The sequence below is a fragment of the Phocaeicola sp. genome (assembly GCF_057861905.1).
The window spans coordinates 1-115,343 of the sequence record NZ_DBMACV010000001.1 but is presented as its reverse complement, the minus strand read 5'-3'; the positions used below and the strand labels follow the sequence as shown (position 1 = coordinate 115,343).

At 45.9% G+C, this 115,343-nt stretch carries 101 protein-coding genes and 2 pseudogenes (1 of these 103 running past the window's edge); 46 read left to right on the top strand and 57 right to left on the bottom strand.

The window, feature by feature from the left end:
• The 13 genes from ACZM60_RS00515 to ACZM60_RS00455 form a co-directional block, all read left to right on the top strand.
• Positions 1-22: the 3' end of a hypothetical protein gene (locus ACZM60_RS00515; protein WP_489520532.1), read on the top strand. The gene continues 209 nt to the left of window position 1, outside the view; only the last 22 of its 231 coding nucleotides appear in the window; its start codon lies beyond the left edge, outside the window; it ends in the stop codon at positions 20-22.
• Positions 23-59: 37 nt separating this feature from the next.
• On the top strand, positions 60-2,900 hold the full coding sequence (locus ACZM60_RS00510; RefSeq protein WP_489520524.1) for a TraG family conjugative transposon ATPase: 2,841 nt from the start codon (positions 60-62) through the stop codon (positions 2,898-2,900).
• Entirely contained in the window at positions 2,888-3,628 is a 741-nt protein-coding gene (locus ACZM60_RS00505; protein ID WP_087249863.1) for a hypothetical protein, read from the top strand. The genes ACZM60_RS00510 and ACZM60_RS00505 overlap by 13 nt, the downstream gene beginning before the upstream one ends.
• Before the next feature lie 74 nt (positions 3,629-3,702).
• The gene (locus tag ACZM60_RS00500; RefSeq protein WP_489520531.1) at positions 3,703-4,368 is read left to right on the top strand and encodes a hypothetical protein; all 666 of its coding nucleotides are present in this window, start codon (positions 3,703-3,705) and stop codon (positions 4,366-4,368) included.
• A complete protein-coding gene (locus tag ACZM60_RS00495; RefSeq protein WP_125105085.1) occupies positions 4,358-5,035 on the top strand; it encodes a DUF5045 domain-containing protein in 678 nt (225 codons plus the stop codon). Before ACZM60_RS00500 ends, ACZM60_RS00495 begins: the two co-directional genes overlap by 11 nt.
• 36 nt (positions 5,036-5,071) lie before the next feature.
• On the top strand, positions 5,072-6,190 hold the full coding sequence (locus ACZM60_RS00490) for a TraJ family protein (RefSeq protein WP_151858600.1): 1,119 nt from the start codon (positions 5,072-5,074) through the stop codon (positions 6,188-6,190).
• Between the two features lie 18 nt (positions 6,191-6,208).
• Positions 6,209-6,805: a conjugative transposon protein TraK gene (gene traK, locus ACZM60_RS00485; protein WP_087207505.1), complete on the top strand. Its 597-nt coding sequence runs from the start codon at positions 6,209-6,211 to the stop codon at positions 6,803-6,805.
• A gap of 13 nt (positions 6,806-6,818) precedes the next feature.
• On the top strand, positions 6,819-7,313 hold the full coding sequence (locus tag ACZM60_RS00480) for a hypothetical protein (protein WP_087249865.1): 495 nt from the start codon (positions 6,819-6,821) through the stop codon (positions 7,311-7,313).
• Complete coding sequence (locus ACZM60_RS00475; protein WP_489520523.1) at positions 7,306-8,520, top strand: conjugative transposon protein TraM; 1,215 nt, start codon at positions 7,306-7,308, stop codon at positions 8,518-8,520. Before ACZM60_RS00480 ends, ACZM60_RS00475 begins: the two co-directional genes overlap by 8 nt.
• A gap of 44 nt (positions 8,521-8,564) precedes the next feature.
• Entirely contained in the window at positions 8,565-9,449 is an 885-nt protein-coding gene (gene traN / locus ACZM60_RS00470; protein ID WP_087330334.1) for a conjugative transposon protein TraN, read from the top strand.
• The gene (locus ACZM60_RS00465; protein WP_087330401.1) at positions 9,449-9,913 is read left to right on the top strand and encodes a hypothetical protein; all 465 of its coding nucleotides are present in this window, start codon (positions 9,449-9,451) and stop codon (positions 9,911-9,913) included. Before traN ends, ACZM60_RS00465 begins: the two co-directional genes overlap by 1 nt.
• 24 nt (positions 9,914-9,937) lie before the next feature.
• Positions 9,938-12,247 (top strand): type IV secretory system conjugative DNA transfer family protein, encoded by a 2,310-nt coding sequence (locus tag ACZM60_RS00460; protein WP_489520522.1) that lies wholly within the window; start codon positions 9,938-9,940, stop codon positions 12,245-12,247.
• 46 nt (positions 12,248-12,293) lie between these two features.
• The gene (locus ACZM60_RS00455) at positions 12,294-12,989 is read left to right on the top strand and encodes a TraX family protein (protein WP_258327291.1); all 696 of its coding nucleotides are present in this window, start codon (positions 12,294-12,296) and stop codon (positions 12,987-12,989) included.
• A 4-nt stretch (positions 12,990-12,993) separates the two neighbouring features.
• On the opposite strand, the gene ACZM60_RS00450 is transcribed toward ACZM60_RS00455, so the two are convergent.
• The 4 genes and pseudogenes from ACZM60_RS00450 to ACZM60_RS00435 all read right to left on the bottom strand — a co-directional run bounded on the left by ACZM60_RS00450 (position 12,994) and on the right by ACZM60_RS00435 (position 14,015).
• Positions 12,994-13,131, bottom strand: coding sequence for a hypothetical protein (locus tag ACZM60_RS00450; RefSeq protein ID WP_489520521.1), 138 nt, complete (start codon positions 13,129-13,131; stop codon positions 12,994-12,996).
• A complete protein-coding gene (locus ACZM60_RS00445; protein ID WP_489520530.1) occupies positions 13,124-13,420 on the bottom strand; it encodes an AlkZ-related protein in 297 nt (98 codons plus the stop codon). Before ACZM60_RS00445 ends, ACZM60_RS00450 begins: the two co-directional genes overlap by 8 nt.
• Before the next feature lie 16 nt (positions 13,421-13,436).
• Entirely contained in the window at positions 13,437-13,664 is a 228-nt protein-coding gene (locus ACZM60_RS00440) for an AlkZ-related protein (RefSeq protein WP_489520520.1), read from the bottom strand.
• A 10-nt stretch (positions 13,665-13,674) separates the two neighbouring features.
• Positions 13,675-14,015 (bottom strand): annotated as a pseudogene (locus tag ACZM60_RS00435) (DUF2200 domain-containing protein).
• Between the two features lie 291 nt (positions 14,016-14,306).
• On the opposite strand from ACZM60_RS00435, the gene ACZM60_RS00430 reads away from it, so the two are divergent.
• The 3 genes from ACZM60_RS00430 to ACZM60_RS00420 are packed head-to-tail and all read left to right on the top strand — an operon-like array spanning position 14,307 to position 16,464.
• Complete coding sequence (locus tag ACZM60_RS00430) at positions 14,307-15,293, top strand: DUF3592 domain-containing protein (RefSeq protein WP_489520519.1); 987 nt, start codon at positions 14,307-14,309, stop codon at positions 15,291-15,293.
• A gap of 38 nt (positions 15,294-15,331) precedes the next feature.
• On the top strand, positions 15,332-16,045 hold the full coding sequence (locus ACZM60_RS00425) for a DUF3592 domain-containing protein (RefSeq protein ID WP_177608005.1): 714 nt from the start codon (positions 15,332-15,334) through the stop codon (positions 16,043-16,045).
• Positions 16,046-16,059: 14 nt separating this feature from the next.
• On the top strand, positions 16,060-16,464 hold the full coding sequence (locus tag ACZM60_RS00420) for a hypothetical protein (protein ID WP_239466059.1): 405 nt from the start codon (positions 16,060-16,062) through the stop codon (positions 16,462-16,464).
• 1 nt (position 16,465) lies between these two features.
• Here the strand turns inward: ACZM60_RS00420 and ACZM60_RS00415 are convergent, their stop codons facing one another.
• Positions 16,466-17,062: a glucosaminidase domain-containing protein gene (locus ACZM60_RS00415; protein ID WP_489520518.1), complete on the bottom strand. Its 597-nt coding sequence runs from the start codon at positions 17,060-17,062 to the stop codon at positions 16,466-16,468.
• 89 nt (positions 17,063-17,151) lie between these two features.
• On the opposite strand from ACZM60_RS00415, the gene ACZM60_RS00410 reads away from it, so the two are divergent.
• The 12 genes from ACZM60_RS00410 (at position 17,152) to ACZM60_RS00355 (ending at position 26,315) form a co-directional block, all read left to right on the top strand.
• Complete coding sequence (locus ACZM60_RS00410; protein ID WP_087251007.1) at positions 17,152-17,928, top strand: DUF4099 domain-containing protein; 777 nt, start codon at positions 17,152-17,154, stop codon at positions 17,926-17,928.
• Positions 17,929-17,940: 12 nt separating this feature from the next.
• Entirely contained in the window at positions 17,941-19,266 is a 1,326-nt protein-coding gene (locus ACZM60_RS00405; protein ID WP_172774779.1) for a MutS N-terminal domain-containing protein, read from the top strand.
• A 30-nt stretch (positions 19,267-19,296) separates the two neighbouring features.
• Positions 19,297-19,527, top strand: a complete 231-nt coding sequence (locus ACZM60_RS00400) for a hypothetical protein (protein WP_087251004.1) — start codon at positions 19,297-19,299, stop codon at positions 19,525-19,527.
• Positions 19,511-20,839: an ArdC family protein gene (locus tag ACZM60_RS00395; RefSeq protein ID WP_249081606.1), complete on the top strand. Its 1,329-nt coding sequence runs from the start codon at positions 19,511-19,513 to the stop codon at positions 20,837-20,839. Before ACZM60_RS00400 ends, ACZM60_RS00395 begins: the two co-directional genes overlap by 17 nt.
• Positions 20,840-20,859: 20 nt before the next feature.
• On the top strand, positions 20,860-22,041 hold the full coding sequence (locus tag ACZM60_RS00390) for a DUF3991 and TOPRIM domain-containing protein (protein ID WP_125105098.1): 1,182 nt from the start codon (positions 20,860-20,862) through the stop codon (positions 22,039-22,041).
• A gap of 17 nt (positions 22,042-22,058) precedes the next feature.
• Positions 22,059-22,796, top strand: coding sequence for a hypothetical protein (locus ACZM60_RS00385; RefSeq protein WP_489520517.1), 738 nt, complete (start codon positions 22,059-22,061; stop codon positions 22,794-22,796).
• Between the two features lie 39 nt (positions 22,797-22,835).
• Positions 22,836-23,381: a topoisomerase C-terminal repeat-containing protein gene (locus tag ACZM60_RS00380; protein WP_172774775.1), complete on the top strand. Its 546-nt coding sequence runs from the start codon at positions 22,836-22,838 to the stop codon at positions 23,379-23,381.
• A complete protein-coding gene (locus ACZM60_RS00375; protein ID WP_087207533.1) occupies positions 23,378-23,920 on the top strand; it encodes a hypothetical protein in 543 nt (180 codons plus the stop codon). The genes ACZM60_RS00380 and ACZM60_RS00375 overlap by 4 nt, the downstream gene beginning before the upstream one ends.
• A 51-nt stretch (positions 23,921-23,971) precedes the next feature.
• Positions 23,972-24,247, top strand: coding sequence for a hypothetical protein (locus ACZM60_RS00370; protein ID WP_489520516.1), 276 nt, complete (start codon positions 23,972-23,974; stop codon positions 24,245-24,247).
• A gap of 20 nt (positions 24,248-24,267) precedes the next feature.
• A complete protein-coding gene (locus ACZM60_RS00365; protein ID WP_489520515.1) occupies positions 24,268-24,573 on the top strand; it encodes a hypothetical protein in 306 nt (101 codons plus the stop codon).
• Between the two features lie 35 nt (positions 24,574-24,608).
• On the top strand, positions 24,609-25,034 hold the full coding sequence (locus tag ACZM60_RS00360; protein ID WP_489520514.1) for a PcfK-like family protein: 426 nt from the start codon (positions 24,609-24,611) through the stop codon (positions 25,032-25,034).
• A 237-nt stretch (positions 25,035-25,271) separates the two neighbouring features.
• Positions 25,272-26,315 (top strand): PcfJ domain-containing protein, encoded by a 1,044-nt coding sequence (locus tag ACZM60_RS00355; protein ID WP_489520513.1) that lies wholly within the window; start codon positions 25,272-25,274, stop codon positions 26,313-26,315.
• 105 nt (positions 26,316-26,420) lie between these two features.
• On the opposite strand, the gene ACZM60_RS00350 is transcribed toward ACZM60_RS00355, so the two are convergent.
• The 16 genes from ACZM60_RS00350 to ACZM60_RS00275 all read right to left on the bottom strand — a co-directional run bounded on the left by ACZM60_RS00350 (position 26,421) and on the right by ACZM60_RS00275 (position 47,928).
• A complete protein-coding gene (locus tag ACZM60_RS00350; protein WP_289560784.1) occupies positions 26,421-26,657 on the bottom strand; it encodes a hypothetical protein in 237 nt (78 codons plus the stop codon).
• An 11-nt stretch (positions 26,658-26,668) separates the two neighbouring features.
• On the bottom strand, positions 26,669-27,130 hold the full coding sequence (locus ACZM60_RS00345; RefSeq protein ID WP_289560786.1) for a helix-turn-helix domain-containing protein: 462 nt from the start codon (positions 27,128-27,130) through the stop codon (positions 26,669-26,671).
• 141 nt (positions 27,131-27,271) lie between these two features.
• On the bottom strand, positions 27,272-27,682 hold the full coding sequence (locus tag ACZM60_RS00340) for a hypothetical protein (protein ID WP_489520512.1): 411 nt from the start codon (positions 27,680-27,682) through the stop codon (positions 27,272-27,274).
• Positions 27,675-29,168, bottom strand: a complete 1,494-nt coding sequence (locus ACZM60_RS00335; RefSeq protein WP_489520511.1) for a Y-family DNA polymerase — start codon at positions 29,166-29,168, stop codon at positions 27,675-27,677. Before ACZM60_RS00335 ends, ACZM60_RS00340 begins: the two co-directional genes overlap by 8 nt.
• Positions 29,165-31,402 carry an SF1B family DNA helicase RecD2 gene (gene recD2 / locus ACZM60_RS00330; RefSeq protein WP_489520510.1) on the bottom strand — a complete coding sequence of 746 codons (2,238 nt, stop codon included), beginning with the start codon at positions 31,400-31,402 and terminating at the stop codon, positions 29,165-29,167. Before recD2 ends, ACZM60_RS00335 begins: the two co-directional genes overlap by 4 nt.
• Positions 31,403-31,444: 42 nt before the next feature.
• A complete protein-coding gene (locus tag ACZM60_RS00325) occupies positions 31,445-32,869 on the bottom strand; it encodes a KAP family P-loop NTPase fold protein (RefSeq protein ID WP_489520509.1) in 1,425 nt (474 codons plus the stop codon).
• Between the two features lie 12 nt (positions 32,870-32,881).
• Entirely contained in the window at positions 32,882-35,956 is a 3,075-nt protein-coding gene (locus ACZM60_RS00320; RefSeq protein ID WP_489520508.1) for a type I restriction endonuclease subunit R, read from the bottom strand.
• Positions 35,953-37,230: a restriction endonuclease subunit S gene (locus ACZM60_RS00315; RefSeq protein WP_489520507.1), complete on the bottom strand. Its 1,278-nt coding sequence runs from the start codon at positions 37,228-37,230 to the stop codon at positions 35,953-35,955. Before ACZM60_RS00315 ends, ACZM60_RS00320 begins: the two co-directional genes overlap by 4 nt.
• A gap of 10 nt (positions 37,231-37,240) precedes the next feature.
• Positions 37,241-38,386, bottom strand: a complete 1,146-nt coding sequence (locus tag ACZM60_RS00310; protein ID WP_489520529.1) for a PDDEXK nuclease domain-containing protein — start codon at positions 38,384-38,386, stop codon at positions 37,241-37,243.
• A complete protein-coding gene (locus ACZM60_RS00305) occupies positions 38,386-40,716 on the bottom strand; it encodes a type I restriction-modification system subunit M (protein ID WP_489520506.1) in 2,331 nt (776 codons plus the stop codon). Before ACZM60_RS00305 ends, ACZM60_RS00310 begins: the two co-directional genes overlap by 1 nt.
• Positions 40,706-40,927, bottom strand: coding sequence for a helix-turn-helix transcriptional regulator (locus tag ACZM60_RS00300; protein ID WP_489520505.1), 222 nt, complete (start codon positions 40,925-40,927; stop codon positions 40,706-40,708). The genes ACZM60_RS00305 and ACZM60_RS00300 overlap by 11 nt, the downstream gene beginning before the upstream one ends.
• A 434-nt stretch (positions 40,928-41,361) precedes the next feature.
• A complete protein-coding gene (locus ACZM60_RS00295) occupies positions 41,362-41,964 on the bottom strand; it encodes a metallophosphatase domain-containing protein (RefSeq protein WP_489520504.1) in 603 nt (200 codons plus the stop codon).
• Positions 41,961-44,465, bottom strand: a complete 2,505-nt coding sequence (locus tag ACZM60_RS00290) for a GmrSD restriction endonuclease domain-containing protein (RefSeq protein WP_489520503.1) — start codon at positions 44,463-44,465, stop codon at positions 41,961-41,963. Before ACZM60_RS00290 ends, ACZM60_RS00295 begins: the two co-directional genes overlap by 4 nt.
• On the bottom strand, positions 44,462-46,402 hold the full coding sequence (locus ACZM60_RS00285) for a DUF262 domain-containing protein (protein WP_489520502.1): 1,941 nt from the start codon (positions 46,400-46,402) through the stop codon (positions 44,462-44,464). Before ACZM60_RS00285 ends, ACZM60_RS00290 begins: the two co-directional genes overlap by 4 nt.
• A 24-nt stretch (positions 46,403-46,426) precedes the next feature.
• Entirely contained in the window at positions 46,427-46,978 is a 552-nt protein-coding gene (locus tag ACZM60_RS00280) for a 3'-5' exonuclease (protein WP_489520501.1), read from the bottom strand.
• Entirely contained in the window at positions 46,966-47,928 is a 963-nt protein-coding gene (locus ACZM60_RS00275) for a helix-turn-helix transcriptional regulator (RefSeq protein WP_489520500.1), read from the bottom strand. The genes ACZM60_RS00280 and ACZM60_RS00275 overlap by 13 nt, the downstream gene beginning before the upstream one ends.
• A gap of 175 nt (positions 47,929-48,103) precedes the next feature.
• Between ACZM60_RS00275 and ACZM60_RS00270 the strand changes: the two genes are divergently transcribed.
• The 6 genes from ACZM60_RS00270 (at position 48,104) to ACZM60_RS00245 (ending at position 54,788) form a co-directional block, all read left to right on the top strand.
• The gene (locus tag ACZM60_RS00270; RefSeq protein ID WP_489520499.1) at positions 48,104-48,622 is read left to right on the top strand and encodes a hypothetical protein; all 519 of its coding nucleotides are present in this window, start codon (positions 48,104-48,106) and stop codon (positions 48,620-48,622) included.
• Positions 48,623-48,628: 6 nt separating this feature from the next.
• Positions 48,629-49,894: an RtcB family protein gene (locus tag ACZM60_RS00265; protein ID WP_489520498.1), complete on the top strand. Its 1,266-nt coding sequence runs from the start codon at positions 48,629-48,631 to the stop codon at positions 49,892-49,894.
• Position 49,895: 1 nt separating this feature from the next.
• Positions 49,896-50,639 (top strand): hypothetical protein, encoded by a 744-nt coding sequence (locus ACZM60_RS00260; RefSeq protein WP_489520497.1) that lies wholly within the window; start codon positions 49,896-49,898, stop codon positions 50,637-50,639.
• Between the two features lie 73 nt (positions 50,640-50,712).
• On the top strand, positions 50,713-51,573 hold the full coding sequence (locus ACZM60_RS00255) for a hypothetical protein (protein WP_346701285.1): 861 nt from the start codon (positions 50,713-50,715) through the stop codon (positions 51,571-51,573).
• A gap of 101 nt (positions 51,574-51,674) precedes the next feature.
• Positions 51,675-53,942 (top strand): hypothetical protein, encoded by a 2,268-nt coding sequence (locus tag ACZM60_RS00250; RefSeq protein WP_489520496.1) that lies wholly within the window; start codon positions 51,675-51,677, stop codon positions 53,940-53,942.
• A gap of 24 nt (positions 53,943-53,966) precedes the next feature.
• Positions 53,967-54,788: a DUF6557 family protein gene (locus tag ACZM60_RS00245; RefSeq protein WP_489520495.1), complete on the top strand. Its 822-nt coding sequence runs from the start codon at positions 53,967-53,969 to the stop codon at positions 54,786-54,788.
• Between the two features lie 38 nt (positions 54,789-54,826).
• On the opposite strand, the gene ACZM60_RS00240 is transcribed toward ACZM60_RS00245, so the two are convergent.
• Together ACZM60_RS00240 and ACZM60_RS00235 are read right to left on the bottom strand one after the other, a co-directional pair.
• On the bottom strand, positions 54,827-55,810 hold the full coding sequence (locus tag ACZM60_RS00240; protein WP_489520494.1) for a DUF6557 family protein: 984 nt from the start codon (positions 55,808-55,810) through the stop codon (positions 54,827-54,829).
• Positions 55,811-55,834: 24 nt separating this feature from the next.
• A complete protein-coding gene (locus tag ACZM60_RS00235; RefSeq protein WP_489520493.1) occupies positions 55,835-56,668 on the bottom strand; it encodes a DNA-processing protein DprA in 834 nt (277 codons plus the stop codon).
• A 385-nt stretch (positions 56,669-57,053) separates the two neighbouring features.
• Between ACZM60_RS00235 and ACZM60_RS00230 the strand changes: the two genes are divergently transcribed.
• The 5 genes from ACZM60_RS00230 to ACZM60_RS00210 are packed head-to-tail and all read left to right on the top strand — an operon-like array spanning position 57,054 to position 58,462.
• Positions 57,054-57,281, top strand: a complete 228-nt coding sequence (locus ACZM60_RS00230; RefSeq protein WP_443934489.1) for a hypothetical protein — start codon at positions 57,054-57,056, stop codon at positions 57,279-57,281.
• Positions 57,282-57,294: 13 nt separating this feature from the next.
• Complete coding sequence (locus tag ACZM60_RS00225; RefSeq protein WP_443934488.1) at positions 57,295-57,489, top strand: hypothetical protein; 195 nt, start codon at positions 57,295-57,297, stop codon at positions 57,487-57,489.
• A gap of 12 nt (positions 57,490-57,501) precedes the next feature.
• Entirely contained in the window at positions 57,502-57,669 is a 168-nt protein-coding gene (locus ACZM60_RS00220; protein ID WP_022384503.1) for a hypothetical protein, read from the top strand.
• Position 57,670: 1 nt separating this feature from the next.
• Positions 57,671-58,033, top strand: a complete 363-nt coding sequence (locus tag ACZM60_RS00215) for a hypothetical protein (protein ID WP_443934487.1) — start codon at positions 57,671-57,673, stop codon at positions 58,031-58,033.
• A 60-nt stretch (positions 58,034-58,093) separates the two neighbouring features.
• The gene (locus ACZM60_RS00210; RefSeq protein ID WP_443934486.1) at positions 58,094-58,462 is read left to right on the top strand and encodes a hypothetical protein; all 369 of its coding nucleotides are present in this window, start codon (positions 58,094-58,096) and stop codon (positions 58,460-58,462) included.
• Positions 58,463-58,524: 62 nt separating this feature from the next.
• Here ACZM60_RS00210 and ACZM60_RS00205 read toward each other — a convergent pair whose 3' ends face one another.
• The 7 genes from ACZM60_RS00205 to ACZM60_RS00175 all read right to left on the bottom strand — a co-directional run bounded on the left by ACZM60_RS00205 (position 58,525) and on the right by ACZM60_RS00175 (position 65,565).
• Positions 58,525-58,758: a helix-turn-helix domain-containing protein gene (locus ACZM60_RS00205; protein WP_443934485.1), complete on the bottom strand. Its 234-nt coding sequence runs from the start codon at positions 58,756-58,758 to the stop codon at positions 58,525-58,527.
• A 517-nt stretch (positions 58,759-59,275) separates the two neighbouring features.
• On the bottom strand, positions 59,276-59,902 hold the full coding sequence (locus tag ACZM60_RS00200) for an RloB family protein (protein WP_241209994.1): 627 nt from the start codon (positions 59,900-59,902) through the stop codon (positions 59,276-59,278).
• Positions 59,903-59,904: 2 nt separating this feature from the next.
• Positions 59,905-61,119 (bottom strand): AAA family ATPase, encoded by a 1,215-nt coding sequence (locus tag ACZM60_RS00195; RefSeq protein WP_172774763.1) that lies wholly within the window; start codon positions 61,117-61,119, stop codon positions 59,905-59,907.
• A 409-nt stretch (positions 61,120-61,528) separates the two neighbouring features.
• Positions 61,529-64,771: a DNA primase gene (locus tag ACZM60_RS00190; RefSeq protein WP_489520492.1), complete on the bottom strand. Its 3,243-nt coding sequence runs from the start codon at positions 64,769-64,771 to the stop codon at positions 61,529-61,531.
• Entirely contained in the window at positions 64,768-64,971 is a 204-nt protein-coding gene (locus tag ACZM60_RS00185) for a MerR family transcriptional regulator (protein ID WP_260400840.1), read from the bottom strand. Before ACZM60_RS00185 ends, ACZM60_RS00190 begins: the two co-directional genes overlap by 4 nt.
• A 76-nt stretch (positions 64,972-65,047) precedes the next feature.
• Positions 65,048-65,362 carry a hypothetical protein gene (locus ACZM60_RS00180; RefSeq protein WP_172774761.1) on the bottom strand — a complete coding sequence of 105 codons (315 nt, stop codon included), beginning with the start codon at positions 65,360-65,362 and terminating at the stop codon, positions 65,048-65,050.
• An 11-nt stretch (positions 65,363-65,373) separates the two neighbouring features.
• Complete coding sequence (locus ACZM60_RS00175) at positions 65,374-65,565, bottom strand: hypothetical protein (RefSeq protein WP_172774760.1); 192 nt, start codon at positions 65,563-65,565, stop codon at positions 65,374-65,376.
• 145 nt (positions 65,566-65,710) lie between these two features.
• On the opposite strand from ACZM60_RS00175, the gene ACZM60_RS00170 reads away from it, so the two are divergent.
• Complete coding sequence (locus ACZM60_RS00170) at positions 65,711-66,175, top strand: helix-turn-helix domain-containing protein (RefSeq protein WP_022384518.1); 465 nt, start codon at positions 65,711-65,713, stop codon at positions 66,173-66,175.
• Between the two features lie 694 nt (positions 66,176-66,869).
• Here ACZM60_RS00170 and ACZM60_RS00165 read toward each other — a convergent pair.
• From ACZM60_RS00165 to ACZM60_RS00100, 14 genes are all read right to left on the bottom strand, one after another.
• Positions 66,870-68,168, bottom strand: a complete 1,299-nt coding sequence (locus tag ACZM60_RS00165; protein ID WP_489520528.1) for an alpha amylase family protein — start codon at positions 68,166-68,168, stop codon at positions 66,870-66,872.
• 81 nt (positions 68,169-68,249) lie between these two features.
• Entirely contained in the window at positions 68,250-69,665 is a 1,416-nt protein-coding gene (locus tag ACZM60_RS00160; protein ID WP_489520491.1) for a sialate O-acetylesterase, read from the bottom strand.
• Positions 69,666-69,752: 87 nt separating this feature from the next.
• Entirely contained in the window at positions 69,753-71,045 is a 1,293-nt protein-coding gene (locus tag ACZM60_RS00155) for a DUF4434 domain-containing protein (RefSeq protein WP_489520490.1), read from the bottom strand.
• Between the two features lie 100 nt (positions 71,046-71,145).
• On the bottom strand, positions 71,146-72,552 hold the full coding sequence (locus tag ACZM60_RS00150; protein WP_340319627.1) for an alpha amylase family protein: 1,407 nt from the start codon (positions 72,550-72,552) through the stop codon (positions 71,146-71,148).
• Between the two features lie 88 nt (positions 72,553-72,640).
• On the bottom strand, positions 72,641-74,326 hold the full coding sequence (locus ACZM60_RS00145; RefSeq protein WP_489520489.1) for a DUF5018 domain-containing protein: 1,686 nt from the start codon (positions 74,324-74,326) through the stop codon (positions 72,641-72,643).
• Between the two features lie 67 nt (positions 74,327-74,393).
• The gene (locus ACZM60_RS00140; protein ID WP_489520488.1) at positions 74,394-76,061 is read right to left on the bottom strand and encodes a RagB/SusD family nutrient uptake outer membrane protein; all 1,668 of its coding nucleotides are present in this window, start codon (positions 76,059-76,061) and stop codon (positions 74,394-74,396) included.
• 14 nt (positions 76,062-76,075) lie between these two features.
• A complete protein-coding gene (locus tag ACZM60_RS00135) occupies positions 76,076-79,270 on the bottom strand; it encodes a SusC/RagA family TonB-linked outer membrane protein (protein ID WP_489520487.1) in 3,195 nt (1,064 codons plus the stop codon).
• Between the two features lie 34 nt (positions 79,271-79,304).
• Entirely contained in the window at positions 79,305-80,480 is a 1,176-nt protein-coding gene (locus ACZM60_RS00130) for a n-acyl-d-glucosamine 2-epimerase (protein ID WP_489520486.1), read from the bottom strand.
• A gap of 425 nt (positions 80,481-80,905) precedes the next feature.
• Positions 80,906-81,226: a hypothetical protein gene (locus tag ACZM60_RS00125; protein ID WP_340319623.1), complete on the bottom strand. Its 321-nt coding sequence runs from the start codon at positions 81,224-81,226 to the stop codon at positions 80,906-80,908.
• Between the two features lie 481 nt (positions 81,227-81,707).
• Entirely contained in the window at positions 81,708-83,531 is a 1,824-nt protein-coding gene (locus ACZM60_RS00120) for a fimbrillin family protein (protein WP_489520485.1), read from the bottom strand.
• Between the two features lie 37 nt (positions 83,532-83,568).
• Positions 83,569-83,772: a hypothetical protein gene (locus ACZM60_RS00115; RefSeq protein WP_021970829.1), complete on the bottom strand. Its 204-nt coding sequence runs from the start codon at positions 83,770-83,772 to the stop codon at positions 83,569-83,571.
• Positions 83,773-84,632: 860 nt separating this feature from the next.
• The gene (locus ACZM60_RS00110; RefSeq protein ID WP_489520484.1) at positions 84,633-85,082 is read right to left on the bottom strand and encodes a DUF4293 domain-containing protein; all 450 of its coding nucleotides are present in this window, start codon (positions 85,080-85,082) and stop codon (positions 84,633-84,635) included.
• A gap of 115 nt (positions 85,083-85,197) precedes the next feature.
• Positions 85,198-85,533, bottom strand: a complete 336-nt coding sequence (locus tag ACZM60_RS00105) for a DNA-directed RNA polymerase subunit omega (RefSeq protein ID WP_021971491.1) — start codon at positions 85,531-85,533, stop codon at positions 85,198-85,200.
• 27 nt (positions 85,534-85,560) lie between these two features.
• Entirely contained in the window at positions 85,561-86,394 is an 834-nt protein-coding gene (locus ACZM60_RS00100; protein WP_418586967.1) for an outer membrane protein assembly factor BamD, read from the bottom strand.
• A gap of 142 nt (positions 86,395-86,536) precedes the next feature.
• Here ACZM60_RS00100 and uvrB point away from each other — a divergent pair, with 142 nt between their 5' ends.
• A complete protein-coding gene (uvrB, locus tag ACZM60_RS00095) occupies positions 86,537-88,570 on the top strand; it encodes an excinuclease ABC subunit UvrB (RefSeq protein ID WP_489520483.1) in 2,034 nt (677 codons plus the stop codon).
• 178 nt (positions 88,571-88,748) lie between these two features.
• On the opposite strand, the gene ACZM60_RS00090 is transcribed toward uvrB, so the two are convergent.
• Positions 88,749-89,114: a hypothetical protein gene (locus ACZM60_RS00090; RefSeq protein WP_021971488.1), complete on the bottom strand. Its 366-nt coding sequence runs from the start codon at positions 89,112-89,114 to the stop codon at positions 88,749-88,751.
• A 413-nt stretch (positions 89,115-89,527) separates the two neighbouring features.
• Here ACZM60_RS00090 and ACZM60_RS00085 point away from each other — a divergent pair, with 413 nt between their 5' ends.
• Positions 89,528-89,914: a hypothetical protein gene (locus tag ACZM60_RS00085; protein WP_021971487.1), complete on the top strand. Its 387-nt coding sequence runs from the start codon at positions 89,528-89,530 to the stop codon at positions 89,912-89,914.
• Between the two features lie 72 nt (positions 89,915-89,986).
• Here ACZM60_RS00085 and nqrF read toward each other — a convergent pair whose 3' ends face one another.
• The 9 genes from nqrF to ACZM60_RS00040 form a co-directional block, all read right to left on the bottom strand.
• The gene (nqrF, locus tag ACZM60_RS00080) at positions 89,987-91,255 is read right to left on the bottom strand and encodes an NADH:ubiquinone reductase (Na(+)-transporting) subunit F (RefSeq protein ID WP_021971486.1); all 1,269 of its coding nucleotides are present in this window, start codon (positions 91,253-91,255) and stop codon (positions 89,987-89,989) included.
• A gap of 17 nt (positions 91,256-91,272) precedes the next feature.
• Complete coding sequence (gene nqrE, locus ACZM60_RS00075) at positions 91,273-91,896, bottom strand: NADH:ubiquinone reductase (Na(+)-transporting) subunit E (protein WP_021971485.1); 624 nt, start codon at positions 91,894-91,896, stop codon at positions 91,273-91,275.
• A gap of 75 nt (positions 91,897-91,971) precedes the next feature.
• Entirely contained in the window at positions 91,972-92,610 is a 639-nt protein-coding gene (locus ACZM60_RS00070; protein ID WP_021971484.1) for an NADH:ubiquinone reductase (Na(+)-transporting) subunit D, read from the bottom strand.
• Between the two features lie 17 nt (positions 92,611-92,627).
• Positions 92,628-93,308, bottom strand: a complete 681-nt coding sequence (locus ACZM60_RS00065; RefSeq protein ID WP_021971483.1) for a Na(+)-translocating NADH-quinone reductase subunit C — start codon at positions 93,306-93,308, stop codon at positions 92,628-92,630.
• 14 nt (positions 93,309-93,322) lie between these two features.
• Entirely contained in the window at positions 93,323-94,486 is a 1,164-nt protein-coding gene (locus ACZM60_RS00060) for an NADH:ubiquinone reductase (Na(+)-transporting) subunit B (RefSeq protein ID WP_021971482.1), read from the bottom strand.
• Between the two features lie 28 nt (positions 94,487-94,514).
• Positions 94,515-95,864 carry a Na(+)-translocating NADH-quinone reductase subunit A gene (locus tag ACZM60_RS00055; RefSeq protein ID WP_489520482.1) on the bottom strand — a complete coding sequence of 450 codons (1,350 nt, stop codon included), beginning with the start codon at positions 95,862-95,864 and terminating at the stop codon, positions 94,515-94,517.
• Between the two features lie 587 nt (positions 95,865-96,451).
• Complete coding sequence (locus ACZM60_RS00050; RefSeq protein ID WP_489520481.1) at positions 96,452-98,077, bottom strand: RagB/SusD family nutrient uptake outer membrane protein; 1,626 nt, start codon at positions 98,075-98,077, stop codon at positions 96,452-96,454.
• A 10-nt stretch (positions 98,078-98,087) separates the two neighbouring features.
• On the bottom strand, positions 98,088-100,829 hold the full coding sequence (locus tag ACZM60_RS00045; protein ID WP_489520480.1) for a SusC/RagA family TonB-linked outer membrane protein: 2,742 nt from the start codon (positions 100,827-100,829) through the stop codon (positions 98,088-98,090).
• Between the two features lie 154 nt (positions 100,830-100,983).
• Complete coding sequence (locus tag ACZM60_RS00040) at positions 100,984-102,357, bottom strand: C1 family peptidase (RefSeq protein ID WP_021971478.1); 1,374 nt, start codon at positions 102,355-102,357, stop codon at positions 100,984-100,986.
• A 134-nt stretch (positions 102,358-102,491) separates the two neighbouring features.
• Here ACZM60_RS00040 and ACZM60_RS00035 point away from each other — a divergent pair, with 134 nt between their 5' ends.
• From ACZM60_RS00035 to ACZM60_RS00025, 3 genes are read left to right on the top strand one after another with little or no spacing between them, the layout of a single operon-like run.
• Positions 102,492-106,961 (top strand): translocation/assembly module TamB domain-containing protein, encoded by a 4,470-nt coding sequence (locus tag ACZM60_RS00035; RefSeq protein ID WP_489520479.1) that lies wholly within the window; start codon positions 102,492-102,494, stop codon positions 106,959-106,961.
• 43 nt (positions 106,962-107,004) lie between these two features.
• On the top strand, positions 107,005-108,039 hold the full coding sequence (locus tag ACZM60_RS00030) for an agmatine deiminase family protein (RefSeq protein ID WP_489520478.1): 1,035 nt from the start codon (positions 107,005-107,007) through the stop codon (positions 108,037-108,039).
• Between the two features lie 16 nt (positions 108,040-108,055).
• Entirely contained in the window at positions 108,056-108,943 is an 888-nt protein-coding gene (locus tag ACZM60_RS00025; protein ID WP_021971475.1) for a carbon-nitrogen hydrolase, read from the top strand.
• A gap of 269 nt (positions 108,944-109,212) precedes the next feature.
• Here ACZM60_RS00025 and ACZM60_RS00020 read toward each other — a convergent pair.
• Positions 109,213-110,717 (bottom strand): annotated as a pseudogene (locus tag ACZM60_RS00020) (TrkH family potassium uptake protein).
• A 162-nt stretch (positions 110,718-110,879) separates the two neighbouring features.
• Here ACZM60_RS00020 and ACZM60_RS00015 point away from each other — a divergent pair.
• On the top strand, positions 110,880-113,645 hold the full coding sequence (locus ACZM60_RS00015) for a coiled-coil domain-containing protein (protein WP_489520477.1): 2,766 nt from the start codon (positions 110,880-110,882) through the stop codon (positions 113,643-113,645).
• Here ACZM60_RS00015 and ACZM60_RS00010 read toward each other — a convergent pair.
• Both ACZM60_RS00010 and ACZM60_RS00005 read right to left on the bottom strand, forming a co-directional pair.
• Positions 113,642-114,232, bottom strand: coding sequence for an aminotransferase class IV family protein (locus ACZM60_RS00010; protein ID WP_489520476.1), 591 nt, complete (start codon positions 114,230-114,232; stop codon positions 113,642-113,644). The two genes, ACZM60_RS00015 and ACZM60_RS00010, sit on opposite strands and share 4 nt — an antisense overlap.
• Positions 114,216-115,199, bottom strand: a complete 984-nt coding sequence (locus tag ACZM60_RS00005) for an aminodeoxychorismate synthase component I (RefSeq protein ID WP_489520527.1) — start codon at positions 115,197-115,199, stop codon at positions 114,216-114,218. The genes ACZM60_RS00010 and ACZM60_RS00005 overlap by 17 nt, the downstream gene beginning before the upstream one ends.
• Positions 115,200-115,343 lie beyond the last annotated feature (144 nt).

Below are 115,343 nucleotides of genomic sequence, written 5' to 3'. Positions count from 1 at the left end.
GAACATCCGGAAGACGGATTGAAAAACGAATTGAAAAACCAACAAACAGAAAGCAACCAATGGCACAGAACAGGAAACGGGCATTCGAGGGGCTTTACTCCCAGCTGGAAGAGACGGACGGCCATGCCGTCCTCTTTTCCGCCAGGGGCGATCCTTCGGTCATATTCGAAATGGCCAATCCCGTGCAGCAGCTATGCACGGACTCGGAGCAGTACTTGCGCTTCCAGGACGTGCTCTCCAACCTCGTGCAGACGCTCGGCGAAGGCTACGCCTTGCAGAAGCAGGACATCTTCTGCAAACAGTCCTATCACCACGATGTGCCGGAGGATGTGGAGTTCCTGACGCGGAGCTACTTCCGCTACTTCGAGGGAAGGGAGTTCACCGAGATACGCACGTACCTTGTCATCACGCAGGAGGCGCAGCGCGGCCAGTTCGTGCAGTACGACCCGAAGAAGTGGACGGAGTTCCATGCCAAGGTAAGCAAGGCGGAGGACATCCTGAACGAAAAGCACATCCGCCACAGGCGGCTGGCAAAGGAGGAGGTGGACGAGTATTGCCACCGCTTCATGGCCTTCCGCTTCCGCCACGGCCCGTTCTCCATGACCAACTTCAAGGCTTCGGACGAATACTTGAAGGTGGGCGGCCGCGTGGTGCGCTCCTATCCGCTTGTGGATATCGACGAGATAAACCTGCCGTCACGCATCAAGCCGTACACGCAGGCTTCCGTCAACGGATATCCCATCGCCACCGACCTTTTCTCGTTCCTGACAAGCGTTCCACATGCGGACTGCGTGGTGTACAACCAGGTGGTGCAGATACCCGGCCAACGGAAGCTTCTCCGCAAATTGCAGGCCAAGGCCAAACGGCACGGCTCCATGCCCGACCCGAGTAACCGTATAGCCAAGGCCGACATTGAGAAAGTGCTGGAGCGGCTTGCCGTGGACAGCTCCCTGCTGGTCTACGCCAACTTCAACATCCTGGTGAGCTGCCCGGCGGACAAGGTCACCCCGGTCACTTCCTACCTGGAGACCAAGCTGTACGGATGCGGCATCATGCCCTCTCGCACGGCCTACAACCAGCTGGAGCTGTTCACCGACAGCTTCCCCGGCAACGCCTACGCTTTCAATCCCGACTACGACCTGTTTCTCACCCTGTCGGACGCCGCCCTGTGCTTCTTCTTCAAGGAGCACCTGAAGGAATCGGAGGACACGCCCCTGACCACATATTACACCGACCGGCAGGGACTACCCGTCTGCATCGACATCACCGGCAAGGAGGGCAAGGTGAAGATGACCGACAACGCCAATTTCTTCTGCATCGGGCCTTCGGGAAGCGGCAAGTCGTTTCATATGAACTCGGTCGTCCGCCAGTTACTGGAACAGCAAACGGATGTGGTCATGGTGGACACGGGCGACTCCTACGAGGGCATCTGCGGCTACTACGGCGGCACGTACATCTCCTATTCCAAGGAGAAACCTATCTCCATGAACCCCTTCAAGGTCACGGCGGAGGAATACAGGCTGAACTTCGGCGAGAAGAAAAACTTCCTCAAATCGCTGGTGTTTCTCATATTCAAGGGCAGCGCATTTCCGAGCAAGATAGAGGACATGATAGTCAACCAAACCCTCGTGGAGTATTACGATGCCTATTTCCATCCTTTCGAGAAATTCACGGAGAAGCAGCGTGCGGAGTTGCGGCAGAAGCTACTTGTAGACGCCAAGATGGATGACGATTACGAGAAGTACAACCATGAGATGGAAGATATTGACCGCCTGATAAACGCCAAGGATTCGCCGGAGGTGCCGGAAAGCCGCGCCCTGCTGCTCCCCTCGGAAGTCAGGCGCATGAAGCTCGTCCGCCAGTGCCGTTCGCTCATGGCCCTCATGCGCGACAAGGCCGCCTCGGAGTCTGAAAGGGAACATGCCGCACATATCGTGGAGAAATACCGCAGGGAGCTTTACGAGAACACCATGCTTGTCAAGATTGACAGGCAGATAGACCGCATGGAGGAGCAGAAACGGCGGTTGAAGGTCAGGGAACTTTCCTTCAACTCCTACTACGAGTTCGCCGTGGAGCGCATCCCGCAAATCACTTCCCTGGAGAAAATAACATTCGACATACACAACTTCGCAGCCATCCTCAAGCAGTTCTACCGGGGCGGCGAGCTGGAGACGACGCTGAACGCCGACCTGGATGTTGACCTCTTCAACGAGTGTTTCATCGTATTCGAAATCGACAAGATAAAAGATGACCCTGTACTTTTCCCCATCGTGGTGCTCATCATCATGGACGTGTTCCTCCAGAAAATGCGCATCAAGAAAGGGCGCAAGGCCCTGATAATCGAAGAGGCGTGGAAGGCCATCGCATCGCCCACGATGGCGGAGTACATCAAGTACCTGTACAAGACCGTCCGCAAGTTCCACGGCATCGCCGGGGTGGTCACGCAGGAGCTGAACGACGTGATAGACTCGCCCATCGTGAAGGAGGCCATCATTAATAATTCCGATGTGAAGATACTGCTTGACCAGTCCAAGTTCAAGGACAGGTACGAACAGATAGCCGCCATACTGGGGCTGACCCCCGTTCAGCGTCAGCAGATATTCACCATCAACGCGCTTGACAACCACGAGGGGCGCAGCTACTTCAAGGAGGTGTGGATATGCCGGGGACAGCATTCCGACGTCTACGGCGTGGAGGAAGCCCCCGAATGTTACTGGGCCTACACCACCGAGCGGACGGAAAAAGAGGCGTTGAAAACATACCTGCGGCACTACGGCACGGTGCAGGAGGCCATCACGCGCATCGAGGCCGACCGTAAAAAAGCGGGCAGCCCCAAGTACCTGGAGTTCGCCAGACAAGTCAACCAACATCAAAAAGTAATGTCATTATGGGAAAGCTGAAAAACATATTGTTAGGAACATTCCTGTTTGCCGCGTCCGCCCCCACGTTTGCCGGATGGCGCATCGTCATAGACCGTAACTGCATCGCAACGGTGGGCGCCAACCTGGCCTCGCAGAAGCTCATCGAGGGGCAGCACAACCAACGGCTGGACTCCATCGCCTCCAAGAAGCAGAAGGTGGAACTCTACACCGTGAGCATGGCCACCATCAAGGAGCTGTACAAGCTCTCGATGGAAAACATCTCCGGTTTCGGTACGGAGAGTCTTTACTACAAGGAAATCGGAAGTTGCGCCTTCGATATCCTCAAAGACGTGCCGGAACTTATTGAAACGGTGGGCAGGGCGAAGTTTACGAACAAGCTGCTTTGCCTCAATGAACTCGGCAACCTCGTAGCCGAGACCCAACAACTGGTGGGCGACTTCGTGAACATCGTGAACAACGCCAGGGTGCAGAACCCGCTCAAAGGGGAAGCCACGGCGGAGAGGAAAAGCGACGGGTACAATCTGCTCGACCGCTACGAGCGGCTGACCCTGGCCAATCGCATATATACAGATCTTACGAAGATACGCTACAAGGTGGAGGGAATGATGCTCATGGCACAGTATGCCACAGCGGACGACCTCTTCTTTGCCATCGACCCGGAGGGCTGGGCAAACGTGGTGACCATGAAGAACCGTGTCGGTAGCCTTGTCCAGTCATGGAACGGGCTTGTAGCTTCCAATTACTGAACCAGACAACAAGAGCCATGGACTATAATATAAAAGGTATAGGAAATTACAGGGCGTTTTTTGTTGCCGCCTTTATGGCAATCGCCGTCCTGTCGCTTCCCGTCAGGGTATCGGCCGGAGTCATCCCCAAAGACCTCCCGACCATCGAGGCCCTGATTGCCTTGCACAAGGCCGTCAAGAAGGACGAGGACAAGGCCATGCAGCGTGTGGCCGCCAGCTTCGGCGAGCAGTCGCTCCTCACCAAGGGGGCCGGCAAGTTCAACGACGTGCGCACCACCCTGAACACCAAGCTGGACAATGCCCATTCCTACTTAGTACTGGCAGGCGCCATCTCTTCCACGGCCAACGCGCTGTACCGGTTGGTGAAGGAATACAAGGACTTCACCTCCAACACGTTCGGCCATGTCAGCAAGAAGCCCTTCGTGGCGTGGTACTATGCCGACGCCAACCTGGCCATATCGAGGGAAGTGAAGCACTGCTACAAGCTTTATGCGTCGGTGGTCGCTTCCGGCATCAACCTGATGAAGGCTTCCATGGACGAGAAGCTGAACCTGGTGATGACGCTGAAAACCACCATCGACAGGGCGAGGTACATCATCGACAACGCGAACTTGTACTGCTACCTCATTACCGACTGCGGATGGAAGCCGGATTACATCTGGGAGATACTGAACTCCGAGGTCAAGGACGAGATAGCGAAAACGATAATAGACAAATGGAACAAAGGATATGAAAGTTAAAGAGGCCATATTATTGCTGTGTGTAGTCTTCGCCCCGGTTGTGGCGGAAGCACAAGTGCCCGTCCGTGACAACGAGAAGAAGAAACAGTGGCAGTCCATGGAGAACGGGCCGTGGGACTTCGCGCCCGACTGGTACTATTATTTCCTGCACAAGGGTTACTCCGGCGCGGAAATGTATTGGAAATGGGCGGGCTTCAAGTCCGGCTTCCGTGTCCGCTTCAAGGAATCCAAGTCGAACATCAAACGCATCATGCCCACACGGGTCATCTCCGAGGAGACCCAGCGGCAGAAGCTGGAGAAGGTGGAGGAAGAACGCAAATATGTGGAAGAGCTGTACAAGGAGGAGCTTGTCCGGGAGGCCGACCGCGCCGTTGACCTGGTCTATCCGGCCTACAAGGACGAGTTCAACCGGATGCAGGACTGCATCACCGACGGCCTGCTCTATTGCATGACGAAAAGCGGCGGAAAGTTGAAGCCGCAGGTAGACGAACTGGGCAGGCAGAATGAAATCCTTTGCTCAGATATTGCCTATATCCGCAAGACAGGCGTGGGCTACGGACTGGAGAACGCCAAGCGGCAGCAAGCCTACGAAGAAGCCAAAGGAAAGATGGAGGCACTCGTGAAACAGACCGCCAACCTCTGCGCCGTGGCCGCCACACATTATTAGAATTAAAATGTATTACATGAAGATAAGAATACGATTATGCAACTGTCTGCTGTTTTATTGACCATAGGCCTTCCGGCCATCGACGAGAGCCTGGACAAGCTCCTTGTCGCCATGGAGACGTTCCCCAACGTGGCCGTGCTGGGCGACGCGGTGGGACTGGCCCGTATCATCGGGCTGCTGCTCGCCCTCTGCGTGGGTTCCTACGAGTGCTGGATGATGATGCTCGGACGGCGCGGCATGGACGTAATGAAGCTCCTCCGCATCGTCGGCATCTCCATCTGCATCTCTTCCTCCTCGTGGATATGTGACGCCCTGCAGGTGCCCGGCAAGGGACTTGAAAGCGCGAGCAAGGCGATGGCGCAGGCCAAGAACAAGGAGGTGGCCGCCTTCGAGCTGAAGGTGGCTCAAAAACAAAGCGAGTACCTTGACCGGCTGCGCACCGTACAGGATTCCATCGCGACCGCGCAGCAGGTGGCCGCCATCGGACAGGACGCCGCATGGTGGGACAAACTCATCTACAACGTGGAGAACCTTGGCAACACCATCAACAACTACGCCCAACGGGCGGTGGTGGCCACGGAGACCAAGGTCAGCGAATGGATAAACGATGTCATCCGCTTCGTGGGAGAGCTGATTTTCCAGATGTCCTACTACGGCATCCTCGTGGCGCAGCGCATCTTCATGGCCATCATGATGATATTCTGCCCCATCATGTTCGCCCTGTCCCTCGCCCCGCCGTGGAACTCGGCGTGGAGCCAGTGGATGTCCAAGTTCCTTTCCCTCTCGCTGTGGGGCTTCGTGACCTACATGTGCCTGTACTACGTTGACTTCATCCTGCTTTACAACCTGCAACAGGATTTGGTGGCCTACGAGCACCTGCTTCACGGTTCGGTCAACTCATGGTCGCAGATAGGCGCGTTGGGGCTGCAGGGCATCGGCTCCAACTGCATGTACGCCATGGGAATGCTGGTCGGCGCGTACATTATACGTTTCGTCCCGGAAGTGGCCTCGTGGCTCATCCCCGGCGGCGTAAGTTCGGGCGCGGCCACGGCGGCAGGCTCCACGGCGACGGGCATCGCTTCCATGGCAGGAGGCGCGGCCGGTTCGGTGGCCGGGGGCGCGGTTTCCATGGTCAAGCCCAAATCAGGAAGATAAACCTAATATTTCAAGAATATGCTCATAGAATCACTGGCACAGAAAACAAGGCTCGCCATGATAACGGTGCTGGCCACCATAGGCGGTTGCGCCGTCATCTGCGGTTTCACCGTATGGTGCTGCATTTCCTTGGTGAACAAGGAAAGGGACCAGATATACATATTGGATGGCAACATCCCGTTCCTCGCCGAGCGCGCGCAGCTGGAGGCCAATTTCACGATGGAGGCCAAGGCGCACATCCAGCTCTTCCATCAGTATTTCTTCAACCTGCCGCCCGACAACGACTACATCAAGTGGACACTCGGCAAGGCCATGTACATGGCGGACGGCACGGCGTTGAAACAGAAGCAGGCGATGGACGAGAACGGCTTTTACTCCGACATCATCTCCTCGTCGGCGGTCTGCACCGTCATGTGCGACTCCATCGACTTCGACGAACAGGAACGGAAGTTCACCTACTACGGTACGCAGCTCATCAAGCGGCGCACCCGTGACCTGAAGCGTTCTTTGGTCACGACCGGATATGTTGAGTCCGTGCCAAGGACGCGGAACAATCCCCACGGGCTGCTGATTACCAACTGGAGGACGCTTGAAAACAAGGATTTGGACTACTAAATGCGATTTGGATATGAGAATCAGAAAGAAACTTCGGGAAAGCAGGCTAAGGACGCACCTGCAAATCCGCGCATGGCTGCAACCCAAACTGGGAAAGGCCGGGGAAAGACTCCGGTTGGCCGGTCGCATCCGTCTGGCGAACATCTGGGCCCGGAAGCATCCGAAAAGGACTTTTGCCTGTGTTACGGGAACATTGTCGCTCTTGCTGGTATGCTCCCTTGTCATGAACAATAGCAAGCCGGACGGGACGGACAACGCACACGGCATCGGCGCCATTGCCAGCATGGAACCCCTGTTCCAAGGCTTCCGCACCATACAGTCGAACAAAGGCCTGCACCGTGCCACGATACAGGAGCTGGCGGACAGCGGACGGGCCATCCGACGGGAACTTGACTCCCTGATAGCCATGCCTCGGAAAACGCACGGTGACTCCCTGCGGATTGTCAGGCAGTACAGGCGGCTGGAGAACATTGTAAAATTCATCAATAACAACGGAGAACATGATTAAAGTCAATTTCAAACAACCCAAGTACATCTTCCCGGCGGTCATCTTCATACCGCTGTGCGCCCTGGTGTATTTCGTGATGCAGACTTTTGGGGGCGGCGGAGAGCCGGAACAGGCCGTGGCCACCGACCGCATCAACACGGAACTGCCCGAAGCACACGCCGAGGAAGCCGGGGACAAAATGTACGAGATGTCGCGCCGCTTCGGCGACGAGGACGCCTTTACCGCCGTGGGAGGCATTGGCGAGGAAAAGGAGGAGAAAGAGGAGCTGGGACACGGCTACAGCGAGGAGGAACTGGACGAGCTGGACGCAGCGGAAGCGGAGCGAATCCGGCAGCAGCAGGAAATGGAGGAGCTGGAGCGCTCGTTGGCGGAGTCCAGGCGGCACATCAATTCATACGCCTATGACAACAATACACCTTCGGACCGTCCGTCTGATGGAAACAGTGGCATGGGCTACACTTCGCAGGACGACTTCGCCCGTGACCTGGAGGAAATCCAGCGCCGCAGCTACGAGAGGCAGAAGGCCATCGGGCGCGGCCTTGGGTTCGGCGACCCGGAAGCGGAAGAGGCGGCCAAAAGGCAGCGTGCAGACTCATTGGCGAAAGTCCGCAAGGAAGAGGCGGAACGAAACCGGCCGAACCTTGTCATCAAGTCTGCCGACACCAATGCGGACAAGTTCCATACGGTGGCCGCTCCCGACGGTGCGGCGGAAGCCAGGCTGATACGCGCCATGATAGACCAGACCACCAAGGCCAAGGAAGGCACGCGCCTGCGCTTCAAGCTGCTTGACGATGTGACGGTGAGCGGCACAAAGTTGAGGAAAGGCACTTACCTCTACGGCACGGTGACGGGATTCTCCAGCCAGCGCGTGAAGGCTACCATCACCAGCATCCTTGCCGGGGACAAGTTCATCAAGGTCAAGCTGTCCGTATTCGACAACGACGGCATGGAGGGCTTCTACGTGCCCGAATCCTCGTTCCGCGATTTCGTGAAGGACGCTAGCTCCAACGTGGTGCAGCAGGACATCAACATCGAGTCCGACGGCGGCTACGGTTCCGGCATATCCGGCGAGGCCGTTGCCTTGCAGGCCCTGCAGAACATGTACAACTCCGCCACTTCCGCCCTGTCTTCCAACATCCGGAAGAACAAGGCGAGAATCAAGTACAACACCATCGTCTATCTCATCAACTCGGACGATGCAAGGTGAATGTCTGAAACAATATCAATGTAAATTCTATAAACAATATCCCAATGAAAGCAAGGCTTATCTTACTGACTTTGCTCTGTGCCGTGGGCATGGCCGCCTACGCCAACGAGAAAATCTATGTCAACCGGGATGTGACCACGCACATCGTCATGCCCGAACCCATCAAACTGGTGGACATCTCTACCCCGAAGATTGCCGGGAATCAGTGTACGGACAACATCGTCCGCATCAAGCCGTACCATGATGAGGGTGATTCCATACAGTCCGGCGGCTACACGGAGAACGAGCTGCTGGGCACCATCACGCTCATCGGGGAAAGGCACATCGCGCAATATGACGTCCTTTATACCGAAGAGCCGGGACAGGCGGCCGCCATCTTCGAGGTGCCGTACACCCACACGCAGTCCTACATCAACCCCGAAGTCACCATGCCCATGTCCGAAATGGCACGCTATGCGTGGGCGGTGTACGGCAGCAGGCGCAAGTACAACCAGATCGTGACGAGGGCGCACGGGATGAAGGCCACGGTCAACAACATCTACGCCGTCGGGGATTACTTCTTCATCGACTTTTCGCTGCGCAACAAAACGAAAATTCCCTACGACATCGAGGAAATCCGCGTGAAGCTCACGGACAAGAAGGAAACCAAGGCGACCAACTCGCAGACTATCGAGCTGTCGCCCGTGTTCACGCTCAACTCCACGAGGAAGTTCAGGAAAGACTACCGCAACGTGATGGTGCTGCCCAAGCTGACCTTCCCCGACGAGAAGGTGCTGCGCATTGAAATATCCGAGAACCAGATCAGCGGACGGGTCATCGTGCTGACCGTCGAATACGAGGACATCCTCCATGCGGACGGCTTCGATACCGACATCCTGAAGGATGCAGCCTACTATCCTTATTACCACATCTCTTATTCCGACAAATGATGAAGAAGTTTTTAATCACCTTATTCTGTGCGGTCGTTGCCATTGGCGCATCCGCACAGGAGGGCAAGCTGGCGGTAAACGCCGGCTTCCTGTTCCCGTCCACCCTGAACGCAACAATCGGCTACGAGCGTCCGTTGTCATACGGAAATGCCGTGGAACTGTACGGCGAGGCCGGCACTCATTGGCAGGAAAAGGATTTCTGGAAAAGCTACTATTGGGACGGCGGCATCGTCTACAAGCACCGGCTGGTGCGCTATAAGAACGGTATGCTGCGTTTCCGCTTCGGCCCACAGTTCGGCGCGGTGCAGAAACGGTTCTTCATCGGATTGGAGGGAGGGTTTGAATACAGCTATGTGTTCCGTAACGGCTGGGAGTTCGCCCTGATACAGAAGAACAACGTGAACTTCCTGCACGGCGACACGTTCCGCAACGGGTTGTTGCTTGGAGTGAAGATACCTTTTTAACCACTTGTAAACAAAACAGAAGGCATGGCATTTGAAGAGACAAGGGAACAGCAGCAGATGTACAACTACTTCCGCAGCTGCATATACATCTTCCTAATCATAGAGATTGTGATGAACCTGCCCGTCACAGCGGACAACCGTGTCACGCAGTTCATTCTCGACCTGTTGGGGCGTTTCAAGGTGTTCAACACCGTGTCGGGCTGCAAGCTGGCGGAGCTGGTGTGCATCTGCATCGTCTGCATCGGCACCAAGGCGAAGAAGGCGTTGAAGTTCAACGTGCGCACGATGGTGGTCTATCCCGTGCTGGCCGGACTGACCCTTGTCGGGCTGTGCTTCGTGTTCCACGGGATGTACTTCGGCGTCAGCTGGTTCGGCTTCCCGGCCAACCGCATCCTGTACGCGCTCTGTTCGGTGGCGGGCACCATGCTGGTGCATCAGGGGCTGGACGGCATCGCCAAGTATTACAACAACAAGGTGGGCGAAGACCGCTTCAACTTCGAGAACGAGTCGTTCCAGCAGTCGGAGGCGTTGGTCGCCAACGACTACTCGGTGAACATCCCCATGATATACTACTGGAAGCGGAGGATGCACCGGGGATGGATAAACATCATCAACCCGTTCCGGGGGACGATCGTGCTGGGTACGCCCGGTTCGGGAAAGTCGTTCGGCGTCATCGACCCGTTCATCCGGCAGCACGCCGCCAAGGGCTTCGCCATGATGGTCTATGACTTCAAGTACCCCACGCTGGCCAGGACGCTCTTCTACCAGTTCTGCAAGAACCGGAAGGCAGGGAGGCTGCCCGCGAACTGCGGCTTCCGCACCATCAACTTTACCGATGTGGAGTATTCCGACCGCATCAACCCCATCCAGCGGAAGTACATCCCCGACCTTGCGGCGGCCTCGGAGACGGCGGCCACCCTGCTGGCCTCGCTCAACAAGGGAGGCGGCGAGAAAAAGGGCGGCTCGGAGGCGTTTTTCACCAACTCGGCGGAGAACTTCCTCGCGGCCATCATCTACTTCTTCGTGAACTTCCATCCCGTGGGCTTCAAGGACGGCAGGAAGCTCAGGCGCTTCATCCTACACGAGGGAAAGAAGCTGGAAATCGTCATCAGGAACTGGGATGACTACAACGCCATCGACAAGGACGGGAACGTGGTGCTGGACTTCGTGGACGAGAAGGGAAACGATGTCTCCACGGACGAGGACAGGATGTTCGTGGACTTGAACGGTTACAGGTATAAAGACCGCACGGGGAAGCTGATACGCATCGACCGCTGCTGGTATGAGGACAGGGACGGCAACGAGGTGGAGCCGGACACCATCACGGGGGAATACTCGGACATGCCGCACGTGCTGTCTTTCCTCGGCAGGCCATACGACCAGGTGTTCAATATCCTGATGCAGGACGACAAGATAGCCTCGCTTATGGCGCCGTTTAAGAGTGCTTACGAGAACAAGGCCAACGACCAGCTGGAAGGCATGGTGGGCACGTTGCGCGTCAATGCGGCAAGACTCGTGTCGCCTGAAGCCTATTGGGTGTTCACCGGGGACGACTTCGACCTGAAGATTTCCGACAGGGAGCATCCCAGCTACCTTGTCATCGCCAACGACCCGGAGAAGGAGCAGGTCATCGGCTCGCTCAACGCATTGGTGCTGAACCGCCTGATAACCCGTGTGAACTCCAAGGGGAACATCCCGGTGAGCATCATCGTGGACGAGCTGCCCACCCTTTATTTCCATAAGATAGACCGTCTTATCGGCACGGCACGCTCCAATAAGGTGGCCGTTACACTGGGCTTCCAGGAGCTTCCGCAACTGGAGGCCGACTACGGCAAGGTCGGGATGCAGAAGATTATCACCACGTGCGGCAACATCTTCATGGGGGCGGCACGCAACAAGGAGACGCTGGAATGGGCACAGAACGACGTGTTCGGCAAGGCCAAGCAGACCTCGCGCTCCATCTCCATCAACGACCAGAAGGTTTCCACCACCATATCGGAGAAGATGGACTACCTCGTTCCTGCCGCCAAGATAGCGGACATGGCCACGGGATGGCTGGCCGGACAGGCGGCGCGTGACTTCACCGCCACGGACGAGAAGATGCTGGACAGGTTCGACATCGAGCAGTCGGAGGAGTTCAAGACCACCAAGTATTTCTGCAAGACGCACTTCGACATGAAGAAGATTAAGGACGAGGAGGGACACTACGTGCCGCTGCCCAAAATCTACGAGTTCAAGAACGACCGGGAGAAGGAAATTCTGCTCAACCGCAATTTCAAACGGGTTAATCAGGAGGTAGAGGATATGGTCAAGGAACTGCTTGGAATGAGCTAAGTGATTGTCTAGCTGTTTCTGATAACATATTGAAAGATAATGATATATGAATATTGGTTCGACTTCCTATCTGCCTGAACCGCTTCCTTTGTTGAGCGGAAGCGCATTGAAAATCATCGCCGTGGTTTCCATGGTTATTGACCATTACGCATATTATCTTATGGATGGCAATACAATGGCTTATGAGGTGATGCGGTGCTTCGGGCGTATCGCCTTCCCCGTGTTCGCTTTCCTGGTTGCGGAAGGTTTCGCCCATACGCGGAACAGGATGCGGTACTTCCTTTCCCTCATGTTGTTCGCAGTCGTCAGCGAAGTGCCGTGGTATCTGTTGAACGGTGCGGACGGCACGCACAACGTGATGTTCACGCTGGCCTTGGGAGTGGCGGCATTGGCCGCATTCGAGAGGCTTTGGGAACATCGTATCTTATGCTGTTGTTCCATATTGATGACGGCATGGCTAGCGGCATGGTTGGAAGCGGACTACGAATGGAGGGGTGTGCTGATGATAGTAGTGTTCTACCTGTTGAATATGGGCAAGAACACACCGGTCACTTTGCGCAGGATAATGCAACTGCTGTTTGCTTTTCCGCTGATGATGCACTACGGCATAATCGGTGCGCTGCTTGCCTGTGCGGTCATCTTCCTGTATAACGGCACAAGGGGTTTCATCCACGGGAATGTGGCCAAGTACTGTTTCTATGCCTTTTATCCGGCACATCTGTTCCTTTTATGCATCTGTTGAATGTTCACTTCAACAGGAAGTCAAATAAACTTCCGTCCGCATCCGGGAACAATCCTTGAAAGTGCTTTTCCATCCGCTGGCGCGACTCTTCGGGAGTGCGGTCGGGATGGCAGCTGTCCTTGCCCAAGAGGACTTCAGGCATGGTAAGCAACGACCATCCCCCAGCCGTAGTTGCGCCCGTGCCGGTCTTTCGAATAGACGAAATCCTCCGTGACGATATAACAGCCCATTTCAAGACGTGAGATATAGGTATCGAACTTGCCGCGCATCTTCGTTCCCGTAAAGCCGCAGGCTTTGCGCAGGTCACGGGTAATCATGCTGCCGTTTTCCTGCAATGTCTTAAGTATCATGTCCTCAATGCTGCTTTCCTCCGGATGTGGATACACATTTCGGCGCCAGTTGCAGAAGTCCGGCCACCATTCGCGGCTTATGAAGGCAGCTTTCCGGTCAAAGAACTTGCCGTATGCGCATCCGGCTCTCCCGGATGATGTCGCCTTTCCATTCCCATAGCGGCCATTCCCATCCGCCGTCGGGCAACGTGACGTAACGGCATTCCTCGTCAACCGCTTCTTCCGCCGACCATCCGTCCAGTCCCATGTGCAGCAACGGCAGGAAGCCGATTTCGTTGATGTATTCAACCAATCCGCTGCAATTATATATCTCGTTTATTTTCATGGCAACTTTTTTATGTATTCGGACAAGAGTTCCTTAGAATCTTATCCATGCTCTTCCCTTTGGCAAGTTCGTCAACGAGCTTGTCAAGATACCTTCTCTCACGCATCAGTGGTTCTGCAATGATCTCGACCCGAACACCGCAGACCGTTCCCTTGATAAGCAGGCGGTCGGGATTCAACTGTGGGGCGTTCTGAAAAAATCGCCGTATGTAATGTCGGTGGCGAGAATTTCCGTAAGCTGTCCGGGCGTGTACCCTGTGAGCCATTGCACAATCTGCCGCACCTCGCTTTCCGACCGTCCCTTCCGTTCGGCCTTGGCAACCAGCAAGGGATAGGCCTTGGCCAACGGCATCTGATATACTTTGTTCGTTTCCATGACACATTTATATGATGGCTGTTCACGTTCGTTTATATTGGGACAAAGTTGCTGTTCTTTTGCTAATCAGGCAATTTCCAGCTCGTTTCTTGTCATATTCTACAAAATTTTAGGAAAAGGCGTCGGAAATCATAGGTTTATGCACTTGTAATTATCTATATTCCGCCATAATTTGGTTTATGCTATTCGCCATATTTCACAATGCTGTAACCGTGATGAAACATCAAGATGCTATTTTTGTCATCAAATCCATTAAACATTCGTATCATGAAAGAAAAGGACCTGCGCAAAGAAGCCTATAAAGAAAGCAAGAAGAGCCAACGAAAGGAAACGGTTATTGTCTTTGCAGTAATAGCCGGGGCAGGTGCTCTTTTCTGGTGCGCATTGATTCCGATTAATTTTTGGTTTGGCTGTGGATTAGGCCTTTTCTTAATCGCAGTGGCTTGCTTCTTTGCCCATGCTACCTGGAAGAGGCATCAGACGGAGCTTCACGCGGTTGCGCAAGGTATCTTGACGGAAGCCGAAGTGGTGGAACTGAAGGATGAAAAGGACTCTGACGGCAAGCTGACGACAATGGCCGTCTATGAATTTGCCTTGCCCGGAGGCTCGAAGCACCGCTTCAAGGAATCCGTTTCTTCCTCGATGGCAGGGATTTTGGGGCTGATACGGGTGGGTGTCAAGCTTCCCCTGTTTGTTGACCGGAATAATCCGGACATTTTCTATAAGATGAAACACCGCCTTACGGAACAATCCGTTCCGGATATGGACGATGCCGTCATCAGCCAATACCTCGGAAAGTATGGGAATAGCTTGGACAGGCTACGGTCTGAGGAGGTTGTCCGGGGATACAAGATGTTCGGGCGGATATGGAGGACATTCTTAGGGCTCGTCATCGCCGGTGCGTTGGCAGGCATCGGTTTCGTGGTGTACAATAACTGGCGGAATATGCGCCATGACGACATCGGGCTTCCTCCCGGCGTGTTTATTTCCCTCATAGGCACTACGGAGGTCTACCAGTATTTCCCCGAAACCAATGAGTGGAGCTACTATGCAGATGATTTTGGTGTAGCGCGGACAGCCCGTTGGCGTTATGACAGCAAATGCCGCAAGCCGCTCCAACTGGGCTACACCGGTGCCTCTTTTACATCCCAAGGGGCGAGCGACTGGCCGGAACTGCTCATTCCCGAAAGTTACCGTGATCGGTTGGACGAGTTTGCCGCAGACAAGACGGACAACAGTTTGACTCCTCCATGATTTATCATTTGTCCTATTCACTAAAAAACATATTCATTATGTATCCCGACAGAGAGAAGGCATTGGCCAAAGGCAGACGGAAAGGCAAAACCTTTATCCGAGTATTCTGCGGCATATTTATTTCGGTAGGTATTATCCTGCTCATCGTCGGCATCGCCGTTGGTGTCAGCGGCCACACATTCCGGCAAAAGGCTGAACCGACGGATGCCGTTATCTTGGCCATGCGCGGAGCGAGCAGCGAATCGTTGGGTACTCCTGTCGTGGAATATACCGTAGACGGAAAATCCTATACGGCCATGCTCAACATGGCATCCTCGTCCATGTATCCGGGCAAGCGGATAACCATATATTATCAGAAAAACAATCCGCGGGAAGTGCGCTATCTGGACGATAACGGTTGGCTGATTCTCATCTTCGCGTTTATAGGAACCGTGTTTACCGGAATAGGGACGGCCTTCTGGCTGGTGAAACGCAGCCATGAGCGGAAAGCCCGTCAGCTGTTGGCAACGGGGGAAGTGGTGGAAGCGGAAATTACAGGCATCGGTGAAGATACAAGCAGTTCGATGAACGGACATCATCCTATCATGGTCAGTTGCCGCTACACCGCACCGGATGGACGGGTGTACTTCTTCCGCAGCGGTTCCTTCTGGTATGAAAGCTACGAGATAGCCCCGAAGAAGAAGGTGCGCGTGTATGTGGACCGCAACAATCCGGCAAATTATTATGTAGATGTGGACAGTGCCGTAGGATAAAGAGTCATCCCTTTATGCAAAGAATTATGCGGCTATTGAAATCATTTATCGTTTGGATATGCTTCATCCCTGTGGCAATACTCAATGGCGGATTGCGTGAATATGTACTGGTCAAGTTTATTGGAGAAGAAACGGCATTACCCGTGAGCGGGATATTGCTAAGCGTATTCATCTTTCTGGTAACATGGCTGATGCTTCCCCGTTTGGTAAAAGACTGTGGCATGAAAGGCTGTCTGGCAATAGGTGTTTGCTGGGCGTTATTGACCGCAGCCTTAGAGTCTGCCGCCGGAATTACCGGAGGCAGTACCATTACGGAAATTCTTGCCGCCTACAATCCATCGACGGGCAATCTGTGGGTGCTTGTATTGGCAACGACATTACTGTCACCTGTGCTGCTGAAAATGTTCAAACAGATTTAATTTAGAGGTATTGCTCCAATATACGGCTTAGCGAACGGACATACCTTGGGTCTTCCGCATAGCCGATGTTCTTCAGCCATAGCAGGTAGTTCCCTCCATTGTACTTGTACTGCACTTTTGTATAGTACGCCCTGACGCTTTCCGTCCAATGCCCAAACTCGAAATATTTTCCTGTCCGTGGGTCGGTCAGGCCGAACAGGTTGTGCCTGTTCCTGCATACCGGGGAGGTGAACCACCCGGTTTCAAGGATGGCCTGTGCCAATACGATTTTCGGATGACGTATTCCGTTCCGTATGATTTCCTTATAGAGGTTGGGAATGGTCAGTTCGGGAAGCATGGATTTTGGGGATGTCTTTTTGTCACTTTTTTGGCCTTTCCGCTTCTCCTTTTTCTCTATCGGTGCTTTGATTTGCAATGTGTCGTTTCTGACACTTTGTACATTGTTACTGATTGTATCATTCTCTTTTTCAGTATTTTTCATCGCTTTGCTTCCAGAACCGGGTATTAACTCCGACTCCTTGGTAATGGTATAGAACTGTGCGGAAGCCGTAAGTGGCAGGAGCGACAGCATCAGATACAGCAGAATAGTGTTGTGCATTTCTTTTTCTTGTTTGGGTGAAAATACTTTTGCAGGGTGTTCAAGCGGTTTCGTCCGCAAAATTAACCCGTAAAAACAAGTATAACGAAATGGACAACAGAAATTTATCCGAAACGCTGCCCTACGGGAAGCTGGCGATGCTGGGCATCGACAAGGAGAAGGCAGACCTTCTTCCGCAGGAGGTGAAGGAAAAGCTGCTCTCCGGCGAGGTCACACCCCTCATGCAGGTTTCCATCCGTGCGCAGAACGGCAACGACGTCACGCTGCCGCTCAAACTCCAGCTGGTGTCAGACCGGCTGGGCAACCCGGCCCTGATGGCCTATCCCGTCAGGGCAATTCTTGAAACGGAACGCAACAAGGCTCTTGGCCTGACTGAACAGGAAGCGGAACGCCTCAAAAAAGGCGAAGTCATACAGAAGGCCGTGGATGTGGACGGCGAAAAGACCCGGCAGTACCTCCAGCTTGACCCTGAGACTAAATCTGTCCTCCACCGCCGTGTGACCGAAATTCGGCTGGAACAGAAGCTGAAGGACATGGAGAAGGTGAACGACATCGAGCTGGGCACGCAGCAGAAGCAGCAGGTGCGCGACGGCAAGCCCGTGGAACTCAATGTCGGCGGCGAAAAGGTGTCGGTCGGCGTTGACCTGAGGGAGCCGCAGGGCTTCAGGGTCATCAAGGGCGACCTGAAGGAATGGGAACGCCAGCAGAAGCTGCGCTACGACGAGCTGCACCCTGAATACCTCGGACTGGTACAGACCGACAGCAACCGTTGGGAATACCGGAAGGTCGTGGACAGGCAGTCGCAGGAACGTGCCATGAAGCTGCACTCTCCCAAAGAGAATGTCAGCCAAAGTCTCAAACGCTAAATCCGTCCGCTTATGGCAAAGAAGCAAGAACAGGAAAACGCCGCAGACATGTTGCGGCAGTTCGACACGCTGAAACAGAAGCATCCCGACGCGATGCTCCTCTTCCGGAAGGGGGATTTCTACGAGATGTACAGGGAGGATGCGGTCAAGGCCGCCGCCGTACTGGCCATCACGCTGACCAGCAGGGTCTTTCCCGGTGAGAAAGACCCCGTCAAATACACCTTGTTTCCCTATCACGCCTTGGATGTATATCTTCCTAAACTGATACGCTCCGGGCAGAGGGTGGCCATCTGTGACCAACTCGAAACTCCCAAGCTGAAAAAGGATGAGCGGCCCATACAAGGAGCCGGAGAAAAGTTAAAGGTAAAAGAAGAAATCATACCCAACAATACTGATATGGCAAAGAAAAAGAAAGACCAGGCCGTGCAGGACAAGCCTGTCCAAACTGACTCCAATGAAGTGAAGGAGAAACCTGCCCGTCAGAAAAATACGGAACAAAAGACCGGTACGAAACCGAAAGCTGAAGCGAAGGCGGACGCCAATGTGGAACAGCAGGCCGAGGCGAAGAAGGAACGCAAGCCGCGCGAGCCGCAGATGGTGACGGCCGACGGCGGCAAGGTGACCCACGGCCATGCCTACCAGGGCAAGGACAACCCGGAGGACTGGTATTTCACCGCAAAAATTGACGGGCAGCAGCTCAAGCCGCAGAAGATGGATGCCGCCGACCTCGCCGCCTACCAGAAGAAGGAGCTGACCGTGCCGCAACTGATGGAACGCTACTACCCGACGAAGCTGATGCCGAAAGTGCCGGAGGACACCTACAGGTTCCCCCGGCAGATGGAGGGCGCGGAAGGTGCGGTAGCCATCGAGAAGTTCAATGTCTACAAGGAGAAGGACGAGCAGCGTCCCGACTTCGGACGGTACAAGTTCTATGCCCAGGTGGACGGCGCAAGGATGTCCGCCGTGGCCTCGCGCCAGGACTTGAACGCCTACTTCGACCGGGTGATGACCCCGAACCAGCTCATCGAGAAGAACTTCGGCGAGCGGCTGCACCTGAAGTCCGCCTACGAGAAGTACCGGCTTCCCGAAGGCGTTGACCCCAAGGGCGTCCGTGTGGCGAAAGACCACACCGACAACAAGTGGAAGGTGTATGTGGACATGGGTGACAAGGGTAAGACCGCCCGGCATGAAATCTCCTTTGACGATGGCTATTCGCTTTTCAAGACCCGTACCGCCACACGCGAGCAGATTGCGGCCAAGTACCTCACCCCGGAAATCAACGGGCTGCTCTCGGCCCAGACCAACAGGCTGGAGAAATCAAACTCAATGAAAATGTAAATCACTCACTCATAATAAAATAACATAATTATGTCAGAAGCAATAAAACACGAGGAGCTGGTTGAACTCCTCCAGGAAGGCAAGATAGGCTATCTCCGCTTCGTGCTGGAGGGCGAAAGCGAACAGGACTATCTGGAGTGGTGCCGTGCGCACGGCACGGACCCGTCGGACGAGTCCGCCGAGTTTTATGTGGAACAGACGGACATCATGCAGATGGAACGCCAGCTAATCGACGACGGGGACTATGGCATCTGGAACTAACCCGGCATCTGCCAACTCCGGCCAGGCGGCCATAGACCGCTTCGCCGAGATGATGATCGGGCGCATGGAGCAGATGAAGGCGTCCGACTGGAAGAAGGGCTGGATAGGCGGAGCGTCGGGATATGCGGGTCTGCCCCAGAACGTGGGCGGACGCAACTATTCCGGCTCCAACTCCTTCTTCCTGCAGCTCCACACGGCGGCCAACGGCTACGACCTGCCCGTGTTCCTCACCTTCAAGCAGGCGCACAACCTGAAAGCCCACGTGCTCAAAGGCGAGAAGGCCTTCCCCGTCATCTATTGGGACATGCTCGTGAAAGACAAGGACGGCAGGAAGGTCAGTTCGGAGGAATACCGGGCCATGAGCAAAGAGGAGAAGGAAGGCATGGAGGTTATCCCGTTCGTCAAGGCGTTTCCCGTGTACAACGTGGCGCAGACCAACCTGGCCGAAGTGCAGCCCGAACGGATGCAGAAGCTCATGGACAGGTTCAGGCTGCCCGAACTCCGCGACACGGAAGGCATGTACGCCCACGCCGCGCTTGACAGGATGGTCGAAACGCAGGGCTGGGTCTGTCCGATACAGGCGGACAAGCGTGTGGACGGGGCGTATTACTCGCCGGGACAGGACATCGTGGTGCTGCCCATGAAGGCGCAGTTCAACATTGGGAGTACGCCCGATGAAATCTACCGTGGCGGCATGGAGTTCTATTCCACCATGCTACATGAGATGGCCCACTCCACCATGACACCGCAGCGGCTCAACCGCGACGGCATGGGTAGGTTCGGAGACCCCAAGTATGCCAAGGAGGAGCTTGTCGCCGAACTGACGGCGGCGATGATAAGCCATTCGATGGGCTTTGACTCGAAGGTCACGGACAACTCGGCCGCCTACCTGGATTCGTGGATCGGCGTGTTGAAACAGGAGCCGAAATTCATCGTCTCGGTCATGGCGGACGTGAACAGGGCTTCGGACATGATACTCGACCATGTGGACAGGCAGCGGCTGGCCTTGAACGAACAGCCCTATTTGGCCAAGAACGACCCGCTCGCCCCGCTTGCCCCCGGCGAGGAAGTGCCCTTCAGGAACGCGGCCATCGTCAAGACACGCGGCGGTGACTACGCCATCCGTGCCTCGTATGACGGCGTGGAGCTGGGTCTGAAGAAGGTGTCGAAAGGCACGGCCCGGACTTACTTCCAGCTTACGGACTACAAGGACAAGGCGGCCTTCCTGAACATGACAGCACGCAAGACCTTCGGACCGGAGATTGCCATGATGGGCAGGACGCAGGCCGTAAGCGCCAAGATGAGTATCTAATCCAAACAAAGTAATACCGTATGCCGGACTACAAGGTAAACTTCAAGGAACTCAAGTCACGTGTCGGCGTGACCGATGTGGCCTACGCCCTCGGCTACCGCCTTGACCGCAAGGCCGGCGTGGGACGTTACATCGAGCTGGTATTGGGTGACGGACGGGAGAAGCGTGACACCATCATTGTCAGCCATCCCAACGACAGGGGCACCCAGACGTTCTTCCGCCGGGACGGCTCCAAAGGGGATGTCCTGACACTTATCCGTGAGAATCTGGGTGCCTTTTTCGTCACCGGTAAGGACGATTGGCAGAAGACTGCCAAGGTCATGGCACGCTTCGCCAATATGCCCGAACCGGAATACCATGAAGATTGGGAATACCTGAAATCAGCCAAGGCTGCATCAGCTTTTGATATTTCACGATATGAAGTGAAGCAAATAGACATGGAGCGCATTCCTCAGATCTTCCACCAACGCGGACTATCCGATGAAACGGTCAGACAATTTGCCCCATTCGTTTTTCTCATACGGGACAGACGGAACGGGAATTTTGACGGCTACAACATCGGCTTTCCCTATACCGACACGGATAATCAGGTGAAAGGATATGAAGTACGCGGTTACGGCGGCTACAAGTCAAAGGCTGCAGGCACGGATTCCTCTTCGGCGGCATGGGTGGCCGACTTTTCCGGCGGTAATCCGGAAGCGGTCAGGTGCGTATTCTTTTGTGAGTCCGCCTTCGATGCGATGGCTTTCCACCAGATGAACAGAAACCAGTTGCACCCGGATGTGGCATTGGTCTCCCTCGGAGGGACATTCTCCGACAACCAGATAACCGGTGTGATGAATCGTTTTCCTAACGCCAAGGCTTTCGACTGTTTTGACAACGACATTGCCGGGCGCATCTACGGTCTTCGCATGATTGGCTTGCTGGAGGGCATCCCGATGAAAATCAGCAAAACGGAGGGCTACCTGCAAGTAGAAGCCGGAGGCAAGAATTTTACCGTCAATCCGGGAAAGGCGTTGCCCTCACAGCTTGCCGCACATCTGCCCGTCCATTATCGCACCGGACAATGGCTACCGCCCAAGGCGTTCAAGGACTGGAACGACTGCCTCTTGAACAAGCCGGTGGCTCCGGTTCTCGTCCCACGCAAGGAGGAACGCGACCGGAATCTGGCGGAGCGGAGAAAAGGTAATCTCAAAATGTAACGTAACATGGAACATATATGAAAGCAATCAGACTGAAAATGGCCGCCGGGGCGTTGGCCCTGTGGTTGGCCGGAGGCCATACCGTTCCGGCGTTCGCCCAACAGATAGATCCGGCACTGGCCGGTGCGGTGACGGCACAGACGCTGGAACTGAAAAGCCTGCACGACAAGCGCAGGAAGACGCAGGAGAAGATAATCGCCGCCGAAGCCGCCGTGACGGTCGCCCTCGACCGGGTGCACAGCGTGGAGAAAAAGATGCTGGAATACCTCTCCAATGCGCAGGGTGCAGTACAGAACCTTTACCAGATCAAACGTGCAGGGGAACTGGTGACGACCGAGATACCGCAGAACTGCAACCTGTTGCTCAAATCGGTGGGGAGCAACCTCAAGGGCACGGCGATAGCGGCCATCGTGTCGGACGAGCTGACGGACGCGGCCACGCAGATGGCGGCGCTCTATCCGTTCATGAAACAGCTCGTGACTTCGGGCAGTTACGATGTGACAGGGGCTGACGGGAAGAACGAGAAGCACAAGGTCAACCTGCTGGACTCTTCAGAACGCTATTACATCGCCAACGAGGTGGTGACCAAGCTTGAAACCATCAACACCGACCTGTTCATCCTGGCCTGGCAGGTGCGCACGCTCTCGTGGAACGACCTCTGGTTCTCGCTCGACCCGGAAGGATGGGCCAATGTGATGTCCGGCAAGAACATTATCGGAGGCATCGTGGCCGACTGGAAGCGTGGATTCAATTAGGATTTTATCATCAAAATAGTGTACCATAATCATACAGCAATGGAAACAGAAAAGAAAATCATCGGCCGCTGCCCCTTGTGCGGCGGCAACGTGGTCAAGACCTGCAAAGGGTACCGCTGTGAGCATAACATCGGCGACAGCCCCTCTTGCGTACTGAACATCAACGCCATCATCGGCAACCGCAAGATGGCGGACGCGGAGGTGGCGGTACTGTTGGAGAAACGCCGCATCCTGCTGGACGGCTTCGCCAGCAAGGAGGGCAAGACGTTCCCGACCGTGCTGGAGCTTGCCGATGACGGCAACATTCTGATGCAGCCGGTCATCGGCAGGTGTCCGCACTGCGGAGGAGAAATCCGTGTGGGAAGCCGGGCGTTCAACTGCTCCAACTATGCCAATCAGAATGCGCCCTGCTCCTTCGCCATCTGGCGCAACATCGGTGGGCACCAACTCACCCTGGAGGAAGCCAAGGAAATCTGCGAGAAGGGCATCACTTCTTCGGAACTGGAGATGTACCGTGAGGACGGCAGCATCTACCGCAAACGGCTCGGCGTGTCGCCGGACAAACTTCAAATTGTGAAGATATGAGACCGGGGATGAAGATTGGGATAATACTTGCCTCCATCGTGCTGTTCTGGAGCGGCGTGTTTTGTCTTGTCTGCTGTTCGGACAATCTGAATGACCGTGCGGCGGACATGGCCGAAAAGGCATTGAGGGCATCGGTGGACAATCCCGAATCCATACGGATATTGGCTGTCAGCAAGCCGGATTCCGTGTTCGGGCATACCTACATCACGCAGGAGGAGAAGATGGCCCTTTCCATGGCCATGGTGGAAATCAACAGGAAGGTGATGGAAGCGACGGACGGGCTGGAGGACTTCGACCCGGACGACAAGGAGACTGCCGCCCTGATGGAGCGGCAGATGTCAGCCATGTCGGGCCTGAGGCGGCTGATGGACTTCGGCGGCCCGCTTGACGGGAGTCCGCAACCGTTCAGCGGCTGGAAGGTCAAGGTTGACTTCGAGGGCGTGGACGCGGACGGACAGGGCTATCATTCTGAATACTGGTTCATTCTGGACAAGGAGGCGCAATGCGTGGTGAAGTCGTTTGAGATACCCTTGCCGTAGAAGGCTAAGAATTTTATTCCTGGATATATTGAAATCTCGGTGTCATCGGTTATGGCATCGGGATTTCCTGTTCTTGAACCTATGGGCGTTCCGCTCCGGCAGATTTTCCGCTACAAAGCAACGGAAGGCCGTGGCGGCGGCGAACGACGCTCCTCTTGCCTGCGTGGAAAGCGTCCGGCAGCCTTCCGCGATTTGTGCCAAATCGGGTATTCCGGCCTCTTTCCACTGGTCACGTCCGCCTTTTGCCCCTTGCGCCTTCCGTCATGCTGTACCGTAAAATCCCGGAGCGGAAGCCGCAAGGCTTCAAACAAAAGGGAAAAAGATTAGAACTTCAAAATTCAGACGTTATGGCAATAAAACTCATTGACAGAGAGGAAAGTGTCAGCTACAAGGGCTGTATTTATGAGCTTACCTTGTTGTGGGACAGGGAAAGCGTCCGCAAGTGCTTCTGCGGTATGCCGCCGTTTTTCGCCCACATCCGCAAGGACGGAGCAAACTTCGCTATAATAGATTGTTATTCAAACGACAATGAGCGGTTTGTCGTAAAGAAGTTCATGCCGTCCTTACTGGCAAGGCCGGACTGGCAGGTGCGCTTCGACAGGGACATCAACACCATACCATTTTTGGGACTGCTGGCAGGACTGCCGATTTAACCGTATGGATTTTATCAACGTAAAAACAAGGACATATGAAAGGAACAGAACATTTCAAGGAGATTATCAAGAGTTATCTTGACCAGAGGGCAAAGGAAGATGAGCTTTTCCGTGCCAAGTATGAAACCACGGCACGCACCATTGACGATGTGGTGACTTTTATCCTACACGAAGTGAAAAACTCCGGCTGTTGTGGTTTCTCGGACAGCGAGATATATTCAATGGCGGTACACGCCATAGACGAGCCTGACCTTGAAATAGGCAAGCCGTTGCAGTGCAGTGTGGTGGTTAACCATCATATTGAACTGACGGAGGAGGAAAAGTCGGAACAGAGGGCACTCGCGCTCAAACGCTATCAGGACGAGGAGCTGCGCAAGATACAGGCACGCAATGCGAGGCCGAAAGCCCACAAGCCGCAGACGGACAGCCAACCGACATTATCACTCTTTGACAACTTTTGAGCCATGAAACCGAGGAGCAGATTTGAAAAGGCGGTGGCGGCTTCCAACGGGAAGCTATCAACCGTAAGCCCCAAAGCCGTTGAATGGGCTGTAAGGAATGTTATCACACACTTTGCCTTCCGTACTTCAAGCCATAACTGCACGTGCGGCGACTGCGGAGCGAAGTTTGACTATAAGGGAAAAGGCAAGTCGGTATGCTGCCCCCATTGCGGACACCGCTTGCAGGTAAAGGATACGTTGAAGCGCAAGGAAGTGCAGTCCGCCTACTTCTCTTTCCTTGAAGTGGCGGACGGCCTGCAGGTGCAGCGTGTGTTCCTGCTGAGAGCCGTATGCCGGAAAGGGATGAAGTTGGCAACGTCCTGTATGGAGGTGTGCCGTTTGTGGCTCAATGCCGATGGAAGGATGGCGGTAACATCAAGAGCAAGGACTTTAGGCTGGTATGTGGACAGCTTTAATTGGTGTACTGGGATTGACCTGAAACTTTTGTCCGAGGTGCATTGGGTGATTTCCGACACCTACGTTTACCCCCGTTACAAGGTGCTTCCCGAACTGAGGCGCAACGGCATGAAAGGCAGGCTTCCCGATGGTTGCCATCCGGCAAGGCTGATGAAGGCGTTGTTGACGGACAGCCGGATAGAGACGATGATGAAGTCCAAGGACTTGCAGGCCGTGGCTTATTTCGTGAGCCGTCCGCTTGATTTGGACGGATGTTGGCAGTCGTACAAGGTGGCCGCACGGCATCATTACCGCCCGTCCGACTACGGCCTGTGGTGCGATACCGTCCGCTTGTTGGAGCAATGCGGAAAGGACATCCACAACGCCAAGTATATCTGCCCCAAAGACCTAAAAGCCGCCCATGACCATTGGCTGGACAAAAGGAACAAGGCGGAGGAGAAGCGTAGAGACAGGGAACAGATGTTGAGAGCCAAGGCGAGGGAGGCGGACTTTTACAGGGAAAAGTCACGCTACTTCGGGATTGTCATCAGCGACAATGACATTGAAATATCCGTGCTTGACTCCATCGAGGCTTTCCAAGCCGAGGGAAGCAGCCTTCACCATTGCGTGTTCCAATGCGAGTATTACGCCAAGGCGGACAGCGTTATCCTGTCGGCACACGACCGCCAAGGCAACCGCATCGAGACCGTGGAGTTCTCGTTGAGCCAGGGCAAGGTCATACAAAGCCGTGGGCTGTGCAACTCCAACACGGAATACCACGACCGGATTGTAGGACTTGTAAACGCCAACGCCTACCGCTTTTTGGAGGCGAGGACACCGGCATAATTCCTTGAAATGTTCTGACCCCGGCCTGCACCGTGAGGTGCGGGTCGGGGACTTTTCAAAATCGGGTTGCTTACGCAACTCAATGAACTATCACTTAATATCTTATTAGAGTGTAGATTCTGAATAATCCAAAACAAAAGTGATATTACTGTTCTCATCCGCAGTGAATTTCCCAACACCGATAAGTTCCGGGAAATCTTTTGTCCAAAATGATACTTCAACCGTAGTATTGGGTTGAATGTCAAGTTGCGTACAAAGCTTTTGCGCTTCTTTTTCACAAAGACTGGTGAGGGCATCAAATCCGTCCCTAACTTTTCCACATTTAATTTGTTTTACTTCCATAATTGATGATTTTATTGTTTTACGAAATCTAATTTATATCCTAAAGCATTGGCTATTTTGGAAAGAATGTCCAAACCTGTGGACACTTTTCCTTGTTCAATCCGGCTAAGATTTGCTGGATTTATCCCGGTTATAGCAGAAAGCTGGCGAGCCTCAATCCGTTTTTCTTCACGGATTTCCCTAATTCGTTTTCCTATTCTTTTTCTTTCATTATCATTGAACGTTCCGACTAATAATGGCTGTTCCAAATTATGCTTGGTGAACCACCATGTAAAAAGTCCCAGCAATTCGTCATATGGAGATATGTCAGAATGAACATTGAAAAGCTCATGAATCGCTTTTACATAACAGTCTTCTGCTTGTAATGGAAATGTCGAATTGAACAACAATACAGTTGTTTCTCCCGAATCATGAATCAATCTGATTTCTGACTGTCCATTGGATTTTGATACAAAAGATAATCCTTGAACCATATTCTTTTCTTTTATGTCGCAAATATACAAGATAATTTTTAATTGGCAAATATGATAACTATAAATTATTTCTTTTGATTACGATTTATATATGATTTTGGTATGACAAATCTCAATATATCATCTATTTTCAAGATTGAACTAGTCTAACATATCTCCAGAAATTGAAACTATAGTCTCAACAAGAATGACTGTTCCATCTTCCAATGCAATTTTCTTTTCAAAATCATCATATGCTCGTAATATTCCGGAAGTGCTTACATACCGACCTCCTTCCTTTTGAATATCAGGAATAAAATAGGTGAATGTAAAATTGGGACGCTCACCGATGTGGTCAATGGCATAAGCCAGCCGCTTGGACAGTATCTCCTGTTCGTCCGATGACAGTATCCGCCTCGGAGCGGTCTGCCGTGCGGTCTCGGCTATCGCCTCGTCATGGCCGGTCAAGGCGGCGAATGGCGCGAACTGGGCGGCACGGTTTATCATTGGCATCGGTTTCCGGGTCTTGGAAACGTGGTGCGGCAGGTGGATGATGTCGTCATATCTACTCATGGTGTCCTCCTATCTGCCGGTTGCGTTCCCTTTGGGTGGCTCCGTCCGCATAGTTCAACCCTTTGAGGATGGCGTTCTTACCGAACTTCTTCTTTATTTGTAGCACGGCTTCTTGGCGGCGGCGTTCCCTGGCCAGCATCTCTTCTTCGGCTTTCTGTTCCTTTTCCAGTTTCCCGTAGTCGGTGAAAAGATCGAGTTGGACTACATGGCTGTTTGGCTGTATATCCGTCTCGTGCATAAGATGGTTTGCCGACAGGGTGATGCGGCGCACCAGCAGGTCGGGGTTTACGATGCGGTCAAACAGTCCGCCGGCCTTCTCCATGAGGATTGTTTCGGAAGAGGTCGGACGCTCCATGTTTACTGTTCCGTGGGCATGAACAGGGACTTGTCTGCCGTAGCGGTCGGTCGCTATTTTGCCTTGATACTTTTCCCGGATATCCCTGTCCGTCAGCGATTCGGTGTCATAGCCGATGGTCAGCACAAGCTGGTCGGTCACCAGTTTCTTGTCAACCAGGTCGAGTGAGACACTGTCCGCCATTTCCAGTACCACATTCCGTGCCTTGACTGCCGTATAGGGCGACTGGAGCACCTGTCCGCTGCTAACTGAGTTTGTTTCCGGACGGTATGCCTTTATCAAGTCCATAGTCACAGGTTCCCATCCCCAGGCATGGTCTATCAGCAGTTCCGCATTGACCCCGAACAGCTTGTACAGCAAGTCCTCACGCTCAATGGAACAGCTGGCGATGTCGCCCATTGTCAGGATGCCGTATGTGGCCAACCGTGCGGCAATTCCACGCCCCACGCGCCAGAAGTCCGTAAGCGGTGTATGCTCCCACAACAGACGGCGGTAGGTCATCTCATCCAGTTCCGCGATGCGCACGCCGTCCTTGTCGGCGGGCATTTTCTTGGCCACAATATCCATTGCCACCTTGCAGAGATAAAGGTTCGTACCGATTCCGGCGGTGGCGGTGATGCCTGTCTCGGCCAGCACCTCCCGGATGATTTTCATGGCCAGCTCGTGAGCCGTCATCCGGTAATTCTTCAGGTAGGACGTCACGTCCATGAAAACCTCGTCGATGGAATAGACATGGATGTCCTCCGGGGCGATGTGGCGGAGATACACCTCATAAATGCGTGTGCTGTACTGGATGTAATGTGCCATGCGCGGCTGTGCCACCAGATAGTCCACGGCCAGTTCCTTACGCGAGTCCAGCTCCTTTTTGGAGTGGGACTTCCCGGAGCGTCCCCGCTGCCGGTTCACCTCACGCACCCTCTGCACCACCTCGAACAGCCGTGGCCTGCCGCCGATGCCGTAGCTTTTCAGCGCGGGCGACACGGCCAGGCAGATGGTCTTCTCCGTCCGCGATGGGTCGGCCACGACCAGGCATGTGTCGAGCGGGTCAAGTCCCCGTTCGACACACTCCACCGAGGCGTAGAATGACTTCAGGTCAATGGCTATGTATTGGCGTCCGGAATGCATGTTCATCGGTCTCCTTTGTTATAGCCCACCGTGGGTTCGGCGGCAATGGCTGTTTCATCCTCCGGATTTCCCAAGATGTAGGGGCGTATCTGTTTGGGTGATACGGATTGCCCCAATGCCGGGTTCAACCGTTCTTTCAGCCTCGTATTGCGTTTCAGCACCGTCATATTGCGGATGGCAAATGAGAGTGCCTTCCTCGTGCCGATGAGCACGCATATCTTCTTGGCACGGGTGATGCCCGTATAAATCAGGTTGCGTTGCAGCATCACATAGTGGGTCATCAGGACGGGCATCACCACGATGGGGTATTCCGAGCCTTGCGACTTGTGGATGGTGGTGGCGTAGGCCAGCGTCAGCTCGTCCAGTTCCGAAGCATCGTATTCCACCAGTCTGCTGTCGAAGTTGACGGACAAGGTGCGCTCCTCCAAATCGACCGATTCTACGAAACCCAAGTCTCCGTTGAACACATCTTTGTCATAATTGTTCCGCAACTGCATCACCCTGTCACCCTGGCGGAACAAATAACCACTACGGTTCAGCGACACACCCGAAGGATTCAGTGCCTGCTGCAAGGCCATGTTCAGGTTAGCCGCACCTACTGTTCCCCGTTGCATGGGCGTCAGCACCTGGATGTCGGCTGTTTTCCGGTGATAGGCTTTGGGCAGACGGTTCTTCACGAGGCTCACAATCTCTCCGGCCACCTTCTCCGGATCTTCCTGCTGTATAAAGAAGAAGTCGGTATCCTTACCGTTGCTGGTATCGGGGAAACGACCCTGGTTGATAGCGTGGGCACTCATCACGATGCGGCTGGACTGTGCCTGCCTGAAAATGCGTGTCAGGCGGGTGACGGGTATTTTTCCACTGTCTATAATATCACGGAGCACGTTGCCGGCTCCCACGCTGGGCAGCTGGTCGATGTCGCCCACCATGACGAGGCGCATGGAAGTGGGGACTGCCTTCATCAGGTTGTTCATTAGGATGATGTCTATCATGGAGCACTCGTCTACAATGAGCGCGTTACCTTCCAGCGGATTCTCTTCGTTGCGTTTGTAACCATCCTTCGGATTGTACTCCAACAGGCGGTGGATGGTCTTGGCCTCCATGCCCGTAGCCTCGCTCATCCGCTTGGCGGCCCGTCCGGTGGGAGCGGCCAACAAAATATGCAGTCCCAAGTGTTTCAGTGCGGCGATGATACCTTGGGTCGTGGTGGTCTTGCCCGTGCCGGGTCCGCCCGTCAGGACCATGACCTTGGAGCGAAGGGCTTCCTCAATGGCCTGCAACTGCACCTCGTCATACGTGATGCCTGTTTCTTTGGACAGTTCCGCTGCATTGAACCTAGTCGCAAAGAGATTGCCTTCCGATTCACGGAGCAGGGCAAGCAAGCGGTTGGCCGTGCCCACCTCGGCAAAGTAGAACGGAGGCAGGTAGATGGCTTCATCCTCTATCTTCAGGTCTTCCGTCCGTGCCATGTCAGCCAGGGCTTTGCGGATAGAGTCCTCATCCGCTTCCAGCAGGCTGATGGCGGCTTTCACCAGCTGCTCCTCCTCGGCATATACGTGTCCTTCATTGGCCAGTTGGTTCAAGGTATAGATGATGCCGCTCTTGCAGCGACGCAGGTCGTTCTTCTCATATCCCATCTTCCCTGCGATTCCGTCAGCTGTCTTGAAGCCGATGCCCCAGATGTCATCCGCCAGGCGGTAAGGGTTCTCTTTCACCTTGTCGATGCTCTCCTTGCCGTATTGGCGGTATATCTTGGCTGCATAGGCCGTGCTTACCCCATAGCCTTGCAGGAAAAGCATCACGTTCTTGATGTCCTTCTGCTTCTCCCAGCTTTCGCGGATTTTCTCCACACGCTTCCTGCCGATGCCCGGCACTTCATACAGCCGTTCGATGTCGGTCTCTATCACCTCGATGGTATCCAGCCCGAACCGCTTCACAATGAGTTGGGCGAACTTCGGCCCGATTCCTTTCACCAGACCGCTTCCCAGATATTTCTCAATGCCATAGACAGTGGCAGGCATCACTTCCTCCCAAGTCTGACAGACAAACTGGCTGCCATAACGCTTGTCCACCTTCCAATCACCTTCGCACAGCAGCACGCTTCCGGCAGGTACATCTAACAGGTTGCCTACCAAGGTCACAAGGTCGTCATAACCTTTCACCTTGACTTTCATGACAGAATATCCGTTCTCCGGATTCTGATAGGTGATGCGTTCTACTACACAGCGAAGTTTGGGCATGAATTACAATTTAATTATTCTCAATGACATATTTTATTCTCATCAGTTCAGCTTAAAGTTTTCAAGTAAATCTATCCTATTGAAAACTAATGATAGTCCATAATACGCTTCCCGTGGAGGATGGCTATAGAGTTCATCTAAAGCTTTATTAAGAACATCTTCATTTATATATTTGCTCTTTATGGGATAGATGGTCTTTTCTCCATCTTTTACACTTGCAAGACTTGGTTGTGTCACACGAGCAGTAGATAGACTTGTAACATCATAGCTGTAAATCAAACTTGCGATTGAAGATACAAAGAAGTTCGATTCGTATGGGTTATTAATGGAAGCATAAAGACTATGTGGTAAAACTTCCTCCAAATTTGAGAGTAATTCTTGGATGGTATATGCTTTCATCCGAATATCATTATAAAATGCAGGATTTATGACTTTCCAAAAGCAGAGCATGAAATATACATCAGGCATTAAGTGTGTGCTTGGTCCAAATTGCATTAAGGCCAAACGTGCATAAGCATATATTCGATCCATTTGTCTCAGATTTACTTGTGAAGCCTGACATAATTGGTGAGCTGTTTCCTTAAACCAATCTCCTTCACCTTGAAAGCCTGTATGTTGCATACGTTCGCTATTTCGGAAAAACTCATCAAATCCATATTCGTCGTAAAGATAGTTACAGAATTTTTCTAATTGTGGAGCCGGCAATGTGTATTCAATGTCAATGAACCGGCGTAGGTACTCATTGGAATCCATATTCATAGACCCAAAATAACCTTGTATGGCATTGCATAGCTGTTTTTTGTTAATAGCCAGTACAAATACCAAATTAGGAATGTCAAACAAATGTTTAATTCGTTCCAGAACTGATACCGCATAGTTGGGATTGCATCTGTCTAACTCATCAACAAAAAACACAACCGGATGTTCTTTTGCGTTGTCTGCCACATATTCCATAACTTGGCGTTTGAACTCTTCTATCGTTTCTTTTTGTACGGCAAATTCTTTCAGATATTCTTCGCCTATTTCTGATGTTTCAGAGATAGCAACATCCAATTCATCAGATTCTACTCCAGTTACTTTTCTCAAAAGCCCTTTTCCGACAGAAAGTGCTATTCTTGCAGCATAAGATGCCAGTCTGTTCACATTGCCATTTTGCGATGACAACTCTTTTAACTCAGATACGATGGACATTAAGGCGTCGTCCGAAAAATCCGTTGTCCAAGCATTGAAATACAAAGTTTTGAAACCATCGTTTTTAAGTTTTTGTCCCCACATTTTGACAAATGTAGTTTTTCCGGCACCCCATTCTCCATTAAGTGCCATAACACAACCAGATTGCCCATAAAACTTTACAATATCCGTCAAAATATTGCCGAGGTGGCTTCTATCCAATTTGTCATTCTGAAATGGATTTCCTTCCGGTATTTCCAACTCTAATGTTCTGCACTTCATATATGCTGTACTCATTGTATTACAATATTATCTCACATAATCCAAGTCTCCCAACATCCGGTCTATCACAATACGTAAATCGTGTTTAAATCCGTCATCTTGGTATGCCTTGTATAAAGACATGTCTCCTTTGCGCTTTTTCCGCATAACTCGGTCAATAATAATTCCCAAGGCTTCATCCACAGCCTGTTTGTCGGGATTCCCGACAACAAGGTTTTGGTAATCATCATCCTCTGCTACGGCTTTGGTAATGCTTAACAACTTGGCCTTTTGGTCATCGGGTGCGGCATCCCACCCCTTAAACCAACGCTCATTAAACTCGGCCAGAATGGCATCCAACGGGTCTTTAGGTTCTTCATTGCTTCCACCGTTGACCATCACAGGTTTATTAGGGTCAATGACAGATTCACCTGCATCAAGCCCGATGGTTTCATTCAGGGCTGTTCGGCGCAATCCGTAGGTATTCAAGTCGACATAATCCAGCAAATCCTTTATGTCCTTTCCTCCACTTGACTCAACATGAAGTTCGGGTATGAGGAAACGCAAGAACCAAAACATTTTCTCCCAATCCTTTACCTCATAACCCATGATAGCAGCGACTTTGGAGTAAACCCTCACAAACTGTTTACACTTCATCTTGAAATCTGCCTTGCCGTTTTCCGGCCATTCAATTTCTGTGTTGAAACGTTCTGCCGCCGTATCTATAATCGGTGCCCATTTATCCGCTTCTTCTCCATGCAAGTACATGCCCACAAATTCATTTACTTCGTCCATGTCAAATACGCCGATGCCTAACAGAGTAGCTTTCAGCTCATGCAGGACATTCACATCTGTGGCTTCCGATAAGACGGTGGAAGTATAGAAGGGATTGAAAGCGTCTTCCATATCCTTTGTGCTGTTATAGAAATCCAAGACAAACAAGTCTTCACTGCGCTTGCCAAGTTCCGGGGCAGCACGGTTCAGCCTTGACAATGTTTGTACCGCCAGCACCCCGTCAAGCGGCTTGTCAATATACATTGCACACAATTTCGGTTGGTCAAATCCCGTCAGGTATTTGTTGGCCACTACCAAGATACGGTAGTCATCCGATTCAAAATTTTCCGCTGTTTTCGTGTCCGGGAATCCATTCATTTCGGTTTCGGTGTATTCCCTGCCATTGACGGCCTTTGTGCCGGAGAATGCTATCAGAATCTTAAACGGTATTTTCTTCTTGTCGGCAATTTCACACAGAGCTTTATAATACAAGATAGCGCATTCTATATCCTTTGTCACAACCATAGCCTTGGCTTTGCCTTTTAGTTTATGGTTGCGGAATATCTTGGCATCAAAATGGGTCAGCATGATGTCCGCCTTTGCCTCAATGGTCTTAGGCTCACGTTCCACCGCTTTGCGAAGCAACTTCTGGGCTTTCGCATTGTTGTATTCCGGGTTGTCCTCTATGCTTTTGGTCAGCTCGTAATAACTTCTGTAGGTGGTGTAATTAGTCAGCACATTGAGAATAAAGCCTTCTTCTATGGCTTGCTTCATACTGTAAAGGTGGAACGGATGGAATTTGCCATCCTCACCTTTCGTTCCAAACCGTTCGAGTGTTTCTTTTTTGGGCGTGGCTGTAAATGCAAAATAGGAGCAGTTGGTGCTCATTTTGCGGTCTTTCATCAGCTTCTCCAACAGTTCGTCTGTGTCGATTTCTTCACAATCTTTGTCTTTTTGAATGGCCTTGTTGGCACTGTCGGCGGCTATGCCCGATTGCGAGCTGTGTGCTTCATCAATAATGATGGCAAAATTCCGGTCACTCACATCGGCAATGGAATCACAGATGTATGGAAACTTCTGTATGGTTGTGATAATGATGCGCTTACTTTGCTCGATGGCTTCTTTGAGCATTTTCGACGTATCGGCATGGGCGATGATTTTTTCACTTTGCCCGAATGCTTTGATATTGTCGGTTATCTGCTTGTCGAGCAGGCGACGGTCTGTCACGACGATCACCGAATCATACAATTTCCCATCAAGCGATTTGGCGCGGAGTGCATCCATTGTGGTAGGACAAACATCAATCAACTTGAATGCAAGCCAAGTAAGTGAGTTGGATTTGCCCGAACCAGCCGAATGTTCAATAAGATAGGTCTTGCCAATTCCCGTCCGTGATACTTCTTCCACCAACTTGCCCACAACATCCAGTTGATGAAAACGAGGGAAAATGAGCTTTTTGGCGTTCTTCATGATATGAGGTACTTTCTTTTGTGTCTTTGACTCACCATAGTCGAACAGCACAAAGCTCTTGATGATGTCGGCCACTGTATCTTTCTGCAATACCCATTCCCACATGTACGAGGTCTTATATCCTCCATTGACATTAACCGGATTGCCAGCACCCTGTCCGTTGGGCAACCCTTGGTTGAAGGGCATAAAGTATGTCTTGTCGAGGTTGAGCCGTGTGGTGAAGTACACTTCGTCCTTGTCCATAGTGAAATGTGCCAGGCAGCGTCCGAATTTCAACAAGGTGTCTTTGGGATTGCGGTCTTCCTTATATTGTTTTTGGCCGTCATAGCGGGCTGTTTGATGCGTCCAGGGATTCTTGAACTCAAAAGTGAAGAGTGGTAGGCCGTTCACGTAAAGCACCATGTCTATCTCATCGCCGGGATGCAAAACGGAATAAGTCTGCTGACGGGTGATAGAGAATTGGTTTTGAGCGTACTTGATTCTTGAAAGCTCGCTGTCGGCCTTTGAGGGTTTGGGATAAAACAGCGTAAGGTGTATGTTGTCGATGTCTACTCCTTTCCTAAGCACATGGATGATGCCAAATGTATCAATGGCTTTAGACAGCTGCTTGGGCAGTTCCGTCCGTATGTCTTTGCCCTTGTATTCGTCAAGGATGTCTTGCTGTGTCGTTTCAAGAAATGACCATAAGCGGCGCATATCAAAAGCATATTTCTTCTCGGTCATGTCCTTGGGTTGTCCCCAATAATATTGGTCGGGCGCAGGCTGTTGTTTGTCCACGTCCGTCGCACCTGTTTGTTGGCGTTCCTCCAAGGTATTGCCTACAAGTGCTCTTTCTATCAAGGCTTCAAAAGCCTGTTCATTTGTTCCTGATACGTTCATGACACTTTTACTTTACCTGTTACTACTTCGTTGATGATGATTTGCTTACGTTCCTGAAGGAGTACGATCCGGTCTTTCGTTTGTTCTAGCGCCGTATTCAGTTTCTTCAATCCTTTATCTAAATACGCAACAATACATTTTTGTTCTTCTTTTGAAGGCTTTAGAATCGGAAAACGCTTCAACGCTTCCATATCGACATATTGGAAACATGTAGAATTGGCGTTATTCCGGCAAAAATCGCCTACCACGTACATGAAGTAAAACAAATACATGGGGTCGAAGTCTTCGACCAGCGATTTGCGAATGTTAAAATTCGCAAATCGCTGATTCGCAAGCGAATCAGCAATTAACATTGCGTGCTCGCCAATGGAAGCAGTGCATATCGCCATAATATACGATCCAGCCTTGAACAAACCCTTTCCATTCACTGCCTTGTGGGTTACGTATTGTATTGATTCATTCAAAATACGTCCACTCTTCCTTATATCTTCCATGCGATACCAAGGTATTGTTCCATTTGTCCAATAACTTTTATTATTCTTTGATGGAGTGTAGCCATTTCGTATTTCAAAGACATATTTCAACGGCAGTTGTTCCCAGTGTCCTGGAATTTTTCCTATCCATTCCATGCCGCTATCTTTCATGGAAACATTAGGGTTAAACCCTTTGGTTACAGCATGATTGATGATTATCTGCTTGCGCTCGTTCAAAAGGTCTATCACCTTCTGCTGTTGAGCAATGGCTTTATCTATCTTTACCGTTGCGGCATCAAGATAGGCAGCAATGGATTGTTGTTCGGGAAACGGAGGAATTATTGTTAATACTTGACCAAAATCATCCGTGTACATTCTCCAACGTGAAGGAATAACACCTGTAGAACGCCTTGCAAATTCAGCAAGATACTGAGGTGTTTTATACAAATAGTGCATGAATTTAGGATTATAATCATCTGTGAGTTTATACACACAATAAGCAGGACTAACAATGCCGTCATAAGCAGAAACTCCTAATCCTCCCATCCAAGCAAGCATTATATTGATTACAAGATTGTCTTTTGACACTTTCTTATAACCTATTAAGGATTCACTTCTTGAATCATTTCTAGCCTTTGTTATTCCATCGTTTTGTGAAACAGACAATAAGCCCTCATTGCCCTTTTCTGACAAAGAAAAGAGTTCTTGCCAAATATATTTAGCTTTTTTTATTTCCCAATGCTTCGGAATCTCTCCCAACCATTGTACACCGCTATCCTTATATTCGCTATATCTTTCCATGCAAGCAGAGTTATTTTATCTCATCATTATCCATTAAGAGCTTACGCATTTCTTCCATGTCAGGAAGAGAATTTCGCATCTTCTCGTCCATGTCTGCCGCTGTCTTATAGGTAGCTACACCCATCGGACTGTTATAGTCGCGGATGACATATTCCACAAAGGCTTTGTCGGCACTCTTGCACAACAGGATTCCGATAGTCGGATTTTCGTGTGGCTTGCGCACTTTATCATCAAGCACACGCATATAAGTTTGAAGCTGACCGATATACCCGGACTTGAACGCTCCCTTTTTCAATTCAACTACCACCATGCAATTCAACTCACGGTTAAAGAAAAGCAGGTCGGGAAACAGTTCCTCTGTGAATATCTCCAAATGATATTGATTGCCAATGAAGGCAAAATCGCGTCCGAATGTCATGATGAACTTCTTGATGTTGCGTACTATGGCTTGTTCCACAACACGCTCGTCCACATCGTCAGCCTTGTCTACTTCCATTTCTTCCACGTTGATATAGTCAAGCAGATATTCATCCTTGAACATACCGACGGCTTTCCGGGCATCTGCCACAGGCATGGTTTGCAGGAAGTTGTTTGTGGCACTTCCCCTGTTCTGGTACAGATTCTCTTTCAGTCTGCTGCGCAGATCGTATTTATCCCATTTGTGCAAAACGGACTGGTGGATATAAAACAGCACTTCATGGATGTCTCTCGTCTTATGCAGTATTTCCATGTGATGAGAGAAACTGATACCCAAGAACTCTTCCCGGTTGATTTCGCTCGCCACGGGCGACCATTTTTGTAATGAAAAGCCGTCTATATCAATACCGCTCTCAACAACAGGTAGTTGCAATTCGCTCGCCGTTGGCGAGCATTTTAGATACGCCTCCCAATACTCGGCAAATGTACGCATATTGCGTATGTTTTGTTCGGAGAACCCGCGTAAGCCGGGCAGCTCTCTTTTCAACCGTTCGCTTATACGACTTATGGCTCCTGTACCCCATGTTCCGGTGCGTGAATTGGCCGACACATATCGTCCTATGCCAAAATAGAGTGACAGCTGTTCGCCGGTAATCAACTTGACCGAACGATACTGGCTTTGCAGGATAGCCTGCTTGATGGCTGTCACCGCTTCATTATATTGTTGTTCCATGACTATCATAATTCCGTTGTTTCAAAAAGTGACCGTATAAAACCTTGACTCTTCTCGTCAAGGGCAAGAATATCACGCTCGTTCTCTTCGAGGGAGCGCAAAGGGGTAGGCTTGTAAAAATACTTGTTAAATGAGATTTCACAGCCTATTTTTGTTGATGGCAGGTTAATCCATGCGTCATCTACATAAGGCCTGACTTCACGCTGGAAGTATCCATAAATATCCTCTTTAATGGGTATCTTCTCGCTATCGCGGAGATCGCTGTCTGCCTCATATTCCACATACACATTTTTCTTCGCAGCCATATATCCATAATCAGTAAGTCTTTCTTCGGGTACACCGAATGTGGCCAAAAGGTTGTTGATGTCTTTGCTGTTGGCACGATGTTCCTTTTTGATGACAGGTGCAGCCTCCGGGTCGGTGACTGACATTGCACGGGCAATGATGCCAAGAGCGGCGGTTTTCAAATCAAGCTTCAAATTTTTTGCCGCTGCACAAACTTCGGTAAAGAACCGGTTGTAGTCCATGAACACCTCAGTTCCTACAACCTTCATCAGTTCCTTGGCTGCTTCCATCAGTTTGCGCCGCTCCTTCCACGCCTTGGCAGACAATAGCTTGACAAGTTTCTTGTCTGTCATCTTGATTTCCTGCTCGTTCAGGTATTCTTTGATAGACGGTATTTCTGTTTCTAATCCCTCATACACCTGTTCGCCGTATGTCTGGTAGAGCCACTGGCTTGTTTCGAGGTCACTACTGTCATAACGCATGGCGTCAATCCGGAGTGCATTGAATTGGCTACGAAGTCGTAACGGGCGTTCAATAGTTACGTTGTAGTAGCGAAAATCATCCCCATCGAATATCTTGGAACTGACTTTGTTCTCTTCATCTACCTCCTTTTCTACAAAATTCATATAGACTTGTAGGATAGCTTCCCGATAAGAGTCGGAAATGGTGCAGTTTCTTGAACCTTGGTTCTTTCTCAGTTTCTCAAACGCCTGTGAAGCGTCTATGAGTTGCACTTGCCCTTTCCTTCGTTCCGTTTTTTTGTTGGTCAGCAGCCATACATACGTGGAAATGCCCGTGTTGTAGAAGATGTTGTTAGGCAACTGCACGATGGCTTCTACCAAATCGTTTTCAATAAGATAACGGCGGATATTGCTCTCGCCGCTTCCAGCATCACCGGTGAACAAAGAAGAACCGTTATGGATGGATGCAGCACGGCTTCCCTGTGGCTGATATTCAAGCGGCTTCATCTTGTTTACTTCTTCTAAAAGGAAGAGCATCTGCCCGTCAGATGTACGGGGAGTGCAATCCAACAATTCAACCTCGCCTGCAAAGTTGGTCAGCTCAAGTTCAAAGCGGTGGTCAAGCAATGTTTTCTCGTGGTATATTTTCTTTTTGTCTTCTTTCCATGACTTTCCGTATGGGGGATTCGTCAGCATATAGCCAAACGACTTGTCTGCGAAATGGTTTTCTGTAAGTGTATTACCACAATATATGCCGTCAGGGTCAACACCCTTGATGATGACATCGGATTTACAAATAGCGTATGTTTCCGGGTTTATCTCCGTACCGGATAACTGGATGGCACTGCTCCGCACCCCAATGTCAAGCAGGTATTCACGGCCTTCGGTCAGCATACCACCGGAGCCGCAAGCTGGGTCGTATAAGGATATGATTTTAGGCAAATCGTCCTTGACCGGTTCAAACACCATATGAGCCAATAAAGAGATAGCATTCCTGGGGGTGAAGTGCTCACCGGCTTCCTCGTTGTTCTCTTCATTAAACTTACGCAGAAGTTCTTCAAATACGGTTCCCATACCCACATTTGTCAGGGCAGGAAGTGGCAAGCCGTCGGGGTCAGTGGTCTCTTTATCGGTCAGGTTGATACGCGGATCTGTAATCCGTTCAATGATGGACAACAGTCGGTCATTATCTGCCAACTTGCGGGCTTTAGAATAGTATTCAAAATGTCTCAACACATCACGCACGTTTTCGCTATATCCGTTCAGATATTCCACGAAGTTGTCGTATAGAATGTCATTGCTGTCTGAAGCCTGTGACTTCAAGCGGTTGAGCGTCCATTTGCTTGTATTGAAATAACTGAGTCCGGTTATGTCTTTCAAGACACCTTCGTCAACATTTTCTATACCACTTTCCTTGATTTCTTCTTCCACTTCTTCCTTGGTCGGTTCAAGAAGTGCGTCAAGACGCCGCAGTACGACCATGGGCAATATCACATCGCGATACTGCCCCCGCAAGAAGACATCCCTTAATACATCATCTGCGATATTCCAGATGAGGGCGACCATTTGGCTATGTGAATTATCTATCATGCTGTGTATCCTTTCCGTTTAACAATGCCCTGGGGTCAACATCCAGTAACTCAGCTATCCTGCTCAAAGTCGGCAAGGATGGCTGTGTGATATTGGAGCACCATTTACTGATGGTCACAGGCGACACCCCCAGTTCTTGTGCCAACCAAACTCCTGTCCGTTTCTTTTCGACCAAAACCAATTTTAGTCTGTTTAAATCTCTTTCTGCCATGTTTAATGAATTAAACTATACGGCAAAGGTATAACATTTCTTGGAAAATTTACGCATAGCTCATGGAAAACATCTATTATGAGCTTGATTTAGGTATGCGATGCAATCTCAATACGATAAAATGGAGAATATAGAGGAGCTACTCAGCGAACTTACTCCGTGCCAACGGCACCAAGCAAGTTCTGCTGACAGGCTATTACAGTTGCTTGGATAATCCCAATCCGCTGCTATAGAGAGAACCTACAAGATTTCGCCTGCTTCATTTCGCAGGTTCTCACTATGACAGCGATCTTGGGAAACATAGGGGCTATAATGCTCCCTAATTGTACTCACTACTCCTAAGACGGCATATTGTTCTTTTTAGGCAGAAAATTATGACTTGATTTTGCAAGACAGAATCATCGTCTCGTTTTCGGAATCAATATCCACCTTATTCATATTCCAATCAAGTTCGGACAATTAAAGTTCGTGTAATCTCCATTCATAATTGCCCCATTCGAGAAAACAGTTGAACCGTGTTTCTCTACACCATGCTGCTTATGGATATGACCAAACAAATGCAGGCAGGGTTTTATTTCTTCTACCCTCACCAGAAGTTCTGCCGAGCCATAGTTTATCCCATCGTCAAAATCGAGCACACCATAAGGTGGACAATGGGTAATCAACACATCCGTATCGGCAGGTATGGCCGCATAGTTACGAGTCTGACGGTCAGAAATACAATCCTCCATGAACATAGGAACTCCATAGTATTTCACTCCGTCAATTACCACGCCTGAATTGCAGAGATAATGCACATTTTCATCCAACCCGTCTATATTGGCTCCGTATAGACAGACATCGTGATTGCCACAGATAAAAATCTTGTGCGGGTAAGGGAGATCGCAAAACCAATTCATGAAATCAATGGCTTCTTGCTCGCTCCCATTCATGGTGAAATCTCCAGAATGTATAAGGATGTCAGCATCGGGCTGCCGGTTAAGCCGCCGATGCTGATTGTGGGTATCGGAGAGGTGGAGGATGGATAACCTATTCATTGGATGTTTTTTTCTGAGATGAATTCTGCAAATTCAGTTTCTACTTGTTGGCAGAAACTCTTAATGTATGGAGTGCCATCACTCGGCTTTGCAATATTAAAACAATAGTATTGCTTTTTGTCACCTTGTTCGTTCTCCAACACAATGGTACGCCTCTTGTAATCCCATTCCTGCGTCATGAGATAGATATCGTATTCCTTATTGTTACTTTGCTTATACCATTGCAGATAAAGCTCCTTTCCGTTTACATGATAGATGAAGTTTATACTAAGATTTCCCCAAAACAGTCCGGTGCCGGCTATTCTCTTATTGCTATCGGTCAGTTCTATAATTCCAGCATCTAATAGTTGGTTCAAATAGGTATCGCGCATCGGATAGTTCAACATTACCCCATACTTATAGCCACAATAGTACAAAGCATCATGTGGATGACGGATATACAGATTCCAGTTATTTGTGTTTTCCGATACGAGGAACCTAACGAATGATTCATTCGCCAATAGTCGTATTTTATCAGACTTTGTCTCATTCGAAGGAGAATGCCCCATCAACAAATGGTGAACCGGTTTTGAATAGATATATTCGTTGGAGGTATTGACTTTGGTCAGGATGTTTTCTTTCCATGTTTTTGCGGTACAAGTAAATATCTTGGCATTCCACCAGAATTGTAATTCCCAACTGTCACAGTAGCTGTATAGCGTATGCAAGGCTTCCACACGCTTCTCCGTCCGGATACCTTCTTTATCGAACAACAGCCTTGCGGTCTCCATCTTTTTATCAAAGCAACTCCAATCTACCTTTCCTTCTTCGTTGTTGAAAAGGAAGGCGATGGCACCTTTGAAGAACGTAAAGTTCTCTGCTGCGTATATTTTACCTTTCCAGTCAGGGCCTTTCTTTATTTGTTTGGCTTTCGATATTTCTTCCAATAGCTGTCTCCGGCTGAATGTGTCTTTTATCTGGCTTTCGTCTATTCCGGCTAAGTAAGTGATGATGTCGTCCGAAGCATTATTGGGCATTGCTGCATTTCCGAGTTTGGGCAATTCATTGATTCCCTTTCCAAAGAAACGGATGGCACTGATGCTTTGTTCCTTGTCTATATAGCTGTTCTCCACTATATTCCATACAAAATGCATCCAGTCTTTTAGGCTGTTTGTGTTCACCTCTTTACATGTGGTCAGATAAACGCAAATAGCATGGAAAACTACTTGTTGCGGATAGGTAAGCGTGTATGGAGTATTATCTGTCTTATTGTTTTCTGTCTTTTTATAATGTGGGATAAAATAGAATGGTGTATTGCCGGTTTTATCTTCGTCTGACCTCCAATAAGGCCAAAAAAGCTCATCCATAGCCTGTTTGACTTTTCCTTTTCCATAATCTTCTGTTAGTTTTTCATACTGTCTACACAGATTGTTCAAGCAAGCCGTAAGTTCACCGATACATTCTTTAGTGAGTACATCATTGTAGATGCTCATGCTTTGATAATGGCAGTCTGTTTTGTTTCCTTTCTTATCTGCCGTGGACAGCATCTTATACAAATCTTCCATTGTTATCTTTTCCGGTTTAGAACTTGTGTTCGCAATGCGCCAATTGAGGAAAAATCGGTTGAAGAAACTCATGTAGATTTCATCAATGCGGTCTTCGGTGGACCGGAAGTGCCAAAATAGATCTGTCCACCGAGTGTCCATCAACACACTGAATCCATCTTCTTTACTTGCATCATTCTCCGGTATCAAATACTCCCGGTCGTTCTGTTTGTATTTCAGCAAATCGGCCTTGAAGTTCTCAAAATCGGTCAGGACTTTTCCACGGGCATTCATCTTGATGTACAGGTCATCGGTCAGCGGCATGTTTTTGTCTTCCATGTTCAACAGATAGAATTTAACAGGTGCCTTCTCTTCATCTTTCAATCGTTCCAAAAGTTCCAAAGCCCTATCTTTTGTCCATTTTAGGTAATATTCTTCAATACCGTCTATTATGTCTGTTTCGTTGCTGTCCTTAATGTCCGTACCTTCCAGCATACGCAACATGGATTGTATGGTAGGATCCTGATCGTAAATGGAATAATACCAGCGTTGGTTGCGTATGAAAGAACGGATGCCGTGATTCTTTGGTTTATATTTTTCGTTTATGTCACAAAGTTTTTGGCAGAAGGTTCGGGAGGAGACTCTTGTTTCGTATGAGAATCGTTGCAGTGTTGCCCTATCTTCGTTTAATGTCCCCGCACATAAAGCCAAATACCAATGCAGCAGCCATAACGTAGTCAGACGTTGCTGACCGTCGAGCGGATAGAAAGTGTCCGCTTCCACACTTCCATAGACAAAATCGAGCACCAATGGCTTAGCATCCCCTTGTAGTGCGGCAAACAACTGGCCAAGGAAACGTTCCCGAAGATATTCTTTGCCAATTCTGCCTTGTGCATAGTCGCGCTGAATGATGGGAATGACTATTTTCTTTGATGCCAACAGACTCCAAAACGAAATGTTCTTGCTATATTCTGTCATAATAAAAATTCTTTAAGTGTGACTTTGATGTTATTCATATAAGCTATGGCATCTTCCTTGTTCCAAGTATTGAAATCAGACGATGCAGCGTTGTAGTACTTCAGGAAGACAGATTTGGTGCATGGCGGGATGAAAGAGGATTGACTTTCTTGGACTTTACACTCCACAATCGCTCCGTTCTCGTCAACCGTTGGCGGAAAGAACCTCTTACCCTGATCCTTGCCAATGATGACTCTACGCTTGGCCGGAAAGATGGCATTTCCATAACTCCGGTTGGTGGATGAATCCAGCAGGGCAAAGTTCCATATTTTATTCTTCTCAATCTGAGACAGCCGAATATTCCCGTTTATGTCATCAATACTGCTTCGCAGCTCTTCAAATCGCTCGTTTCGTGCCTTCTGCTTGTCCGGATCTTCGCTTTGTTCGTAATTCTTTCCGGTAAATTTCTCGAAGAAGTCTTTAATATTTTTCCTGATTTCCTTGAATACCTCACCCTGGAGTCCGAAATAGGCATTAAGCAACCATTCGCGCTGCGATTGTATATCATTCAGTTTGTTTTCAGTATTTGAGTCAATATGTTCCACGTCCCAATCTTCTGATTTATACAAATGAAACGGGAATTTGTAAAATACACCCTCCCGGTATTTCTTGTTTTCAGCCAATACATTATTCTGGTTGATGACTGTCTGCAGGTTGTACAGAAGCAAAATAGGACGACAATTCTGCTTGACCCCACCTTTGAATTCTTGGGGAACTTCCGCATCAACTTCATAGACGGTATTTTCAATGTCCTTGTAACGGATGCTTTCCTTGATTGCCTTCATAAGATAATTTTCTCGGAAAGCCGATTTGGTGGCATATCGTGTCCATTGCCGATAAATTCTGTTTACGCTTTTTCCGATGCAAATCAAGAAACCGATATAATGGTACAATTCCTTGTCATCAAACCACTCTTGCAAGGTCTGGAAAATCTCTTTTACTTTCTCCCAGATAGTTTGGATAGCTTCTTCTTTTTGCTTCTGTGTTTCAAAATAATGATTGAAGTAACGGAATGTTTTGAGGTCATCATTCATCTGAATCTCTTGGTCATCCTTGCAATGCAGCATGTCTTCTTGACAAATCATGTCAAAGATGAAATCAATACGTGTCGAACGTTCGTTGCCGGGTTCGTTAAGGAAGAGCCAGAATTCATTGGATTGAAGTGTGTATTCTATGACATCCCATTCCATAGCTATCTCCTGCTGACGTAACCTGACTCTGCTGTAGTCATCGTTCGGGAAGTTGGATTTGTTTAGTAAAAGTGCCTTTATTAACTCTGCATTGGTCAACGAAATCTTTCCGATGTTCAGCCGTGTAAACACCTCTTTGGGGTTATTCTCTTGGGTTTCATACCAAATGAACTTTACCTGATGGAGCAAAACGTTTCGAAAACGGTCAATGTCTTTTCCCTTCAGCCAATTGTTGGTGCAATTGACAGCTTGTTTAATGTAGTAATAATCAATGTTTTCCTTGACATTAGAGTCTGGAATTCCGTTCATAATGCCATCTAAAAAAGAGGCGCTGTTTTTACGGGTCTCATACTCAATATCGTAGAAATGAGGTTGCTGTAACACTTCTAAAATAAGGCGAATGGTAGTCAGTCTCTGTTGTCCGTCCACTACTTCCCATTGTTCTTTCAGCAAGTGTCTTACTTCATTCAAATCTTTTGCCTCATGTATTCGCTTCATTACTGAATCTTCATCGGAAAGTCTTTTCACGATGACTAATGGCTGCAAGCAATAAATGCTGGCATTACCTTTCTTCTCGCTGAACTCAAGTATATCTTTCAGCAAATCTTTCACTTGCTGCTGCGTCCAACGATATCCCCGTTGATAGGCAGGAATATAAAACGCCATGTCCTGCAGTTCCGCAATGGATTTTAATTCTAATGTATTCATCGTATCATAAGTTTGTTTTTCATTTTACAACTTTCCACCACAATTCCCCATTTCTTCCAGTCCGCACCATCCGGCATCCTCCAATTCCCTCAAAAACAGTCGTGCGCACATCTCGGCATCATCCCCTGCTCGGTGGTGTTGACCGTATGGAATCTTAAACTGGTGGCAAAGGTAATCCAGACTGTTGCAGCCGAAGTTATAAAGCCTGCGTGCAGCACGGTGGGAACAATAATAGGTGACGTCCGGCTTCTCCATACCGTATAATTCCAACGAGTGGCGGATGCAGCTGATGTCGAATGCGGCATTGTGGGCCACAAGCACGGGAATGTCCTTAAGGTATCCGGATATTTCCTCCCATATTTCCGGAAATTCCGGAGAGTTGGCTGTATCATTTGGCCGGATGCCATGGATCTGCATGTTCCAATAACTGTAGCTGTTTCCTTGCGGGCGGACGAACCACGAACGGGTTTCTGCAATCTCTCCGTCACGTACCACGCAGATACCAGCCTCACAGATGGAAGCACGTTTGCCTGTGGCTGTCTCAAAGTCGATGGCTATGAAATTTATTCCTTGCATGGTTTATCCTCCTCCCAAGTGTAATAGTCCAACATGTTTTTTGCGAAATTGCGCATTTCGTTGCGCACTGATTCTGGCTCCAGCACTTCTACTTGGTCACCTTGAGCAAGAACCAGTTGGTAGAAGTCGAAAGTCGGCTTCAGGTGATATTCAAAGAGCGTGGACTCGTCATCGCCCTCTATCTCCCTTTGCGACTCATGCAGCGGCAATGTACGCAGATAGTCGGCAAAACCGCCATAGGCCAAGAGTACGATGCGCTGGATGGGCCCGTCCGACGTGATTACTCCACAACATCCTTCAAAATACCGGTTTACGTCGAAGTTCTTTTTCATCTTGAACGTCCTGCCAGTGTCCTGGATATCCGAAATGCGGTCGAGGGCATACACCCGGTAGACATCGACAGGCTTAATGCCTTTTTCTTTGTTCCGGTCTGAATAATACGGACTGCGTGCCACCACGTACCAACGGCGCTTTACAACTTTCAGGCAGTATGGCTCAATCTCAAACGTGCTGGCTTCCGGTTTGCCAAACCCCTGATGCGTGATGCTCAGCACGTGGTTGCGCCGCATGGCCTCGGCGATGGGCGTAAGCCAGGTTTGCCCCGACGGGATGTCCTCAAAGATAATCCTGTCTTCCAGTTTGTTGTCCGCCTGAATCTGGTTCAAGGTGGCATAGGAACTGATCAGCCAGCTTTGCAGGTTGTTTCCTTCCAACCGCTCCGGCTCGTCGATGTAATAGCGGTAACCGTCCTTGCGGTCGCAGTCGATGTACACGTCGAAGATGTCCTTGATGGCCTTCTGATGATTGTGAAACGTGCGCAGGGGCAATTCCTCGCCATAGCCCAATCCGCATTCCTGCCAAAGCTCGCTGATTTCCTGAAACGTCAGGCGTTTGTATCGGCGCAGGGTGTCTATCAGCCAGACATAGCGCCCGAAGAGATTTGCTGCCATACTGTTATTTATTTAATGTTCTGCTACAAAGTTAGCAGTTTACTTGTGAAAAATTGCGGCACATCCTTGTTTTTTCTGCTTTTCAATTTATTTTTTGAGGTTATGCTTCATTTTGGCACTTGACAACCCTTACTTTGCAACAAAATTTATGTTAAACCATTTAATAACAAGTAGTATGGCAACAAAAAACTGGAACAACGATTTTATGGCTAAAGTATTGGAAGAGGCTGCATGGAAAGAGTTGTCAAGCGAATTTGCTTGGAACGAACAACTGCTAGAAAAGTACAAGGACAAGGTGGTGTGGAAAGAGATTTCAGACAACAGCAATATCCTTTGGACTGTATCCATGATTGAGAAGTTTAAGAACAAAGTGGATTGGGAGGAGCTTTCCGGTTCCGACAACGAACATTTGTTTACAGCGGAAAATCTGGAAAGATACAAGGATTATTGGAATTGGTCCAAATTGTCGGGTAATTCCAGTGTAGAACTGACTCCTGCGCTCTTGGAGCAATTTGCCGACTATTGGGATTGGAATGAAATCATCGACTGCTATCGCCGGGATGAATTGTACAGTATGGAGTTTCTGGAGAAATACCAGGATTATATTCCGGCATCCGCCCTGCAGCGTTCCCGCTTATGGGACAAGTTGGTTGAAGACGAAAAGAAACAATTAAAAATACGCATCCTTTCATAAAACAAAATGAAAACCATAGAAGGCTATAACGTAAGAATCTTCACGGACAACATCGAGGACAGTGCCAGTGAGCAAATCAAGGAGTTGCTGTCCATCGATGTGTTCAGCAAGTGTAAAATCCGCATCATGCCCGATGTACATGCCGGAGCAGGCTGTGTCATAGGCTTTACCGGAGACTTAGGCGACAAGGTGATTCCGAATATCGTGGGCGTGGACATCGGCTGTGGCATCTTGGTACAACCGTTCGCCTGCAAGGGTGACATAGACTACCATGCCCTCAACGAGTTTATTCTTCGGTGTATACCGTCCGGCCGCAATTATCGGGATAGCCGTTATGCACCGCTCCCGCAAAAGTACATGGATGTATATCGTGAAGCCAAGGACATCATCAAGCAGTTGCGTTGTTACCGCGAACTGAAAGAACCCAAACGATTGAACGCCTCCATTGGGTCATTGGGTGGTGGTAACCACTTCATCGAACTGGACAAGGACGAGTGCGGCATGACCTATCTGGTGGTTCACACCGGAAGCCGCAACTTGGGTAAGCAGGTAGCGCAGATCTATCAGAAGCTGGCCGTGAAATGCCAGTCTGGTTGGGCGGAACTGATGGAAAAACAAGACCGCATGATTGCCGAATACAAAGCGGCAGGGCGCAAGGACGAGCTGCAGGATGCCATACGCCAACTGCACAATTCGTTCAAGATGCGTAAGCCGGCCATACCGTCTGACCTTTCCTATCTGGAAGGCAATTATCGGGAAGATTACCTGCATGACATGCGTCTTTGTCAGCGTTGGGCTAAGATGAACCGCAGTCTGATTGCCAGCCTCATCATGGATTATTTCATCCTGCAAGGAAATGTGGAAGCGACGCCCTATGATTGGGCTTTTGAGAGCGTGCACAACTACATAGGTGACGACAACATCATCCGCAAGGGGGCGATTGCCGCTTATGAGGGGGAAAAGTGCATCATCCCGCTAAACATGCGAGACGGATCGCTTATTTGCATCGGTAAAGGTAATGCGGAGTGGAACTGCTCTGCCCCACACGGTGCCGGACGCATCATGAGCCGGAGCCAGGCCTTCAAGAGTATATCAATGGATGACTACCGGGCTTCCATGCAGGGCATATACAGCGAAAGCCTGTCGGAAGAGACCAAGGACGAATCGCCCATGGTGTACAAACCGAAGGATGAAATCATCGGAAACATCCGCGACACGGTGAACATTGTGAATGTGATAAAGCCTGTGTATAACTTTAAAGCTGCAGAATGATATGGATAACCCCAAAGAACTGACAGGACTGGATCCTGGCAATTATGACTATCCGCTGGCCGACGTTTCCCATCTTTCTGAAAAAGAGAAAAAGGACTTGCTAAGACGAGGAATGCGCATACCGAAGGAACTGCATTCCGACGAGGAGTTTGAACAATGGGTAACACTATTTGCTGAATGGAACACGTACAGCTACAGCGACGGGCATAAGCCCACGGAGGAAGAAAGAAACTTCGAGAAAATGGTTACCGCAAGTTATGAACGTGGATTGTGGTATCACCGCAAGCATTTCAACGAATGGAAGAAAAAACACCTGCAACCGCTCATTGACGAGCTGGCGGAACACGCTGCTCATGACCCTCAATACGACTGGCAGTTCCTATATGAATTGGAGTATGCCAAGCTACGTTGCATGAGGGCTTACTTCTCGCATTCCTTGATAGCGGACGAGAATGGAAACTTCGGTTTCAACCGCTGGATAGACACTTGCGTCAGCCTGTTGAAATACATCAAGGATGATGACTCGCATATTTCTCAGGAACAGATCGAGCAGATGAATATCAGGAATGTAGGAGATATAGTTCCTCCCTCCCTTGTTGACGCTTACAAAGAAGCACCGACACCGGGTGAGGAAGCCGACACACTTCCCGACAAGCTCTATTACGGCAAGAAGATATATGTCCGCAAGATGGAGCGGCTGTATTACCGGATACGTCTTTACAAGATGAGGGAGTGGTGGGAGTGAAAACTTGAGTAACATTAGGTAATCTAACAACTAAAAGGTATATTTGTTAGGAACTTCATAAAACTTATTGATTATGGAAACACTATCAGAACAATTAACCGAACTCTACAAACGTAAGTGGGGCGGCTTAATAGAACAATTGAAAGCCAACGGATTGAGAGGCCAACTGCAATGCCCCTTCTTGATTTCTGCATTACGAATAGCTGACATTGAAAAAAAGCGTGAAGAAAATAAATTGGATGTAGAAGAAAATCCTGAAAATGAAGCTTGGTATACTGACGCAGACATTAGAATAATGTTTTTCGGTCAGGAACCTTATATGTGGGAGAAATGGGATGAGGACATGAAAACTCCAGATGTGGGTGACCTGATGTATACATATGAAAAATTCTTGGATGATAATTATGTAACGCACAAGAACGGTGGATATTTTGACCAAGACAAGCTAAGAAGTCGGTTATTTAAATTCTCCATAAATGGAATTCTTTCATGTCTAATGGAAGAGATGGAAAAATCTTATCCAGGTAAAACCATCTCAATGATTTGGAACAATATCTCCAAAATGTCAGCCATTACAAAGTCGGGCGGTGGACCAGTCGATGCTTCAGTACATGAGATTGAACATGAATATTTTCATGTCATTCCTAAAGAAATCGAGATTCTTAAACCAAACATTCTAATCTTCTTCACAGGACCAGGTGAGAATACGTATTATAGATATATTCAGGAAAACTTTACCATGGATGGCGAACCGTTACCGTTAGCCTCCCTATCTGTACACGATGTGACCAAATTGCCAATCAAGGAAGTGGAGTTGGCTTACAAAACCCACCATCCCAACTCTACAATATCAGATAAAGCCCATTGGGATAATTATCATGCCATCCTTGCCGACATCAAAGAAAACATCGACCAATTATTGAAAAAAGAATAACTTGTGAACCACTTTGGCACAACCAGACCTCATCTTTACATCATAACGGATGGAAAGATGAGGTTTTATTTTTCTCAACGTGCAACTAAAATCAGAAAAATATGGAAAAGAAAAACAATGTGGTAAGCAAACGCCTGCAAAAGCAATTGAATGAGTTGGTAAGTAACAGGCAATATGACGAAGCCATCCAATTATTGGAACCTATTGCCCATAAAGGGAATGCCGATGCGCAATATAAAATGGGGAGATTGCTTTACAAAAAAATGACTTATACAGGAGCGCGTTTTGTATTGGAAAGCGTTGCCTACTGGATGAAAAAAGAAAAGCAACAAGCAGTGTGCCCTGAAGATTACCCCGATGCCAACCAAATGATTTATTGGTACGAGGAAGCTGCCAAGCAAGGGCATGTAAAGGCAATAGTAGAACTTGCCGAATGGTATATTCCTTTCTCTTGTGATAATTCCCAAGTCGGGAAAATCATCAAGCAATCGCCATCTTTCGCTCTGAAATGCGACTTGGAAAAGGCTCTGTCTTTGTACACGCAGGCATTGGATGCCGGAGATGAGAGTTTCTTTGATACGTTGAAAGCGAGTAGTCTGCTTCACTCACGCCATGTACCCAAAGAGATAAGAGATAAAATCGTGGATATATTTTACGACAGGGCTAAAAAAGGGAGTTGGCGTGCTGCCAATTCAATTTTTAAAATAATAGAAACCAAACTGCGCTTCCCTGAACATAAACCCTATTATGACATAGAGATAAACGAACATGAATTGCTACATGCAGACTGGTTCCGGCTGTTGTTAGACTACGAGGCGGAATGTGAAAAGGAAGAGAAGTATTCCGGGACAGACGCCCTTCGCTTACTATCTGATTTGGCAGAAAATGGCAACCAAGAAGCGTTGAATATGTTGACGGATATCGGCATGAAAACGAAAGGTCTGTCCGTTTGCTGTGCCGGAGATATCTATTATGAGCGCAAGGAATACAAGAAAGCTTTGGAATGCTATTTGGCAGGAGAAGGTGTATACAAACTCGGTGAAATGTATGAACGAGGAGAAGGAACCACACCCGATATGGAAAAAGCGTTCCAATATTATGAAGAAGCGGAAGACCGTTTCAACATGGGACGAATGTACGAACAGGGTCTTGGCACAAAAAAAGATTTGTGGAAAGCATTGGATTGTTATCACCACTACATAGATGACCTACTTATCAGCTCTTCCGAGTATGAAGAACGCAATAAAAAAATTCTCTATGCTCGTCGTTCGTTCCGCCGTTTGAAGAAAATGCTTTATAAGCAAAAGGACGAGGTAATTATGACGGTTGTTGCAAATAAGAAAGATGCCATTTACACCTTTTCGTTCACCAGTTACAATGATTGTGTTTTTACGATAGATTGGGGCGATGGCTATGTAGAAAAAGTGAGTAATGAGGAAGGAGGAGAAATTCACCTGACGCATTCTTATGAGAAAGCTGGAGAGTGGCACATTCAGTTAAAAAGTGATGAGACACACACGCTTACCGCCTTGCATTATAACTGCGAGAGCTGTGTACTTAAAGCATTGGATGTCACACAATGTCCGATACTCCTTGACCTATATTGCGTAAACCAAAGTTTGCGATATTTGAATGTCTTAAATAATCCGAGACTGGAACGTCTGGTTTGCCGAGGAAACAGACTGAGGACATTGAATATCCGGAAGAATTATCGTCTTACTCAATTAGACTGTTCCGATAATCCTAAATTACACCATGTAGATTGGCATCCGCGATATGCATCGTTGTCCTTAGTTTGTATGAAGAATACCGCTTGTTCTGAACAGCTTGCGCCTCTCGCCGAACTGCTAAAACTTAACAAAGGCGGGATGTGCGATGCAATCATGGAAACTCAACTCCAGCCGATATGCCTTCCGCTTACTTATTATATGCGCTGTATGACTTGGAACGGTGTGAAAGCCAAGATGAAGAAAGGAGGATATCCTATAAGTATACATCATTCTTGGTCGAAGTATAAAGCTGCGTTCGATGATATGCGGTCACGGAATGATTTTCATTATGATGGCTCCAATCGCATTGTTTGTGAAGGCGGCTATACTTATTGTGAATGTTTTCACGCAGATAAGAAGGAATATGTACACCAAGATTTAGAGGATATGTTAATCAACTCCACTCCTTGGAGCGAAACTCTTGACATGCCTGTGCTGATGAGGGAGAAAGAAGGGTGGATGATGTTTCCCTTGGCTACATGGGCTGATGTGTTTTGCGCTTGTTTTTCAGAAATGACATACTCACATTGGAAAGAAACAGAAAAAATTATACGTAGCGAGCAGGAATTCTGGGAATGGCTTCGCGGACAGCAAAAATAATAAGAACAATAAATACTATATATTATGGAGCAAAATACATTCAAGTCCTTGTCATCCCGGTTAAGTTTCGATAACATTCTCCCAGCGTTTAAGGCGATATACCAAAAACTAAGACCGGATTTGTTTGAACAGACAGATTGGAACATTTATCGAGATATATACCAAGACCTGCGAACACGCGAGGCTGACACGTCCCAATATTCTATCCTGATATTCGAGCGTTGGGAAGATGCCTCATATCCAGGTTCAAACTGTTGTGTAGGTTATGAGGAGGGAGATAATTATGATTACCGGGCAATAGGCGGATATCCTTTCTTGTCAGAAATACTAGGCATGGAGATAACAATCAGTAATGGTATTACGCTCACTCTGCAAGAACTGGCGGCTGGTTTGCTTTGGGAAATCACATACGCCCAACGTAACGGTTTGGCTGATCTTGACACAGAACATCTGACCTTCGGATATTTACTCTCACGCTTTAGTTTTGATGACATCTTGCCAGATTTCAAACATTTATATCAAAAGAATGCACTGGACTCATTTCGTAATGCAGATTGGGAAGCATACCGAGAAGTGTACCAAAATCTTCAAAGCCACGAAATATCGGAAACACGGTATGTCCTCTATCTGGCATCCCGTTGGGAGGGATGTTCTCCAATGATTGACATGAACTGCTCCGTTTATGATAAAGACGCGGATGAGATTTTCCAGCCAATGGCAACGTATGATTCCTGGTCTGAGATATTGGGAATGAAAATCATCATTGAGCATGACATCATTATCACTCCTCAAGAATTGACGGCGGGATTGTTTTGGGAAATCACCTATTACGGACGGATGTCATAGTCCGTAATAGGTGAAAAATACTTGGAAGTATTGAATGGCTATTTTTCCAAGCACTTGTTTAGCAACAAGGTCACATTCACATCGGACGCTTCGGTTTCCACCCCGATACTTCCAAAACGAATGTCCGTATAACCCAACCACTCACAGACTCCTTGCTTAAATGAGGCCAGTGATAATTCATCCAACGGCTTTTCCAACGGATACTGCAAGAATAACACGGCTGAATTGTATCGGGACAAGTCCAACTGTTGGTAACGAGTCATAGACTCAATTATATAATCCAGCCTGGTGTTGACGTTCGGGGTCACCGAGCGGTAATCACACTGCCTGCCGTATTGCACATTGAGCAGAAACTCCACATCACTCCTTCTGAAGCTGCTTCCTTCAGCGGAAAGCATCCTTACCAGATTTTCACGTTTGGCCATTTTACGCAGATATTCCTTTCGCTTGTTCTGTCTAAATTCACGTTTCCGTTTTGAGCGATTATTACAATCGGGATTCCATCTGATTGGAAATTCAATACGAACACAACGCTCGCCTTGGCGACCTCTGCTACGGAGGCGGCGCGGAGTCTGATGTTTCCAGATGCTTTCTTCCAGTTTATCCAAAGCGATTTCATACTTATTAGTCAAGACCTTTGGACCAAATTTTCTTTGCCAAGTTTCCTGTCTTTCAGCAGGTGAGAATCCCCAATAAGTGATTTCCCATAAACAGTGCATGGCGATTTCTGTTTTGGTAAGATGTATGTCATCTGCCACGACAATTTCTTTGGCCAAATCTTCTTCCCAAGTACAATCGTGCATCGGACCTACGCCAATCCATTTTTCTTCACCTTCCCATTCTCCGCCATGCCATTCCACGTAGATTTTGCCTTCAAAGTCCTTCGCCGGTTCCAGGTTGCGAAGAATGTCATATGCCTCGCGGTAGGCATAGATGCTGTCAAGATGTTCCAGCTCATGCTCCTTTAAATATGGAAGAAGTTCGTGAAAACTAACTTCTGTTATCAACTCTTTTAATGTCATAGTTGGTTGTTTTTATCGTTAATATCAAATTTTCTTATTGGGATATTCGGTGCTGATTGGCTGGGCAATACCATAATCAAGAAGGAACTTATTGCCTGTATTCAACTCGTTCTGTCTGTCGAACTGAACGGCATAGACATTTCTGCCATACGTTTTGGCAAAACGAACCGCATACATTGTACCGCTGATAATAGGACATTGAGCAACAATGACGGTATGGGATAGAGCGGCTTGTATCCGGCAACGGGCAACTAAGCGAGTAGGATTGGCTTTCACCCCGAATGGATATTCAGAAAGGATAGTTCCACCGCTGGCAACAATGTCTTCCTGTAACGCCTTGTTTACTTTAGGATGTGTGATATCCAACCCGGATGCCACTACAGCTATCGTATGTCCTCCAGCATCCAAACACCCACGATGGGCTACCGTATCACACCCCAATGCCAACCCGCTAATTACCGGATAACCCTGCTTTGCTAACTGTTGAGATGAGAAATATGCCATGTCAAGTCCTTCCTTGTCGGCTGCACGGGCACCAATTACTGTTACGGAATCTTCATGATAAAGCAATTCTTTATTTCCTAATACATGAATGAGTATGGGAACGTCATTATTCAAGACTTTAAGCCGACAAGGATAGTCATCCGCATAAAACGGGATGGAAACAATTCCTGCCTTTTCTTGTTTTGCCAGAATCCGTCGGGCTTTATCCAATTTGTGTACATTGTTCCGTATTGTTTCTCTCAGATAATGTTCGGTGTCCGCTGTATCATCTTGTAGTTGTCTTAACGTGAAGCCGGATAATTGTAGATACAGTAATTCTTCAATGGTCAAGGCTGAAAACCTACATTTAGCCATGCATGTTTTGTATATGTTTTCAGAATCATTCATTGTATTCATCTATTTGTGGGCAAAAGTATCTTCTATATGTGCAGAATTGAGGCAGAAGGAAAACATTTTTTTATTTTACGAGTCAACAAATTTACTCCGTGCCAACAGCACCAAGTAAGTTCTGCTGACAGGAGTTTACAACGGTCTGGGTAACCCAAATCCGTTGCTATAGAGAGAGCCTGCAAGACTTCGCTATGCTCCATTTTGTAGGTTCTCACAATGGCAACGGTCTTTGGAAAACAGATGCTTGGATGCTATCCAATAGGACTTGCTTTATGGAACATTTCTTTGCCACTTTTGGGCATCTAGGCCGGGTACATTTTACCGTGCAAAACTACTGCGAACGGGAGAAATGTCAAGTACCGCCATGGGCTTTCGGCTGGAGGGATTGACGGAAGCCTTCCGCAAATTTTCTCGTCCCTCCAAAATTGGGGTATTCCGTCCGCACTCTCCGGCCTCATACTTGCCTTATTCCCCCTTGTGTCCGCAGTGGCTGTTTGCACGTAAAACGGTCTTCCCGACCAAGAAGCTCAAAGGAGCTTCACAAAAGGGAAAAATATCAGATTTCACCAACTCTTAAAACACAAGAAATTATGCGGACAAGAAGAATGACTATCGAGCAAGGCCGGAGAGTGGGCATAGACCGCTTTCCCAATTTCCACAAGAACGGAAGCGTCAGGGGCATGAAACGGCTGTACTACGGCAAGGACTGCCTGTTGGTACGTTGTGGCAGCTACATCTACAATGTTTCCGCTGAGCCGAGAATTTACTATCAAGCAACCATCTAATACTTTTTAATTATGTATGAGACAGATTTTCCCGAATACGGACAACAATGCGAACTGGTCACGCCGTGGCGCGGTTATCATCGCGGAACCATTGTAGGCAGGACTGCCAAAGGCTTTATCGTGCAGTTCAGCAGCGGAGCGGAAATAGAAGTGTATGACGACGAGATAGAATTTGACTGATATGTGCAGACTGATGACACCCCGATTGGCGGAAGCCTTGGAAGGCTATCCCCTTTATTCCCAGGACGGCAAGGGAAAAGAAGCTGTTTGCCGTGCAATCTTCGTTCTTGGAGCGATACGCTGGTTCATCCTTGAAGGTGAAAAAGAGGGAAACGACGCCATTCTTTATGGTATCGTGGTAGGACTTGCGGAGGACGAATATGGCTACATATCGCTTAACGAATTGTCGGAAGTGGAGCTTGACCTTACGGCGCAAGGCTTGGGTAAGCTACAAGTAAAGCTACAGGAGAATTTTACTCCTACGCCGTTAAAGAACTTGCAGGACTTCCGCCTGCAGCAGTTCTTAGCCAGATTTGAACATTAAACAACCTGTCAGCGTGGTGTAACCAATCAAGTGCCACGGCTGACATAAACATCAGTAACCATGCGAACGAGAAACAAGATTATAAAGGAAGTCGTCCAATGTGCAGAGACAAACGGCTGGCATGTGGATGCAGAGAAGCATCAGGACAGGAATATCGTCATCTTTGAGTTTTCCCAATTCACTCCTGCCGGACAGGATTTCTTCTTTTCGGCCACGATGCAAGGACGCAGCCTTGAAAGTCTGGTCAGCGACATGAAAGAGTATTACGAGGGCTTTGACGCAGACTCGGAAGCCTATCTGTGGCTGGACGGCAACGGACACGGAAAAAACGGCGCACCTTACCGAATGAAGGATGTGCTGGCCGACATGGAAGCGGCAGAGGATATGGTCTGTAAGCTGCTTGAAGCGGTCAGGGGCTTGACAAGTTGAACGCAAATACAAACATGGTCTGCTATATCTCCATTGGTGTGGCAGACTATGAAATTTTTATCCTATCTCCGCTTACGCCCTTTTTTCGGGAGGCCAGCATTCTTGTAGGCAATCAGGTCGTCACCACGGAACTGTATTCTCAGATTGTCCTGCATCCGAAAGAACGGCAACGGCCTTTCCGTATGGGTAATGTAATCATAGATGGTACATCGGTGTATGCCAAGGAAACGTGCTGCCTCGCTCACTGAATACGACCGTTCCGGACTTATCTCTGAAAAATGCTTGCATATATCCATATCCACCTTGTTTTGGCATTAAAGATACAATGCCACAAGTCAAAATGAAACAGGTTAAACATGGGAGAGCCATGTAGTTCATTGGATTTTTAGGGAATATGTGTCCGTCTGTTCGGTAATATAATCTGCACATGAATTGATAGCGGAACTGAAAGATTCTAAAAACAGATAGTATATATGTTTCAGCGTTGACAAGGTTGACAAGAAAGCCAATGTGCAAACCGTATTAAACAACCGCTGAAAAGCTACTGTTATACAATACTTTATCTTTTTCTTAAGAAAATAAGAATAAATATAGATACGTGTGTTTTTGTCAACCCTTGGCTACAAAATTCATAGGATTTCCAGAAACGTCAACGCTTGTCAACGTTTGTCAACGCATCGTTTTTGATACAAGTAGCTGATACGGTGCAACTTGTGCCTTGTCAACAATGTCAATCCTGAAATGTGTACAGATTATATTTCGGAATATGTCATAAAATAAAGGCCATCCATAGGATGACCTTAACGAGCATAATCAGATAAACTTGTTCAATTCTTCTACCAACAGATGTACGGTAGTGGAAGATTCTTCCATAGCCGGATTACCATGTGAGACATCGGCAAGAACGGCAGAGGCATTCTTAATGGCCTGCGACTGCAAGTGGAGCAATCGGTTATACATAATAGCCCCGAATCCTTCCGTCTTGGAATAGGGTATTCCTGAAAGCCTTGACAGCATGTCGGCATAACTGTTCCTGTGCAACGCCCCTTTGTAGAGATTGAAGTGCAGCAGGAACCAATATTCAAACGCCTGGTTGCTATAGGCCACCTTGAAACCGTTTTTTTCGGCCAGTGTAATGGCTTCATTGAAGTCCTTTGCAGGAAAATCGTCCTTGTCGAACACTACCCAGCACTGGTCATAAGTCCGCTTCTTCTTTTGGTCGGCGTCACGGATACTAATGGCCTTGCTCACAAGACTGGTCGTGTTCATTGCCTGGCCTACCGCCTTTACCGTGGCGGCGGTCATTCTGAAGGCCTTGAAATAATCCGGTTCCGTGCGGACACCTTCACATACGATAAGAAACGACTGCTTTACTTCTCTCGTGCTTTGGCGGCGTGTCAATGAAGCGGAACGATGGTCTTTCTTTTTTGTCTTTCCCATGGTCATCCCTCCGCCGTAAATATTGTTTCCATATCACCTATAATGGGCGTGGCACCGAACTTACCTTGCAGGTAATCCCGCTCGAAAGGTGAACTGCCACGCACTTTATACTCGGCCAGCGAATAGGCTTCTGTCGCGCCGAAACTATCCTTTTGAGTGAACCATACCTGGTCTCTGCGGAACAGACCTGCACTGAGCAGGAACGTGTCATGAGTGGTAAACAGCAGTTGCGCTCCTTTGGGATTTGTCTCCGCAGAGTTGAAAAGCGTGATAATCTTGCGCACAAGCAACGGATGGAGTTTGGAGTCAAGCTCATCCACCACCAGACGTTTGCCATTGTCCAGCGCATCTATGATAGGATATGCCAAGGAGAAATATTTGATGGTTCCCTCGGATTCGTTTCCGTTAAACGAAAAGGCTACATTATGGGTCGCTTTTCCTTCATCATCGTACTGACGATGGCTGCTTACGATGCGGTTGTCAATCTTGGCTATGTTGTCTATGCCCAAATCCGCATATTTGGCGAAACGAACTATACGCTCACGCATCTTTTCATCGTCCAGATGCCTGATGGCTTGCGACCACATTTTCTCGTCCTCGCTACAGAACAGGACTTGTGTGTCGCCAAGCCAATGCAGGATATTGACGGCGGTCGTTTCGTTGAACTGGGCGGCAGTGGAGAGAAGAAGCGCGTTGCCGCGAACCATTTTCTTGTTGACCAAATCCTGTATCAACGGGCTTTTAGCATGAACGGTGGTTGTTTCCCCTTCGCGGTAGAATATCTCTACCTCTTTGGCACGTTTCCTGTTCATACGGCGGTAAAGCCATTCGGCATGTATAGCTTTGGGGGCTACCTCAAAGCCGTAACGGTAGATGTATTCACCGACGGCGAAGGTGGCCTCCATCGTGGTCGGCTCATGGGCGGTGGAAATGTTCAGGCGGAAGTTCTCCACGTCTATGCTTTCGCCAGCCTGGCTGTTCTTGAACGAATCCATGATGAAACGCTTGTAAAAAGCGATGGCCTTCAATACATTCGTTTTTCCTGAAGCGTTCGCCCCGTAAATCACCGCACTGCGCACGAGTGACAATCCCATGTCGGAAAGCGGAATGACATCATTAGGTTCCGAAAGGGATTCCTTTAGGGTAGTGGCCACGAAGGATAGTTTAAGTTCATCCTTTATGGACAGGAAATTGCTGACACAAAATTCGAGAATCATATATTTAACCTTGTTATTTGCTGATTTTTTGCAAATATACAAGTTTTCTTCCGTATTTGGTAAAGATAGCTGGATTTTCATATCTACTAAATTGATTTATTTCCTTAGTTTGAACTATTCAGCATTGGGCCAACCGGGTATTTTGCAGTAAAACAGCCTGAACTTATAATAGTAAAACTTGTCTTACATATTAGAGGACAAAAGCATGTCACGAAAGAAATAACTGAACGTCAGATGATTGCGTTAGTTTTAATCCGTGAGAATAAAGGCCTAACCATATCTGAAATGTCCCTAAAGACAAATGTGACATTACAACTTTTCAAGAATTAGGCATCATATCAAGGGAAGGCGGTCGCAAAGACGGTTCATGGATTATAAAGCAAGATGAGGAATAATGAACTGTTTCATTTCATGAGACCTCATTTGCTAAATCCATCTCGTCTTGAACCATTTCCGTTTCAAGGTCAAGCCCAAACATATCCTTCAACTGTAAGTAGTCGAAACACAACGCTTTCGGACGGTTGACCTTGACTTTCTTAAGCTGTTGGCCGCCTGACACCTCTATCGTGTAATCCGGCAGACCATTTGGCAATAGTATGGTGAACCTGTCCTGCTTCAGTCCAAGGAATGACGGATGCGATTTGAGGTAGGACATGATGGTTGACCAGTTGGAGCGGTTGGCCGTGGCATTTTGGTTACGGCTGTTGAACAGGGAAGCCACGGCTGCCATATTCAGGTAAAGAATGGGACGTGATTCCATGAACTCGATTTCTTCCTTGGCAGCCAACGGACGGAAGCTCTTCAGGTAACGGATGCGGTAATGCGCTTTCTCTACGCACTTACCCATCGTCTGGAAGCCTTGCAGCATGTTCCAGAAATCGGCAACTTCGGAACTTTCTTGGGCAAGCTCGTTCTGGACGCACATTCCTTTGACTGCGGTATCGAACAGGTCGGTATAGCTGAAAGGCACATCCAGCACGGTTTCCAACGTGCGGAACGTGGCCAAAGGAATTACCCAGTTGCCGAAAATTCGGTCATGTATCGTCTCCTCTTCCATCTTGGTGGCCAGTTCCCGTTTTACGATGGAATAGGTGTCCGAAAAGTTCTTCTCGAACAACTCCCGGTGATTCAGTATCTCTATGGTCATGTGTGTCAGTCCCAAGTTGCACAAGGCTACCAAATCTTCATAGCGGCTTTTCTCCTTTTGGCTGAACGAGGTCTTGGAAAAAGCGAGAAACAGGACACGGGTGTAGAGTGCCATATCCTGCGTGGGCTTGTCCTGTCCGCAAAGCACCACGCCCGTACTGACTATAGTCTGTGCCGCCATACCGTCCGCACCCGTGTTTTTCTTTGTCTGGCCACCGCCTCCCCAAAGACCTTTCAAATAAGCAATCTTACGGATGTCGAGATCGTTCTTGTACTCGTCAAGTACCACGAGCGTATTGACCGCCTGTGAAACCCGGTCGTTCATGGCCGGTACGGAAGTGACACCGAGGTTAGGAGGGTCAACGCCGTGCAGGAAAAACGCCTGCAATGAAGTGGCAAGCGTTGTCTTTCCTGTTCCCTTCTCGCCGAATAGGTTGAGAATGGGGAAATGGCGTGTCCGTTTGAAAACGATGTCACGGAACAAAGTGGAAAGCAGGTAGCAGAAAGCAACGGTAGCGTTCTCGCCGAATACCTCCATCAGTTGTTTCACATAATCGTATAGCTTTATGCCGTTGCGGTTCTCGTGTACCATCAGACGCTCAAACTGGAAAATCTCCGGGTTATGAATGTAGATTTTGGACATGGCAGGAATGTAGTACGCCTTTCCGCTGACACCACGGACAATGCCAAGGTCATCCACAGCTTGAAATTTTCCATTGACAAGAAGTCCATTCCCAAAGGCGAAGAAACCTTCTGTGGCGTTCCATCCTAATTTGCGCACCCGTTCCGCTGTATCGGTTTGGGAGTACAAGTACTCCTTGACACGGTTGAGCTTGTCGATTTTTGCCAACCACACATAGTTGCCCACGGAGCCGACCTTCTGCTGGAAGCTGTTTAGCGAACACAATTCGGACTCCCTCAGCTCAATGACACGGCATATATTATAGGTGTTACGCATACGGAAGATGCGTGTGCCGTTGTTCTCGTCCTCGATGTGGAACAGCGGTTCCATGATGAAGTTGGAAATCCTTGACGGCTCCTCGTCGTCATCCCCGGTGGCGTAATAACAGTTCTCCCGAATGAACAGCCCGTGTTGGCGCAATAATTCCGCTTCACGCTGCCTCTCATCCATCGGTGTGAGTTTGTCCTGCCTTTTCCGCGCCTCTCCACGGGCTTGCGTTACGGCATCACGCCACAATTTGGCTTTTCCGTAGATTTTGGCCAGTTCGTCAATACACTGGTTAAACACCAGCTGGTCTTTCACATAGCGCATCAGGTCGGCAATCTCTGACACGCATTTCCGTTCTTCCACCAAAGAATCCGCTACAAGAAAGCGTTTCTGTGCCAGCCAGACAATAAACAGCCTTTCTTTCAATGAGATGTAATCCTCCCGGCAATGAATGAAGCTGTCGGCGTCGTTCTTTCCGGGTTTCACTTCCCAGCCTTTTTTACCGTCGGGGATTTCGGCAAACGGCAGTTCCCTGACGGTTACATGGAAGCCTTTCCTGACTGCGGCTGTCCCGTTTGCCATGACCGCCTCAAACCCAGGACCGAAGGGTTTGCCGTCACTGACATCGGAATCGGGGATAAAGCATAATGAAGAGGTGTATTTTTTCAATAGCTCAAACTGGCTGTCCGTCCATGCTGTACCCAATGCGGCCACGGTATTGTCGTAGCCGACGGACTGCATACGCAGCACGTCGGGCGCACCCTCCACGATGATGAAGTACTCCGCATTGCGTTCACGGCTCGCCCTGTCTATGCCGAACAGACATTCACCCTTAGCATATACCGCACTGTTTGGCGAATTGATGTATTTCGGTGCATTCGGGCTGTTCCCGATGTAACGGGCGGTATAAGCGATGATGCGCCCCCATCTGTTGCGTATGGGAATCATTATCCTGTGTCTGAACATGGTATACACACGACCGTCATCTCCGCGCCGGAGCAACCCCAGCTCGAAAAGTACATCCTCGTCCAGTCCTTTTGTCCGGCAGAACTCCATGAACGCACCTCCGTCACGTGGCGCGTACCCGATGCCTGCGACCGAACAGAACTCTTCCGGCCATCTTCCGTAAGCATATTCACGGGCAAGGCGGCTTTCATCACTGTCCGGCACCAGCAGGCTGCCTACAAAGAAGTCCTGTACATGGCCGAGTGTGGCAAGAAGCGTTTCCTTGTGCCGAATTTTTGCAGTCTGCTCCTTGTCCTGTCCTTCCACATACTCAATGGAAATATTGTGCCGTTTGGCCAAGAACTCGATGGCTTCCATGAAGGAAAGATTCTCTTTCTCCATGATGAATGTGATGGCATCGCCGCCACGGTTGCAGCTGAAACAGTGGAACAGGTTCTTTCCCGGACTGACAGAAAAGGAGCCGGTCCGCTCCTCATGGAACGGACAAACGCCCATCAGGGTCGAGCCTTTCCTTGACAGTCTGACATACGGCTCCAATACATCCTCGATGGAAAGCTCCCTGACCTTATTGATTGTTGACTCGCTTATCATAACGTGGTCAGGAGTTTCCAACAGTCAATTATGGACTGGCCGGAGTATTTTGGCCGGCTGGCATTATCGGGATTAAGCGGCTTGATATAGCCGCTGGCCTTATATTTTCTAAGCGTCTTGTAACTGACACCCAGTTCTGCGCAAGTACGTTTGACCGAATAAACCCCTTCCGGGTCACATGTTGGCACTAATTCTCTCATCCGCTTAATATTTTATCGTATGCCTGTTCCGTAGGTCTCATAAGTTACAGCACTGGCATATCCTGATATTGTTTTCTTATCTCTTTGTGTCTAAACTATTTTCGTTTATATCGGAAGAAGTGTTGTCGAAATAGTCCTGAACCGTGCGTTGCAGGAGGCGTAGGTCTGCCGTCCTGTATTCCACTTTGCCGGGTCTCTTGTAACACACCACTTTCCCTTGCCGTCTCCATCTTTCGACATTCCGGCGGCCGAACATTTCATAAGCCTTTCTCTGACTGACAAATTCCGGATCGGCATTGTCGGATTTCAAGTACTTGACAATCCTTGCCGCAAGGTCATTCAGAAATGTGTCATAAGGGATTAGGCGGTCTAAAAACTGGAGGAACTGCATAAATCCAGGATTTACAAGGTACGCATTACGGTTATGGTCTGCTTCTCCCTGTCCGTCCGTGTCTTGAACTGACGGTTATAAATGGCACCAAGTTCTGAGGCTTGGGTTCGGACGCTTTTCAACCTGGAGATGTGGAAGGTGATTTCATCGCCAACTTCGAGTGCGATAAGCGCAGGACGGATTTTTTCCATGTTTTCTGCCATAATATTTGTTTGTTTAATGATTAATGTTTAACTTTGTAGTCGATAATTCAATTTATATCATCGGCAAAATAACATAAAAAGGTTTATATAGCCAAATATTTGTTTGATAATTGTTGATTTAATATTGCAATTTAAGGTTTGACCCATGAATATAGATATAAAAGACGTACATGTGGGACAGGCTATTGACCAACGCCGCAACGAACTCGGCCTTTCTAAGTCCGAACTTGGACGCAGGCTTGGCATCCCCCAACAGCATATCAACCGCCTTCTGGAAAGGGAGACGATGGAGACCAAGCGGCTTGTCAAGGCTTGCAAGGCGTTGGACTTTAATTTTTTCGCCTTGTTCTGCCCGGTCAATCCCCAGATATCCGCATACCTCGCGGCAGTGGCATTGGACGGGGGAGATGCCAATAACAACATTGGCGATAGCGGACTTGCAGCCCAGCTTACCGCCGAACAGACCAAGGTGGAAAACTTGAACGGCACTATCAAGCTACTGAAGGAGCAGATAGACAGCCTGAATGCACAAATTATCCGTCTGGACTCCAATCTGAAGGACAAAGACGCAATTATAGAACTACTAAAAGAAAGGAGGCAAAATATGTAACATTGAATACTGTGGTCAATATGATGATTGGCACATAGTAGCGCAGAATGTTTACACCAATATCGGTAGTTATCTGGTTTTCAAATATATATTGCTATCATTTCGACAGCTATTGAGTTTGGATATTCGATGGGAACTCGATAAGAGAAATCAAATTCACGAGACTGTTTGCTATTTGTTTTCTACATAGTACATAACTCATTGAATATGAATATCTAATTAGAGTGGCGCAAGCTGCAGTCGAAGACAAGCTCTAAAAAAACTGCACCGAAGTTGATATTTTGCTTTCATCCGCATTTTATATGCAAAACATTTGTTTTTCATTTGTTTTCCCAATGGAGGCTAATCAACTCAATACCAATGAGGTATTAAAGCGGCGCAGGCGGCAATAGAGGAATAATCTCTTTAAAATATTATTTTTATATCAGGCTGTAATTCACCGTTCTACGGTAGTTACAGCCTGATTTGCGCTTAGACGGTTCACACTATAAAATCCTCCTCAGAATATAGAATAACGACAAGATTACAAACAGGGCTGTTAATCTCTTTATATCAACCTGTAATAGGACATTTTGAAAGAAGTTCTTTGTACGCGAATAAGCAAATCAGAAAGTGTCCCTTTTATAGATGGAACTCCTGACCGATTATAAAATCGATGAAGCTTAAAGGGCATCCAACGAATAGACATGTCCTTTCATCGGCAGGCCCCTCCTTCTCTCATGCCTTCTTCCACCTCTTTCCAAAGATTCTTATTGATGATATGTACAATGTCGAACACCATCAGACCGTCGGAAAGCTTCAGGTTCATGGCTATTGCTTTCGATAGCTTAGCTGGATTGTTATAGAATTGATCAACTAAGACTCCACCCATAAACTTATTGTTTTTCAATATAGTGCGCAGATGCTGACACGAACCTTCCACACAATACCATGTGCCCGACTGGGCCTGACTATCTGTTTCGTTCCAAACGCTATGACCGTTCTTCAGATATTCTTCTATCGTAATGTCCGTGTAATAATTTCCCGTAGCATACAAGTCTATCAGTTCGGCATAACCATAGTTCTTATACTCAGGAGTTGCCCAATCGAAATCCTTGCTGGGATCATAGTCCTTGCTGGCAAAATTCACACCTACTTCATAGTAAGATGGATACCAAGCACCTGTATATGTGCCAAACGATATATTGGGATTCACAGCCTTCACTTCCTTGCGGGCCAAAGCCATAAAGTCAGTAATCGTCTTCGTACGCCACTCAAACCACTTCAAAGCCAACTTTCCAAATTTAGGAACAAACTTTCCGTCAGCCGTTTTTTCCCAGGTCAGGATATCTTGTGGAAAATTCTCCACCTTAGCGCCAATATATTCCTCAAACTTACTGCGCGAAAGCGGTGAAAAGTCGGCACTGATACCATCGTAGCGTACACGGTCGAGCATCAGTCCGTCCAAATCGGGATATTTGCCAACCAACTCTTTCAGCACATTGATGATATGTTTACGATATTCCTCGTTGAGCGGATTAATCATGGCACCATACTTATGTTTTTCCTCCATGATAGAGATAATCCCTTTCTCTGGATCGTAAACCATAGATGCCCATTCTGGGTGACCAGTATAGACCAAGCCACGATCAAAATAATTGTGACCGGCACAGAACACATTCAATGATGCATGTACCTGCAATCCCAATTTATGTCCTTCTTGAATAAAATAGCCCAAATAATCAAAGTCTCCACGCTTGGCCCCTTTCCACTCTTCCATGCGCGGAGCATACTTACTGTCATAGAGTACTTCACCAGTAATCGGACGTACGTCGACAATGGCATGTGTGAATCCAAGCGACTTTATCTTCTGCAAATAATAGTCAATGGAGTCTTTCTGATTAAAACGACCGAAGTTGGCTTCGGCATCAAACCACATCAGTGCTGGCTTGGCTGGAGGCTCTTCCGCTTTGACCATTTTCTTAGTTCCACCGCAAGATGACAATACAAGCATTCCCGAGGCAAGCAGTAAAAGAGATTTTTTCAAACTTAATTTTTTCATTGGTACCTACATGTTTTATTAGTTAATATCTTTCTATTTGATCACCGCTCTAAAAGGAGCAGCCGGAAGCCCAGCATTGTTCTGCAAGGTCCCTACCTTGTAATTGCGAAAGCAATAGCGTACTTCTACCGGATTCGGAACAGAATCGTTCCATACTTTGACCTTTGAACTGCCACCGATAATTTCAGCCTTGGCAGGATATATATTACCTGCTTTGTCGACAAGTTCAAAGCCTTCTACCAATTGGTTTTCAGGTCCAAGGCCATCCTCACCAAATTCAAAATCCACCTCAACGTGCTGACCGTTCATCTGACATTGCCGATAGATGGGTCCTGAATACATAAAACCTTCCAAACCATAAGTACGTGCCAGTGCCCAATAAGCCAGACGTTCGCCAACTTTTATCTTATAAGGTGGATGAATAAATTTCTCACTGCCAGCATCTGTAGTAATCACCATGCCTGTGCCTAGCACATCATGCATCAATTCAAGTTGACACTGTCTGAAGAGAGCCCAGTCGAACTTATCGCAGCCTTCCGATTCCCAGGGGGCTATCTGAACGTAATAGAATGGCATCTCGGGTGACTGAAAAAAAGTACGCCACTCGGCCACCATAGCTGGAAAAAGTTTCTTGTAAAGAACCGGATCCGCACTGTTTGCCTCTCCCTGATACCAGATAACTCCTTTTACAGGGAAACCTTTCCAAGGATTGACCATAGCATTCCACAATAAAGTAGGTGTACCAGCCGGCCAACCGAATTCTGTAGCCTTCACATCAGGTAACTCTACTTCCGTAAACGGCTCCAACGTTTCACGGCTCATCCAAGCCTCTATCTTTGAAGCGCTCCATGCACAATGTATCAAACCTATAGGTACATCCAGCGTACGCTGGAGTAAATCACCGAAAAAATACGCAGTAGCACTGAAATTGGCTACCTCTTTAGGTGAAAGTTCGGTCCAATATCCATCAATACCCTCCGTCTTCGGAGTAGTGCTCCAGGCATTCTTCACCGTGTAGAGCCTTAATGAGCGCTTGGAATTAGCCGATACAATGTAAGGCTGAGAACCATAGACTGGCTGACCTCGAAAGCCTTTGACCGGCATCTCCATATTGGACTGACCGGAACAAAACCAAACTTCACCAATCAGAATATTCTTTAAGACCAATTTATCACCGTCGCTGAACGTAATGGTATAAGGACCACCATAAACCGGAGTTTCCAGCGTCAGCGTCCACAGCTGCCCTTCCCGACGGTCGGCGTAAACTTTTTTATTGTTCCACGAAGCCATAGCATATACTTTCTTACCGGTAGTCGACCGACCTGTGAAAACAACTTTTGACTGCTGTTGCAGCACCATACCGTCACCCCAAATAGAAGGGAGTGTCACTTTGGCATAGAGAGCTGACCAAAACAGCAACAAGCAAAACAAACTAAGCAATCTTTTCATAACTTCATTTTCTTTTTACAAATTCATTTAGAAATATTTCACTCTCATTCCAGTGTCTGACTATATGCATTTCCCCTGACAAGTAATCTACTCACAGGCTCGTTGTTCAAACAAATAATCAGGAACGAGTACTTGGTCCCTACCCGACTCGGTTCCACACACGTTGTAAGCAGCCACTTCATATGTACCAGGCCCTTTGACGGTAAACATACCGAATGGTTCTACCTCATTTGTCGTACGCTGAACATCGCCTACCAATTGCCCATCCTTATATATATGGTAACCTACAGCCTGCGACTTGTATCTGCCCCTCCATGACAAAAATACGTCCTGCTTTTCATCCTGCATATAAGTTAGTCCAACCACAGGCAAAGGTGTAGCAAGATGAGGCAAGTGACCTTTTCTAACATAATAAATATAGGATTTATGGAAAGCCGGATGGCATAACCAAGGACTATAATAGTGGGAATAAGAAAAGCAAATGAACCCAGAAACATATGGAGTAAGCAAGTCAATCTGCTTTTGAATTCTGTCTAAAGTTGCCGACGTCCAAAAACGCTGATCAAACATTTCCACATTGGCTACAAAACGGATGTGAGGAGTCTTCGGAATAACAACAGACAAAGCTGAAAACCAGTCAGCCACTTCACCTAAATTGAGGAAACCTGAACCGATACAGTCTTGTGGTGCAAAAATATCCCCATTCTGAAAATGAGCATTGTTCAACACATACTTCCACATCTCGGCACATTGGATCGGAGTTCCATTTCTACTATTCATGAAGGGAGACAATAAGAATGGCATATTATTGGTTTGCTGATGTAGATAATCCAAATTAATATTCAGTGCCTTAACAAGGAACTCTCGATACATTGGTGTCTTACAGTATGAATTATCTACCTCCCAAGTCCAATACCAGCCACACATAGTCTCCTTGTAACGAGACTTATAACGTCCGATTAACTCCTCTGCTACTTTATTTCCAAGCTCCATCTGCTGCATAAGCCATTGTGGAGTAAAATCAACTTTCCACCATGCCTCATTGAAATTTAGTCCTACGAATACTTTAAATCCCGCCCTACGAGCATTACGCAGGCAGTTTTCAAGTAAATCGTTCTTGTTACCCAATACACCCGGTATAGTAGAAGGATAAACCGCCGTAGTGTTCCCTTTTTGGTCCGTATGAACCGTATGCATGAAAATAACATATTCCATACCAGCAGACTTGAGTACCTTGAATTCCTGCTTCCAGCGGGTATCATTCCATTGCTCCACCAGATAAGGCTGAATAAAAGTAGCCTCAATCAATTGTTTAGAAGCTCTTGTATTGAAAGGAAGCAACAAACAGAAAAAGAATAAAACAAGTATTGAAATCTTCATAATATTATTATAAAAGAAGCTGCTCTTTCAACTAATGTAAATGCAAGAGACAGCTTCTTTTTATTAATAGGAGGATGTTCCAGTTTTAAAATAAATCAATCTATTGCTGTACAGAACTCAAATAATCGTCGAATCCCTTCTTGAAGTCGTTCCAGTAATCGTACATTTTAATATGTACCATATCAAAGACAAAATAGCCATCAGCCACATTGATGCAGGCATCTATAGTCTGCGGAATCTTATCTCCCTGACCGCCTTCTGTCCAACCTGTACTATTACCTATATCCGGTCCACCGGCAAACTTGACATCGCCCATCAACAGCTTTTTGGCATTTGTACAAAAACCTTGCATATTCCACTCTCCGCTCCCATATATCTCATCAGCAGAAGCATAGGCGCCAAGCAACATAAAGTCGAGCATATCGGCATAGCCATAATCTTTGTATCTGGCTGTTGCCCAATTAGGATACTCGGCAGAAGTGTCGTACTTAGGACTGGCCCAGTTGACACCTACCTCATAGTAAGTTGAATACCAAGCACCCACATATACACCAAAGCGTAAGTCAGGATTAACTGATTTCACTTTATCGCGCGCCTTGGCTATAAAATCGTGAATAACTTTAGCTCGGAATTCCAACCACTGCTTCATGTACTTAGGCTGCGGAGAAGGTAACGGATAATAACTACTCCCTGGCTGAATAATATCTTCGGGAAAGTTTTCGACTGTCTCACCAATATATTCTTCAAACTTTTGTTTGGAAATAGTCGAAAAATCAGAAGCAAAATCATTATAACGACAACGATCCAAGAAAATACCATCTATATCATACTTAGCCAAGTCACCCAACAACTGAAGAACAAACTGTTGAACTTCATCATTGGCAGGATTCAGGAATTTTGTACCATATACATTGTCGGGATCGTTTGCTGCCGTCATATCCATGGCATTGGTAAGCCCCCCTTCCAGATTAAGCGTAGTAGCCCATTCTTTCTTAGAAGGATCTCTAAAGAGCAATCCTTGTTCTCCCAAGCCATAAGGATAAAGGTTACCACCTACAAAAGTATTGATAGAAGCATTGACTTTCAGTCCCAATTTATGACCGGCATCAATAAAGGCTTGCAGATAATCCCACGTTGCCGTACGCTCAAAATAAGCATAACCATTATCACTCCAATAGTCCAGCTTCTTCACCTGTTCTACAGCTGATGTCTGAAACAGTACATCACCCATAGTAGGACGTACATCCACCACAACATCAGTAAAACCGGCTTCTTTAGCTTTAGTTAAATCGCGCTCTATATTTTCTTTGCTATTGGCATAGTCGGGAAAATTAGCAGCTGCATCAATCCAAACAAAACGAGGCTTAACCTCAACCTGCTGCTCAGGCTCATCCGTATCTTCTTCCCAAGGCCAACCAGGTATACCGTCATTGCTGTCTTTGCAAGCTCCTAACAAGAACATACAACACAAAACCGCAATGGTATTAGAATATCTAAAAAACTTCATCGCAAATAATTATTTTCCAATGGTTCATTTTGTAAAAATCCAGGAGACTCAGTTCTCCAAGACTCCTGGATATTCTTAATTAACTCAATTATTTCTGAATACAATCAGCAGAGAAACCACCGATAGTAGCACTATTATTGTCATAGTAATAAACGTAAATCTTGAAGCCGTTGGTAGCCGGAGCAATCAGCACGTCACCCGAAGCAGTCTTCGTGTCACCTTGCTGATACCAGTTCAAAGCATCGGCCTTGAATACCAGTGCTGGAGAGGTAAAGACATCATTACCCAAAGAGCCCTTGCTTGTGACATCATACAAATATACCTGAGGACCAACACCCCAATGCGGGAAGTGAGAGACAAGCAACATAGCCAGATAGTTAGCATTGTTGAACGTCTTAGTATCAAGACAGTTCTGGTTCTGTGCCCAGCTATTGCCACTGGTATTCGCCAACTGTGCGGCTATCTGATTGTTACCATTCAGATAAGTCAGAATATTGGCATCGTAGTATGACAAGAAATAGCCATCAGTAACATTAGTTGAAGCCGGAACTACAGAAGTCGAATTAACCGGAGCAGCTCCCCATGCTAAGCCAGTAGATGAAATATCGACAACCTCAGGAGTCTGGATTTCACCATTCTTCACTACAATACGTGTAAAGGCACTCGAGTTGGTCACTCCGCTAACACCATCATTCGTCAGGATAATGACTGCATTGCTTGTTACATCACCAATCACTTTCATCTTAGCACCCATAGGTAATCCTGCGGTATTAGTGAACGAGTAGAAAAGTTGAGGAGTATCTTTTACTGAAGATGTCATGAAGATATTACACTGGTCGCCTATATCTACCTTGTTGCAGATAAGCAGATGTCCACCTTCATCACTGGTGATACAACCGGCTTGTGCCGAACCCAAATTAATAGTACCGCCCTTGCTACCTGTTTCCTGATTAAAGTAAAGAGGAGTTGTTCCGTCGCCCATGCAGACAAGCAACTGTCCACCTACAACACCCAACGTAGGAGCATTAGTGTCATTCCAAGGAATACCAGCTCCAGCCGTCGCATCCAGATTGAACAGCTCTTCAAGAGGTGCATTGAATCCGTATGGAATCTTCTCCGGTATGGTCTTTCTAACTACATATTCTTTCTTGTCTACTCCGTTATGAGCTACTACTGTGAACGTTACATCATCATTGTAATCTAAAGCCTCAACACGCGGATCAGGAGTAATGGTAGCATGAGGCGACAAAGTAATATCAGCCAGACAAGAATTCAAATCATCCGCACTAATCAACGAAATTGTATTTGAGCTATTATCAATGACACCGGATACAACTGGGTCGACCAGTGAAAAAGATATCAGCTCGCATTTGTCAGACTTCGTACGTTCGCCTGTAATGCAAATATCACGCTTCTCACCTTGGGCATTAGTGTATACAAAATAGTTATCTTTTGTAAGATCCAGTACCGTCAGACTGGGCTCAATTGTACAATTAGGAGCTAACTCAGCCCTTACTCTAACGGCCGTCATATACGGTGTAGTCTCATCCTCACTATCTTCCGGATAGAACCACGGAATAGGTATTACATACTTGTCGGCCGAAGCATCTGTTATCGCATACTTTACAATCTCTTTATCGGTAAAAGGACCTGAAGTAAAGATAGCTGTAAGACTCGTAATACCTTGACGATCTGCTGTAGGGAGCACATACTCAGGCTCCTGGCAGGCTGTCATTATAGACAACAAGCCTAATAATAAATATATCTTTTTCATAATCATTGTTTTTAGATTTAATGGATATCCGTGATCATTTGAAGCAAGACGTTATCCATCCTCCTTATTATTTCCACTCCGGATATTGGGTAACAGCACTATTATTATCCAACTCTGATTGAGGCAATGGAAGGCGATACATCTTTTCCGGAAAGTTACGATCTTTATCATCGCACGATACATAAGTGTACTTCAGATCTCCATTGGCTTGTTTCTCAATCTTCAAGCCATGAACCTGATAACCGTTCAAACCACCTTCTTCGTATGATTTTGCAGCAACGTTCCAACGACGCAAATCCCAATACCACTGTCCTTCATATGCCAATTCCACCTTACGCTCCTGAACAATGGCTTTCCAAAGCTTATCGCCACTCTTATCCGAATAAGGAAGCCCTACACGAGAGCGCACCGTTCTGATAGCCTCATTGGCTCCAGCATTATCACCTGTTTGATAGCAAGCTTCAGCATAATTCAGCAAAACTTCAGCATAGCGGATAACAGTCCAAGGTTGTGTACTCACATCGATATCAGCAAGATTATGATTTTCATCAACTAACTTACGCAAATAATAACCTGTAGTACTTCTGCCTTCGGGAGTTTTATCTTTATTCCACTGACACCAACCGTCTAAACCATCCACAAAAGTCTCGATGGTACGACCTTTCCACGTAACCCCGTTATAAAGGATGGTAGCCTGAAAACGTGGCTCCAGTTTGTCATAAGGAGGAGTATCAGTTACTCCTTCAGTGTTATGCCAGGTTGACCAGTCAGGGAAACCACCCTCAGCCAATTCATAAGATTCCACCATTTCCTGAGTAGGAGTACCATATCCACCACTATTTACACCAATCAGCCTATAGTCACCACCGGGAGTATAGTAAGTATCAAAGTCATGACCTATTGTCCGGTCAAAGCAATACTGCAAAATGGCTTCCTTATTACCATTCAGTATCGTTTTTGAATATGAATCTGCATAATTGCTTTCCAATGTATATCCCAGTTTCTGCACTTCTTCTGCTGCTGATTTGACTTTATCATAACGTTTTGCATAAAGCATTGCGCGGGTCAGAAAAGCATAAGCAGCACCTTTGTCTATACGTCCTTTGGCGTTTGCTTGATCAGGCAAATGGGTGGCAGCATAATTCAAGTCTTCTTCCACAAAGTCCCAACCAGCCTCTTCCGAACTCAACGCCTTGTCACGAACGATCTGTGTCATGTCCTCATTATAAATAATCACTTCCTTGTAACGCTTGAGTAAGTCAAAATACAAAAAAGCACGGATGAAACGCATTTCTGCTTCAAAACGTTCAGCATCGGTACTGCTAAATGTAGCATACTTATGCAGATTGGAAAGGTTTTCATTCGTACGACGCACATACTCGTACAGATTTTCCCAATTGCCAAGATAGGTACTTACATAAGAAGGCTGTAAGGTCGTACCCCCGTAAGCTATCTCACTGGGAATAAAACAAAGAGCATTATAATTGTAGGAACCATACTTCAGTTCATCGGTCAAAGCTTCGGTCATACCGGCAGCACATTCTTCCAAAGCAAAGTTACTTAAATTATAAAAGTACTTATATAACTCATTGACAGCATATTCAGCATCTGTAGTGGTACTCCACAGCATCTTATCCGAAATACTATTAGTCGGAGTCATATCCAAGAAATCATTGCAAGAGCTCAATCCGAATGAAGCTCCCAATATACATAAACCTATTATTCTTGCTTTCATAGACTATACGTTTTTTAGAATGTTAATGAAATACCACCCATCACTGTTCTCTGCTGCGGGTAATAACCATTGTTTACTCCCGGCGATTCCGGATCAATGCCTTCGGGCAGACCACTGATGGTGAACAAGTTCGAACCTTCTACAAAGATGCGGAGATTCTGAATGTTAATTTTCTGCATCCATTGACGCGGGAATGTATAGCCGAACTGAGCTGATTTCAGACGAATATATTTACCATCGCGCAACCAGAAAGTTGAAGCCAATCCATTATCTCCCCCATGTCCCGGGCTACCCAGAGTTATACGCGGGAAGGTACCATTCGGGTTGTCGATACTATAAGCATTTTCCACCAGATACAAAGGAGAATTAGAGCCTTCCTTGAACGTCTGTGTCCAGATTGTGTTATCATCATACCCATTGTAATAGGTTCCGGTCAGAGATACATCAAACAAAGCACCACCCGTAAACTGAGCATTGAAGTCGAAGCCATACCAAGAACAGTTCAAGTTCAAACCATAAGTCAGCTCAGGACGATTGCTGCGCCCTACACGAGCTTTATCATCTTCCGAAATTTTTCCATCTCCATTTAAGTCCTTATACTTGATATCGCCTACATTCGGACGTGTTCCATACCAGGCAGAGTTGGTAATTTCTTCTTCCGAACGGAACAGACCTTCAGCCACCCATGCCATCGTAGCACCATAAGGAGTACCAGTAACTTTACGCCATTCCATGATATTAGGACTGTCAGGGTATCGTAACCAACGTGTTTTAGCATAAGTAATATTGGCACTTATACCATAGGTAAAGGGCTTACCACCTAACTGGAATGATTTACGATGAGAAACCAGAATATCTACACCTTTGCTATCAATCTTATTATAGTTGGCATAGGTCTGATAGTAGCCACCCATCGAAGGAGGATAATCACCACCCATTGCTGTCAGGATATCGTAAGTATAGTTATAGAATGCATCGAATTCCATTCCCAGCATACCATTCCACATTGTGAAATCGAAACCTGCATTCCACGACAATGTTTTCTCCCAAGTCAAATTAGGATTAGCGATCACATTCGTATAATAAGCAGGTGACAAGACTCCGTTGATGAGGACATTGGTTCCTGCAACATACTGATTCAAGAAAGAATAAGGATTCACAGAGTCATTACCCAACAAACCGACAGAAGCACGAATCTTCAAGTCATCAATGAAGTCAAGATTCTTCATAAAGTTTTCCTCCGACAAACGCCAGCCTAAAGAAGCCGACGGGAAGAAACCCCACTGCTGCCCTGTCATTCCGTAGAATTTATAAGAGCCATCGTAACGACCGGTAAACTCTGCCAAATACTTGTTGCTATAATCGTATTTCAAACGGAAAACATAACCGGCAGAACGCGAAGCATCGCTCGAACCTGCAACAGGATTCTTGGTTGCAACACCATAATCCAATTCTGGGAGTTGAGCAAATGGCAGATTCTGCGCATAAGCAGAGAAGTTATTGGATTTGTAATCACGACCTTCTACCAAGAGCATAGCATCTACATTGTGTTTGCCAAATGAATGAATATAATTGATGCTAGCCTGACCAACCAATTGTTCATAAGTAGATTGACCTTCACCGATATTGATACCTTGGTCTGTTCCACGAGGATCGGACTTCATACTCCAACCGCTTACATTATCGTACACCATCGTAGAATAAGGAGTATTCAAATTTTTATTATGTGAAGTTCCATAATTATAAGAACCGCTAATCTTCAGCGACAATCCCTTTACCCAAGGTACATCGTAACTTAACGAGAAGTTTGACTGTAAGTCAAAGCTACGGGTATCTTTACTTCCTGACTCATAAATGGCTGCCAACGGACTGTTGGGCAATGAAGTGTTGTTTTGTAAAGCAGCAGTGTACAGTCCATCATATTGAACAGGCAAGTAAGGATGCATCTGAATTGTCTGACGCGCAACAGACAACCAGCCTTGCTCCCCCAAATAAGAATCGCTATCCGTTCCACCAGAAGCGTAGCCCGGCGTATGACGACGACCAACATTACCGGCTACACCTAATGTAAAATGGAAATTCTTGGCAAAGTCCGACTCTATGTTAGTACGTACATTGTAACGGCGATAATTGAAGTTATCGATATTACCGTCCTGACCCAGGTAACCCACCGAAGTAAAATAATGCATTTTTTCATTACCACCTTGTACTGTTACGCTATGCTTCTGAGTGAAACCCGTACCAAATACTTTATCAATATAGTCCACGTTGTCCCATCCATCGGTTGGATCACCATTGGTCATAGCCTCCACATTCTTTTTTGTGAAATGAGGTACATACTGACTACGGTCGGTAATAGCACCACTGGCCAACTGATCCATCATCTCTGCCATATTATAATAGTATGCAAACTGGGGGCCATTCATAAATTCCGGGAAGTTGGCATTCATAGAAGCACCAAAAGAAGCATCATAAGTAACCTTTGTCTTACCAACTTCACCCTTCTTGGTTGTTACGATAATAACGCCACCGGCACCCTTCAGACCGTATACGGCAGCCGATGCACCATCCTTCAGAACAGATACACTTTCAATGTCGTTCGGGTCGAGGTCATTGATATTGTCTACAGGGAAACCATCCACAATGTAAGCTACATTATAGATAGAGCCACGAATCTTCAAAGAAGCCTGGTCCAAGCCCGGTTCTCCAGACTCTTGCACTGAAGAAATACCCGGCAACCGGCCACCCAGCAACTGAGATACATTGGTAGATGGTGCCTTCAGCAACTCCTCACCTTTCATGGCTGAAACGGCACTGGTCAATGAACTTTTCTTTTGCGTACCATAACCAACGACAACTACTTCATCAAGCAACTCAGCATCAGCCTTCATCTGTACATTAATGACCGTGCGCCCAGCCACTTTGTACTCTTTCGTCTTCATGCCGACAAAAGAAAAGACAACTACATCACTGCTTTTTACTTTCAACGAATACTTTCCTTCAACATTCGTAATCGTACCATTACCGGTACCTTTTACCAACACGCTCACACCCAGCAAGCCTTCTCCAGTATCATCCGATACCATTCCCGTCAAAGTTATATCCTGTGCATGAATGCCCAAAGGATATAATAAGAGCATCAATAATGAGAATGAAAGAATTCTCATCCACCTAAAACTTCCTATAGGATCTTTGATAAAGTCTCTCATAAGTCCGTTTTTTTAATTAATAATATTTCTTTGACTAACACTTTTCACTTAATTCTTCCAACACTTTCCAGCACTGATACAATCCGCGGGGAACATGAAAACAACCTTTCCATTTGCCACCCTTCAAAGGCAACAGCACCTCACCGCGACGGTTCAGGTAGCCATACCATTCGGGATATTTCTGGTCTTTGAAGTGAGACCATACATAGTCATGCACTTTCTCGAACCATTCCAAACATTGTTTATCACCCGTCAGACAATAACCCTTCAGCAATGAAATCAACGTTTCGATATGTACCCACCACAGTTTCTGGTCCCATTCCAGCTGCTGAGGAGGATTACCCAGACGATCCATGAAATAGTAGATACCACCGTACTGTTTGTCCCAGCCATAGTTGAGCATGGTCAGTGTAATGTTCTTTGCCTTCTCTATCAAGTCGGGACGATTCAGACGTTTGCCCAAATCCATAATAAACCACATAGCCTCAATGGCATGACCGGGAGTAACCTGACGACCTTCGAAAGAGTTGGACAATGAACCGTCGGCCAGCACATTCTCCACAATAATACCTCCTAATTCAGGACGATAAAATACATCCATCACCTCATGGATGCAGGTATCCATAGTCTTCACCAAGAAATCTTCATCGAGCAAATGTTCGATTTCCAATGCCAGATTACAGAGAATCATGGGCAGGGCGAAACCTTTCAAATCGCGAGTACCGGGATGGAGTTTGTTCCATTTACCCTTCGGATTATCCACCTTCGACAGAATGATGTCGAAAGTCTTCTTGGCAATATCAGCATATTCCTGCTTGCCGGTAGCTAAACTTAACTGTCCGAAAGCCATTGTAGCAAACGTATAAGAGAAAATATTATAAGGTTCTACCAAAGGATGCCCTTCACGGTCGAGCGAGAAATACCAGTTGTAATTACCGTCGTGACCGTACTTTCTCAGGAACTCACCACCCTGAATGGCACAGTCGAGCCACTCCTGTCGTTTCTCTACCTTATTATAGAGCATGGAAAACATCCAGACTTCACGGCCTTGCAACCAGATAAACTTATCCGTATCAAACACTTCACCATTGCGCTTCAGGCAAGTGAAATAGCCGCCAAACTCCTTATCCTGAGAATGCTGTAACCAGAAAGGAAGAACACTCTCCATAAGTTCTGTTTTGTACTGTTCTGCTAATCTTTTGAAATTCATAATAATATATTTATTAGGTCGATAACTTTTATCCAATAACGTTTTATGTTTTCAGTCAACTTACCGATACTTCCAGCTATCAGCATGGTTGCCTTTTAGTCATTTTGGGGAATGGACTGTTCTGTCATATCTGAACAAGAAGCCACTCGATACAATCATAATCGAATAAGAATAATTTATATTCGACTTTATCATTATTAAATTTATACTTTCAGCCATCGGAGCATTCCGAGCAAACAGCAGGAGTTTCGTTTCAGTTTCACAGATTAAAGTCAACAGTATCAACAACTAAGGACAATAAGAAACAGACGAAACAAAGATGAGCGATGGCTTATTGAAAAATACCTATTAAATATTATTTGATTTCGAAATATTTTATATTTAGTATATAAATGAAAATACCTGTAGATAAGTCAACTGTGGATTCATAAAATAAGAGAACCCAGACGTAGTGCTTTCGTCATAACCTGCATACTTACCAGTTCAAATTTCATATATGGCTTATTAAACTTCACAAGAGGGAAATTCTGATGAGGAATATCATGCGATATTTCATCGAGAAAAGTACCTATAATCTTCAATCCGTTCGACTTAGGAACTATCAACCCAATTACATCATCAACTGGTATAGCAACCAGATATTCCATTCCATCAGGCGAAGCTTGAAGCAAAGATGGCATCACCAACAACGGAGTGTCTGCCAATACAGATTCCTTTAAGAAATCTCTCCAACCCTTTGTTTTCATATTCTTCATAGCTTTCTTAGCAGCTTTACTATGTTTTCAGCACAAATATAAACACATTTATAAAATAAACAAAAGATTAATAATATTAATTATTATATTTCTAATAAAATCCGAATAACATTTATTATATAAGTCCACAATAAGCTGAATAAATAAAGGAATAGACCAAATTTTCAAGTAATATATATAATATCCAAAGTGAATTAACCCTTATCAAAATCAGTCAAAGACTTTTAATATCTCTGCGAAATAACCAAATGAGAAAACAAAATGATGATCTAAACATTATAGATTGAAAACAGAATCAAGAATATCACACTAATAAAGAGAAGAGAATCATTACATATGATTAATCTATAATGATAATTCTATATTTTATTTACCAATATTTCATCAACCTCATTACCCCATAAAAAAAGAAAACCCCAGTGCATCACTGCAGCGGGGAAAATTAAATTAGATGTATAGAAAATTCGAGTTATCAATTATACCAGCCTGCAAGAGATACATTAATGTAATTCAATGTTTCGTCCCAAACATCTGCTCCCTGATAATCGTTATTGAACAGATAATCCGCATCCAGACGGAGCAGCGTCCACTCGGATGAACCCTCCGGCTTCCAATACAAATGAATTACTGGCCCAGCATATTCATTGCCATAACTGTCTGTCGGCTTAGCATAGTATTTAGTTACCTTACACTCCATGATTCCTTTCCAGTAACGAATGCCAGGCTGAATATCCACACTCACCCTGCCGATTTCATCCGCCCACTGCACATCATTGGTGGTATTCTGCTTCTGCGTACTCGGCCGATAGGAATTTGACTTGAGCTTGAACTCACGCTCCCAGACAGCCTTAACCTCTCCTTTGAGGGCTTTCTTCCCCTTATTGGACAAAGTATAAACTACATTAAAAGCTTCATTATATGGAATATCATAACCTAAGAAATTCGTATTATCCCCTTCTTTCTCCAGCAAAATATCCCTTAATGCCGGCAGGTTATCCGGTGCTGGAGCCTTCACCTCGTACATCCACTCCGCATCCGAACTATTTTGATCATAACCCAATGCCTTAAACCAGGTAGATTCTCCATTTCGCTGAAACAGCGGTACAAGCTGGTATGTACCGGGTGCTGAAGTCACGTAACACTGAATCTTTTTTCCGTCCCAATCACCCTGTATCTTGATGTCAATAGGCTGAAACTTCTCCACGATCTGTCCGCCCTGCATAAATACGAAACGTAACTTTCCTTCAAACGGTTCACTGCCAGCATGAGTATAGAACAGACCGAACGGCTTGCCTTCGTTCTGGTAACAATCATACCCGAACTGTGTGTAATTAGGACGGATAAAAAACATATTTTCAAAGTCCGTATAATCAACATTTTTAAGGACAATTTCATCTGTCTTACCGAACTGGCTCCAGTACTCCACATCTATGGGAACATCTTCCTTGTTAATTTCAGCATTGTAAGCTCCCTTAATCTTAATTGTATAGGTATAGATGTTACCAGCCTCCCAGTCGTGCCAAGAGGGGAAAGTATAGTTCATTTCCTTCCCGTCCAGCTTGAATGAAAGTGATACTCCATCCGGATGGTAGAGGGGCGGAAGAATTGCTTCAGACACGGTTGGATTGGCATCATTAAGCATAAACCCACCTCCTATAGGAATATCACATTTCTGAGCATCCGGATAGGCGATGTTTCCATAAACCACATCCATAGCCAGATGAGAGTTCACGTTCCGTACAGTTACATCTGTAACCAGCCCGGTTCCCATATACTCATCGCGCAGCAGCTTTACCCTGATAAGTGAAAGGGCATGTTTCATTTCAGGCTTTGCAGTAGGGAAATCAGGTGTAACGATACACTGCCCGTACATAACGTCCTCCTGACGTGTCAGGTCCACAGGAACATAAGGCATGTCGACATTTTCCGTATAGGGATGATAGGCATAAACGGTCTGTTCTTTCTGAACCTCATATTGCTCTGCCGCAATCCACTTGCTGCCGTCATAGGTATACTTCAGATTTTTATTTTCCGTGTACAGACCTATTTCATTACCCGACTGCCATGCGTTGATAACCCCCTTTCTTGATTCTACCATATTTTTCAGGGTTGCATCCAACCCGAGCAGAAGTTCTTCGTTAACCGGTTTATCTTCCGGTTCATCCTCCGGCTGATCGGTATCATCTGTCTGTTCGGTATTGTCAGTATTCTTTTCCGGAACAGGAATTTTGTCTGTCTGGCAAGCCGCCAAGAATAGTGGTAAAACACTAATAATCATGTAATCTCGAATTTTCATAACACTTTGTTTTTATTTTGAGATGAGATAGGTTTTATTAAATATAAATTTGATCTTCAAAATATTCCAAATACTGAGATGCAGTTCGCTCATTCCTGGGAAGGTCATGGAAAGCCAGCCATTCGTACCAGTCGTAGTATAAATCAATTTGCAACTCAATATAATCGACCATGGTGTATAGCCCCTCTTGGCAGAACTGTACAAGTTCCTCGTATTCAATGTCTTTAATTTTATCCATCATTAATTTTATTTTCAAATATTATATCATACTCATTTACATATTTCTTTAGAAACTTGTCCTCTTAAAACAGTAAATTCAGCAAGTAAACCAGAAAAAATATTCATACTGCTATAAAATAAGCCCCAAAAGCATTCCATTCTTTTTATTAGAAAATCCTACGTTCCCCTTTAAAATAGCGCAGCCCTTCTAATTCCACCCAATAGCTTTAGCCCTTTTACCCTTAAATTGACGATAAACAAATTATTACTTCTGTTATCAAAACAGAGCCTAAATATACAAAGAACTTACAACTGAATCCTATTTTTATATACACAAAATAATCTTTAGTGCCAATAATAGTTGTATAAATTGACATCAGTAATAATGCCATTTCTATCTTTTACTGATTCTATTCGTTCAAAATGACTGAATCAGAACTATATTTATCACATTCACTCACTGTTGCAACAATCTCATTGACTGTAACAACTAAGCGTAATAAATTGAATGTATTATACATTAGTACTCTATTGCATTTTTGAGTAACATTTCTCAGTTTCAATTCTCTTGACTTATCCCTGTCTTATACAAGTATCGCTGTCTATGGAAGGATAATCTGGTACAAATTTCCATTCTTTGTAATAAATACTTAGCTTCACTCGGCTTTCTTTCCGGCAAAGGGAGTTATCAGAACCTATCTGCTTCTACCGATTTCTACCGAACGTAACAGAAATAATAAAAATACAGCATAAAGGTTCCATATTCTAACAAGCCAGCATATCATGATTCCCCAATAAAACAAAAATCCCGACAAAGCCAAGGATAATATAACCACCTTAACTTGTCGGGATAAATATAAGTCTATTCCTAAATTACTATATTTAGCGTAAGCGTTCGTATGCCTTTACCAACATTTCATCTTTTCCAATAGCACGAATAGCCAACCAATTCAATATAATTGAAATAAGAGGAAGGCACAATGTCCATGCAGGCGTAAAGCTTCCACAATCTTTTAATGTTCCCCAAACAAAAGCCGCCACAGTTACATAATAACCTATCAGTACAATGCTACTGAACAATGTCAGGCGAATCTGTAACATACGTTTTCTATAAAGGAAAATAGTAATAAGCGATACGAATGCTACGACCACAAGAATAGCAAATAAAGCCCACGGTGCATAGTTCATGTTTCCATCCGGTGCTACTACTGCAAGATTTGTCATATCCGAAACACTTGTGTCCGTATAAAAATGGCCGACAGGGAAAGACATCATCACTACCATCAATATGGCAACGATAAGTAAATAAACAGTCTGAATACGTTGTATCATAATAAAAGAATAATTTAAAGGAGAAAGGATAAATAAAAAAACACAGAAGCGCATTATCACCCATACTGAAAATACACTGTAGCGATATGCGTTTCTGTGTTTAAACAATATATCCTTATTGCAGTTTTTCTTTTTCTTTAGCAGGATTTCTGTAATATACCTTACCTTCTATATACTCCTGAGTAGCAATCAAAGTAGGTTTCGGCAGTTTTTCATAATAACGTGAAATTTCAATCTGCTCTCTGTTCTCGAATACTTCCTCCAGATTATCGTTGTAAGAAGCAAATTCTTGTAATTTCTTTGACAAGTCATTCTTCATTTCTACCGCAATCTGGTTTGCACGTTTACCGATGATTGCAACTGTTTCATAGATATTACCAGTATCTTCACACAGTTCCATCAAGTCACGAGTTACGGTATTGGTAGGAGCGTTTGTCTTTTTGTAATCCATAATTTTTTATTTAATTATAAACCTTGATTAATTTTCGTCTTTCACAAATTTACTTGCATCTTTAAAAATTTGTTCCACCTCATTTTTATACTTACTTTCCGGGAACTCATTGATAAATGCATAATATTCATCGATTGTTTCACGCATACGGTCTTCCTTCTTTTCAGGAACACTTTCCTTTGCCATGTCATACTTTGCACGTAAAATCAAAATGGAAAGATCTTCCCGTCTCTTTGTATAAGGATATTCACGTAAAATATTCTGCGCAGTAACTACGGCTGCCAGATAATTATTACCTGTACTACTATACACCGTATTACCTGTATACGATCCTAAATCATAATATAACTTAGCTGACAAGAATTCTTTTTCTACCAGCTTATCCTGCAACTCAAAAATCATGTTCTGAGCCAGTTCCTTACGGTCACTTTCAGGGAAATATTCCATAAACATCTGCAATTCCTCAATAGCTTTATAGGTACTGCTCTGATCCAGACGAGGCTCCGGCGTATCCAAATACAAAGCTTTTCCACTGTAGAAACGGGCCAATTCTGTATACGTTCCGCGAGGATAAGTCGTATAATATGTATTAAAATAATGAGAAGCTGTTATATAATCTCCCTGATTATAGTAAGTCATCGCCAACATATACGCTGACTCCTCCGCATTGCTCGTTCCCTTCATTATCAAGGCAAGATCTTCGAGAAGAGTAGCAGCTTTACTGTTTTGTCCTTTAGCAAAATAACTTTTTGCAGCTTCATATTTATATTCGTTGTCCGTGCACTTCAGCACTTTATTGTACTCTCCGCATGAAGACAAAACCCCAGCAGAAAGGATAGCCATAACGATGTACTTTTTCATGTTTATCAATATAGATGTGCAAAAGTACTCTTTTCCGACGAATAATGCAATAACTCAATGTTTTTTAATACAAAATTTACACTCCTGCGCCATCAGATGAAAATAATGTGTATTTTTACACTCCTATTAAAATATATACATAATGAACTTCGAACTTGTATCAGAATATCAGCCAACCGGAGACCAGCCGGAAGCTATCGCACAACTTACAGAGGGAGTTAAAGCAGGTGTCCCGGCACAAACGCTACTGGGTGTCACCGGCTCTGGCAAGACATTCACAATAGCGAATGTTGTCAAGAATATCAATAAACCGACATTGATATTAAGCCATAATAAAACTCTGGCGGCACAATTATATGGAGAGTTCAAGAGTTTTTTCCCACATAATGCCGTAGAATATTATGTATCTTATTATGATTATTACCAACCGGAAGCATATTTACCTTCCACCGATACTTATATAGAGAAAGATCTCGCCATCAATGAAGAAATAGACAAATTACGTCTTGCCGCTACGTCTGCATTACTTTCTGGAAGAAACGATGTCATTGTTATCTCGTCAGTGTCGTGCATTTATGGTATGGGAAATCCTGCCGATTTCTATAACAATGTAATAGAAGTCAAAAAAGGCAAACTGCTGGATAGAAATGTTTTTCTGCGCCGATTGGTAGATAGCTTGTATGTACGCAATGACATAGAATTGAACCGAGGCAATTTTCGTGTAAAAGGGGATACTGTCGACATTTATCTTGCTTATACAGATAATCTGCTACGTGTCATGTTCTGGGATGACGAGATTGATGCCATTGAAGAAATAGATCCCGTTTCCGGCCACCGGATAGGAAGTTTCGATGAATATAAGATATACCCTGCCAACCTTTTCATGACAACAAAAGAAAGTACACTACGGGCTATTCATCAGATAGAAGATGACCTGACCAAACAGGTTGCTTTTTTCGAAGAACAAGGTAAAACCTATGAAGCTAAACGCTTATATGAACGTGTCACCTATGACATGGAAATGCTTCGGGAATTGGGGCATTGTTCCGGCATCGAAAACTATTCGCGTTACTTCGATGGACGGGAGCCGGGAAGCCGTCCTTACTGTCTGCTGGACTTCTTTCCCAAAGATTTCCTGATCGTCATAGACGAAAGCCACGTAAGTGTTCCGCAGATACGCGCCATGTACGGAGGCGACCGGGCCCGTAAAGAGAACTTGGTGGAATATGGTTTCCGCTTACCTGCTGCCATGGATAACCGTCCCTTAAAGTTTGAAGAATTTCAGGAACTGGCCAAGCAGGTTATTTATGTAAGTGCAACTCCGGCCGACTATGAATTGATACAGAGCGAAGGTGTAGTGGTAGAACAAGTAATCCGACCGACAGGACTTCTCGATCCGATAATAGAGGTACGTCCCAGCATGAATCAGGTAGATGACTTAATGGAAGAAATCCAGCAACGCATTGAACAGGAAGAACGTGTCCTTGTCACAACACTAACCAAACGCATGGCGGAAGAATTAACCGATTACCTGCTTCGCCATAACATTCGTTGCACTTATATACATAGTGAAGTGGAAACATTAGAACGTGTACGTATCATGGAAGATCTTCGACAAGGTGTTTACGATGTATTGGTCGGAGTGAATCTGCTGAGAGAAGGACTGGATTTGCCGGAGGTTTCACTTGTTGCCATTTTAGACGCCGACAAAGAAGGCTTTCTTCGCTCCCACCGTTCACTTACGCAGACAGCTGGACGTGCGGCCCGAAATGTAAACGGAAAAGTTATCATGTATGCAGATAAAATAACTGACAGCATGAAACAAACCATCGATGAGACAAACCGCCGGCGAGAAAAACAGCTGGCCTACAACGAAGCACATGGTATTACTCCCCAGCAGATTAAAAAAGCCAGAAATGACGCACTGCTTGACAACACAGGAGGAGAAGCAAATCCGAACAGCAAGGAACTTAAGGCATATACAGACAGTCCTGAGCAAACGCATGCTGCTGCCGACCCAATTGTGCAATACATGTCAAAAGAGCAGTTACAAAAGAGTATGGAACGTACGCGGAAACTTATGCAAGAAGCTGCTAAAAAACTCAACTTCATTGAAGCTGCCCAATACAGAGACGAACTGCTGCGGCTTGAAGACTTATTAAAAGACAAGTCCTAAAATTCCATCAAGATTAAAAGATTTCCACTTAAAAAAGACAAGCAACAAGAACTATATTTACCGGCAAGATAGAACCGGGAGATATAGTTCTTATTGTCCTGAAGAGATAAAAAAACAATCACCCCGAACAAAACAAGTATATTGTCTGTCCGGGGTGATTCTTTATATAACGCTTGTATTATTTCTCAATATCAATACCCTTATTGCGTAATGTCATTGCCATCAGGCGCAAATAATCGCTGTACTGCTTTTCAGTCAAAGTACCTTTCATCAGCTTCAGATTTCCGTAAACCGCATTACGTATCTTCTGATCACTGTCTTTCTTTGAGTTGTTTGCCACTTTCATCTGTTCCTGAAAATAGTCGCAAATATTAGCAACTTCTTCATGCTGCTGAGAAGAAAGTTTCAAATACTGTGTCAATTTCGCCTTGTTAATAGCGCCATCCCATTTTTCAGTAACCTTAATTGTATCATTTGCACCGTTAGCAAATACAGAAACAGAAAAAGTCAATGCCGCTACTAATGTAAATCCTAATTTTCTCATAATACCTAATTTTAATGTTACCTAAAAACTTTGTTACCTTAAATACTTATACTTATTAAATCTAGTTTAGCTTGAGCTCAATCCTTTTACCGCAACAAAGGTAGAAAATATATTCTACAACATACAAATGAATCTACTTAAAAATGCATTACACATATCATTTATTGATATAAATCAAACGAACCATATCATAACAGGTATCAATGCAACACTTTTGTAACATCAAGTTATTATTTCAATTAAATCATTGACTTTTTGAAATGCGATACATAGCAAAATCATATACATAAAGTTCCCATATTGAAGATTATTGCTTACCCACAACAATACACTTCCCCAAAAGGAGCATCACCGTTTTGACAAACCTTAAAAATATCCTATTTTTGCATACAATAAAACCAAAAGAAGTCAATATGAAGAAACATGTTATTTTATTAACGCTGGCAATTCCTCTATTAGGACTGTCATCATGTATGAGTATCTTCTCCAGTTCGCAACAGCCCATAACCATTACAGGAGAAAATGGAATCAAACTGTATGATGCAACAAATAATGTAAAACTTGCAGAAATCAAAGAAGGAGAATCTACTACAATCAAGTTAAAGAAGAAACTTTCCGATAAAACCATTATAGCCAAGAAAGAGGGTTATAAAAACACTCCTTTTGTCATAGAATCGGCTTTCAATGCAAAATCATTGTGGAATATATTATTCTGGCCAGGATTCCTGATTGACTTAGGTACAGGAAAAATCAACAAATATGATCCGGTTATTTATAATATAGAAATGGAGAAAGAATAAATATCTATTAATAAAAAAAGCCTTTGACTTACATCAAAGGCTTTTTTTATTAGTGTTTAGAAACTTGTCAGATTATCCACCGAAGTTATCGTACATGATAGAAGAGCTTTCTACGCCCAGGCTATCAAGCATGTTAACCACAGCTTTTGACATCGGACCAGGACCACACATGTAGTATTCGATGTCTTCTGGAGCTTCGTGATCTTTCAGGTAAGTGTTGTACATAACCTGATGAACGAATCCCGGAGTATACTTCACGCCCGCTGCATCGGCTGCCGGATCCGGACGGTCGAGTGCCAAATGGAAGTGGAAATTCGAGAAGTCCTTTTCCAACTGCAAGAAGTCTTGCAGATAGAATACTTCATTCAATGCACGAGCACCGTAGAAGTAATGAAGTTCACGATCTCTCGTATTCAGAGTACGAGTCATATGCATAATCTGTGCACGAAGCGGAGCCATACCGGCACCACCACCTACCCAGATCATTTCCTTCTTAGAGTTGAAGATCGGGTGGAAGTCACCGTAAGGACCACTCATCAATACCTTATCACCTGGTTTCAGGGTAAAGATATAAGAAGAAGCGATACCCGGCATTACATCCATAAATCCGCTACGGTCTGGTTTGAACGGCGGAGTAGCGATACGAACGGTCAACATGAACACATCACCTTCAGCCGGATAGTTAGCCATTGAGTAAGCACGGATTGTTTCTTCCTCGTTTTTACATTTCAGCTTAAACAAACCGAATTTTTCCCATGAAGGCAAGTATTCCTTACCGATAAGATCTTTATCGATATCCTTGTCATAATCCATTTCATATTTAGGAATCTTAATCTGAGCATAAGAACCCGGAATGAAGTCCATGTGAGCACCCTTAGGCAACTGTACCTTGAATTCCTTGATAAAGGTAGCCACGTTCTTGTTAGAGATAACCGTACATTCGTATTCTTTTACGCCCATTACAGACTCAGGCACCTTGATAGACAAGTCACCTTTCACCTTCACCTGACAGCCCAGACGCCAGTGGTCTTTCTGCTGTTTGCGGCTGAAGTGGCTCACTTCAGAAGGCAGGATTTCTCCTCCACCTTCTACGACCTGACATTTACACTGTCCGCAAGAGCCCTTACCACCACAAGCAGATGGCAAGAACACTCCGTTTACAGCCAATGTATTCAGCAATGTAGAGCCAGACTCTACTTCCATTTCTTTATCGCCGTTGATAGTCAATTTTACATTACCGGAAGCAACGAGAAACTTCTTTGCCACCAGCAAGATGACTACCAGCACCAGAATAGTCACCAGGAATACTCCAATGCTTGCTAAAATAAAATTCATATCCATTGTCTATTCCTTTCCTATTAGATGTTCAAACCAGAGAAACACATAAATGCCATTGCCATCAGACCTACAGTGATAAATGTGATACCCAAGCCTCTCAACGGAGCAGGTACATCAGAGTAAGCCATCTTTTCACGAATAGCAGCCAAGCCCACAATAGCCAGCAACCAGCCCAGACCTGAACCCAATGCATAAGAAATTGAATCCCATACATCACCGATGAACTTAGAGTCCGACGGAGTCAGGTTGATACGCTGCTGCATGAACAGTGAAGCACCCATGATAGCACAGTTTACAGCAATCAACGGCAAGAATATACCCAGTGAAGCATACAGTGAAGGACTGAAACGTTCTACGATCATTTCAACCAACTGTACAATAGCGGCAATCACGGCAATAAAGAGGATGAAGCTCAAGAAGCTCAAATCGATACCCAGAATACCATCAGCAGCCAGCACCTTAGTCTGGAGCAGATAGTTCACCGGCAGTGTAACCACCAGCACGAAGGTAACGGCAATACCCAGTCCCAGTGCGGTCTTTACATTCTTCGATACAGCCAGATATGAACACATACCCAAGAAGAATGCAAAAATCATATTGTCCACAAAGATAGAGCGGACTAATAAACTTATAAAATGTTCCATAATCTTGTTTTAATTGAGAACCTTCCGCAAAACGAGAAAACCCCGTCTACGAACAAGTCCTTCATTGAATAACTATTATTCTTTATCTTGCAATTCTTTGTGTTTAGCACGCTGATACCAAATAAGACATGCTACGATGATCAATGCCATAGGAGGCATCAGCATCAAACCATTGTTTACATAGCCAGCGCTCTTTATTGCATCATAGTTCAGAATGTTGAAACCAAGCAATGTACCAGAACCAAGCAATTCACGGATAAATGCAACCATTACCAGAATCTTTGCATATCCAAGACCGTTTCCGATACCATCCAAACAAGATTCCCACGGACCATTAGCCATGGCAAATGCTTCCAGACGTCCCATCAGGATACAGTTGGTAATAATCAGACCAACGTATACAGACAACTGTACACTTACATCGTAAGCAAAAGCCTTCAACAATTCACTTACAATAGTTACCAATGCGGCAACAACAACCAACTGCACGATAATACGGATACGGTTAGGAATTGTTTTACGGATCAACGAAATCACAACGTTAGAGAAAGCTGTAATAATGGTAACAGAAAGTCCCATTACGATAGCAGGCTCCAACTTAGAAGTAACTGCCAGTGCAGAACAGATACCCAATACCTGTACGGTCACCGGGTTATTCAAGCCCAACGGAGTAGAAAATACTTCTCTATTTTTAGCTGAAAATAAACTTCCCATATTATTATCTCCTCCTTTTATTCGTTAGTAGTTAAAAACTTGGTGTATTGTCCCATACAGTCTTTCAGCATCTTGTCTACAGCAAGAGAAGTAATTGTACCTCCGGAAATACCATCTACCTGGAATTCCGGTTTTTCAACCTTACCATTCTTTACAACACCCAGACCGATGGCACCATTCTCCATCACATTTTTATCTTTAAATTCGTTCTGGAAGTGTTCTGTAGCAATCTCAGCTCCCAGACCCGGAGTTTCTGAAGCATGAGAGAAATAAGTTCCGTAAACAGAATTCTTATCTTCATTCAGTGCAACATATCCCCAGATAGCTCCCCAAAGTCCGGCACCGTAAACAGGAATGACATATTTAGTCTGACCGTCTATTTCGCAAACGAACAGGTGAGCACGACCGTTTTCCTTATATTCTTTTTCGTATGCAGTAACAAAAGCACCTTCATACGGAGTAAGTGTTCCGTCTTCGGCAACAACCATATCAGACTTCACAACTTTGGCAAATTCAGCTTCTGCATCCTGTACATCCTTGATGCCCAGTGAAGAGAGAATCTGCTTCTTTGTATCAAGCTCTACGTTCTTTCCCTGAATATCGCGCAGAGAAGAGTTAACGAAAGCCAGCAAGAATGCTACGATAACAACCATTACCGAAGCATAAATGATAGTATAAGAGTTACTATTAGTATTCATTGTATATTCGGTTTTTATTTGTTAGACATAGCACGTTTCGCACGACGAGAAATATTGTTCTGAACTACAACGTAGTCGATCAGCGGTGCAAAGATATTCATCAACAGGATAGCCAGCATCATACCTTCAGGATAACCCGGATTCAATACACGGATAATGATTGCCATGGCACCAATCAGGAAGCCATATACAAACTTACCGTTTTCTGTACGTGAAGAAGTTACCGGGTCAGTAGCCATAAACACTGCACCAAAGCAGAAGCCGCCCAAGCACAAGTGTTCGTACCACGGCATGTGAGCAACACCGGTATCAGGACCAATCGTATTGAAAATCCATCCCATTACAGCTCCACCAACAAACACAGACAACATTGTCTTCCAGCTTGCTACACCAGTCCACAACAAGATAACAGCACCGATTGCGATGGCGATTACGCTTGTTTCACCGATAGAACCCGGAATCAGACCAGTAACCATGTCCCATGAGAAAGCAGGACATTCAGCAACCTTGGCAACACCCAGAGGAGTTGCAGCAGTCAGTCCGTCAACAGTCTTACCCAGACCGAAGATACTGTCACCTGATACCCATACAGCATCACCCGACATCTTGGTAGGATAAGCAAAGAACAAGAATGCACGAGTAATCAAAGCCGGGTTAAAGATATTCATACCTGTACCACCGAATACTTCCTTAGCGAAGATTACAGAGAATGCTGTTGCAACAGCAAGCATCCACAACGGACAGTCTACAGGAACAATCATCGGAATCAACATACCAGAAACCAGGAAACCTTCCTGAATTTCTTCCTTCTTCCATTGTGCTACGACGAATTCGATTCCCAGACCTACTACATAAGAAACAATAATTTTCGGCAGAACAGCCAGGAAACCGTAAGCAAACATTTCGATAAAGCTACCGCTGATGCCTGCATGAACATAATGCTGATAACCGACATTGTACATACCGAACAACAGTGCCGGAATCAATGCAATAACCACGAGTGACATGATACGTTTGCTATCAATCGCATCGTGGATGTGCGTACCTGTCTTCGAAGTAGTACTCGGAACAAACAAGAATGTTTCGAAACCATCGAACACAGAACGAAAAGCATGATATTTGCCGCCCTCTTCAAAGTTTGGCTTTATCTTATCTAGATAATTTCTTAGCGCTTTCATTTATATTCTATTAATCTTTTAGTTAGTATTAGCACATTTCACGACGGAGCATATCCAGTCCTTCGCGAACGATACGCTGCAATTCCATCTTAGAAGAGCAAACGAACTCACACAGAGCGAAGTCTTCAGGAGCAACTTCGTAGATACCCAGTTGTTCCATGCGGTCAATATCTCCGGCAATGATTGCTTTTATCAAATATTCGGGCATGATGTCCATCGGCAATACCTTGTCATACTCGTTAGACATAATCATGTGACGTTCGCCACCTTTTACACGAGCATCCAGTGTGTATTCCTTCTTACCCATCAGCCAACTGAAATAAGAGCGGCTGGTGCTGAACTGATCAAGACGAGGCATGATCCATCCCAGCATTTCGTGTACATCGTTACCTTCAGGAATAACTGTTACCTGGCTATGGAATGCGCCAAGGAATCCGTTGGCAGAAATCTGCTTACCAGTCAGTACGTTACCGCTGATATAGCGCAGTTCTTTTCCATTATTTACATTACCGGCAAAAACATTTGTCAGACATGCACCTACTTTCAGCTTGCAATAAGCAGCCTTCTTCACTTCAGAGCCTGTTACAGCAACCGTACGAGTCATGTCTACACGTCCGGTATTCAGCAGACGACCGATAAAAATTACAGCCTGCGGATCGATTGTCCATACGGTTTCACCTTTATTTACAGGAGCAATGTGGTTAATCTGTACACCTACATTGCCTGCAGGATGAGGTCCGTCGAACACTGTCACAGTCACGTTCTTAGCCTGTGTCAGAGCTGCAGCACTTTGTTTTACACTAATACTCAGGTAAGTCTTGGCAATTTTTGCCAAAGCATCAAGTCCTGTCTGGAAATTTGCTTCTTCACCTTTCAGGGCAAATTCAAAATCAGGAGCAAGCGGATTGCTGTCGAACGCTGATACGAAAATTGCTCTCGGAGCAACTGTAGGATCGGCAATGACATCATACGGACGCTGTCTGAAGAAAGCAAACATACCACTTTCCAGCAACAGTTCCTTTACTGCAGCGGCATCCATCTTGGCAACGTCTTTCTTGCCAAACTCCTGGAAGTCCTGTTCTGCAGCTGCTTCAACCGTAATGCTCATCACTTTACGGCGAGCTCCACGCTCCACACTGGTTACTACGCCGCTTACGGGCGAAACAAATTTCACTTCAGGATGATTCTTGTCAATAAACAAGGGTCCTCCGGCCATAACATATTCCTGTTCCTTCACTACGACCTTAGGTGTTACACCTGTAAAATCATCGGGAACCAACGCATAGAATCCCGGCTCTTTTACAGCTACCACTTCAGCAGTCGCCTTGCCTTTCAGGTTAATGTCAAGACCTTTACGCAATTTTATTAAATTAGCCATATTGGGTTATAAAAAATGGTTTTATAAATTTGACTGCAAAATTAAATAAAAAAGAATGGAAATAAACAATTTCAAGCGGGTTATTACGGAAAAAATTCTTTATATAATTGTTTATAAGTTACAAAAAACCGCATTTTGTCTTCATTTTGTAATATACAGAGAGCAATTTTGATTATTTTACACTCCATCAAATCCGACTGTTTTCAGACTGATTTGCGAGCATTTCTCGTTTAGAACCATTTGACAAGAATTATAAAAATTTAGCTGAAAAGTGATTTCACCAGCAAGGTTTCGAAAAGCAGAAGAAGGCGTTTTTCCGAAACGCCTTGCCACGAAAAGAGGGACAACAATAGATTTTAATCATCATCCCGTCAGGAGTAGAAAAATCTTCGGCACGTGTTACTGAAAATTTGTACAAAAGATTTTATTTTTTGTACAAATTTTCAGAAAACATCAGCACAAATTTATTCACAGAAGCAGAGCTTTTAAAAGAGAAGCCTTTATATTGTCATTCAGCCACTTAGATTTTTCTGAATGAAAGTCTGCATTATGTTTTAAATGAGGGCATCTTTCCTGCCCTCATTCTATCAATATCCCGGATTTTGCTTCAGTAATCCGTTCATATCAATAACTTTTGCCGGAATCGGAAAAACAGTAGTATAGCCATCCGCCTCGCCGGGAAGCTGGGGACGGAAGCTGTAAGAACGAGTAAACTGATGGAAGCGGATCAAATCTTGACGGCGCCACCCTTCCCACGCAAGCTCCAGTTGCCTTTCGGACAGCAGGTTATCGAGAGTTGCCTCACGGTAAGGAGCTCCTACCCTGCCACGTACTTCATTCAATTCAGCAGTACCGTCTTCACCGTTTCTTACTTTAGCTTCACTCATCATCAGCAATACATCTGCATAACGGAACAGTACGATATCATTATCCATCAGCTTACCATCTTTTAATGCCGTATTGTCTACCTCATATTTCTTCATACGGGCACCCGCTGTCTGCTCATATTCTGTATTCGATACATCGAGGGCTACTTTGTCAGGATAATAAATTAAAGGTTCACCGTTGTCGAGCAGTACAGGATTGCCTTGCAAATCGTACACTTCATCTGCAAAATAACAATACTCAAAACGAGGATCTACCGCATCAGTCCCGTAGCCGAAAGTCTGCAAAACTTCGAGTGCTGCACTCGATCCGTTTTCACCTCCCAGCCCGTAGGCCTTGGCATGATTATAATGACGAGAGCGGAAAAGATATTGCATCTGGTTAGTGTACAGGGTTTTACTCATAGGAATAACAAAAATATTTTCCTGTGAAGATTCGTTGAAAATGGCAAAATTGGAAGAATAATCATTTTCCAGCCGATACCCCATCCGCGCAAGTTCTGCACAATAAAACTGCGTAGTTTGCCATGCATTAAGCTGTTTTCCATCGGCGGTGAAATAAATGGCACTTCCTTCCGGATAAACGCCATCGGTCCAGTCGGCATCCATATAAACTTCTGCATTTAGAGCCAGTTTAGCCAACAGGAAATAAGCTACGGCTCGTGTCATTCTTCCGTAATAAGTACCGGGAGTATTACTTCTTTCTTCACTCAGGAAAGGCGCAGCTTCCTGCAACTCTTTTACAATAAAAGTAAAAATCACATCCCGTTCTGCCTGCAACATCGTTTTATCGCCACCCCCTGACGAGGTTATCAGGGGCACCCGCCCAAACAAATCCATGGTATAATAATAGAACATAGCGCGCAGTGCACGCACTTCTGCCTGATAAGCAGGAAGCTCTTTATCGGAATGGGTAGCCGCATACTGCCCAATCTGTTCCAGCGAATAATTGCACTGTTTGATGGAACGGAACAAATATTCCCAAGTATTCAGTATGGCATCGCTGCTCACTCCCCACTGATGGAGGTAAAGCCCTTGCCAGAACCCGCCATCATACCAGTCGCCACCGCGGGTGGGCATGATAGCTTCGTCAGTCGTAAAGGTATTCAAATCGTATATTCCACGTCCCGTACCCTGTAAACCTTCTGAATCTTTGTAACTTCCCACATAATTATAAAGTGAAGCCACGCCGTTACGGTAAAGAGCCGATATGTTAGAATAGGCTTCTTCTTTGGATAAGCCATCACGAGGATGTTCTTCCAGAAAACTGCTGCACGATATATTCATAGCTGTAGAGCAGGCCAGCATGTATATATATAGTTTTTTCATAGTAAACGGTTTAGAAATTAAGGCTTAAACTGATAGTATAGGTTCTCGACAACGGATAAGTACGTTTATCATCCACTCCCAATGTAGAATCGACAGTCATGCTGTTGATAAGAGGAGTCAGTCCTGAGTATCCACTGATTGTGCCCAGATTGTTGACAGTAAACGCCAGACGCATGTTGTGCAAAAACTTTGTATTCTTCAATGGAACATAGTATCCTACCGTAAGATAGTCAAAATTGATATAATCGCCATCTTCCAGCCAGTAGTCGGTCGCAGTCTGGTCCTTGATCATCCGTGCAGGAGCTTCCGCCATCACGTTATAATCGGGAAGACTGTTCATATTCATGTATGTCAGCGAGGTACCATTATATATCTTATGTCCAAAGGCTCCATTTATTTGTAAAGAGACATCAAACTGTTTGTATCGGAAACTGATATTCGAGCCAAGCAGAGTTTTCGGTACAGCTTGTCCGGCAATATAGCGGTCCTCACCGTCTTCCAGATTCACCCCTCCTCCATTCAGATCGGCTATCTCGTATTTATATCCTCCATTTCCGTCGGGAACCAGTCCGGTACAATGAGGCAGATAGAATACTCCCAGCGGCTGTCCCACTATCTGATACACGATATTGTTGTATCCTCCGTGGAAACCGGCACCGTTCAGTCCGGCTATAACAGTATATTCTGAAGCAGAAACATATTCTCCATCATACATACCGCTCAACGAAAGCAGCTTGTTTTTCTGGAAAGTGATATTTGCATTGATATTCAGCTCCATATCTTTTGTCTTCAACGGAGTAATGCCAATTGAAATTTCTGTTCCGCTATTCCGCATCGAACCGATATTTGCCAGCAACGTATTATAGGTAAAAGGAGGAACACTTACCCGATAATTATAGAGCATGTCGGTAGTCTTGGAATTATAATAGTTGACAGAAAGCAGCAAGCGGTTGCCATACAGACCAACATCCAGCCCGGCATTGAACGTATGTTTCACCTCCCATTTCAAATCGGGATTGATATTTCGAAGCGTTTCATACGTCACGACAGGAGAATTGCCAACCGGTGCGACTCCGTTCGGGCGGACAAGGTTCATCGTGGTATACGAATCTATGCCTCCCTGATTGCCGGCAAGTCCGTAACCTACGCGCAGTTTCAGATTGTCTATCCATGAAAATTGCTTCATAAACTCTTCACTGGTTATATTCCATGCAGCCGAAACAGAAGGAAAAAATCCCCATTTATGATTTGCACCAAATTTGGAAGACGCATCGGTACGGGCGTTGACCGTAAGCACATAGCGGTCGGCAAAGGCGTAATTCACTCGTCCCAGAAAAGAAGCCAGATGAGGTTCTTCGTAATATGACCCCGTTCCATCCCACGGGCGCAATGCGCCAGCCTGCAAATTATCAAACCCCATACGATCGGATGAAAAGTTTGTTACCGTAGTATAAAAGCCCACATATACGTTTTTCTCTAATTCTGCCAGTGCCAGTACATCAATAAAATGTTTTTTTATTTGCTTCTGATAAGTAAACATCGCATTTCCCAGCATCGATTCTGAGCGGCGATTTCCACGATACGCCTGTCCGTGTGCCCAGACCGTAGTAGGAAGGTACTGGGAGTCTTCGGAATCATTGTAAGTATAAGAGCCGAAAAGGACAAATTTCAAATCGTCAGATAAATTGAAATTCAATCGGGCGTGCGCACTAAAATAAGAAATATCATCGCGGTCGTTTACTTCCATCCATGCCAGCGGGTTGGTAATCTGGCTGGCCGTCGTTATCTGATCCCATGCATCCGTCGTATAATCTTTATGATTCGGGAAGGTAGGATTAAAAGCTGCTGCTGAATAAAAAGTCTTTTGCAGATCGACCAGGTTACGGTTTTTCTTGACCGAGCCGAAGAGTCCCAAGTCGCATTGAATAAACTTGCCAAATATATCCTGCGACATATTCATGTTCGAAGTGAAAAGCTTCATACTTTCATTCAGCACTACGCCTTCCCTGTCGAGATACCCCAGCGACACACGATATTTGGAAGCATCTCCTCCTCCATAAAAAGCGATATTATGATTTTGCTGAATGCCCAACTGTTCTATTTCCTTTTGAAAATCCGTATCGTAACCCTTATCAAGAATTGTCAACCCATGCGCCGCTGCAACATTACGATATTCGGCTCCTGAAAGCATATCCAAGTGACGATAAGCATGAGCGATACCGAAACTTCCGTTGTAATTGATACGCGTTTTACCGGAAACGCCTTTCTTTGTTGTAATATTAATAACGCCGGAAGCACCACGAGAACCATACTGAGCAGTTTCGGAAGCATCTTTCAAGATGGTAAAGCTCTCTATATCCGTAGGATAAACAGAAGTAAGCATACTTAAGTCGCCCAGTACACCGTCTACGATAGTCAGCGGGTCATTGCCGCTTGTCAATGAAGTAGTACCTCGCATTCGCACCGACTCCAAGGCAGCTGTACCGTTACTACTTTTCATGATTGACAATCCCGGGACTCGTCCCTGAATGGCTTCCAACGGATTGGCAAGCTGTTCCTTGTTCATCTGCTGCTCGGTAATCTGCTCTACCGAACCGGATATATTTTTCAGACTACCTCGTGCATACCCTACCGTTATCACACTATCAGGAAGTGAAAGGGATTCGTTTTGTGCATTCGCAGTCTGACACAACCAAGGGGCCAGCAGACAGGCTGCCAGATATTGCGGCCTCGTTCTTCGATGCTTCTTCATACAGATTCGATTTTAAGGTTATAATACGAAGTTAAGCAAAAAAGAGGACAAAAACAACCCTGCGGTAAAATAAAACGTCCTGAAATCTTTTCAGGCCATACCAATAAGCGTTTAAAGATTTCAGGACGTTTGGTCTATATATCTACGTCATCCGTTATTCTTCCGGTGCAAACATCGGATCCCATGCAGGAAGACGCACCGGTTTCTGCTTCAGGATATCCAGTACTTTCGCCGGTACATATTTCTTTTCTACCACCAGACGGAACATATATTCATTGAACCATTCGTCTGTCATAATGAGATGTCCTTTATAACCTGATTCTGCTCCCCAGCTATTTTCAACCATCCACTTTTTAGGCTTTCCGTCTTTATCCAAATCGACGGCCATCAATGTCATGGCATGGCTTGATCCACTGGCAAATGTCTGTACACGTTGTTTCTTGTCCATTCCAAACGTTGTTCCCATCAACGATTCATAATCGAAATTTTTCAAATCAAGTGTACCACGTTTGCTATCCAAAAACTTTGCGACATCACAAGAGAAATACATCATCGTGCTGTCTTTGATAGACGCGATTGCCATCGCTTTTATATCATCAACAGGCAGATTTACATAGGTCCAGTTCTTTCCATCGTATACATGACGGTCGAAATCAATTTCATAGCATTTGTAATATTCACGGCTCGGGTCGTTCATCAGCATAACGTAATTATTCGTCAGATCGTTACCCAAATATTCCTGATAGAAAGATTGCGGAGTATATTCTTTAGTAACCCCATTCATTGTCCAGGTAAAGTGCTCAACCGGTTCGCCGAATGCCAGTGCCAGCATACGATATATGGTAGAAAGCATTTCTGTTTTTTTCTGTTCCAGTGCTGGAAGTTTACCACCTTTGGCAGCCTCATCACGTAATTGCAATCCGAACTCCCTCAACTTCAGGCCAATCAGACGGGCAATCTGTGAAGTATTCTCGCTACTATAAGTTTCAGGCATGACAGAAGCAGGAACAACACCGTACTTTCCTATTACATCGGATATACCGGTAAACTGTCCGCCATCGCTGATCGGATTACGGAACAGCCATTCTACCATTTTATCATCCATTGGTTTTTCACGTGTATCAATAATGCCTTGCAGGAAAAGGTTTGCTTTTTCCAACTGATCGTAGAAGAAACAATAATTCTGAGAGAATTCCATTTCATCCAAACCATACTTGGCTATCATTTGTGCACGCAATACATTTAAACCGGTAAACAGCCAACAACGTCCGGATTGCTGCTGGTCGGTAATGCCATGCGAAATAACTTTATTCGAAAAATTCGTATCGAAGTTAGCCAGATTTTCATGATTTTTCGCCAAAACTGCTATGCTGGTTCCTGCCATTGCATTATAAATGGCCTTATCGGAAGCAGTATGTTTGTAGCTGCTCTTTATCTGATTCAACATGTCTTGTGTAATTCCCCCCTCCTGGGCCTGTACGCCCAGTGTCATTGCCATCAGGCATGCCAACGTGATTGTTTTTTTCATATATCTTACTTTATCATTTTAAATTAATGTGCCAAAAGTACGAAATACTCTTTTAAAAATAGTAAAATAAGATGGCAAAATATAGATTACTTCAAGTGATATTTGTAATTTTGATTAATTTTTGAGCAGTACGCATGAGCAAATTCAGAAAAGTCAAACATATTGTCCGATTTACCATCATCATTGCATTGGTATGCTATTTCGGAGTTATCGCCGTTTTGAGTCTTCCTTTTATTCAAAAACGGCTTTCTGTATTTGCGGCTCAGGAACTCAGCCGCATCATGCATACCGAAGTCAGCATCGGAAGTATAGACTTGGGACTATTAAACCGTGTCATTATACAGAATGTTTATCTGGAAGATAAGTCGGGACAAGAATTACTTAAAATAGCCCGTTTGTCTGCCAAGGTAGAAATTTCTCCGTTATTACACGGGAAAATACGCATCAGCAGCATTCAGCTTTTTGGATTGAATGCCCATCTAAATCGCCCGACTCCCGACAGTAAAACGAACTTCCAGTTCGTCCTCGATGCTTTTGCTTCAAAAGATACAGTGAAGAAACAATCGAATATCGATTTGAGAATTAATTCTGTACTGATTCGCCGTGGGCAAATTTATTATGATCTTCTCTCTGCAGCACAAACTCCGGGGCGTTTCAACGTCAATCATCTGGGCATTCAGAATTTTTCGGCTACCTTGTCGCTGAAAGCATTGACTCCAGACTCCTTGAACGCACAGATCAAGCGACTGAGTTTCAACGAGCAAAGTGGATTTAAGCTAAAGAAACTGGCCCTGAAACTGACAGCCAATCATCAAGGACTGCAAGCTAACAATATCGAAGTTTCATTGCCTCAGAGTGAACTTGCCATCGATACACTTGCTGCTGCTTACGACAGCACGGCTTCATCGTCTATCATCAACAACGATACACGATATATGGCCCGCATACGTGCCAGCATAACATTATCCGATCTGGCAATGTTTGTACCATCGTTTACCCATTTTAATGATGCCCTTAATTTGCGTATCACCCTCGAAGGGAAAGGATATCAGACCAAATGTACAGACATTTATCTTTCGAACGATTATCAGAGTCTTCTGCTGAAAGGAGAAGCTATGGTAAATCACTGGAATGAAAAAAATAACATGTTCCTCTTCGGCAATCTGGCACAGCTGAAAGCTGATAAAGAAGGGACTGTCTGGCTCATTCAAAATCTGACAGGCAAGACTAATACTCCTGCAATATTACAACGAATTGGAGATATCAACTTCAACGGAGATATATCCGGTTACCTAAGTCAGCTAACAACACATGGTACACTCCTGACCGATGTTGGTAGTATCCAAGCTAATGTAACCATGCACTCGGACACGATTACGCATCTACGTTCTTATTCCGGTAAGATTATCAGCCCGGAATTAAACTTGGGAGCATTACTCGACCAAGAGAAAACTCTTGGAAATACAACTTTTGATATTGAGTTAAAAGGCTTTAAGTACCATGACGGAAAAGCAGAATCATACATTAAAGGAAATATATCATCACTGACATACAAGCAGTATGAATACCGTAATATCATGCTAGACGGGAAGTATACTCCGGGAGGATTCAACGGAAAGTTGTCTTTGGACGATAGCAATGGAAACATTGAGATAAACGGACATTTTGCGACACGGCAAGCTGTACCCGATTTTAACTTAAGAGCGGTAGTTCGGAACTTCCGTCCTAATGACTTGCATCTGACCGATAAATATAAAGATACAGACATGTCACTGAGTCTGACCGCAGATTTCAGCGGCCATTCTATCGATGATATGCAAGGTAAAATCAGCATCGACAGTGTCTGTGTCAATGCTCCCGAAGAGGATCAATGCTATTACCTCGACAATTTAAGTATCATAGCAGGAAATACGGGTAAAAACAAAGAGAAACAACTCGAGATTCGTTCTTCCTTTCTGAATGGCTGCGTAAAGGGAAATTATTCATATCGTACGCTTCCGGCAAGTATCCTGAAGACTTTACAACGGTATATTCCCTCTTTACTGGCATTAAATAAAGAATTACCCGAAACGAATAACGATTTCCAGTTCCATTTTCAATTAGATAATACAGAGCTGTTTTCTAAGGTATTCAATATACCTGTAGAATTAGGGATGCCTGCAACATTGAACGGTTACTTCGATGATCGCCGTACACGCTTACAGATACAGGGATATTTACCTGAATTTATTTATAATGACTCTTATTTTGAATCGGGAACCTTCCTCTGTAGTAACACAGCAGATGAGCTGGAATGTCAGTTACGCATCAACAAGCGTATGAAAAAGGGAGAAACTATCAGCTTAGCTGTCAACTCCCGTGTAGCTGAAGATAAATTGAAAACGACAATCCACTGGGGAAACAACGTGCCTTCCACTTTCAGTGGAGTCGTAGAAACAGTTGCCAGCTTCCGGAAATCGGAAGAAAAAAACAGGCTTTTAACCTCTATTGATATCCGTCCAAGTAAAATTATTCTGAACGATACAATATGGAAGATACATCCTTCAAAGATTACAATCGACAAAGATCTCATAGAAATCAATAATTTCTTGTTCGAGCATCAGAATCAGTATTTGCGGGCCAATGGACGTATCGGGAAAGAACAAAGCGACTCATGTCTGGTAGATTTGAGCAACATCAATTTGCAGTATGTAATGGATATCATCCAGTTTCATGCCGTCAAGTTCAATGGCTTAATCACAGGACGCGTACACTTACACAATGTGTTGCAGAAGCCTGTCATGTATACCCGCCTTAGTGTTAAAGACTTCTCGCTAAATGATGCTTTATTAGGATTGGGAGATATCAAAGGAGAATGGGACAATGAATTGGGAGGAGTACGACTGCATGCTGACATAAAAGAAAATGAGCATTATTTTACGAACGTAGATGGATATGTTTCCCCTAAAGAAAAAGGATTAAACCTTAATATTCAGGCAGGAGGAACGAATTTATCTTTCCTACAGCCATTTATAGAAAATATATTTACCAATATGCAAGGAAGAGTTTTTGGACATGTTCGCTTATATGGGCCTTTTTCAGGACTTGATTTGGAAGGCTGTGCCCAGGCTGATGCCAGCATGAAAGTGAACATTCTGAATACATCATTCAATGCACATGCCGATTCGGTTCGTATCAGTTCTGGACGTTTTAGTTTCGAGAACGTACGTGTTACCGACCCAGAAGGCCATACAGGACTGATCAATGGTGCTCTTAACCATACAAAACTAAAGAATCTGACCTATAATTTCCGCTTTAACACCAACAGAATGTTAGTATATCATACAGAGAAAGAGACACCTGAATTTCCTTTCTATGGACAAATATATACTACCGGCGATGTATTATTACGCGGAGGAAATAATATGCTGACAGTAGACGGGACATTGCGAACTGATCCAGGAACAAAGTTTACATATGTCACAGCGACCGCCGCTGAAGCTACCAATACACAATTTATTACATTCGTCGACAAGACTCCTCGCCGCAAGCAAGAGAGTATCCAGACAGAATTATATCACCACTTAAACAAGAAAGAGGATAAGGAAGAAGAAGACACGCCAACAGATACTCATATTAATTTCCAGATAGAGGCAACTCCGGCTGCAACGATGCGTATTGTCATGGACCCAGTAGCAAGAGATCATATCTCTGCAAATGGAACGGGAAACTTACGCATAAATTACTATAACAAAGGTGATTTCCAGATATTCGGAAACTATAATATAGAAGAGGGTATCTATAAAATGAGTATGCAAAACGTAATTCATAAAGACTTCATTCTCCAGTCGGGTGGCTCTGTTTCATTTAATGGTAATCCTAAAGAAGCCAATCTGGACGTACAAGCTGTATACACCGTGAACTCAGCATCCTTGAATGATTTAGTGGCTGATGCCTCAAACACAAAAGGAACTGTCAAAGTTAACTGCCTGCTGAATCTGAAAGGTAATCTGACAGCTCCTACCCTCAAGTTCGATCTCGACCTTCCAACCGTGAGTGATGAGGATCGCGAACTGGTACGAAGCCTGACCAGTACGGAGGAACAAATGAATACTCAAATCATTTATTTGTTGAGTATCGGCAAATTCTATACATACGATTATTCCAATAATGCTAATCAGTCGGATGCTACCAGCTCCTTAGCCTTCAGTACTCTGTCAGGACAACTGAACAATATGCTATCACAAGTAATAGACAGTCAGAACTGGAACCTCGGAACAAATTTAAGTACAGGCGACAAAGGCTGGACCGATGTAGAAGCAGAAGCTATACTTTCAGGAAGATTACTAAACAACCGCCTGATTATAAATGGCAATTTCGGTTATCGTGACAATCCGATGCGCAACACAAATTTTGTGGGTGATTTTGAAGCGATGTGGCTGCTCACGAAGAACGGAGATTTCCGCCTGAAAGGATATAATCAGACCAACGACAGATACTTTACCAAATCGACATTGACAACACAAGGTATCGGTTTGATGTATAAAAAAGACTTTACCAACTGGCGTGAGCTTTTCGACTGGATTTTACTGAAACGAAGAAGCAAACGTAACAGCCAACAATAACGATAATAAAAAGACACAACATTTAAAAACAAACTATTGCATTATGGAAAAGAACTACTTCTTGCCTGCCGAATGGCATCCGCAAAGTTATATCCAACTGACGTGGCCACATAGCGGGACCGACTGGAACTATATGTTAGACGACGTAGAAGCATGTTTTCTCAATCTGGCTCGTGAAATAGCTTCCCGCCAGCCTCTTTTGCTGGTTGCTCCCGAATATCCCGAGATACTGAAAGGCCTCGACTGCAAGGATAATATACACTTTATAGAATGTCCTACCAATGATACATGGGCACGCGACCACGGATTCATCACCTTATTGCAAAATGATGGAACTCCCCTATTATTGGATTTCTGTTTCAACGGCTGGGGAATGAAATTTGCGGCCAATAAAGATAATCTGATAAACACCCGGGTATACCAAAGCAAACTACTGAACGGAGAATATATCAACTGTCGCAATTTCGTACTTGAAGGAGGTTCGATAGAAAGTGACGGACAGGGAACACTGCTGACAACCTCTACATGCTTGCTTGCTCCCAACCGGAATGATACAATGGACCGCAGTGAACTGGAAACATACCTGAAAGAAAGATTCAACCTGCAACAGATTTTATGGCTGGACCATGGCTTCCTTGCAGGAGACGATACCAACAGTCATGTTGATACACTGGCTCGTCTGTGTCCGGATAACACAATTGTTTATGTACAATGCACTGATTCTTCCGACGAGCACTACAAAGAGCTGCAACTGATGGAAGAACAACTCAAGACCTTCCGCACACTGGAAGGAAAACCTTTCCGCCTGCTTCCTTTGCCAATGGCAGAAGCCGTTTACGACGAAGAGGGTGAGCGCCTTCCTGCGACGTACGCAAACTTCCTGATTATGAACAAAGCTGTACTATATCCTACCTACAATCAACCGGGAAATGACCAACTGGCAGCAAACGTCCTGTCCCAAGCCTTTCCAGACAGAGAAATCGTAGGAATAGATTGTCGCGCACTCATTCAGCAGCATGGATCATTGCATTGTGTAACTATGCAATATCCGGAAAACGTAAAGACCAACAAACATTAAAAATCTCAGAAAATATATGAAAAGAATTATCCGTGTGGGCATTGTACAACAATCTTGTACAAACGACCTGAAAACAAATTTAGAAAAGCTACATCGCAATATTGCCTCTGTAGCACAAGCAGGCGCACAACTTGTTGTATTACAGGAATTACATAATACCCCCTACTTCTGTCAGACAGAAGATACGTCTTTGTTCGATTTGGCTGAACCGATTCCCGGTCCATCAACGGGATTTTACAGCGATATTGCTGCAGCCTATCACATTGTATTGGTAACCTCGTTGTTCGAGCGACGTGCTCCAGGACTTTACCATAATACTGCTGTTGTATTCGATGCCGATGGAAGTATCGCCGGAAAATATCGCAAAATGCATATTCCAGACGATCCTGCTTACTACGAAAAATTCTATTTTACGCCGGGCGATCTGGGATTCGAACCAATCGAAACCAGTCTGGGGAAATTAGGTGTACAGGTATGCTGGGACCAATGGTATCCCGAAGGAGCAAGACTTATGGCTCTGAAAGGCGCCGAACTGCTGATTTATCCAACAGCTATCGGATGGGAAAGTAGTGACACTCAAGACGAGAAAATGCGCCAGCTCGGAGCTTGGGTTACCGTACAGCGCGGACATGCCGTAGCAAACGGACTTCCGGTTATAGCAGTCAACCGTGTGGGACTTGAACCTGATCCTTCAGGACAAACAAACGGCATACAATTCTGGGGAAACAGCTTCGTAGCAGGACCGCAAGGAGAAATTCTTGCACAAGCCAGCAACCTGAAAGAAGAGAACATCGTGGTAGACATTGATATGAACCGTAGCGAGAATGTTCGCCGCTGGTGGCCTTTCCTTCGCGACAGAAGAATTGACGAGTTTGAAAATCTGACGAAACGTTTCATCGATTAAAAAGACAGATTTTCCGCTTTTACAATCGTACCCAACCACCTGTTGCCAGCCTATAAGCCAAAACCATTCGGACCTATACAGCTATTCGGATTCATTGTCTATTATACATGCCGGAAAGCAGTTGTTCGTATATGCCGTGATGATAGTATTTTGACTTTATTTTTAATGCAGGCAGTAAAAAGAATATAAAATAATTCCCCACAGATTAAAGTCCGGAAGGAAACATATCTGTGGGGAATAATTGTATATACCGAAAAGTAATAACAGCATCAACGTTTATGCCAGAATCCCGGCGAGAACATAAGCAGAATACCAAATAATTCCAATCGACCAATTAACATCAAGAACGATAATATCCATTTGACAATATCGGGAAGAGTACTCCATGAAAAGGCCGGTCCATACGCTCCCAACCCCGGTCCTACATTACCTAAACTGGAAACCACCAGTCCAAACGATTCCGTAAGGCCCAGACCCAAAAACATCAAAACCACCCAACTAATGAAAATACAAATCATATACAACAAGATAAACGTATTGACTGTCGATATGGTAGATAAAGAAATAGTCTGTTGATTCACTTTCACCGGCAGCACAGCACGCGGATGTATCAAGCGGCTGAACTCATTTTTCATATTCCGGAATAAAATAACCAGACGCATATTCTTGATACCACCACCCGTAGATCGGTACAGCCACCAGCCATCATCGTATAAATCAAAAGCATCCATGTGAAAGGAGGCCAGCCATTATAGTCATCGGTAGCAAAACCACAGGATGTATGGATACTGGCAACCTGAAAGAAAGCCTTCCGGAAAGCCTCTTCCCAACCATAATGATTTTGAGTAACCAGAGGAACCGTAATAAACAAGGTCACTACTCCCACCGATATCAGAAACCATCTGCTTTCATCATCCTTGAACAGATGAAGGAACTTACCTTTCAAACACATAAAATACAAGGAAAAATTAATTCCCGACAAAACCATAAAGATGGCAATCACATATTCTATAAAGGGAGAATTCCAATGAGCCACACTATCTTGCTTGGTAGAATATCCTCCGGTAGCTGTCGTAGAAAATGCATGACACACAGCATCAAACAAGTTCATGCCGCCCAGCATCAACAAAATAGTTTCAGTCACGGTAAGCAACAAATATACAGTCCAAAGCCACTTTGCCATGATACTGATTTTAGGATGAATCTTATCATGCGTCACTCCCGTAGCCTCAGCCGAAAACAAGACCTGATTTCCAACCCCGAAAATCGGCAAAACAGCTATGGTAAAAAAGACAATTCCCAATCCACCTATCCATTGAGAAAAGCTACGCCAGAACAACATTCCATACGAAAGCGACTCAATATCATCAAGAATAGTGGCCCCCGTTGTGGTAAACCCCGACATTGTTTCAAAGAAAGCATCGCTTACCGAAGGAATTTCCCCACTCAGATAAAAAGGAAGCATGCCAAACACTGTAAATAAAAGCCAGGTAAAAGCTACAATACAATATCCGTCGCGGCGAGAAAGCTTATTTTCGGCCTTACGCCCTAAAAACAACAATATGCTACCCGCCACAGCAGCTATCAGTGTAGAATATACAAAATAAATATAACTATGTTCGCTGTAACATAACGATACGCCTGCACAAACAAGAAACATTACTCCCTCTATGAACAACAAAATACCCAATATCCGGAAGATCATCTTACGATTAATCAGACTATTTGTCCGGTTTCCACTTAAATATTCATTATTAGCTATAATATCTTGCATTTCTTTTTTTCTAAAAATTGAGATACAAATCTAATGATAAAGATCGAATAGAATGGATTTTTCATGTAAAAAGATGCATTTTAAATTGTAATTTATACCCAACATTCGGAAATATTTGCGTAATTTGCAACATTAATTAACCAAATTATCTTCTGACACTGTATGAGCAAACTCACTTTTCATCTGATTAAAAAGCTGACAGGCGTCGATATCGAACAATTACAAAATGATAACGAGGCTTTACTGATAAAAAACCAGCAACTTTCCATCGAAGTAAAAGACGCGAACAAGGAAGTAACCTACAAACGTACTCAGTTGACTGAAACGCAGGAGGAACTGTCCGTAGCACAGACAGAACTTAGCCAGTTGCAAACATCCATTGCTGCACACCAGCAGGAAATATCCAATCTGCAAACTGAAATTTCAAAATTGCAATCGGATAAAGAAAACGGATTGGAAAAAATGCAAAGCGATGAGCAGGAAATCGTTTCCCGCAACAACGAAATACAGTCACTGAGCAACAAGCTCGACGAGGCGCTGAAACTGAATCAGACGATTACTGCCGATAAAAATAAACTGGAACAACAGCTCACCGATTTAAAAGAAAAACAGGCCCAGAGTATAACACAACTGGAAGATTTAAAAAAGCAGAATGAATGTTTTGCTGCAAGCAAGGAACAACTGGAACAGCAATTGTCGGAAGCACTGAAACAAAACGACAGCCTTGCAGCTCACAAAGACGAGCTGGAACAAAAACTGGACGAAACTCTGAAACAATATGCAGCAACCGAAGCCGACAAAAACGAACTGGAGCACCAATTGACTGATGAAAAGGAAAAGCAAAACCAGCATGTTGCCCAACTGGAAGATCTGCAAAAGCAAAATGAATGTATTACTGCAAGCAAGGAACAACTGGAACAGCAACTGTCGGAAGCACTGAAACAAAATGAAGTTATTGCGGCTGGAAAAGACGAACTGGAACAACAGTTGGACGATGCACTGAAACAAAACGAAACAATTACAGCCGACAAAGACGAGCTGGAACGTCAGTTGACAGATCTGAAAGAGGGACAAGACGAAAACAGTACGTTGCTCGAAGATTTACAAAAGCAGAATGAGAACATTGCGACTGAGAAAAATGAGCTTGACCAGCAACTCTCGGAGGCATTAAAGCAAAACGAAACGATTGCCACCAGAAGAGATGAGCTGGAACAACAGCTTAACGATGCGCTGGAACAAAATAAAACAATTTCAGCCGATAAAGATGAGCTGGAGCGTTTGCTGGCCGACGAGAAAGAGAAACAGAGCCAAAATGCTGCACAACTGGCAGAATTACAGAAACAAAATGAATGTATTACAGCAAGCAAGGAGCAACTGGAACAGCAACTGTCGGAAGCACTGAAGCAGAATGAAAGTATTACTGCCGGAAAAAGCGAACTGGAAAACCTGCAGAAACAGCTTGAAACACTGAAAAAAGAAAATGAAGCTCTAAAAAATTATTACTCACAACTGGAAGAAGAAAGAGGAAAAGCTGTACAAAATGAAGAGCAGGCGAAAAAAGGAATAGAAGACCTGACCAAAAACTATACCGACTTACAAAAAGACTTATCCGGACTGCAAGAGAAACTTGATGCAGCTGAATCTGAAAATGCAAACCTCTCGGGCAACCTTTCTGAACTGCAAAAGAAAATGCACCTTTTGCGTGAAGAGAAAGAACAGCTTGCAAAAGAAAAAGAAGAGTTACAAGCCACTCTGACCCGACTGGAGGAAAGCATGCAGCAGCAAGCAGCAGCAGAAAAAGAAGAACAGACTCAGGAGTCAAATAAGATTCAGGAAGAGCCGAAACAACCTCAGGATGAAGTAGAGCAATCGCAGGAAGCACAAACTCCCGCTCAAGAAGAATCCAACGAGGTTCCTGTACAGACAGAAGCACTTCACGGCGAAGAAGAACATCCAGCCACCGGACAAGCTGCTTCCACACCTGCTACACAGCAACCTGAACAGCCTCACCATTCAGATATACTGGAAGCATATCAGGAGATGAAAGCCAGACTGGAGGAAAGTACACTGCACTATCCGTATACACGCATTACCTCAGAAACAGACGGCTGCCAGTATATTTACGAATCGCGCACCCTGCAACTGAAAGCCGAGTTGTTTATCTGGGGAGTAGAAGGCAAGGAAGTTATACTCGAAGAAAACCACTTCATCCCGTACAATGAAATAGCCAACATAGAAGGTCTGGAGTCACCCTTTGCAACCGAAGCCATGGCTTGTGACTTCTCGGAAGGCGGCAACGGAGAAGAAGTTGCAGAAGCATTGTTGATGGCTATCTGTTGTTATCATCCGGTCCGTGTCACATACCGCGACAAGAACGGAAAAATATCAGACCGCAACCTCTACTGGATTTGCTTCCAGCCACAGGGAGTAGCCAGCGTACGGCTGCCGTACGAAAAAATTTTCCGCGACATGTTCGACGGAAACATCGATACGGAACATATCATGGCTATGTGCGCCCATAGTCCTGTTCCACGCATATTCATTATCAACCAGATATTGAACATACAGGTTTTCGATGCTTTCGTAACAACCCGTAAGGGAATAGACACACAGATAGACGGAATGTACTATGCAGTACTTGCCTCGCAGCAGGAAGCTGCCGACATGATTTACCAGTGCCTGCCGCAGCAGTTCAAGAAACTGCCTTCAGTCATCAGTTACCGTGCGCACTACTGGATGCTGGAAGGCGACTATCAGAAGGCGATGAAACTCTATCTGAGCTTTGCACCCGATACGAAAGTGGCAAACGGCAAGACATGGGCAGATATCAATACTGCCAATTTCGATGAATTTATCAGAAACGACGTAGAGGCGGAGCGTTTCTCACAACTGAAAGAAGCATTAAAAGAAGAGGGTTGGGCTATTTAATAGCCCAGCTCACTGCTGGCTATTTCTATTTCACCAAAGGAAATCATCGCATTAAACAGGCGGATGCGGGAATAAAGAGGCAAGTCGTCTACGGTTATGTCGCGTTCTACAAGCTGTTTTTCATCGAGCAGACGCCGGCGATGTGTCCCCTTCAGCAAAGGAGAAGAAGGCGTATGCCACTCCGTTCCGTTCCATAAAGCGACATTGGCTATCGAAGTATCTGTCAGACAGCCGTTTCGCACAATCAGTACATCATCTTTTTCGCCACGCCGGGCAAAGAGCTTGTCCAGCAGACTTCGGTCGGTACTTTTCAGCGAATAATCAGCCTCGTCACAATCTACCAGTTTCAAGCTATGCACCTGTCGCAAGTGATAAGGTATATAGCTCACATCCTCAACCTCACGACCATATACCACACGACAACGCGTACGCTCCCGATAAGGTGCAGGATGAATGAATTCCGCCAAATCCAGCTCAGGCAGTTTCCCCCACACCATCCGGCGAGTTTCATTCAGGCGGAAGTTATGATAAGGCAAATTCCTGATTTCCCCGCCTTCGATACGAATAGTTTCAATAAATCGGCACATATATTTTTTTCACCATTTCTTCATATTCACTGCGGGCGTTGCTACGGAAAGTAATACCTCCCCCGCTTTTATACACCAGTCCACCGTCCGTCTGTTCCAGGAAACGAATCATCACCGCACTGTCCAGATTCCGTCCGTCAAAATATCCCATTACGCCGGTATAAAATCCCCGCTCATACGTTTCCGCCTCCCGGATAATCTCTACAGTTTTCTTCTTCGGAGCTCCAGTTATGGAACCCGCAGGAAGCAGTTTAAAGAACATCCCACCCAACTCTTCCCGATAGTTTTCCGGCAGGCGTCCCCTGATTTCGGAACTCATCTGAAGCAAGCGTCCGCTATGTGTATGCAGTTCGTCCAGATAGCGGTATCGGGTAACGGTTACTTCGGTCGCTACCTGACTCAAGTCATTGCGTATCAAATCGGTAATGGTAGCATGCTCGGCAGCCTCCTTCTCATCGTTCAGCAGCAAGTTGCGGGCATCGGGCAAAGAAGCATCAATGGTACCCTTCATCGGATACGAATAAATATAGCCATCGACTATACGGACAAATGTTTCAGGCGAAAATACCACAAAGCAATCGTCATACCACAGCTTATAGCGAGCTGTAGCATGTTCGAATACCTGCCGCAGGGAAAGACTGGTTTCCACCGGCGTAGCACAAGTCAGATTCGTCAGAAACGAATTGCCGGCATGCAAGTTACGGTGAACAATATCGAACGAGCGAAAATAATCTTCATACGCCTGCGGAGCAGACTTCCAGTACATAGCCTCAGGTTTCGGAGCAGATGTTGGCAACACATTTGCAGCCTCCGGAAAAATAAAGGCCAACCTGTCTGGAGAGATGTCCTTCAGCTCCGAAACCAGACATTCCGTTTCATCAAAATTTATCAGGAAGAAAAATGCAGTTTCCCGTGCTCCGAAGCGGTTCATGCGGGCAATTGCTTCTTCACGATTGTAAAAATGCAGTTCTTTCATCGGGCAGAACGGGTTTTAAACGATAAAATATAAATAACGTGAGTTCGACGAATTGTAAGTGTTTGTAAATTTGGTGATTAGCAAAAATTGTTGTAACTTTATAGTGCTGAATTACAAAGAATTACAAACAATAAT

Bases quoted from the DNA above. Each gene is read 5' to 3' on its own strand.
- ACZM60_RS00510 (WP_489520524.1), top strand. From the start codon at position 60: ATGGCACAGAACAGGAAACGGGCATTCGAGGGGCTTTACTCCCAGCTG.
- ACZM60_RS00505 (WP_087249863.1), top strand. From the start codon at position 2,888: ATGGGAAAGCTGAAAAACATATTGTTAGGAACATTCCTGTTTGCCGCG.
- ACZM60_RS00500 (WP_489520531.1), top strand. From the start codon at position 3,703: ATGGCAATCGCCGTCCTGTCGCTTCCCGTCAGGGTATCGGCCGGAGTC.
- ACZM60_RS00495 (WP_125105085.1), top strand. From the start codon at position 4,358: ATGAAAGTTAAAGAGGCCATATTATTGCTGTGTGTAGTCTTCGCCCCG.
- ACZM60_RS00490 (WP_151858600.1), top strand. From the start codon at position 5,072: ATGCAACTGTCTGCTGTTTTATTGACCATAGGCCTTCCGGCCATCGAC.
- traK (WP_087207505.1), top strand. From the start codon at position 6,209: ATGCTCATAGAATCACTGGCACAGAAAACAAGGCTCGCCATGATAACG.
- ACZM60_RS00480 (WP_087249865.1), top strand. From the start codon at position 6,819: ATGAGAATCAGAAAGAAACTTCGGGAAAGCAGGCTAAGGACGCACCTG.
- ACZM60_RS00475 (WP_489520523.1), top strand. From the start codon at position 7,306: ATGATTAAAGTCAATTTCAAACAACCCAAGTACATCTTCCCGGCGGTC.
- traN (WP_087330334.1), top strand. From the start codon at position 8,565: ATGAAAGCAAGGCTTATCTTACTGACTTTGCTCTGTGCCGTGGGCATG.
- ACZM60_RS00465 (WP_087330401.1), top strand. From the start codon at position 9,449: ATGAAGAAGTTTTTAATCACCTTATTCTGTGCGGTCGTTGCCATTGGC.
- ACZM60_RS00460 (WP_489520522.1), top strand. From the start codon at position 9,938: ATGGCATTTGAAGAGACAAGGGAACAGCAGCAGATGTACAACTACTTC.
- ACZM60_RS00455 (WP_258327291.1), top strand. From the start codon at position 12,294: ATGAATATTGGTTCGACTTCCTATCTGCCTGAACCGCTTCCTTTGTTG.
- ACZM60_RS00450 (WP_489520521.1), bottom strand. From the start codon at position 13,131: ATGCCTGAAGTCCTCTTGGGCAAGGACAGCTGCCATCCCGACCGCACT.
- ACZM60_RS00440 (WP_489520520.1), bottom strand. From the start codon at position 13,664: ATGAAAATAAACGAGATATATAATTGCAGCGGATTGGTTGAATACATC.
- ACZM60_RS00430 (WP_489520519.1), top strand. From the start codon at position 14,307: ATGAAAGAAAAGGACCTGCGCAAAGAAGCCTATAAAGAAAGCAAGAAG.
- ACZM60_RS00425 (WP_177608005.1), top strand. From the start codon at position 15,332: ATGTATCCCGACAGAGAGAAGGCATTGGCCAAAGGCAGACGGAAAGGC.
- ACZM60_RS00420 (WP_239466059.1), top strand. From the start codon at position 16,060: ATGCAAAGAATTATGCGGCTATTGAAATCATTTATCGTTTGGATATGC.
- ACZM60_RS00415 (WP_489520518.1), bottom strand. From the start codon at position 17,062: ATGCACAACACTATTCTGCTGTATCTGATGCTGTCGCTCCTGCCACTT.
- ACZM60_RS00410 (WP_087251007.1), top strand. From the start codon at position 17,152: ATGGACAACAGAAATTTATCCGAAACGCTGCCCTACGGGAAGCTGGCG.
- ACZM60_RS00405 (WP_172774779.1), top strand. From the start codon at position 17,941: ATGGCAAAGAAGCAAGAACAGGAAAACGCCGCAGACATGTTGCGGCAG.
- ACZM60_RS00400 (WP_087251004.1), top strand. From the start codon at position 19,297: ATGTCAGAAGCAATAAAACACGAGGAGCTGGTTGAACTCCTCCAGGAA.
- ACZM60_RS00395 (WP_249081606.1), top strand. From the start codon at position 19,511: ATGGCATCTGGAACTAACCCGGCATCTGCCAACTCCGGCCAGGCGGCC.
- ACZM60_RS00390 (WP_125105098.1), top strand. From the start codon at position 20,860: ATGCCGGACTACAAGGTAAACTTCAAGGAACTCAAGTCACGTGTCGGC.
- ACZM60_RS00385 (WP_489520517.1), top strand. From the start codon at position 22,059: ATGAAAGCAATCAGACTGAAAATGGCCGCCGGGGCGTTGGCCCTGTGG.
- ACZM60_RS00380 (WP_172774775.1), top strand. From the start codon at position 22,836: ATGGAAACAGAAAAGAAAATCATCGGCCGCTGCCCCTTGTGCGGCGGC.
- ACZM60_RS00375 (WP_087207533.1), top strand. From the start codon at position 23,378: ATGAGACCGGGGATGAAGATTGGGATAATACTTGCCTCCATCGTGCTG.
- ACZM60_RS00370 (WP_489520516.1), top strand. From the start codon at position 23,972: ATGGCATCGGGATTTCCTGTTCTTGAACCTATGGGCGTTCCGCTCCGG.
- ACZM60_RS00365 (WP_489520515.1), top strand. From the start codon at position 24,268: ATGGCAATAAAACTCATTGACAGAGAGGAAAGTGTCAGCTACAAGGGC.
- ACZM60_RS00360 (WP_489520514.1), top strand. From the start codon at position 24,609: ATGAAAGGAACAGAACATTTCAAGGAGATTATCAAGAGTTATCTTGAC.
- ACZM60_RS00350 (WP_289560784.1), bottom strand. From the start codon at position 26,657: ATGGAAGTAAAACAAATTAAATGTGGAAAAGTTAGGGACGGATTTGAT.
- ACZM60_RS00345 (WP_289560786.1), bottom strand. From the start codon at position 27,130: ATGGTTCAAGGATTATCTTTTGTATCAAAATCCAATGGACAGTCAGAA.
- ACZM60_RS00340 (WP_489520512.1), bottom strand. From the start codon at position 27,682: ATGAGTAGATATGACGACATCATCCACCTGCCGCACCACGTTTCCAAG.
- ACZM60_RS00335 (WP_489520511.1), bottom strand. From the start codon at position 29,168: ATGAACATGCATTCCGGACGCCAATACATAGCCATTGACCTGAAGTCA.
- recD2 (WP_489520510.1), bottom strand. From the start codon at position 31,402: ATGCCCAAACTTCGCTGTGTAGTAGAACGCATCACCTATCAGAATCCG.
- ACZM60_RS00325 (WP_489520509.1), bottom strand. From the start codon at position 32,869: ATGAGTACAGCATATATGAAGTGCAGAACATTAGAGTTGGAAATACCG.
- ACZM60_RS00320 (WP_489520508.1), bottom strand. From the start codon at position 35,956: ATGAACGTATCAGGAACAAATGAACAGGCTTTTGAAGCCTTGATAGAA.
- ACZM60_RS00315 (WP_489520507.1), bottom strand. From the start codon at position 37,230: ATGGAAAGATATAGCGAATATAAGGATAGCGGTGTACAATGGTTGGGA.
- ACZM60_RS00305 (WP_489520506.1), bottom strand. From the start codon at position 40,716: ATGATAGATAATTCACATAGCCAAATGGTCGCCCTCATCTGGAATATC.
- ACZM60_RS00300 (WP_489520505.1), bottom strand. From the start codon at position 40,927: ATGGCAGAAAGAGATTTAAACAGACTAAAATTGGTTTTGGTCGAAAAG.
- ACZM60_RS00295 (WP_489520504.1), bottom strand. From the start codon at position 41,964: ATGAATAGGTTATCCATCCTCCACCTCTCCGATACCCACAATCAGCAT.
- ACZM60_RS00290 (WP_489520503.1), bottom strand. From the start codon at position 44,465: ATGACAGAATATAGCAAGAACATTTCGTTTTGGAGTCTGTTGGCATCA.
- ACZM60_RS00285 (WP_489520502.1), bottom strand. From the start codon at position 46,402: ATGAATACATTAGAATTAAAATCCATTGCGGAACTGCAGGACATGGCG.
- ACZM60_RS00280 (WP_489520501.1), bottom strand. From the start codon at position 46,978: ATGCAAGGAATAAATTTCATAGCCATCGACTTTGAGACAGCCACAGGC.
- ACZM60_RS00275 (WP_489520500.1), bottom strand. From the start codon at position 47,928: ATGGCAGCAAATCTCTTCGGGCGCTATGTCTGGCTGATAGACACCCTG.
- ACZM60_RS00270 (WP_489520499.1), top strand. From the start codon at position 48,104: ATGGCAACAAAAAACTGGAACAACGATTTTATGGCTAAAGTATTGGAA.
- ACZM60_RS00265 (WP_489520498.1), top strand. From the start codon at position 48,629: ATGAAAACCATAGAAGGCTATAACGTAAGAATCTTCACGGACAACATC.
- ACZM60_RS00260 (WP_489520497.1), top strand. From the start codon at position 49,896: ATGGATAACCCCAAAGAACTGACAGGACTGGATCCTGGCAATTATGAC.
- ACZM60_RS00255 (WP_346701285.1), top strand. From the start codon at position 50,713: ATGGAAACACTATCAGAACAATTAACCGAACTCTACAAACGTAAGTGG.
- ACZM60_RS00250 (WP_489520496.1), top strand. From the start codon at position 51,675: ATGGAAAAGAAAAACAATGTGGTAAGCAAACGCCTGCAAAAGCAATTG.
- ACZM60_RS00245 (WP_489520495.1), top strand. From the start codon at position 53,967: ATGGAGCAAAATACATTCAAGTCCTTGTCATCCCGGTTAAGTTTCGAT.
- ACZM60_RS00240 (WP_489520494.1), bottom strand. From the start codon at position 55,810: ATGACATTAAAAGAGTTGATAACAGAAGTTAGTTTTCACGAACTTCTT.
- ACZM60_RS00235 (WP_489520493.1), bottom strand. From the start codon at position 56,668: ATGGCTAAATGTAGGTTTTCAGCCTTGACCATTGAAGAATTACTGTAT.
- ACZM60_RS00230 (WP_443934489.1), top strand. From the start codon at position 57,054: ATGTCAAGTACCGCCATGGGCTTTCGGCTGGAGGGATTGACGGAAGCC.
- ACZM60_RS00225 (WP_443934488.1), top strand. From the start codon at position 57,295: ATGCGGACAAGAAGAATGACTATCGAGCAAGGCCGGAGAGTGGGCATA.
- ACZM60_RS00220 (WP_022384503.1), top strand. From the start codon at position 57,502: ATGTATGAGACAGATTTTCCCGAATACGGACAACAATGCGAACTGGTC.
- ACZM60_RS00215 (WP_443934487.1), top strand. From the start codon at position 57,671: ATGTGCAGACTGATGACACCCCGATTGGCGGAAGCCTTGGAAGGCTAT.
- ACZM60_RS00210 (WP_443934486.1), top strand. From the start codon at position 58,094: ATGCGAACGAGAAACAAGATTATAAAGGAAGTCGTCCAATGTGCAGAG.
- ACZM60_RS00205 (WP_443934485.1), bottom strand. From the start codon at position 58,758: ATGGATATATGCAAGCATTTTTCAGAGATAAGTCCGGAACGGTCGTAT.
- ACZM60_RS00200 (WP_241209994.1), bottom strand. From the start codon at position 59,902: ATGGGAAAGACAAAAAAGAAAGACCATCGTTCCGCTTCATTGACACGC.
- ACZM60_RS00195 (WP_172774763.1), bottom strand. From the start codon at position 61,119: ATGATTCTCGAATTTTGTGTCAGCAATTTCCTGTCCATAAAGGATGAA.
- ACZM60_RS00190 (WP_489520492.1), bottom strand. From the start codon at position 64,771: ATGATAAGCGAGTCAACAATCAATAAGGTCAGGGAGCTTTCCATCGAG.
- ACZM60_RS00185 (WP_260400840.1), bottom strand. From the start codon at position 64,971: ATGAGAGAATTAGTGCCAACATGTGACCCGGAAGGGGTTTATTCGGTC.
- ACZM60_RS00180 (WP_172774761.1), bottom strand. From the start codon at position 65,362: ATGCAGTTCCTCCAGTTTTTAGACCGCCTAATCCCTTATGACACATTT.
- ACZM60_RS00175 (WP_172774760.1), bottom strand. From the start codon at position 65,565: ATGGCAGAAAACATGGAAAAAATCCGTCCTGCGCTTATCGCACTCGAA.
- ACZM60_RS00170 (WP_022384518.1), top strand. From the start codon at position 65,711: ATGAATATAGATATAAAAGACGTACATGTGGGACAGGCTATTGACCAA.
- ACZM60_RS00165 (WP_489520528.1), bottom strand. From the start codon at position 68,168: ATGCTTGTATTGTCATCTTGCGGTGGAACTAAGAAAATGGTCAAAGCG.
- ACZM60_RS00160 (WP_489520491.1), bottom strand. From the start codon at position 69,665: ATGAAAAGATTGCTTAGTTTGTTTTGCTTGTTGCTGTTTTGGTCAGCT.
- ACZM60_RS00155 (WP_489520490.1), bottom strand. From the start codon at position 71,045: ATGAAGATTTCAATACTTGTTTTATTCTTTTTCTGTTTGTTGCTTCCT.
- ACZM60_RS00150 (WP_340319627.1), bottom strand. From the start codon at position 72,552: ATGAAGTTTTTTAGATATTCTAATACCATTGCGGTTTTGTGTTGTATG.
- ACZM60_RS00145 (WP_489520489.1), bottom strand. From the start codon at position 74,326: ATGAAAAAGATATATTTATTATTAGGCTTGTTGTCTATAATGACAGCC.
- ACZM60_RS00140 (WP_489520488.1), bottom strand. From the start codon at position 76,061: ATGAAAGCAAGAATAATAGGTTTATGTATATTGGGAGCTTCATTCGGA.
- ACZM60_RS00135 (WP_489520487.1), bottom strand. From the start codon at position 79,270: ATGAGAGACTTTATCAAAGATCCTATAGGAAGTTTTAGGTGGATGAGA.
- ACZM60_RS00130 (WP_489520486.1), bottom strand. From the start codon at position 80,480: ATGAATTTCAAAAGATTAGCAGAACAGTACAAAACAGAACTTATGGAG.
- ACZM60_RS00125 (WP_340319623.1), bottom strand. From the start codon at position 81,226: ATGAAAACAAAGGGTTGGAGAGATTTCTTAAAGGAATCTGTATTGGCA.
- ACZM60_RS00120 (WP_489520485.1), bottom strand. From the start codon at position 83,531: ATGAAAATTCGAGATTACATGATTATTAGTGTTTTACCACTATTCTTG.
- ACZM60_RS00115 (WP_021970829.1), bottom strand. From the start codon at position 83,772: ATGATGGATAAAATTAAAGACATTGAATACGAGGAACTTGTACAGTTC.
- ACZM60_RS00110 (WP_489520484.1), bottom strand. From the start codon at position 85,082: ATGATACAACGTATTCAGACTGTTTATTTACTTATCGTTGCCATATTG.
- ACZM60_RS00105 (WP_021971491.1), bottom strand. From the start codon at position 85,533: ATGGATTACAAAAAGACAAACGCTCCTACCAATACCGTAACTCGTGAC.
- ACZM60_RS00100 (WP_418586967.1), bottom strand. From the start codon at position 86,394: ATGAAAAAGTACATCGTTATGGCTATCCTTTCTGCTGGGGTTTTGTCT.
- uvrB (WP_489520483.1), top strand. From the start codon at position 86,537: ATGAACTTCGAACTTGTATCAGAATATCAGCCAACCGGAGACCAGCCG.
- ACZM60_RS00090 (WP_021971488.1), bottom strand. From the start codon at position 89,114: ATGAGAAAATTAGGATTTACATTAGTAGCGGCATTGACTTTTTCTGTT.
- ACZM60_RS00085 (WP_021971487.1), top strand. From the start codon at position 89,528: ATGAAGAAACATGTTATTTTATTAACGCTGGCAATTCCTCTATTAGGA.
- nqrF (WP_021971486.1), bottom strand. From the start codon at position 91,255: ATGGATATGAATTTTATTTTAGCAAGCATTGGAGTATTCCTGGTGACT.
- nqrE (WP_021971485.1), bottom strand. From the start codon at position 91,896: ATGGAACATTTTATAAGTTTATTAGTCCGCTCTATCTTTGTGGACAAT.
- ACZM60_RS00070 (WP_021971484.1), bottom strand. From the start codon at position 92,610: ATGGGAAGTTTATTTTCAGCTAAAAATAGAGAAGTATTTTCTACTCCG.
- ACZM60_RS00065 (WP_021971483.1), bottom strand. From the start codon at position 93,308: ATGAATACTAATAGTAACTCTTATACTATCATTTATGCTTCGGTAATG.
- ACZM60_RS00060 (WP_021971482.1), bottom strand. From the start codon at position 94,486: ATGAAAGCGCTAAGAAATTATCTAGATAAGATAAAGCCAAACTTTGAA.
- ACZM60_RS00055 (WP_489520482.1), bottom strand. From the start codon at position 95,864: ATGGCTAATTTAATAAAATTGCGTAAAGGTCTTGACATTAACCTGAAA.
- ACZM60_RS00050 (WP_489520481.1), bottom strand. From the start codon at position 98,077: ATGAAAAAACTATATATATACATGCTGGCCTGCTCTACAGCTATGAAT.
- ACZM60_RS00045 (WP_489520480.1), bottom strand. From the start codon at position 100,829: ATGAAGAAGCATCGAAGAACGAGGCCGCAATATCTGGCAGCCTGTCTG.
- ACZM60_RS00040 (WP_021971478.1), bottom strand. From the start codon at position 102,357: ATGAAAAAAACAATCACGTTGGCATGCCTGATGGCAATGACACTGGGC.
- ACZM60_RS00035 (WP_489520479.1), top strand. From the start codon at position 102,492: ATGAGCAAATTCAGAAAAGTCAAACATATTGTCCGATTTACCATCATC.
- ACZM60_RS00030 (WP_489520478.1), top strand. From the start codon at position 107,005: ATGGAAAAGAACTACTTCTTGCCTGCCGAATGGCATCCGCAAAGTTAT.
- ACZM60_RS00025 (WP_021971475.1), top strand. From the start codon at position 108,056: ATGAAAAGAATTATCCGTGTGGGCATTGTACAACAATCTTGTACAAAC.
- ACZM60_RS00015 (WP_489520477.1), top strand. From the start codon at position 110,880: ATGAGCAAACTCACTTTTCATCTGATTAAAAAGCTGACAGGCGTCGAT.
- ACZM60_RS00010 (WP_489520476.1), bottom strand. From the start codon at position 114,232: ATGTGCCGATTTATTGAAACTATTCGTATCGAAGGCGGGGAAATCAGG.